Here is a 114870-nt window from a genome sequence, read left to right on the forward strand (position 1 = left end):
GCAGCGACGGCAAGCAGTTCGACCTGAGCGGGGGCGGGCTCAAGGACCAGGTCACCAAGCAGGTCTGCGACAAGATCCTCGCGCAGGGCAAATCGCTGCTGTAGGGCTAGCCGCGCTGAGCGCGCGGTCAGCACCCGGTCAGCGTCCGGCGCTCAGGCAGGCGACAGGCGGAAGGCCGACACGGCATGGTGCAGCGCGCCGGCCTGGTCTTCCAGCGACGTGGCGGCCGCGCTCGCCTGCTCCACCAGCGCCGCGTTCTGCTGCGTCATCTGGTCCATCTGCGCGACCGCGCGATTGACCTCCTCGATGCCGGTGCGCTGCTCTGCGGTAGCCGAGGCGATGCCATCCATGATCGACGTCACGCGGCCGACCGCGTTGACGATCTCGGCCATGGTCTGCCCGGCCTGCTCCACCAGCGCCGAGCCGCTGTCGACCTGGCCCACGGACTCGACGATCAGCGTCTTGATTTCCTTGGCCGCGCCCGCGCTGCGCTGCGCCAGGTTGCGCACCTCACCGGCCACCACCGCAAACCCGCGGCCTTGCTCGCCGGCGCGCGCGGCTTCCACCGCGGCGTTAAGCGCCAGGATGTTGGTCTGGAAAGCGATGCCGTCGATCACGCCGATGATGTCGTTGATCTTGCGCGAGCTGGCGGTGATGCCGCGCATCTTGTCCACCACCTGGCTGACCACGCTGCCGCCCTGCTGCGCGATCTGCGAGGCGTCAGCCACATACTGGCTGGCCTCTTTGGCGTTGTCGGCGTTCTGGCGCACCGTCGCGGTGATCTGCTCCATGCTGGCGGCGGTCTGCTGCAGCGAGGCCGCCTGCTGCTCGGTGCGGCTCGACAGGTCGCTATTGCCCGAGGCGATCTCCTGGGCCGCCGAGGTGATGGAATCGGCCGATTGCTGGATGCCCGCCACCGTGCCGGCGAGCTGGTCGCGCATATGGCCGATGGCGTACATCAGGCTGGAGCGGTCGTCCGGGTGGGTCTCGACGCGCGCCGTGAGGTCGCCGCTGGCCATGCGCAAGGCAAGGGCCGCAGCGGTAGCGGGCTCGCCGCCCACCGAGCTCTGGATGCTGCGGATCAGCAGCGTGGCCACCGCGGAAATCAAGATGCCCAGCAGCACCAGCAGCCCCAGCGATTGATACAGCGAGGCGCGGAACTGCGCTTGCACGTCATCCATGTACGTGCCGGCGACCAGGTCCCAGCCCCACGGCTTGAAGCGCGCCACGTAGCCGATCTTGGGGCTCGGCTGGTCGCTGCCCGGCTTGGGCCACCAGTAGTCCAGGTGGCCCGCGCCTTCGGCCGACGCGCCGCGGGCCGCGATATCGGCGTACAAGGCGTTGCCTTTGGCATCCTTGAAGTCGCTCATGTTCTTGCCGTTGAGCTTGGCATTGATGGGATGCATCAACAGCACGGAATCCGCGCCGACGATGGTGATATAGCCATCCTTGCCATAACGCTGCGCGGCAACGCGGGCCGTGGCCTGGGCCTTGGCATCGGCCTCGGACATCTTGCCCAGGCGCGCCTGCTCGGCATAGTCGCGCACCAGCGAGAGCGACATGTCGACGATGTTAGCCAGCTCGCCGCGGCGATCGGCCATTTGCAGCTGGCGGGTCTGGAAGGCGTGCATCACGGTCAGCAACAGCAGGCCGAGCCAGGCCAGCACAAGGGGAATCCACAGCTTTTTTCGCAGGGTAAGACGATTCATGGCATTCGCTTCTCGGGGAAATGGCCAGTCATGCAGGGGGCATGCGGCATCTCCGGATATCGGAGCCGGGCTCCCCTTCTTTAGCGAAAGGCGCGACAGGACCGCACGAAAGGCCACGAAGCGCAGAAAATGTCGCGTGAAGCACCAATATGGCGACAGGCTGTGCCAGGCCGAAACGCTCGCGCACCCGCACGGTGCCGAAAAACGCCTGCCATCCGCCCCCGAAAGCGGCGCAAATACGGCTACAATGCGCCTCGCACTCCACCCAGCAATTGCAATTGACTTGCAACTACCTGGCCAGTGGACTGCCAAGGGTTCGAAGGTGCCTCCGGCGCGTAGCGCGGCGGGGGTTAAACGGGAAACAGGTGCGCCGCCGGCCATGCCGCGGCTAATCCTGTGCTGCCCCCGCAACGGTCAGCAGGTACAAAGGTGTCACGCCGCGCCAACAGGCCGCGGCAGCCACTGCGCATCATCGCGCGGGAAGGCGGCACCCCGGACGCGCCCCCGCCCCACAAGGCAGACAAGGCAGGCGTCCCCCTGCAAGCCCGGATACCGGCCTTCGACCGATCACCGGGGCTGCGCACGGGCGGCCAGGCGTGAGACGGCTGGCCACGCGCCTGGCCGTCACTGCGCGTTCGTCCGCGGCTGGTTCGTTTGTTGCCGCCGGGCGGGGTCGCCCGCGGCCAATGATGGAAAGCTCATGTCCGCGCGCCCTCGCATTGCCCATACCGCCTCACCGGCGGCCGCCAAGTCACGCAACCGTCGTCATGCACCCAAGCCGCCGCGCCAGCTCGCGCATCATTGCGCGCTCGCGCTGTCGCTGGGGGCCTTCGCCGGCCTCGGCGGCGGAAGATGCGCAACCTTCGGAGCGGGCGCAATCGCAGCCTGGCGTCCATCCATTCCGAATTCCCGATCTTTCACGGACCGCTCATGTTCCGCTTTCTAGCCAGCATCTTCAACGACCAGGACGCCGACGTGCGCCGCAAGGTCATTGCGCTCTACGTCTTCCTGATCGCCGCCAACGTCGGGGCCTGGCTGTGGGCACTGGCAGCGTTGGGCGACCACCCCGTGCTGCTGGCGTCCGCTGTGCTCGCCTACACGCTGGGCCTGCGCCACGCCGTTGACGCCGACCATATCGCCGCCATCGACAACGTCACGCGCAAGCTGATGCAGGAAGGCAAGCGCCCGGTGACGGTCGGCTTCTTTTTCTCGCTCGGCCACTCCACCGTGGTCACGCTGATGTCGATCGGCATCGCGGTTGCCGCCGCAGCGCTGCAAACGCGCTTTGCCGACATGAAAGCCGTGGGCGGCATGATCGGCACCAGCGTCTCCGCGCTGTTCCTGTTCCTGCTGGCCTTCTTCAACCTGCTGATCCTGATCTCCGTGTGGCGTACCTTTCGCGCGGTCAAGCGCGGCGAAGCGCTCAAGGAGCAGGACCTGGACCTGCTGCTGAACAACCGCGGCGTGCTCTCGCGCCTGTTCCGCCCGCTGTTCCGGCTGGCCAGTCGCAGCTGGCACCTGTTCCCGATGGGGCTGCTGTTCGGCCTGGGCTTTGACACCGCGACCGAGGTCGCGCTGTTCGGGCTGTCCGCCGCAGAAGCCGCCAAGGGCGTGCCCTTCTGGACCATCATGGTGTTCCCCGCTCTCTTCACCGCCGGCATGTCGCTGGTAGACACCACCGACGGCGTCCTGATGCTCGGCGCCTACGGCTGGGCCTTCACCAAGCCGATCCGCAAGCTCTACTACAACATGACCATCACGCTGGTCTCGGTCGTGGCCGCGGTGGTCATCGGCGGCATCGAAGCACTCGGGCTGATTGCCGACAAGATCGGGCTGCAAGGCGGGCTGTGGGATGTGATCGCCGAGCTTAACGCGCATTTCGGCATGCTCGGCTATGTGATCATCGGCGTGTTCGTGCTGAGCTGGCTGATCTCGATGGTGGTGTACCGGGTGCGGCGTTATGACGAGATCGAGGTGCGCTTGATGTGATACATTTGATGATTTTAGTGAGTTTGACGAGGCGGGTAACGGCTTGGCGGATATGGCGGCCGTCCCGCGCGCCGCATAACGCTCTATCGTCGAAGACGGCCGAGAACGCTAGGGGAACAGGTGAAATTCAAGGTGCGGATAGTTGCATGCCTGCTGGCGTGCCTGGCGCAGCCCGGGTGGGTGGGTGCGGGAGAGATGAGCCGCGACGTAGAACGCGAGGACGGCTCACGGATCCGCTACTACCTCAGCGTGCGAGATACCTCCAGGCACGCGGACCAATTGCTCGTGGTGATCCAGGGTTCCGACTGCAATAGCGTAACCCGGGTCGAGGCAATTCGCCGCTACATGCTGCAGGTAATGCCCACTGCCGACGTACTGACGGTAGAGAAGTACGGCATCGATGCCAGCTTGCCCTACAGCAACGATACCGAACGCGCGGATTGCCCGCCCGCCTATCTGCGCCACGACAGCCCGGTGCAACGCGCCTCGGATCTGGACACCGTCATCGCCGACGTGCTGCGCCAGCGCGCCTACCGCCAGGTAGTCGCCCTCGGCGGCAGCGAAGGGGCGGTGGTCGCGCACCTGCTGGCGGCTCGCTCGGATCGCATCGCGGCAACCATCGCCTTCAATGGCGGTGGCCAGTGGTTCCTCGACGACCTGCTGTACAGCATCGCCAGCGCGCCCGGCTCCGCGCAAGAGAAGGCTGCATCAATGCGGAGCATGCGCGGTTTCGCCCGCCATATCCGCACCGCCACGCCCGAGGCACAGGCGAGAATAACGGCCAGCGACCACGGCTACCGCTGGTGGCGCGACTCGCTCGCCACGGATCAGCTAGCCGTGCTGCGCACGAGCAGATCGCCGACGCTGATCATCCAGTCCGGCGCCGACGAGTCCGCGTCACCCGATGCCGTCCTGGCCATGGTGGCCAGGCTCCATCAGGCAGGCAAGCGCAACATTACCTACAAGACCTACCCGGCGCTGGACCACCGGTTGTTCGGGCCCGATGGACGCAGCCGTATGGCCGACGTCGTGAACGACATGGCTTCGTGGTTGCAGGGTGTCGGCATCGAGCCGTGATGCGGATAATGCGGAGTTGACGGCCCAAGCCGCCGTTCGGATCGGATCGACTCACCTCATCGGCCCATAGGTCCATAGGCCGAACCGATGCTCATTTCCCGGCCGCACCCCACTCGGTACGACTCGCCGCGACCAGTACGGCCCAATCATCCGGCGGATTTCCCCGCCCGAGCATTTTCTCAAAGACCGCGTAAGGATCCGACTTGCTGCCCGCGGAGCGCAGGGTCTGCTCATCGTTCACCCAGGCGAACACGATCACCTTCGAGCGAGAATCGTAGCGGAAGAACAGACGGAACCTGCGCCCGATTTTCGCCCGCCGCCAGTGCCGGTATGCCTCGCCCAGTGTATTGCCTTGCCGGAACTCTTCCCGCGAAGGGTCTCCGGGCACAACATCCAATATCAATTGGCTCAAGGCACGGAACAGTTTGACGTTGGCATTGCGATCGAATCCAATTGGGTCATTCTGTTGCGCGCGCTGCGCCGCCCCGTGCAACTTGCGCAGTTGCTCGATCACCCCCTCATGAAACAGTAGCGTCCAGCCATGACGTTGCATCAGAGCTCCACGTCGCCGTCGATGTCCTGATCCAGCCTCTCCCCATGCCCGGCGTTTGCCAGCATGGCGTGAGCCAGATCTTCCGGCAGCGTCCGCAGGTGTCGCCCCGCACGGATATCGGCTTCCAGAAGGCGCAGGAAAGCACCGATCGCCGGGTCATCGTGCTGCGCATCGGCGCGCGTGACGACGACCTCTCCATCACGTAGATCGAACGCCACTTTTCCGCCAGCGTCCACGCCAAGTACTTGCCGGATGGGCTTGGGGAGCGTGAGTTGCCCTTTGGAAGTCAAGGTAGCCACTTCGTGGATGTCGTGCATGCTGAGTCTCCGGATAGCGGAATCGATGGTAAGGAATATTCCTTACAAAGTCAATTCAGCCACTGTGCTGCCGTCTCTGCACGGTTGCGGAAACTTGCGCCGGGTGGTCCGCGTCCTGCCGGCAACCGGGCATGCCGCTCCCAGGCACCACCGACGGCAACCCGACGATCACCCCATCAACGCATCCGCTACCAGATATTCCCCCTCCCACCCCCGCGCCAGCTGCCGGCAACGCCCCAGCGCCACCGCCTGGCGCTCGAAATCCACCACCATCACCGCATCGGCCCAAGGCGGGCGCGGCGGCTGCTCCGTGCTGCGGCCGTCGCTGAGCAGCCACAGCCAGCGCTGTTGCGCCGGGCGCCGGCGCGCGGCGTGGGCCAGCAGTTGGCCGGCGCGCGCCATGCCGAGCGAGAGCGGCGTGCCGCCGCCGCCGGCGATCGGGCGGATCCAGGCTTCGCTCCATGGGCGGGCGCGTGCCGGCTGCAGGCGGACTTCGGCGCGGCCGGCGGCGAAGCACACCAGCGCCACCTCGGCGCGCGCCTGGTAGGCGCGTTGCAGCAGGCGCAGCAGCACACCCTTGGCCAGCGCTAGCTGGCGGCCGTGCAGCATCGAGGCCGAGCAATCGAGCACGAAGCAGTGCAGCACGCCGGCGTGCGCCTGCTGTGCGCGCCAGCGCAGATGGCTGGGCGCAAACGGCTGGCTGCCCTTGGCGGCCAGCGTCTGTGTCCAGTGGATGCGCAAGCTGCCCGGGCGGCCGTGCGGCGCGGCGAGAGATGCGGCAAAACGAGGGGCTTGCCACCGGTTGCCGCCTTGCCCGGGTTCGGCGGCGGCCTGCCGGTGGCTCAGGCTTTTTTTGTGGGCAGCGGCCTCACGCCCTTGACCGGGGCAATGCCGGCCGCGGCGCTTGCCAGCGCAGGCGGGAGTGCCCCCCATGGGTTGTTGGCGGCTGCGTCGCCCGCACTGCGGCCATCGCCATCGCCGCTGCCATTCGCGTTGCCATCGCCATCAGCGTGCCCATCGGCCTGCCTGCCTGCATTGGGCGGCGCCTGGCGCCGGTGGTGCAAGACCAGCTCCGCCACGGTGTCCACATGCGCGGGCACCACCGCCGCGTCGCACTGCAAGGCGGCCAGCGCGCGCGCCGCGCGCAGCATCACCAGGTCTGCCCGCACGCCATCGACAGCGGCGGCCAGGCACAGGTGGCTGACACGCTCGTGCACGGCATCGCTGAACGAAAGCGCGGACAGTGCGCCGCGCGCGAGCCGCACCTTGCGCGTCAGCGCATCCTGCTCGGTGGCAAAGCGCGTGCACAGGGCCACCGGATCGTTGTCGAACGCGAGCCGGGCCTTGACGATCGCCTGGCGCTGCGCGGCGTCGGTACAGTTCTCCAGCGCCAGCGACAGGCCGAAACGGTCCAGCAACTGCGGGCGCAACTCGCCTTCTTCCGGGTTCATGGTGCCCACCAGCACGAAGCGCGCCTCGTGCTGGTGCGACACGCCGTCGCGCTCCACCACGTTGACGCCGCTGGCGGCCACGTCCAGCAACTGGTCGACGAGGTGATCCGGCAGCAGGTTGACTTCGTCCACATAAAGCACGCCCTGGTGCGCGCGCGCCAGCAGGCCGGGGGCAAAGCGGACCTCGCTCTGCTTAAGCACGTGGCCAAGGTCGAGCGTGCCGATCAGTTGCTCCTCGCTGGCGCCGAGCGGCAGCGTGACGAACTGGCCTTCGGGCAGCAATTGCGCAAGGGCCCGCGCCGCGGTCGACTTGGCCGTGCCGCGCGGGCCGCTGACCAGCACGCCACCGATGCCGGGGTCCACCGCGGCAAGCAGCAGCGCTTGCTGCAAGCGCTGCTGGCCGACCAGGGCGCTGAAGGGAAATGGCATGCGGGCGAGCCGGGCGGTTGCATTCATGAGGGGATTCCTTCGATTCCTTCGATGCCTTCAAGCGCCTGCTCGCTGTCGAGCAGGTGTTGTTCCAGTTGGGCGCGACGCTCGCCCGGCTCCTGCCACAGGCCGCGCTGCGCCGCTTCGAGCAGGCGCTCGCAGATGGCGTGCAGCGCGCGCGGATTGTGCTGGCGCAGGAACGCGCGGGTGCCGGCGTCGTTTACATAGGCATCGGTCACCAGCGCGTACTGGTGATCGGCCACCACGCGGGTGGTGGCATCGAAGCCGAACAGGTAGTCCACCGTGGCGGCCATCTCGAACGCACCTTTGTAGCCGTGCCGCTTGACGCCGTCGATCCACTTGGGATTGACCACGCGCGCACGGATCACGCGGCTGATTTCTTCCTGCAGCGTGCGGATGCGCGGCGCCGCCGGGTTGCTGTGGTCGCCATGGTAGATCGCCGGCTGCGCGCCGCCGAACTCGCGCGCGGCCGCCACCATGCCGCCCTGGAACTGGTAGTAGTCGTTGGCGTCGAGCAGGTCGTGCTCGCGGTTGTCCTGGTTCTGCACGACCGCGTCCAGGCTGGACAGGCGCTCGGCAAAGCTGGCGCGCGCCTCGACGCCATCCGTGCCTTGCCCATAGGCGTAGCCGCCGGCATGCAGGTAGGCCTGCGCCAGGTCGCCGTCGTCCTGCCAGTTGCGGCTATCGATCAGGTCCTGCAGGCCGGTACCGTAGCCGCCCGGGCGGGCGCCGAACACGCGCCAGCCGGCACGGCGGCGCGCTTCAAGAGCGGGCACGCCCTCGGCTTCCAGCCGCGCGCGCTCGCTGTCGATGCGGGCGCGCACGGGATTGACTTCGGCGGGTTCGTCAAGCTCCGCCACCGCCTGCACGGCGGCATCGAACAGGCGCATGACGTTGGCGAAGGCATCGCGGAAGAACCCCGACACGCGCAGCGTGACGTCGACGCGCGGACGGTCGAAGATCGCCATCGGCAAGATCTCGAAATCGGTCACGCGGTAGCTGCCGGCTGCCCACTTGGGCCGCACGCCCAGCAGCGCGAAGGCCTGCGCGATATCGTCGCCGCCGCTGCGCATGGTGGCGGTGCCCCAGACGGACAGCCCGATGGACCGCGGATACTCACCATGCGCCTGCAGGTGGCGCTCGATCAGCTGGTTGGCAGACTTCAGGCCCAGCGTCCATGCCGTGCGAGTCGGCACCGCACGCGTGTCGACCGAGTAGAAATTGCGCCCCGTGGGAAGGACATCCGGCCGGCCGCGCGAGGGCGCGCCGCTGGGGCCCGGCGGCACGAACCGCCCGGCCAGGCCACGCGACAGTTGCCGCATTTCCTGCGGGCCGCAGGCATCCAGGCGCGGCATGACGTCCTGGCGCAGGCGCGCGAGCACGGCAGAGGCTTGCGGCAAGGCAACGTCGCCAGCCATCTCGCCGAGCAACGCCGTGGCCAGCATTTCAAGGCGCTCGCGCGTATCGCCATGATGGCGCCACGGCCCGGCATCCAGCACGGCCAGTTGCGCCGGACGCGGCCCTTGCCAGGGCGCGGACCAGTCGGCATCGAGCGGGTCGAAGCCATCGCCCAATGCTAGGTCGGCGGCCAGCGCCGCCAGCAAGCTGGCTTGCGCGCCCTTGCCGTCGCCCACCGGAAAGCGCCCGAGCGCGAGCAGCGTATCGCGCCGCTGGCGGCCCTGCGGCGACACGCCGAAAACGTGCAGGCCATCGCGGATCTGAGATTCCTTCAACTCGCACAGGTAAGCGTCGGTGCGGTTGAGCAGCGCATCTTCCCCATCGCTATCCGCCGGCGCATCCAGCCCCAGTTCACGATGCAGCTGCTGGTCCACGATCAGCTTCAGAATCTCCTTGCGCAGCAGCCGCGCGCGGCGCGGGTCCACCGCCAGCGCCTCGTAGTATTCGTCGACCTGCCGCTCCAGGTCCTGCAGCGGGCCATAACTCTCGGCGCGCGTGAGCGGCGGCATCAGGTGGTCGATGATGACGGCCTGCGCGCGCCGCTTGGCCTGCGCGCCCTCGCCCGGGTCATTGACGATAAAGGGATAGAGATGCGGCAGTGGCCCAAGGATGGCATCGGGCCAGCAGGTATCGGCCAGCGCCACGCTCTTGCCGGGCAGCCATTCCAGGTTGCCGTGCTTGCCCACGTGGACGATGGCGTCGGCGCCAAAGCTGTGGCGCAGCCAGAAGTAGAACGCCAGGTAGCCATGCGGCGGCACCAGATCGGCATCGTGGTAGCTGGCGTAGCTCTGGCTGCCCTCCTCGCCCGGCAGCGCGTACGACCGGGCCGGCTGCAGCCCGACGAACAGATGTCCGCTGCGCACGCCGGCAATCATGAAGCGGCCCTGCCGCACCATCGGGTCCTGGTCCGGGCTGCCCCAGCGCTCGGCAAGGGCGCGCTGGTTGTCCGCCGGCAGGCGGCTCAGGTGCGCCAGGTAGTCGGCCATCGACAGGCTCTGGAACGCCGGCCGCAGGTCGCGGTGCGCCGGGTCGTTGGTGATGCCCTGCGTGAGCCCGCGCATCAGGTCCTCGCCATCGGCGGGCAGGCCTTCGCAATGGTAGCCCTGCTCGCGCAGCATGCCGAGAATGCCCACAACGGAGGCCGGCGTATCCAACCCCACGCCGTTGCCGATGCGCCCTTCGCTGGCCGGATAGTTGGCCAGCACCAGCGCCACGCGCTTGTCGGCGTTGTCCAGTTGCCGCAGGCGGCACCAGCGGCGGCTCAGCTCGGCCACAAAGGCGATACGCTGCGCGTCGGGCTGGTAGCGCACCACGTCGACCTCGGTATGGGGGCAGCGGTAGGCCAGCCCCTTGAAGCTGACGGCGCGCGTGATGATGCGCCCATCCACCTCGGGCATGGCGATATGCATGGCCACGTCGCGCGGACCCAGGCCCTGGCTGTCCTGCAGCCAGTCCTCGCGGTTGCCGCCGCTGAGGATCACCTGCAGCACCGGCGCGTCGCCGGCGAGCGCCAGGGTTTCAGGCGCGTCCAGCGACGAGACGGCAAACGCCGTGGTGTTCAGCACCAGCGCTGCGCCGTGACCGGCGCACAGATGCTGCAGCACTTCGCGGCACAGCGTGTCCTTGAGCGAGTTGACCGCCAGCGGCAGCGGGTTCATGCCCTGTGCACGCAAGGCGGCGATGAGGGCGTCGAACACAGCGGTGTTGCCAGCCTGCAGGTGGGCGCGGTAGAACACCAGCGCCACGACCGGCGCATCGGCGTGGCCATCCTGCGCCCACTCCCGCTGCCAGTCCGCCGCGGTAGCCACGCCGTGTGCCGGGTGATAGATCGCCGCCTGCGGCAGCACGCGCGGCTGCAGCGCGGGCTCGCCCCAGCCGAAAGCGTGATGCGCCAGGCAGCGGAAGAACTGCTCGGCGTTGTCCGCGCCGCCCTCGCGCAGGTAACGCCACAGGTTGCTGGCCAGCGCTTGCGGCGCGTTGCCGCGCCCGAGCAGGTTGGCGTCCTCGGCCAGGTCGCCGGAGAACATCACCAGCAGCTGGTTGCGCGAGCGCGCCAGTTCGGCCAGCCGCTCCAGGCCATAGGGCCAGTCGCTGTCGCCGCCTAGATGGTCGACCACCACCACGCGCGCGTGCTGCAGCACGTCGTCCACATACATGTCGAGCGAAGCCGGCTGGCGCAGGTACATCTGGTTGGCCAGCCGCACCGTGGGGAAATCCTCCCCCAGGCGCGGAAAGACGCCGGCCAGCAGCGACAGCGTGGTATCCGCCGCGCTGAGCACCACGATTTGCGCCGGGCTTTGCTCAATGCGCACCACGCCGGCGTTATCGTCGACGAAGCCGCCCGGACGGGTGGAAAGCAGGTGCATCGGGTGCCTGGGCTGGTGTGGTCCTTGTTCCTTATACCTTGCGCATTACGCCGTACGCACGGCCGCGGCGCTCAGCGCAGCCTCCAGGGCAGCCTGCAGCGTGGGCTGGTCAAGCGCCTGGCCGATCAGCACGATACGCGTGGATTGCGCCTCGCCCGGCAGCCAGCGGCGGTCGAAGTAGCTGTCAAAGCGCCGTCCCACGCCATGCAGCACCAGCCGCATGGGCTTGGCGGGCAGCTTGGCAAAGCCCTTGATGCGGTAGATGGTGTGGCTTTCCACCAGCTGGCGCAGACCGTCGATCAGCTGATCGCGGTCCACCTCGCCCAGCGCTACGACGACGGAGTCGAACTCGTCGTGATGGTGGTCCGCGTGATCGGGATCGTCCGCCGAGCCGTGGTGATCCGGGCGCAGGTGAATGGTGTCTTCCGATGCGCGGTTCAGGCCCAGCAGCAACTCGATATCCAGCTTGCCGCCCTGCGCGCCGACGATCTTCACTTCGGCGGGGATCTCCGGGCGGATCAGCGCTTGCACTTCGGCGCGCTGCGCGTCGTCGATCAGGTCGGTCTTGTTGAGGATGACGAGGTCGGCCGCGCCGAGCTGGTCTTCGAACAGCGCGTGCAGCGGGGACTCGTGATCGAGGTTGGGATCGGCCTTGCGCTGCGCCTCCACGGCATCCGGGTCGGCAGCGAACTGGCCGGCCGCGGCTGCCGCGCCGTCCACCACGGTGACGACCGCGTCCACGGTAAAGGCGTTCTTGATGCTGGGCCAGTTGAAGGCCTGCACCAGCGGCTTGGGCAGCGCCAGGCCGGAGGTCTCGATCAGCACGTGGTCGATATCGCCGCGGCGCTCCAGCAATTGCTCCATTACCGGGAAGAATTCCTCCTGCACCGTGCAGCACAGGCAGCCGTTGGCCAGCTCATAGAGCTGGCCATTGCTCTGGCCGGATTCGTCGCAGCCGATGCCGCAACCCTTCAGGATCTCGCCATCGATGCCCAACTCGCCGAACTCGTTGACGATCACCGCAATGCGCCGTCCGTTGGCGTTTTCGAGAATATGGCGCAGCAAGGTGGTCTTGCCGCTGCCAAGGAAGCCGGTGACGATGGTGGCGGGGATTTTACGGGTCTGCATGGCGGATAAGGGAATTCAGCGCTGGCGCTGGGGTTGAATCGGGGCGCGCGATGCGCGGCGTGGCAGGCCCTTCGCAAGTTATGTTTTGCGCAGCCGGTAGCAAGCGGCGGGCCTGGCCGCGGCAAGGGGGTCAGCATAAAGAGATCGCGCGGTGCTGTCCACCCGCGGCGCGTCAGCGTGGCGCGGGCTGCCGCCGGCCACGGCCGCGCCACCACTCCGCAAAGGCGCCAGCGCCGACCAGCAGCAGCATGAGCGCAGCGGTCCACAGCGCCTCGCGCGGCGCCAGGCCACCTGGCGGGGCGGGCGCGGCGAGCTTGAGCACGCGGCTTTCGAGCAACTGGCCTGTCACCTGGCCGGTCGCGGGACGCGGCGCCGGATGCGGCTTGGCCTGCCGAGCCGGCGGCGGACTCGCACGGGATGCGTCGGGCGGTGCGGCCCGGCCAGAAGCAGCGGCCGGCGCGGCTGGCTCGCGCCCCGGCATGGCTGCTGCCAGCCGCGCGGAGAATTCGCGCAGCGCATCCGTGGGCAGCCGGGCTTGCTGCCCCAGCCCGGCGATGTACTGCATCAGCACGGGATTGCCGCAGCTATTGGCCGAACAGGACAAGCCGTCGCGATTGACCGACGCCACATAGCGCCGTGCCATATCGGCGCGCTCGGCAGGCGTGAAGCGGTAGCTCCCCTGCCGGTCCACTTCCAGCAGCCGGGCCAGGATGCCCTGCCGCGCGTGCGGATTGTTTTGCGCAAAGAACGCGTCCATGCCCAGGCCGTTCTTGTCGGCCACATAGACGTCATAGGTGTTCTGCCAGAAGCTGCCACTCATCTGCTCGGGGCTGGTGGCCTGGAAGCCGTAGAGATGCTCGATCTCCTTGAACATCTCGCGCGCGCCGGCGTAGCCCGAGCGCTGCATGCCTTCGATCCAGCGCGGGTTCCAGTTGCGCGCGTTGAGTTCGGTGGCCAGCCAGGTGCGAGCATCCACGGTCTGCTCTTCGCCGGCGCGGCGCAGGTTGTGCAGCCAGAAGCGCGGCGCCTGTCCGCTGACGGCGCGCGTGGCCATGTTAAGGCCGCCGGCGTACTGATAGGTATCGTCGTTGTCGAGCGCGCCGTAAAGCGTGCTGGCGCGCGAGAACAGCACGGCCTGGTTGGATTTGAGGTGGCTGGCCAGCGCCTGCGGCGCGGTCTCGCCCCAGCCTTCGCTGGAGAACGCAAAGTTCATGTAGCGCAGGTACTGCCGCGCCAGCGCGCCAGGCGGCTCGCCGGCCTGCGCCGCGTCCTTGCTCTGCTCGACCATCTGCTGCACGCCGATGCTGTAGTTGCCGGGCTTGGCGGCGAACACGCGGGCGCGGGCCAGGCGCGCGGCCAGTTGCGGCGCCACGCCGGCTGCCAGCAGCGTGGCCTGCGCTTCGCGGTCGTGGCGGCTGATGGCGTTGTCGCCGGCGGCGGCGGCCAGGCGCGCGGCCTTGTCCAGCAGCGCCACCTTGTCGCCGAAGCCGTCGCGGTAGATGCCGGAGATGGTGAACAGCACATTGACGCGCGGGCGGCCGAGTTCGGCATCGGGGATCAGGCGCACATCCTCCACCACGCCGCGCGCATTCCAGACCGGCTCCACGCCCATCAGGTAGAGCGCCTCGCTCTCCATCGCGCCTTGGTGGCGCTCGGTCTCGCCGTACCACAGCACCATCGATACCTGCTCGGGCGCCTTGCCGGTTTCCTCGCGATAGCGCGCGAGCGTCTGCGCGGCCAGTTGCTTGCCGAGCTGCCAGGCTGCGGGCGTGGGGATCAGCGCGCCGTCGAAGGCGTGCAGGTTGCGCCCGGTGGGCAGGCCCTGCGGGGTGCGCACGGGGTCGCCCAGCGGCGAGCTCGGCAGGTAGCGGCCGGACAGCACGGTCACCAGGCCATCCAGCTCGCGGCGCGGCGATTCGCGCAGATTGGCCAGCCATGCGCGCGTACTGGACAGCGCGGTTTCTACCTTCTCCGCCAGCGGCGGCGGCAATGGCGCGTGCGCGGCGCTGTCCGGCTCGCGGCCTTCCGCCAATGCGCCGGCCCAGCGCGAGAGCACGTCCTTGCCGATCTGCCGCGCCTCGCTCGCGTCGAATGCGCTTTCCAGCACGGTGGCCAGCGCCTGGCGCTGCGCGTCCAACGGCGGCAGCTCGCCCAGCGTGTGAATGCCCAGCGGCACCGGCTCGGCTTCCACCTTATGCAAGAAGCGGTGGATCACCGGCTCGACCTGCTCCCATGGCGCGCCGGAATCCAGCCCGAGCTGGCGGTCCAGTCCAAGGGCGCGGATCTGCGCCAGCGCCTGCAGGCGGTATTGGTCCGCCAGCGCCGGGGCGCTGTCGGCGGCGGCCTCCTGCTGCTCGATCACCTCGTCGAGCTTGGCCAGCTTGTCCGGCCAGCCGGCGCGGGCGATCAGCGGGGTCAGGTGGCTGACCAGCACGGCGGCGCTGCGGCGCTTGGCCTGGATGGCTTCGCCGCCGCCGTCCTGGATGTAGTAGTAGGCGTTGGGCAGGTCGCCCAGCAACACCTCGGCGCTGTCGTCGCCGCTTTGCCCCACCTGCTTGCCAGGCAGCCATTCCAGCGTGCCGTGGCGGCCCACGTGGACCATCGCGTCCGCGCCGAAGGCGTGGCGATACCACAGGTAGGCGGCGATATAGGAGTGCGGCGGCGGCGTCACCGTATCGTGCGCGCTGTCCATCGCTCGCGCGAAGGTGGAGCGCAGCGGCTGCGGGCCAACGAACAGATTACCGAAGCGCAGGCCCGGAATCACGAAATCCTGCCCGCCATGGCCGTCACCCACCAGCATCAGCGGATTGCGCTCGGGCGGACCCCACGCGGCCACCACCGACTGGCGAAACGCCGCCGGCAAGGCATCGAACCAGCGCTTGTACTGCGCCATCGGCAGCAGCGTAACGCGGCCGCGCGACACCATCTCAGCCAGTTCGCCGGGCGACCATTCCTCCATATTGCGGCCATTGCGCTCCAGCAGCGCGGTCAGCTCGGCGGTGTCCGGCAGCGTGGCGCCCGTGCGGTAGCCCGCCTCGCGCAGCCGCGCCATGACCTGCACCAGCGAGGGCAGCGTAGCCAGGTAGCTGGCGCCGATATTGCCGCGGCCCGGCGGGTTGTTGTAGTAGAGGATGGCGATGCGCTTGTCCGCCGCGGGCTTGTCCTGCAGCGCGATCCAGCGCCGCACGCGGGCCACCGCCGCGTCTGCCCGCTCCGGCACGGCACGGCTGGCCTTGGCGCCGTGTTCGTCCTCCAGCGTGGCGAACAGGATCGGCTCCGAGGCGCCGGCCCGCTCGGGCGTGTTAAGCAGCAGTGCCAGGCGCTCGCCGCCAATGCCGCGCGCATCGGCCCGCCAGCCGGCCTGGCTGTCGCGCGTGGCGATCAGGTTGATGGCGTGCAGGCCGTGGCGCTCCAGCCAGGTCTTGTCCTCGGCGCGGCTGATGGTGAGGTTCAGCGCCAGCAACGCGCGCAGCGGGCTTTGGCCATCGACCGTGAGCATCGCATCCAGGCCGGACAGCGGCCAGCCGAACACCGGCACCGCCCCGATGCCCTGGCGCTCCAGCGCCGCGATCAGCGCATCGATATGCGCGAGATCCTGCTGGCGATAGTTGCTGGCATAGAAGGCAATGCCGACCAGCGGTGCGCCGGCCGGCAGGCCGCTTGCGCCGGCGCGGTACCAGGCGAGATAGTCCTTGAGCGTGGCAAACGCTTGCGCGGCGCGCGGGTGATAGATGCCGGCCGCGGGCAGCGGTCGCGGCGGCGGCACGGCCATGGCCTGCTCGCCGCGCACGGCGGCCACCAGCCATGCCATCCAGCCCGCGAGGTTGTCGGCGCCGCCGGCGCTCCAGTAAGCCTCGGCGGCCTGGTTGCGCGCGGCGTCCAGGCCAAAGCCCCAGGCGGCCTCGGCGGACGCTGCCGGCGCGGCCAGCACCAGCGCGCCGCGCTGCCGCGCCTGGCGCACGGCCGGCGCCATCTGGCGCAGCACGGCCGTGGGGACGAAGTACGCGTAGATGACATCGGCGGCGGCGACTTGCGCGGCATCGGGCGCTGCCGTCACGGCGTCCAGCACCACCCTGCCCGGCCCGGCCAGCTCGCGCAGGCGCGCTTCGGCCGCAGGCAGCAGGTGCGTGTTGGTGGTGACCAGCAGCACGCGTACCGGGGCTGGCGGTCCGGGCTGGGCTGCGCGGGCGTGGCCCGGGCCGGCAAGGCACCCGCACAGCAGCCCGAGCATCAGCAGCAGCCAGCGCTGCCACAGCGAACCCCGCCGCGCCGAAGCCATCAACGCGCGCCCGGGGCCGAGGCCGCGCCGGCCGCCGCGCCTTCCGGCACATACACCACGCTGCCATCCGGCAACTGGTAAGCCACCCCCAGCCGGGTGCCCTCGCCCGTCTTCTGCCGCGGGGACATCTTGCTGACCTTGACCTCCTTGCGGTTCTTCTCCAGCAATTGCAGCTCACCGGTGCGCGGATCGCGCTGGACCAGGGTGAACTGCGAGTCGGGATTGAGCAGCTGGGTCAGGCTGAACGCTTGCGTGAGCGCCACCATCAGGCCCACGGCAAAGACGATGGAGGCATCGAACAGGTTGGCCACGCCGGCCAGCGGGTCTTCCCGATGCACCGAGGCAAGCTCGCCCTGCGCGCGGCGACGGCGCACAAAGCGCCGCCGCCTGAACGGGTGTCCCTGGCCCGCGTCCATCAGGCCTGGGTCCCGGCCAGATGGATGGCGGCGCGCGCGTGCGCCGCGGGCGCCACCGGTTCAGGCATGGCCCGCAGCACCAGCTCGCACAGGTTTTCCATTTCCTTGAGATCGCTGCGCGCCCAGCGCTCGCGTGTGAGCGTCAGCACGTAGGCGATGCCGCCCAGCACCAGCCCGCAGACGACCGCGCCAAAGCCGATCACCAGGTGATTGACCATGCCGGCCATATCGCCGCCGAGCAGCGATTGCAGCGCCGGCCCGAGCGGGATGATGGTGCCGGCCAGGCCCAGCATCGGTGCGATGCGCACCAGTGTGCGGGTCAGGTCGAGCCGGTTGGCCACGCGCATTTCCTCGCGCTGCAGCGTTTCGTCCAGCCACAGGTCAAGGTGTTCGTACGAATCGAGCCGGGAGAGCCGTTCTTCCAGCATGCCCCAGAAGCGGGCCAGCGAAGGCGACAGCAATGCCGCGCCCAGATGCGCTTGCGTGCCATTTTGCAGGCTGGAGGCCAGCGCATTGGCCAGCGCGGGCAGATCGCTGCGCGGCGCCACGGCGCGGCGCCGGGACTGCACGATCAGGCTGCCGAGATCGGCTAGCGCGAGCACGAACAGCACCAGCAACGCCAGCGCGACCGGCCAGAAGAACGCCGTGGAAAGGCGGAAGAAAATCTCGGTGACGACGCTTTCCATTGTGATCGGCGGCAGTTGGGTTAGGCGGATCGGCAGGCCACAGCCGGCCCGGGCGCAGTATTGTACGTCGCAGGTGCCCCCTTACCCCAGGCCAGGACCCGCCTGCGATGACCTTGCCGCCAAGGCCTCAGGGCCAGCTGTCGCGCGCATACACGCCCGACTGCGCGCGCAGCCGCGCGGCGCGCTCCGCCACCCGGGCATCCGTGTAGAACGGCGGGTCTGCCAGCACCAGGCCGTTCTCCCGGGCTTCTTCCACCAGGATCTGCAGGTACTCGGTCATGTGCGAGGCCGTGTAGTCGTTGGTGTCATGAAAGCTCACCACGATCGGCACCACGCCCCCCATGGATGGCAGCCGCTGCTCGGCGATGGCGACCTTGACCTGCGCCAGCTCGCTATTCATATGCGAGCGGCGGCGCAGGCTGATATGCCAGCCGTAGATCTTGCCGTCGCGCGCGTTCACGTCCGACATCAGCATGCCCAGGCCGAGCTTGCGGTAGACCGCCTGCACCGCATCGTTGTAGGCCCAGTTGGGCGGGCGCACCAGTTGGGCCGCGCCGCGGCATTGCGCGATGATGTCGGCCTCGCCCGACAGCAGCGACGCTTCCAGTTCTTCGGGCGACATGCGCGTATGCGAGAGATGCCCGATCGGCAACCCGCTATGCACCGCCAGCCGATGGCCGGCGAGGCAGGTCGCGTGCATCTGCGCTTTGCCGGCCTCGCCGCCGCCGCGCCTCGGGTGAGCGGTCTGCACGAAGAAGAGTGCTTTGATGCCCGGCGTCACCGGGTTATCGGCAAGCTGGCGCAGGATCAGCGGCGTGCTGCCATCCTCGCCGGCATCGGGGCCGTCGTCGAACGTGAGCAGGAAGCGGATGGGCGGGAGTGGCCGTTGCGCGCGCAGGGCGGCCAGCTGGATCGCGGGCACCGCGCTCAAGGGCATGTCGGCGGGGGCTGCCCGCACGGCCACGCAGGCGAGACTCAGGCTGCACGCCAGGGTCCCGGCGACGAGATGAACAAAATGGGAAAAGCGCATGCGGGGCGTCCGGCTCGCCACTTCGGGCGCTCTCTGGCGCGCTGCGCGGGCAATCCGGAATGAGTCTCAAGCAAAGAAAACGGGGATGAACCGCAGCCATGTGCGCGAACCGCCGCAGCGCTCGCCGTGGCCCCGGCAAAAAGCAAGATGGCATTGTGCCATATCGGGTTGGCGCGCTTTTCGCGCTGGCGCAGCCGGGCCCGCGCAGCGAAAAAAGCCAGGCCATGAGACATGGCCCGGCGGGCAAATCGGCAGCAGGGGGCACTGCTGCCTGCGGGTATGGGATGCCGTTTTGGACACCCCGGCCAACAGGTTAGCGGCTCCCCCGTCTTGCGAACGCAAACAACTGTGTCGCTGCGCCTCACCCGTTTGGCGATCCCGCCAGGCGATGCGCTTGGCGCGCGCGTGGATCGCACGGCCTGGCTTTGTCGAAAGGCGTGAAAGACAGCGGCAATGCGCAAAGCGCACAGGCATGCTGCCGAGTCAGCATCGGACAGCCACGAGGCTATCGCAGCCACCCGGTGCAAATGTCAACAATTGTGAATGCCGAGCCGGAGCCGGCTCAGTAGGTTTCGTCCGCGGGATCGATCATCAGGTGAAGCTGCCTGGCAAGCTCGGCCAGCACCGGCTCGTCCGCGCTGCGGATCATCCATCCCGCGTAGGCGTCCGCTTGCGTGTCCCAGCACCACAGCGTAAAGCCAGCCGCTTGCAACGAGACCTGCGCGATCGCCATCAAGCCGGGCACATCCTTGCCCGCGAGGAAGGTCGCCGCGAGCGGCTCGGGCGCGCCCCAGTCCACGCGCAGGCCGACCCGGTCGCACAAGGCTTGCACACCGCGCACCACGGCGGCCGTGTCTTTCCATTCCACGTAGAAGCCTGCGGCGCCGATCGCTTCGGTCAGCGGCCATAGCAGCATATGGCCTTCGCAGGCGGTCTCGGTGCGCGCAAGCGCATGCTGGAACGCGGTCCAGTAGTTGTCCGCGGCATCCTGGTCGTGCAGAGAAATCAGCAGGATCAGCTCGCGCACGGCGTCCTGCGTTTCACTCGGGAGCACAGTGGTCATAGGCTTCTGGCAGGTTGGGAACACAGGGAACGGAAGGGGTTCGATGCTGGCAGGCCACAGCGTGATGCCGCGACCCGACGCGGTGGTTGACTCGGATGCCGGAACCTTGCGTAAGCATCCGAGTGGCTGAACGTCTGGCGGTGCTTTGCCCAACGCCGGGAAAATGGCAGCCCCCTATTCTGACAAAGGTTGGTGCGAGACGCTACTACACATACGCATGGAAGGCGCATCGAAGGCGCATCGATCGTCCCGCAGGACCAGCCCATGCGTATTGCCTTACGGCACGAAAAACGCAAAGTTTAGGACGTGTCCTATTCGGCGGAAAAAGCCGGAAGAAAAAGATTGCCAAGCGCGCGCCGCCTTTGCTACCCTTCGCCCCGTTATCGCTCCGGAGTCATCTCCATGGACAGTTGTTCTAGTTGGCCTTACGGCCAAACCTTGAACGGCTAGGCAAGTCCAGGCGTCTTACCGCCACTGCCTAGCCGATACCGGCGGGTAGTGGTCCGTTGCACGGGTTCTCCGTGCAATCCCCTCCCAGTTCGTTGCAAATGCCTGCGGCTATCCGCCGCGAGAATGCGTTCGTGCGCAGTTTCGCGATGCGTTATCCGCCGCTGCCTGCGCGCGCCGTCGAGCGTTAGCGCAAGGAGGCCCCATGCCGTCCCTCTTCATCGCACAACATGCCTTGCTGGCGCTGCAGATCCTGCGCTGCCACGCCGGCGGGCCAGGCAGTGCCGCCGTGCTCCTGCTCACGCTGGCCCTGCCCCCCGCGCGCCATGCCGCAGCGCGTCGTGACGCCGCGCACCGGCCCAGGCCGGGCTGACGCGCGCGCCGCTTCACGCTCACCGCATCCGGCGAAGGCGGCGCGACGCGCCTGCCTTTGCCGACCCCTCGCCTCACTCCGGCATCGCCGCCCGGCACGCCGGGATTTTTGGGAAACCGCACCCATGAACCTGATGAAAACGCTCTTCGTCGCCTTCCTGCGCACGCGCCGGGCGACCCACCACTTCCGCCGGCTGGCGATGTTCGAGTCGCTGGGCAAGCCGGGGCCGTCACGCACCGTGCCGGAGCAGTTGGCGCAATCGCTCAAGCGCGCCGCGCGAGAGGACGTGCCGGCCGTGCTGGTACGCATGCGCTCCCACGAGGACGGGCTGACCAGCGCCGAGACAGACGAAAAGCTCAAGCAGTTCGGCCCGAACGAAGTCGACCATGAAAAGCCGCTGCCGGCGTGGCTGCACCTGTGGCATTCGTACAGCAACCCGTTCAATCTGTTGCTGACACTTCTGGCGGCGATCTCCTACTTCACCGAGGACATGAAGGCAACGATCGTCATCGGCACCATGGTGACGCTGTCCACGCTGCTGCGCTTCGTGCAGGAGCGGCGCTCCAACCAGGCCGCCGAGAGCCTCAAGGCCATGGTCAGCACCACCGCCACGGTGATCCGGCGGGACCTATCGGCCGGCGTTGCCGCCTTCAGCGCGGAGTACTTCAACGTGCACGTGCATTCGCGCCCGCCGCACAAGATCGAAGTGCCTATCCGCAAGCTGGTGCCGGGAGACCTGGTCGCACTCTCGGCCGGCGACATGATTCCCGCCGACTGCCGCATCATCGCCGCCAAGGACCTGTTCATCAGCCAGGCGGCTATGACCGGCGAATCGCTGCCCGTGGAGAAATTCGCCGAGCTGCGCGATCGCCACGACAGCCCGCTGGAGCTCTCCAACATCGCCTTCATGGGCACCAATGTGGTCTCGGGCGCCGCCACCGCCGTGGTGCTGGCCACCGGCAACCACACGTACTTCGGCACGCTGGCCGAGCGCGTCACCAGCACCGACCGCTCGGCCACGGCCTTCCAGGCTGGCGTCAACCAGGTGAGCTGGCTGCTGATCCGCTTCGCGCTAGTGATGGCGCCGCTGGTGCTGCTGGTCAACGGATTTACCAAGGGCGACTGGACGCAGGCGTTCCTCTTTGCCTTGTCCGTCGCGGTAGGTCTCACGCCCGAGATGCTGCCGATGATCGTGACCTCCACGCTGGCCAAGGGCGCGGTGATGTTGTCGCGCCGCAAGGTCATCGTGAAGCGGCTCGACGCCATCCAGAATTTCGGCGCCATGGACGTGCTGTGCACGGACAAGACAGGCACGCTGACGCAGGACAAGATCGTGCTGGAGCGCCACACCGATGTGCTGGGCCGCGTCAGCACCGACGTGCTCAAGCACGCTTACCTGAACAGCTACTACCAGACCGGCCTGAAGAACCTGCTCGACCGCGCGGTGCTCGATCACGTGGAGCTGCAAAGCGAGCTCAAGCTGACGCAGCACTACCGCAAGGTCGATGAGATCCCGTTCGATTTCGAGCGGCGCCGCATGTCGGTGGTGGTGGCAGAGCGCGAGGATCACAACGAGCTGATCTGCAAAGGCGCGGTGGAGGAAATGCTGGGCATCTGCACGCGCGTGCAGATCGATGGCGCGGCGCAAGCGCTGGACGCCGACATGCTGGCGCGCGTGCGCCAGGTGACGCACGACCTCAACGAGGAAGGCTTGCGCGTGGTCGCGGTGGCCATGAAGGAAACGCCCACCACGCAAACGCAGTACGGCGTGGCCGACGAATGCGAGCTGACGCTGGTCGGGTACATTGCTTTTCTCGATCCGCCCAAGGATTCCACGCTGCCCGCGCTCAAGGCGCTGGCCGAGCACGGCGTCACGGTGAAAGTGCTGACCGGCGACAACGAACTGGTCACCGCCAAGATCTGCCGCGAAGTGGGCCTGCCCGTCACGCGCGTGCTGCTGGGGCCGGACATCGAGAAGATGGACGCCCCCACGCTGGCCCGTGCCGTGGAAGATCACAACGTTTTCGCACGCCTGTCGCCGCTGCACAAGGAGCAACTGGTGCTGGCGCTGCGCGCCAACGACCACGTGGTTGGCTTCATGGGTGACGGCATCAACGATGCGCCCGCGCTGCGCGCGGCCGATATCGGCATCTCGGTGGACAGCGCGGTGGATATCGCCAAGGAAGCCGCCGACCTCATCCTGCTGGAAAAGAGCCTGATGGTGCTGGAAGAAGGCGTGATCGAAGGCCGGCGCACCTTCAGCAATATGCTGAAGTACATCCGCATGACGGCCAGCTCCAACTTCGGCAACGTGTTCTCGGTGCTGGTGGCCAGCGCCTTCCTGCCCTTCCTGCCGATGCTGCCGCTGCAACTGCTGGTGCAGAACCTGCTGTACGACGTCTCGCAGATCGCGATTCCGTTTGATCGCGTGGACAAGGAACTGGTGGCGCGGCCGCTGCGCTGGAACCCGGGCGACATCGGCCGCTTCATGGTGGTCTTCGGCCCGATCAGCTCGATCTTCGACATCACGACCTATATGGTGATGTGGTACGTGTTCGCTGCCAACAGCGTAGAGGCGCAGGCGCTGTTCCAGTCCGGCTGGTTCGTGGTCGGGCTGCTCACGCAAACGCTGATCGTGCACATGATCCGCACGCCCAAGCTGCCGTTCATCCAGAGCCGCGCGGCGTGGCCGCTGACGTTGGCCACGGTGGCCATCATGGCCGTGGGCATCTGGCTGCCAATGGGCCCGCTGGCGGCGTACTTCAAGCTGGCGGCGTTGCCGCCGGGCTATTTTCCCTGGATGATCGGCATCGTGCTGGGCTACGCCCTGCTGGTGACGGCGGTCAAGCGGTTCTATATCCGGCGCTTTGGCTGGCAATAAGCGTTGGGCGGCGCCTGTCGCGATACTTGCGCGACACTTGCGCGACACTTGCGCGATACTTGCGCGAAAGGCGCCGCCGATGACATCGGCGTGACACCTGGCCGGCGTAAAAAGACGCAAGCGGTTCCATAACAATAACTTTCAAGCCCGGGGAAACCACGATGTCCCTCCAAGCCTTTCAAAACATCAACCTTGACTCGCTGCTCGACACCACCGTCAGCCTGACCACTGCCTTCGTCCTCGGCGCGGTGATCGGCTACGAGCGGCAGATCCGCCAGCGCACAGCCGGCCTGCGCACCAATGTGCTGGTGGCGGTAGGCGCCGCCATCTTCGTCGACATGGCCAACCGCATGGCCGGGCACGACGGCGCGGTACGCGTGGTGGCCTACGTCGTCTCGGGCATCGGCTTTCTCGGTGCCGGCGTGATCATGCGGGAGGAAGGCAATGTGCGGGGGTTGAATACCGCGGCCACGCTATGGGGATCGGCGGCGATCGGCGCCAGTGCGGGGGCGGACCTGATTCTCGAGGCCGGGCTGGGCTGCCTGTTTGTGCTGGCGGCCAATACCCTGTTGCGGCCGGTGGTGAATCGCATCAACCAGCAGCCAATGGATACGACCACGGTGGAGGTGACCAACACGGTCTATGTGATTGCGCCGCGGTCCGCGCAGAAGCTGGCGTTGCGCTTGCTTGAAGATACGCTGGAGGCGGGAAACTACCCGACCCGGGACCTGGAGGTGCATGCGTTCGGGGATAGCGATGTCGAGATTGAAGCGGTGCTCACGTCAACCTCGGTCGATGGGGATGTGCTGGATCGCTTGATGGCGGAGCTGGCGGAGTCGGAGCATATTCATCAGGCGTTTTGGAGTCCCAGTACGACGGATTGATTTTTGGATGGGATGGGTTGGGTTGATTGGCTGGCTGGCGTTCATGGCCGTTTTTGCTGCGGCGTTGGTTTTTGCATCCAAGCGCCATACGACATCGCCCTGCGGGGGCAGAGCAATCAGGCTGTTTGGCCTCGGTGGTTGCGTCGTACGGCCCGGCGTGTTGGCTGGCCTTGCCATGCCGACCTGTAGGTCATTTAAATAGAATGATCCAATGGGTACGTGGCGGTACCCCTGATCGCTTTGCGCGGTGAGCGTTCGGCCATCTGCCGTTCGCGGTGCGCAGCACCGCGATGCTGCCGGCCTTGGTGGTTTCGTGGTTTTGTCTCTAGCGGTGGCCGCCTGGCCATTTGATGCCCTGCCGTACCTGCGCGAGCGGCATCTTGCTATCAAGTCCCCTGGTTTCGTGGCGGGCGCCGTGGCCCGGGGGGATGTCGCACGGCCCTTGGGTGCAAAAACCAACCCCGCCCCCAATACCCCCCAACCTCCTCCCCCCTTGACATCCCCCCCTCCCCCTCCTATCCTCCCACCTAAATTCCCTAAGTAAGATCAACGTTCTATTATACAGAACGCAAAAACCATCCGCCGGTGCCGTGCACCACCCCAATCCGGAGACACAATGAAACGCTTCCCCTCGTCCATCCGCGCCCTGCTGCTGCTTGCAGTCCCCGCCGTGCTCGCCGCGAGCGCCATCCCCGCTGTCGCGGACACCTATCCGAGCCAGCCGGTGCGCCTGGTGGTTCCCTTCCCTCCGGCCGGCGGCACCGACGTCATGGCGCGCCTGGTGTTCAACAAGGTGGGCATGACCACCCACTGGAACGTGGTGGTGGAAAACCGCGCCGGCGCGGGCGGCAATATCGGCATGGACGCAGTGGCCAAGGCTCGCCCCGATGGCTACACGCTCGGCATGGGCCAGACCGCCAACCTGGCGATCAATCCCACGCTGTACCCCAGGATGCCCTACGACGCGGTCAAGGACTTCACCCCGGTGGCGCTGGTTTCCGCGCAACCACTGGTGCTGATCGTGCGCAAGGACGCGCCATACAAGAACCTGGCCGACCTGATCACCGCCGGCAAGGCCCGGCAGCTCTCGATGGCGTCGGCCGGCGCGGGCACCGTGGGCCACCTGACGGGCGAGATGTTCGCGCGCCGCACGGGCATCAAGATGCTGCATGTGCCGTACAAGGGCGCCTCGCCAGCGCTGACCGACCTGCTGGGCGGCCAGACCGACTTTTACTTCGCCACGCCGCCGATCGCGCTGCCGATGATCAAGGCCGGCAAACTGCGCGCACTCGGCGTGACCTCGGCCAAGCGCCTGCCGCTGCTGGCCGACGTGCCGACCGTGATCGAAGGCGGCTATGCCGGCTTCCAGGCGGAGGACTGGAAGGCGCTGGTGGCGCCGGCGGGCACGCCGGCGGAGATCGTCAAGCGCGTCAACGAAGAGATCAACAAGGCCATCGCCCAGCCCGATACCATCGCCAAGATGCGTGAGGAAGGCAGCGAGCCGCGCGGCGGCTCCCCGCAAGACCTGGCCGCGTTCATCAAGGCTGAAAACACCCGCTGGGGCACCCTCGTGCGCCAGTCCGGCGCCAAGGTAGAGTAACGCCTTCGCCGCCCGCTGCGGCCGGCTTCGCCACTGCGAAGCGCCGCGGCACCGACACCTCAAAGCCTCGCCATGCAAAAACCGCTACGCCATATCCGCGTCCTCGACCTCACCAACGTGCTGGCCGGGCCGTTCTGCTGCCACCAGCTCGCCCATATGGGCGCCGAGGTCATCAAGGTGGAAACCCCCGGCACCGGCGACCTGGCCCGCCAGTTGGGCGCCGACGCCGAGCTCAACAGCCGGCTCATGGGCGTGTCCTTCCTGGCGCAGAACCCCGGGAAGCGCTCCATCACCATCAACCTCAAGCACGCGCGCGGCAAGGAAGTCTTCCGCAAGCTGGTGCAAAGCGCCGACGTCCTGGTGGAGAACTTCCGCCCCGGCGTGATGGACCGCCTGGGGCTGGGCTTCGAGGCGCTCAAGCAGATCCATCCCAAGCTGATCTATTGCGCCATTTCCGGCTTCGGGCAGGACGGACCGCTGTCGGACCTGCCGGCGTACGACCAGATCATCCAGGGGATGTCCGGGGTGATGAGCATCACTGGCGACCCGCAGACCGCGCCATACCGCGTGGGCTACCCGGTCTCCGACACCATCGGCGGCATCACCGCGGCCTTTGCCGTGGCCGCCGCGCTGGCGGATCACCAGCGCACCGAGGGCTACTTCATCGACGTCTCGATGCTGGAAGCCACCCTGGCCACCATGGGCTGGGTGGTGTCCAACTACCTGATCGCAGGCAAGACCCCGGCGCCGATGGGCAATGAAAACATGACGGCCAGCCCGTCGGGCGCCTTCCACACCGGCGAGGGCCTGATCAATATCGCCGCCAACAAGCAGGAGCAGTTCGAAGCGGTCTGCCGCGTGGTGGGCCGCCCGGAACTTGCCACCGATGCGCGCTTCGCGCAGCGCCAGGCGCGGCTGGCCAACCGGGCCGAACTCACGCGCGAGCTGGAGGCAGAGCTGGCGAAGCAATCCGCTGATACGTGGTGGAAATTGTTCAACGAGGCGGGCGTGCCGGCCGGCCCGGTCTACAGCGTGCCGCAAACGCTGGATCACCCGCAGGTGAGCGGGCGCGGCATGATCGGTGAGTTTGCCGAAGTGCCCGGCGTGGGCCGCGACATCCGGCTGGTGCGCACGGGCTTCAAGCTCAATGGCGAGGCGCCGTCGGTCGACACCCCGCCGCCGGAACTCGGCCAGCACACCCGTGAGATCCTTGCCCAGCTTGGCTACGGCGAGGTGGATATCGAAACCCTGCAAAAGGAGCGCGCGGTATGAGTGAAGCTACCAAGGCAAACACCGGCACCCATGACATCAACGAAGGCCAGCGTCTGTCCCAGGACTGGTGGCGCACCGAGATCATCGACATGCAGCCCGGCGAGATCCGCTACCGCGGCTATCCCATCGAGCAACTGATCGGCCAGGTGTCGTTCGCGCAGATGATCTGGCTGATGCTGCGCGGCGACCTGCCGGCGCGCGGGCAAGGCGAGTTGCTGGACGCCGCGCTGATGTCGGCGGTGGACCACGGCCCGCAAGCGCCGAGCATCGCCATCGCCCGCATGGCCGCCACCTGTGGCGTGGGCCTGAACAATGCGATGGCGTCCGCCGTCAACGTGCTGGGCGATGTGCACGGCGGCGCCGGCGAGCAGGCGGTGGAGCTGTACCAGGATGTGGCGCGCCGTATCGACGGCGGCGAAACCCAGCAAGCCGCGGTCAAAGCGGCCCTGGCGGATTACCGCGATAACCACGGCAAGTTCGTGTCCGGATTCGGCCACCGCTTCCATCCGCTGGACCCGCGCGCCCCGCGCCTGCTGGCGCTGGTGGACCAGGCCGCGGCCGCTGGCGTGGTCTCGGGCCGCTTCGCCACCATTGCACGCGCGGTGGAGGCCGAACTGGGCGCGGGCCGCAGCAAGCCGATTCCCATGAATATCGACGGCGCCACGGCCGTGATCTATGCGGAACTGGGCTTTCCGGCGCCGCTGGCGCGCGGGCTGTTCTGTCTGTCGCGCTCGGTCGGGATCCTGGCGCATGCCTGGGAGCAAACGCAGCAAGGCGGCCGCAACAAGGGCCCGATCCCGCGCCAGTACATCTGGACTTACGACGGCCACCCGCCCCGGGACGTGCCGCCGGCGCAGGACTGATCCGGCCTCAGGCAAAGCGCTGCCGGTCCTGGCGGCCCTGGCGGCCCTGGCGGCCTAACGGCCTAACGGCCAGGCACGTGGGCGGAGTCGCCCACGTCGCCGGGCACCGGGCGCGTTGAGGGCGCCATCCAGGACGCCAGCGCGTAACGGTCCCGGCCAAACTCCTTGGCCGCATAGAGCGCCCGGTCGGCCGCCGCGAACAAGGCGCGCCACAGCCCTTCCACCCCCGCCGCCCCGCCCCGCAGCTCAGCCACGCCGATGCTGACGCTGGCGAACGCCGCCGACTCGCCGGGCAGCGCAATGCCGCGCACCTTTTTCAGGATCCGGCTGGCCAGCGCGGTGGCCTGGCCTTCGTCGGTATGCGGGCAGAGGATGCAGAATTCCTCGCCACCGTAGCGCCCGGCCACATCGGAGGCACGCCGCGAATTGTCGATGGCCTCGGCGATCAGCTTGAGCACGGTGTCACCGGCATGGTGGCCATGCCGGTCGTTGACCTGCTTGAAATGGTCGATATCGATCACCAGGCAGGACAAGGGCTGGCCGTGGCGCTCCCAGGCGGCCACCAGGCTGATGGCCGCCTTGTCGAGCGCGCCCCGGTTGAGCAGGCGCGTCAGCGCATCGAGCCTGGCGCCGTTTTCATTGGTGGCAATGACCTGCTCCATGGCCATGACCGTAAACCCGAACAAGGCCAGCAAGGTGCCCACCAGCGGCGCCACCAGCAAGATCCCGTTGGCACTGCTGGCATAGAACGGCCCCGAGGCCACGTTGCCTGCCAGCCCCGCGGCAAAGCCGGCCAAGTGCGTGGCAAGGTGGATCAGGCTGGCAATCACCACCAGGGGCGTGCCCACGCTGCGCCGGCCATCGTAGGCGTGCAGCAGGGTGACGACCGTCAACACGGCCACCAGGGCCAGGCTGCCGTAGCCGATCACATGCATGCGCGCCTGGCCGCCAGCCATGCCGGCTGCGCCAACCAGCGCCAGCGCGGCGAGCGTCACGCCCACCGCGAGCGTGCGATCCCACGACGCCATGCCGTAATACACCCGCACCCCGCGGTAGATCAGCAGCCTGCCGGCGATAAAGGCAGCTGCCCCGCCCGCGCTGACGTAGACCAGCCTGGCCGAAGCGTTGGCCGCCAGCACCAGCCCGGCGACCGACACCAGCAGATGCCCGAGCGCCCACAGGCGCCCGGCCGCGCTGGGCCGCAAGGCGCCGAGCAGGCCCGCCGAAATGGCCAGCGTGCTGGCGTACACCACCACCATGACGACAACAATGGTTTGCTGGTCTAACTGCACGGAATTCCTTTGAAGATACCGTGTTGCCGGTGACGTTGACAGGAGGCTTCAGAGGCCGGCCCGGTTGCGTGGTCAACTTCGCAAAGGCGCATGATATCGCCACGGACGCCGACAGGGCCACCCCCGACAAGCCGGGCATCGGCCTGGCTGCCGGGCACGGCACAAGGAGCAAGGCGCAAGCACCACGCCCGGACCGGTTTTGCACCGATCTGGGGCGGATCAGGCCGGAAACGGGAAAGTGCCCCCCAGCGCCAGGGTCAGGTCGCGGGCCGCCCGCAGGACGTGCGGGCGGAAAGCCTCGTCGAAGCGCGGCGTCGGGCAGGTCAGGGTCAGCGCGCCCTTGAGCTCGCCGTCCGGACCAAACACCGGCGACGATACGCCGGCAATCTCCGGGAGACGATCCCCGACCATCGCCGCGACGCCCTCTTCCCGTATCTTCTGGTAAAGCTCTCCCCGCGCCCCGCTGAACGCGCGCAGCACGCGGCCACCGGCACCGCGGTTGCTCGGCAGCAGTTCGCCCGCCTTGGCATGGTCGCGTACCGGCTGGGGCGAGTCGACGCGGTACAGGCACAGGCGGTGCTCGCCCTGCTCCACATGGTAAGCGGCGCTTTCGCGCGTGGCCTGCACCAGCTGGCGCAGCACCGGCATGACGACCAACTCGAGCGAGAACGAAGCCGAATACACCGAGTTCAGCCGCGCCACTTCCGGGCCCAGCCCGTAGCGGCCATCGGTATGGCGCAGGATCAGCCTGGCGTGCTCCAGCGACGCCAGCAGGCGCAGCAGCGTGCTTTTGTAGAGCCCGGTGCGCTGGGCCAGCTCCACCAGGCTCAGCGTGGTGTCGCCCAGGTGGAACGCGGAAAGCACGAACAGGGCCCGGTCTACGGCTACGGCGCCGCCTTCGGCGGCATGCTTGTCGGCTTCGGAGAGCTGGGCGGCTTTACGTGGCATGAAGGAAGCGGGATCAAGGAAAGGTCAGGAAAGGTCAGGAAAGCAGAAAAAAGCGCAGCGGCGGCATGGCACGGGGCCGGCATCCCGTCAGCCGGGGATAGCCAACGGCATAACCGCACAGAGTTCCACGGTACAGAACGGCACCAGCCTTGTCAATCGATGCCGCGAGCGGGTGTGGAGAGATGCAAGGCGGGCCGGATGCCCTGCTTGCCCGGCGCCTGCAAGCCCGCCGGATCAAGCGCATCCTTGAGCCGCCGCACGGTGTCCGCCCGGTCGAGCATGGCGGCAAAGACAGGGCGCGGGCCCTGCGGCGAAGCGACGCAGGACCTTTCGCGCATTCACATTGGGCGCCGTCCTGCGTCAGTGATGATGGCCGCCACCATGGAACCCGCCCTGGAAGCCGCCGCGCGGCGCGCCGACAAACGACCCGCGCGAGCCGCCATGGAAGCCGCCATGGAAGCCGCCGCCCGGGCGCGGCAGGAACACGCGGTGCATGTTGTGCGCGTGATGAAAGCGGTCGACAAAGATAAAACTCGCGCCAAAGCCGACGCCAACCGGCGTCCAGTACCAAGGGTCATAGTCGTAAGCCGGCTGCGCATACGCCACCGCGCCGCCCGAACTATCCACCATCTGCCAGGAGCCATCCGGCTGCAGGCAGGCCAGCCCCACCACCTGTTGCAGGTAGCCGTCGATCTCCACCTGCCCCGCCATCTGCTGGCAAGGCGACGAATAGCCATTCCATGCGTCCGCGGCCACCGCCTGCGCCGCCGCGGACGCGCTCAGGCCGAGGCCGGCAAGTAACGCCGCCACGGCACCCAGAGCCTTGTTCATGATGTCATCCCGGGATCGAATGCCCGACGTTGCGATGCGCCGGGCCATTGCCCGAACCGCATCCCGCGGCACATCGGTTTGCCTGCCGGACCCGCTGGCACGCTTGCGCGGCACACGTTCCTGCATTCTGTAAACGGATCAGGCTCCCCGTTTATTCCATGCATTGCCGCTACATGCCGCGCTCCCTTGTCCCTTGTCCCTTGCTATTGCCATGCCTGCGGATCGCCGCCCAGGCTGGCGCAGACATCGCCGGCAATGGCGCGCAGCCGCGCTTCGGCCAACTGGCCGGAGAGCGCATAGCCGGCCCCGCCGCTGACCCAGTAAAAGGTGCGGCGATCCGCCTGGCGCAGCACGCCAGGCGTGCCCAGGGCGGGCGCGGCCGGCGTGATGTAGAGCGTGAGCCGCTCGCCGGCCGGGTCCTGGTACATCAGCTGGGCGGCCGGGCCTGCCTCGCCCGCCAGCAGGCGCCCGCCCAGCAGCGTGAAACCGTATTCGTCCAGCGACGGAATGGTGAGCGTACGGGCGAGCCGGCGCGACAACCACGCGCGCAGGTGCGCCTGGTCGGCTGCCGCCACCTCGACCGGATGGCGCTCTTCAGGCGCGAACACCACATAGGCAGCATCGGCGCGGCGCGCAAATGCGTTGGGGTCTGCGCTGGCACCTGGCAGCCACACCGCGCCGAACGCAAGCGCCAGGCCAGCCATCACCCAGCCCGTGGCGGCAAGCGCACTGCGCCACCACGGCACGCGCGCCCGGACCAGCACGTAGCGCAGGTCCGCCGGCAGCGGGAACAAGGCCCTGAGCGCGGCGTTCTGCTGGGCATAGTGCTCCGCCAGTTCCGCGGCCCGCGCGTCATGCGCGAGGGCCGCGCGCAGGGCCGCCCCCTCGGCCTCGGGCAATTCGCCGTCCACCAGCGCGCACAGCCTCGCCAGGTCGGGGGCCGGCTCGCTGGCGTTCGGGTCAGAGTTGGGGCTGGGGCTTCGGTCGTCGTTCATGGCGTGCTCCTCACCGCCCTTAGCGGTACGTGCCGCTCGCCGGCGCCACCCGTGCCGCCAGAGCCGCCGGCGCCATCGGCCAGCAGTGCGCGCAGATGCTCGCGCGCGCGGGACAGGCGCGACATCACCGTGCCCAGCGGCACGTGCAAGACTGCCGCGGCTTCCTGGTAGCGCAGGCCCTCCAGCACGATCAGCAGCAGCACCTCGCGCTGCTCGAGCGGCAGGCGGTACAGCGCACGCTGCACATCGCGCAGCACCAGCCCGTCGACTTCGCTGGCGGGGGCCGCCTGCCGCTGCCAGAGCGGGTCGGCCGCGTCCAACGCCACTTCGCGGCGCCGGCGCAACTGATCGATGTAGAGGTGGCGCAGCACGGTCAGCATCCAGGCCCGGGCCTGGATGCCTGCGGGTAGCCGCTTGCCCTGGGCAAGCGCGCGCTCCGCGGTGTCCTGCACCAAGTCATCGGCCCACGCCGCGTCGCCGGTAAGCGCGCGCGCATAGCGCCGCAACTGCGGAAGCCAGACTGCGATATCGTCGCCAACGCTCACAGCTGACAGGGCATGGGGGGCGCGTCCGCAAGCATCGGGGCGGGAATCAATATCCGCTCGTCCCCATGCCACCGGTGCCGGTCGTGCCACTTGTGCCGCGGCCGCCATCGCGCGAGGCCGAGGCGCCGCCGGAGCCGTCGCCAGCGCCATCGGAAGAACACGCTGCCACCGCCATCAAGGCCAGCAGCAGGGCAGAAACCAGGCGGAGCGCTTTCATGTTGGTCTCCTTGGCGGGCGGGCCGCATGGTGGCGCCATCGGGTGATGCCGCCGCTCGGTCCTGCCCACCGGGTAAACGCGTGGCGCCCCGGTTTTATTCCGCAAAGCGGATGTTTTGCCCCCGCTCCCACGGAGCGCGCAGCATGGCCCACATCTTGGCCCGGCGCCGTGCGGCGCGCGATACTTCGAGACGTTTCTTGCTTTGTCATGCAAGTGATCTAGAGTGGTGTGATGCACCATTTCGCCCGGCTGTGGCGGTGCTGGAAAGGCCACAGCGTGCAACGACACGATGGAGTGATCGCGCAATGGCTGGGGTGAGTGCACTGATACGGGCTCGCATCCAGTTTGCGGAAATCATCTTCTTCCACCCTCTTCGTCTTCGTCCTGCCACCCGGCATGGCAAGGTCAGGCATCCAGGCTTTCGCGGCCTCTCCCGCACGCCGCGCGAGGCTTGCAGCCATCGCAGGCGCCCCGATCGCCGCGTCTGTCCATAACCGGATCCACGACAACCGCCCATCGGCAGGCAAGGCCGGGGCGGCAGTTGCTCACCGCCCAGGCGACAGCCGGCACAGCCGTTGCCGGCGCGCGGCGTCGATCACCATGCCGTGTCGCGGCTGCCCCTGTCCATGCCGGATGGCCAGCGCGTGCGCGTGTCTTTGCTTTCCGTCCACTTCCACCGATTCCGAGGTCCCTTCATGCGCATCGAGCGGGTTCCCTTTCGCCATATCAGTGCCGCGACGGTTGCCGTAATTCTTGCTGCATGCGGACAGAAGCCCGCCGCGCCACCGCCGCAGACGCTGGAGGTCGGCGTCGTCACCGTCAAGCCAGCCACCGTGCCCGTCACCTCCGAGCTGCCGGGCCGCACCAGCGCCTTCCTGGTCGCGCAGGTGCGCGCGCGGGTCGACGGCATCGTGCTGCGCCGCGAGTTCACCGAGGGCGATGAGGTCAAGCTGGGCCAGCGCCTCTACAAGATCGACCCGACGCCCTACATTGCGGCGCTCAACAATGCCAAGGCCGTGCTGGCGAAAGCACAAGCCAACGTGGGCACGCAAAACGCACTGGTCCAGCGCTACAAGATCCTGGTGGCGGCCAACGCCGTGAGCAAGCAGGACTACGACAACGCCGTGGCCGCGCTGGGCCAGGCCGTGGCCGACGTGGCATCGGGCAAGGCAGGGGTGGAAACCGCGCAGATCAACCTGGGCTACACCGATGTCGTGTCCCCCATCACCGGGCGCAGCGGCTTGTCGCAGGTCACGCCGGGCGCCTATGTGCAGGCCAGCCAGGCCACGCTGCTGACCACGGTCCAGCAACTGGACCCGGTCTACGTCAACCTGACGCAATCGAGCGTCGAGGGGCTGCGGCTGCGCCGCCAGATTCAGGAGGGCCGCCTGCAGACCACCGGCGCCAATGCCGCCAAGGTCACGCTGTTGCTGGAAGACGGACGCGCCTATCCGCAGCCCGGCCAGCTCCAGTTCACCGACGTGAGCGTGGACCAGAGCACGGGTTCCGTGACGGTGCGTGCGATCTTCCCGAACAAGGATCGCGTGCTGCTGCCCGGCATGTTCGTGCGCGCGCGCATCGACCAGGGCGTCAACGACAAGGCCATCGTCGTGCCCCAGATCGGCGTCACGCATGACGCGAAGGGGCAGGCCGTGGCACTGGTCGTCGGCCAGGACAACAAGGTGACGCAACGCCAGATCGTCACCACCGGCACCTACGGCAGCGGCTGGGTGGTGGACGGCGGCCTGCAGCCGGGCGATCGCGTGATCGTCAACGGCGTGGAAAAAGCCAAACCGGGCATGACGGTCAAGCCGGTCGAAGCCCAGGCGCCGGCGCAGCCGGCCTCCGGCGCGCAGGCCATGCCTGGCGCCGGCGCGCCAGCGGCATCGGCGCCTTCCGCGGCATCGGCAGCATCGGCCGCGCAATAACCGGGAGCCAGCTCCATGGCAAAGTTCTTTATCGACCGGCCAATTTTTGCGTGGGTGATCGCGATCATCCTGATGCTGGCCGGCCTCGCCGCGACCACCACGCTGCCCATTGCCCAGTACCCCACGATTGCCCCGCCGGCCGTGCAGATCAGCGCCACCTACCCCGGCGCTTCCGCCAAGACCGTCGAAGACACCGTCACGCAGGTGATCGAGCAGCAGATGAGCGGCCTGGACCACCTGCTGTACCTGTCGTCGACCAGCGACGATTCCGGCACCGCCACCATCACGCTGACCTTCGCGGCCGGCACCAACCCGGACATTGCGCAGGTCCAGGTGCAGAACAAGCTGCAGCTCGCCACCCCGCTGCTGCCACAGGCCGTGCAGCAGCTGGGCACCAAGGTCACCAAATCGAGCAGCAGCTTCTTGCTGATCCTCGCCTTCGTGTCCAAGGACGGCAGCATGGGCCGCTACGACCTGGCGAACTACGTGGCGTCGAAGGTGCTGGACCCGGTCAGCCGGATCGACGGCGTCGGCACGGTAACGCTGTTCGGCTCGCAGTACGCCATGCGGATCTGGCTCGACGCGAGCAAGCTGAACAACTACAGCCTGACCCCGATCGACGTCAAGAGCGCGGTGGCCGCGCAGAACGTGCAGGTCGCTGGCGGCAGCCTGGGCGGCACGCCGTCGGTGCCGGGCCAGATGCTGCAAGCCACCATCACCGAGGCCACGCTGCTGCAAACCCCCGCGCAGTTCGGCAATATCCTGCTCAAGGTCAATACCGACGGCTCGCAGGTGCGCCTGAGGGATGTGGCGCGCATCGAGCTGGGCGGCGAGAACTATAACTTCGACACCAAGTACAACGGCCAGCCGACCGCGGCCTTCGGCATCCAGCTCGCCACCGGCGCCAACGCGCTGGCCACGGCCAAGGCGGTGCGCGCCAAGATGGCCGACCTGCAGCGCTATGCACCGCAAGGCGTGGTGGTGGAGTATCCGTACGACATCACGCCGTTCATCACGCTGTCGATCGAGGAAGTGATCAAGACGCTGATCGAGGGCATCGTGCTGGTGTTCCTGGTGATGTACCTGTTCCTGCAGAACCTGCGCGCCACGCTGATCCCGACCATCGCGGTGCCCGTGGTGCTGCTGGGCACCTTCGCGGTGATGTCGGTGGTTGGCTTCTCGATCAACACCCTGTCAATGTTCGGCATGGTGCTGGCCATCGGCCTGCTGGTGGACGATGCGATCGTGGTGGTGGAAAACGTCGAGCGGGTCATGGCCGAGGAAGGCTTGTCGCCGCGCGACGCCACGCGCAAGGCCATGGAGCAGATCACCGGCGCGCTGGTGGGCGTGGCGCTGGTGCTGTCGGCAGTGTTCGTGCCGGTGGCATTCTCCGGCGGCTCGGTGGGGGCGATCTACCGGCAGTTTTCGCTGACCATCGTTGCCGCCATGGTGCTGTCCGTACTGGTGGCCCTGATCCTGACGCCAGCGCTGTGCGCGACCATGCTTGAGCCGATCCCGAAAGGCCACCACGATGAAAAGACCGGCTTCTTCGGCTGGTTCAACCGCACCTTCGCCAGGAGCCAGAAAAAGTACCACGGCGGCGTGGAGCATGTGATCCGGCGCTCGGGGCGCTGGCTGATCATCTACCTGATGGTCATTCTGGTAGTGGGCTTGCTGTTCGTGCGGCTGCCGAAAGCCTTCCTGCCCGAAGAGGACCAGGGCACCATGTTTGTGCTGGTGCAGGCGCCCGTGGGTTCCACGCAGGAGCGCACCGCCAAGGTGCTGCTGGATGTGCAGGAGTACCTGCTCAACAGCGAGAAGGAATCCGTGGAAGCGGTGCTGACGGTTAACGGCTTCAGCTTTGCAGGCCGCGGCCAGAACTCGGGCCTGGTGTTCGTGCGGCTCAAGGACTTCTCCCAGCGGGAGTCCGCCAACCTGAAAGCACCCGCTTTGGTCAGGCGGATTTTCGGGCACTTTGCGGGATACAAGGACGCCAACGTGTTCCCGTTGAACCCCCCTTCCATTCCGGAACTCGGCACGGCCGCAGGCTTCGACTTCGAGTTGCAGGACCGTGCCGGCTTGGGCCACGAAAAGCTGATGCAGGCGCGCAACATGCTGCTCGGCATGGCGGCCAAGGACGCGCTGCTGGCACAGGTGCGCCCGAACGGCCTGAACGACACGCCGCAGTTCAAGGTCGACATCGACCGCGAAAAGGCCAACGCGCTGGGCGTCAGCGCCGCCGACATCGACCAGACCTTCTCGACCGCCTGGGCGTCGCTATACGTGAACAACTTCCTCGATACCGACAACCGGATCAAGAAAGTCTACGTGCAGGGCGAACCAAGGTTCCGCATGAACCCGGAGGACCTGAACGCCTGGTACGTGCGCAATGCGGCTGGCACGATGGTGCCGTTCGGCGCCTTCGGCTCGGGGGCGTGGATCTTCGGGTCCCCCAAGCTCGAGCGCTTCAACGGCATCCCGGCGGTCGAGATCCAGGGCTCGGCGGCGGCCGGTAAATCGACCGGCCAGGCGATGAACGCCATGGAAGCCATCGCGCAGAAGCTGCCCGACGGTATCGGCTACGAATGGACCGGCTTGTCGTACCAGGAGCGCCAGTCCGGCTCGCAGGCGCCACTGCTCTATGGCATCTCGATCCTCGTCGTCTTCCTTTGCCTGGCCGCGCTGTATGAGAGCTGGTCGATCCCGTTCTCGGTGATCATGGTGGTGCCGCTGGGGATTCTGGGCGCGCTGCTGGCCGCCACCCTGCGCGGGCTGGAGAACGACGTCTTCTTCCAGGTCGGCCTGCTGACCACGGTGGGGCTGTCGGCGAAGAACGCCATCCTGATCGTGGAGTTCGCCCGCGACCTGCGCGACCAGGGCATGAGCAACGTCGACGCGGCGGTGGAGGCGGCACGCCTGCGCTTGCGCCCGATCCTGATGACATCGCTGGCCTTCATCCTTGGCGTGCTGCCGCTGGCGCTCAGCAATGGCGCTGGCTCCGGCAGCCAGCATGCGATCGGCACCGGCGTGATCGGCGGGATGCTGACCGCCACCTTCCTCGCGATCTTCATGATCCCGATGTTCTTCGTCGTGATCGGCAAGTTCAGCAAGACCAGGCACAAGCCCGGGTCGCCACCTGCGCCCGTCCCGTCCGGCCACGCGGGCGGCGGCAATGACGATGGCAGCAATGGCAGCAATGGCAGCGCCGGCACGCCTGGCCAAGGACATTGAGATGCCCAGACTCGCACTGATCGCCGGCGCCACCGCCATCCTGGCCGCCGGCTGCACGCTCCAGCCGCGCTATGAGCGCCCCGCCGCCCCCGTTGCCCCCGCCTTCCCGGCCGGCGGCGTCTACGGCACCCAGCCGGGCGCCGCCAGCGCCACGGCCAGCACGCCGGCCCCGGAGATCGGCTGGCGGGACTTCTTTGCCGATGCGCGCCTGCAGCGCTTGCTGGAACTCGCGCTCAAGAACAACCGCGACCTGCGCGTGTCGGTGCTGAACATGGAGGCGGCGCGCGCGCAGTACCAGATCAGCCGCGCCGGCCTGTTCCCGGCCGTCAACGCGGTGGCCTCGCAAAGCCGCGCGCGCACGCCGCGGAACCTGTCCACCCTTGGCAAGACCGTCTCCGGCGAGTATTCAGTCGGGCTCAGCGCATCGTGGGAAATCGACTTCTTCGGCCGCATCCGCAGCCTGAACGACCAGGCCCTCGCGCAGTTCTTGTCGCTGGCGGAGAGCCGCAGGGCGGCGGAGCTGGCCTTGCTGTCGTCGGTGGCGAACCAATACCTCACCGTGCTCAGCTACGACGACGCGCTGGCCGTCACGCGCGGCACGCTGGTGACGGCCGAGGAGTCTTTACGCATCACCAGCCTCCAGTTTGACGTCGGCGCGGGCTCGGAGCTGGCCCTGCGCCAGGCCGAAGGCGTGGTCGAGCAGGCGCGCGCCAACCTGGAGACGGAAAGCCGGTTGCGCGCGCAGTCCGAGAATGCGCTGGTGCTGCTGGTGGGCGAGCCGCTACCGGATGACTTGCCGCCTGGCCTGCCGCTCAACAGCCAGGCCTTGCTGGCCGACATCCCGGCGGGCTTGCCCTCCGACCTGCTGACCCGGCGCCCGGACATCGCCGCCGCGGAGCAATCGCTGCGGGCGGCCAACGCCAACATCGGCGCGGCGCGCGCGGCGTTTTTCCCGCGGGTGACGCTCACCGGCAGCGCGGGCACGCTGTCGCCCACGCTGGGCGGCTTGTTCAAGCCGGGCTCCGCCGCCTGGTCGTTCGCGCCGCAGATCACCTTGCCGATCTTCCAGGGCGGCCAGAACATTGCCGCGCTGGACCTGGCGCAGGTACAGAAGCGCATCGAGATCGCCACCTACGAGAAGGCCATCCAGACCGCCTTTCGGGAGGTGTCCGATGGCCTGGCGGCGCGCGGCACCTTCGACAACCAGATCAAGGCGCTTGAGCGCTTCACCGGCTCGCAAGAACGGCGGCTGGTGCTGTCGGACCTGCGCTTTCGCAACGGGGTGGACAGCTACCTGAGCGTGCTGACCGCGCAGAACGACCTCTACAGCGCGCAACTGCTGCTGATCAACGCCCGGCTGCAACGGCTGACCAACCTGGTCGATCTCTACCAGTTCCTCGGCGGTGGCTGGATCGAGCGTGCGGGCGACACGCCCCGCCCCTCGGACACGCCGCTCGGCTACAGCGCGAACGCGCCGGGCCTGGCGGCCGCGCCGTAGCGTGCCCGATGTGTGCCCACTGCGGGTCCGCGGCGGGTCCGTCAGGCCAGCCGCTGGCAGCTATACGCTTCGGTCCGGTAGGGAAACGCCACGCTGGCCTTGCCGGCCAGCGCCGGGCTGGCGTCGATCACGGCCAGCAGCCGGGCGCGCACCGCGTCCTGCTCCGCGGCCGGCAGCGCGGCAATGAAGCTGACCGACATCACCCGGTCCACGATCACCTGCTGCGCGGGACCAACGTGCTCGTAAGGCAGGCTGGCCAGCCCCAGCTCGCCGAAGCCGCTGGCCGGGAACACCTTTTTCCAGTCACCCTTGTAGAAGCGCGGCGCGTCGCCCTCGAACGGGGTCATGATGGCGGTCAGCTGCGCCACCCAGTCGACCGACTCATCGCGCACGTTCCACACCAGGCCGAGCTTGCCGCCCGGGCGCAGCACACGGCCGATCTCGGCCATGGCCGCGGCGTTGGCAAACCAGTGGAACGCCTGCGCGCAGACCACCGCGTCGACGCTGGCGTCGGGCAGCGGGATGGCCTCGGCCGTGCCCGCCAGCGCCTGCACGGCGGGCACGGCGGCGCTTAGCTGGGCGCGCATCGCCGCCACGGGTTCCACCGCGATCACGCTGGCGCCGGTGGCCAGCAGCAGGCGGCTGAACTTGCCGGTGCCGGCGCCCAGGTCCAGCACGGTCTTGCCGGGCTGCAGGCCGAGCTCCGTCGTCAGCCAGGCGCCAAGCGCGCTCGGATAGTCGGGGCGCCCGCGGGCGTAGGTATCGGCCTGGCTGGAAAAGCCCTGGGCAGCGGCGTGGTGGATGTCGGTCATGGGTGCGTCTGTCTCTCGTGCGTTGGACAGGCACTTCCGGAGCCAGCCCGTTGCCGCAGCGGCCCTGGAAGTGGTGGAAGTGGTGGAAGTGGAACTAGAACGAAGGCACCGGGTTCTCGCCCTGGCTTACCTGGTACTTGCCGTCCTGGAAGCGATAGCGCACCACCGCATCCAGCGATTTGCGCCGCGGCTTGGCCGCGCCTCCCGGTAGTTTGACCTCCTGGCCCCGGAACGCCACGGTCAGGTCACCCGGCGTGTCCGCGCCAAGGGCAAATGCCGGTTTGCCCTCCACCGCATAGCAGACCTGCTCGCCGGCGTCCTGGCTATCCGTGCCGCGTTGCGCGAGCACGTCGGACTTGCCTGACAGCGCCTCGTCGCATGGCTCGAGCGCGCCGGAATTCTCCGCGCTCATGGCCACGCCGCCCAGCAGGGTGGAGATCTGCCCCGGCGCCAGGCGATAGAACGACGCCCAGCTGCCGCAATAGCCTTGCCAGCAACTGCCCCAGGTCAGGGTGAGCGCAAAGTCCGTGGCCGATATCTTCGCGACCGACGACTCGCCGAGCGAGCCTTGCCCGCCTGAGAAGTCGTAGCCATCAACACGCCGGCTGAGCTGCCAGCCGCCGGGGCTTTCGCCACTGGCCGTGGCATCGCGCGTAAAGAAGTACGCGCCCAGCCAGGCACCCGCCGCGTGGCTATTGTTGCGCGTGCCGCCTTCATCCACCACCATGCCCTCGGTCAGCATCACCGCATGGGTGTCGTCCAGCCGGATCACCTGGATCGGCTTGACATCGATGGTGCCGTCCACCAGCGGCGCCTCGCCCGTGCCCTTGTAGTCCGGGTCCGGCAACGCGGCGCGCACCACGCGGCCTTTGTCGTCGTCGCGCCAGGCGGGAAAGGCCAACAGGATCAAGGCCTCGCGCTTGAGGGTGTCGGCCTGCGCCACCGCGGCAGAGGCCAGCGCGGCCTGCGCGGACGAAGCGCCAGCCGCCGCGGGCGGGGCCTCATGCCGCGAGCAGGCGGGCAAGCCGAGGCAAAGCGCCAGGGCCGGCGCCAGCATCCGCCTGGCGATACGTCGGGAATCCGCGGAGGTGGCACGAAGCGAGCAAAAAGTCATGTCGACGGCTGGCGCAAGGGCCGCGGCTGCGCGGCCAGGAATGGGCAGGCAAAGCGAGAATCACGAACCGCGGGAACCACGGGAAATGGCCACGCGGATGCCGCGCACCGCACTATCCGCGAGCCGGTCCGCGCCGTCAAGGCGGGCCGGCTGCCATCCGGGCCCTCAAGCCGGGGCGTTGGGCGTAGAGGCGGAGCCCATGGCGGCCTCCAGCGCGGGCAGGTTGCCCTCGCCGAAGCCATGGTAGTTGTCGCGCTGGACGATTTCGAAGAAGAACTCGCCGGCCTCGCGGCGGGCAAAGGCTTGCAGGAAGGCCTCGCGCGTGCCGTCGGCGCGCAGCGCGCCGTCCACCAGGATGCCGTAGCGCCGCAAGGCCGCCAGATCCAGCCCGTGGCCCGGCACGCGCGCATCGACAGTGTCGTAGTAGGCCGCGGGCGGCTCGACAAAGCGCACGCCGTTGCGCGCCAGGGCGGCGGCGCTGGCCACCAGGTCGTCAGTCGCCAGCGCGATGTGCTGGATGCCTTCGCCGTGATGCCCTGACAGGTAGTGCTCCATCTGGTCGTGGCGCTGCGTGCCTTTCTCATAGATCGGGATGCGGATCAGGCCGCAGGGCGAGAGCAGCACGCGGGAATCGCTCGCGACATGCCAGCCGGCATTGACCTCATGGATCTCGCGAAAGCCCAGCACCTTGCGATAGAAATCGAGCCACTCTTCCAGATGCCCGGGGTCGACCGCCTGCGTCACGTGATCCACGCGGGCCAGGCCGGCGCCAGCGGTAGTGGCGGCGGTATCCGTGGCGGCATGCGCCAGCGCGCGGAAATCCACGTCGTAGATGGAGATGTCGCCCACGTCGCCGGGCCGCCCCTCCTTGCCGCGCCAGCGGTCGATAAAGTAGATGATGGAGCGGCCAATGCCCTGGATGGCCGGGATATTCAGCTCCATCGGGCCGACCGTGCCGGCCTCGAACGGCCATGCGCCGGCATCGACCGCGCGCGCGAATGCCGTGGCGGCATCGTTGACGCGGATGCCGACCGCGCAGATCGAGAGGCCGTATTCGGAGGCATAGCGGGTGGCGAAGGAATCCGGCTCCGCGTCAACGATGAAATTCATCTCGCCCTGGCGGAACAGCTTCACGTTCTTGTGCCGGTGCTGGGCAATGGCATGAAAGCCGAAACGCTCGAAGGTGCGCCCAAGCGCCGCGGGATCGGGGGACGCAAATTCGACGAACTCATAACCCATGATGCCCAGCGGGTTCTCCCAAGGCTGGAAATCGTCGGCGCGCGGCGAAAAAACGTCTGCCGGTCGGCTCATGTCTGCTCCTTTTTATGTGGTCCGTGGTGGCTGCGGGTGTTAGCCATCATAGCAAGGGCCATCGCTTCGCTCTAGCCCGAGTGCCGTGCCGCCTTGGCGCCGTGCCGGGGTCGGCCGGCGGCAGCCGAAGCGTAGCCGGCGCCCCGCGCGCCAACAATGGGAGCGCCCCGGCCTGTCGCGCTATTCGTGCGCCAGCGCGCGATGAACGCACCAATTATGGGTAAACCCTTAGCTTCGATGCCATCCCCGCAAAATGGTCTCATCCACCGGGGCAAACCCGAATTCCGCCCCATAAGCGCGCACATACGTCCGCCTATCGCGCATAGTGCGCATTGCACCTCTTGGTTTGCCTCATTTCACCCCTTAAGCTTGTGCTACCCACCTCTCTTCCGCCTTGCGGAACAAACCGCAATAAGCAGCAAGTAACAAGTAACAGGCAACACGGACACCACCATGATCGACGGCAAGACCACCCTCATCGCGCATATCGGCTACCCCACTGAGTCCTTCAAGGCGCCGATGATCTACAACCCCTGGTTCGCGCAGCGCGGCATCAATGCCGTCGTGGTGCCCATGGGCCTGAAAGCCGAGCACTTCGCCGATGGCTTGCGCACGCTGTTCCGGCTGACCAACCTGCGCGGCGCGCTCATCACCATGCCGCACAAGGTTTCCACCATGGAACTGGTGGACGCGCTTACGCCGACGGCCCGCATCGCGGGCGCCTGCAACGCGGTACTGCTGCGCGACGACGGCACCTTGCTCGGCGATCAGTTCGATGGCGCGGGCTTCGTGCGCGGCATCCAGCGCAAAGGCTGCCAGCTGGAGGGCGCCAGCGTGCTGGTGTCCGGCTGCGGCGGCGTGGGCTCGGCCATTGCCGCTTCGCTGGCCGGCGCCGGCGTGGCGCGGCTAGGCCTGTTCGATGCGCGCGACGCCTCGGCGCAGGCACTGGCCGCGCGGCTGCAGGCGCACTACCCGCAATTGCAGGTCGGCACGGGCTCGAACGATCCTGCCGGCTACCAGCTGGTGGTCAACGCCACGCCACTGGGCATGAACGAGGACGATCCCCTGCCCTTCGACGTCAGCCGCATCGACCCGCAAGCCTGGGTGGGCGAGGTGGTGATGAAGACGGAGTACACGCCTTTGCTGCGCGCGGCGCTGGAGCGCGGCTGCCAGGTCCAGGTGGGCACCGACATGCTGTTCGAGATGATTCCCGCCTATCTTGAATTCTTTGGTTTTGGCACGGCGACAGCCGAGGAACTGCGCGCCGTTGCCAGGATCGCTTATTGAACACCGCTGTCTTGCTGTCGAACAAGCAACGCGTTATTTGGCCGGCGCGCCCGCCAGTTTTGCGGCGATGAACTGCAACGCCAGCCCGTACCCCTGGATGCCGAAGCCCGCCATCACCGCCTCCGCGATATCCGACAGGTAGGAGTGATGGCGGAACGCCTCGCGCTTGTGGACATTCGAGATATGCACCTCGACGAAGGGGATGGCGACCCCGGCAAACGCATCGCGGATCGCCACGCTGGTATGGGTGAAGGCGCCCGGATTGATCAGGATAAAGCTGACGCCTTCGGTGCGCGCTGCGTGGATGCGATCGACGATGGCGCCCTCATGGTTGCTCTGGAAGCAGGCCAGGGACAAACCCAGATGGCCGGCCTGCTGGCGCAGGCTGGCCTCGACATCGGCTAGCGTGGCCGAGCCATAGATCTGCGGCTCGCGCGTGCCCAGCAGGTTCAGGTTGGGCCCGTTCAGGACGAGTACGGATTTCATGGTGGTTCCTCTGTTTTTCACTGATGGGTCAGGTTGATTGCTGCCGGCCGGTTGCCGCTGGCTGGAAGACGCCCGGCTCAGGCGTCCACCGTCTCGACAATGCGCCCGCTGCGCGCAGCTTCGGCGATGGCTTCGGTCACGCGCAGATTCTGCAGCCCGTCATGCACGGTGACAAGCGGCGCGGCAGCGCCGCGGATCACATCGCAGAAATGCGCGAGCTGGCGCGCGAGCGGGTCCTCGCGCGTGAGCTCGACCACGCTGGCCTGGAAGGGCTTGAACCACGAGCGGTCCTGGTCGTGCGCATAGATCTTGAGCCGCATGGTCGGCACCGCGAGCGAGCCGCGCGTGCCGGCGATCACATAGCAATCCTCGTCCGGATAGCTGGCATAGTCCGCGTTCTCCCGCGAAGTCTGCTCCCAGCTGCGCGCCGAAGCCGCGCTATCGGACAACATGAACGTGCCGAGCGCGCCGTTGGCAAAGCGCAGGTTGACCGCCACCGTGTCCTCGACCGGAAACTGCCGCGCGGCGTTCGACGCCATTGCCTGCACAGCCACGATCTCGCCGCACAAGGCCCGCAGGTTGCCGATCTCGTGAATCATGTTGATCAGGATCGGCCCACCGCCGCTCTGGCGGCGCCACGGCGCCGCCGCGAAGTAGTCATCGGGCTTGCAGAACATCGCCGTGCCAACCACCGCCACGGGCGTGCCCAGCACGCCTTGCTGCACGATTTCGCGTGCACGGGCCAGCAGCGGGCTGTGCGCGCGGTGATGGCCGACCAGCAGCTTTGCATTGGCCGCCTCGGCTGCCCGGCGCAGGCGCATGCCCTCCTCCAGGCTGTGCGCCACGGGCTTTTCAATCAGCGCCGCAACGCCCGCGCGCAAGCAGGCCAGCGCGTCTGCCACATGCAGCTTGTTTGGCGTGGCGAGGATCACGCCATCGAGCCGTTGCGCTGCAAGGAGTGCATCTAGCGAAGCGTACAAGGGCACGCCCGTAGCGCGCGCCACCTCGGCCGCTTCCGCTGCGGGGTCGGCAATGGCGGCCAGCTCGCAGGCCGGGCTGGCCTGCACCAGTTCCATATGGCGGCGGCCAATCAGGCCGGCGCCGGCAATGCCGATTCTGAGCTTTGTCATGTGCTGTGCTGGTGAGGGATGAGCGCGGGGTGAGCCCCGCATCCGGCCGCCTGGACAGGGGCCATCAGCACAGCGTACTGTTATACGTCGATACGATAATCAGGCGTCATGGAAACTCACAATGTCCCATTGGCGAACAATGACCCCTTCCTCCGGGATCTACGCCTGTTCTGCACCGTGGCCCGGCGCGCCAGTTTTATCGCCGGCGCCAACGAGATGGGCCTGTCCGCCGCGCATGTGAGCAAGCGCATCGCCACTCTCGAGGCCATGCTCGGCGTCAAATTGTTCCACCGCACCACGCGCCGTGTCAGCGTGACCGCCGACGGTGAAGCGGCCTTCCTATGGGCGCAGAAGATCCTGGATGACGTCGAGGGCATGCTGGAAGCGGTTGGCGGCGCAAGTGCAGGGCCACGGGGCCTGCTGCGCATCAGCACCAGCTTGCGGCTCGGGCGCGACCACCTCTGCCCGGCGCTGTCCCTGCTGCGCCAGCGCCATCCCGCGCTCGAAGTCTGGCTGGAACTGCTGGACCGCCGCGTCGACCTGATCGCCGAGAACTTCGACCTCGACATTCGCGTGGGCGAAGTCCAGGAACCCCACCTGATTGCCCACAAGATCGCCCCGGGCAGCCGCATCCTGTGCGCCGCGCCCGCCTACCTGGCCCGGCACGGCCAGCCCCGGACTCTCGCGGAACTGGCACGGCACGACTGCCTGCCCTTTCGCGACCGCGACCAGCGCTTCGGGGTATGGCGCATGGCCGGGCCCAACGGCATGGAAACCGTCAAGATCACGGGGCCCATGGCCTCCAACCACAGCGATATCGTGCGCCAATGGGCACACGAAGGCTACGGCATCATCATGGCCTCGATATGGGACGTGGCCAGCAGCATCCGCAGCGGCGCGCTGGTGCGCGTGCTGCCCGCGTACCACCAGCCGGCCGACGTATGGGCGGTGACCACCGCGCGCGCCTCGGGCGCGGCCAAGATGCGGGCCTGCATCGATTTCCTCAAAGCGCAGCTAACGCAAGGACCGCACGCACTGGCAACCACCCTGGAATCCGAAGTGGAGTAGCGTGCGCCACGCGGGGAATGGGAGCGAACGGACATCAACGCGTTCCGACCTCTCTTTGCAACGGATTGGAGGTGTCATCCCGCTGGTAGAAACCCGGCTTTTGCGCGCGTATCGCGCAGTCTGCGCGAATAGCGCGCCAATTGTGAGAATTCGCCTTGTCGACGATCAAGGGATCGCTTAATTTCCAGCCAACAATGACTGGAGACGAAATTGGCTACTACCCTCAATGACCGTGACCTGCACGGCAAGCGCCAGACCAAGAAGGCGACCGCGAGCGGCTGGATCGGCTCGGCACTCGAGTACTACGACTTCTTCATCTATGCGACCGCGGCGTCGCTGATCTTCCCCCAGATTTTCTTCCCCTCGGGCAATCCCAAGGTCGCCATCGTTGCTTCGCTGGCAACCTACGGTGTCGGCTATATCGCCCGGCCCATCGGCGCCCTCTTCCTGGGCCACTGGGGCGACACCCACGGGCGCAAGAACGTACTGGTGCTGTGCATGTTCCTGATGGGCTTCTCGACCGTGGCAGTCGGCCTGCTGCCGACCTACAGCCAGGTTGGCATGCTCGCCCCGGTGCTCCTGGTTATCCTTCGCCTGATCCAGGGCTTCGCGGTCGCCGGTGAAATCTCCGGCGCCAGCTCGATGATCCTGGAGCATGCGCCGTTCGGGCGCCGCGGCTACTACGCCAGCTTCACGCTCCAGGGCGTGCAGGCCGGCCAGATCCTGGCCGCCGCGGTCTTCCTGCCGCTTGCCTACTACATGCCGTCGGACGCGTTCAATGCCTGGGGCTGGCGCATTCCCTTCCTGCTGAGCGCCGTCGTGCTGGTGGCAGGCTTCGTCATCCGCCGCGAAGTCTCCGAGACCCCGGCGTTTGCCAAGGAAGCCAAGGCCGGCGAAGTGGTGCGTTCGCCCATCATCGAAGCCTTCAAGTTCAGCTGGCCCGACATGATCCGCGTGGTGTGCATGGCCCTGATGAACGTGATCCCGGTGGTAGCCACGATCTTCGGTGCGGCCTATGCGGTACAGCCGGCGTACGGTGTCGGCTTCGACAAGAGCCTATACCTGTGGATTCCGGTGGCAGGCAATATCCTCGCGGTGGTGGTCATTCCAATTGTCGGCAACCTGTCCGACAAGATCGGCCGCAAGCCGCCGATCGTCATTGGCGCGCTTAGCTCGGGGTTGCTTTCCTTCCTCTATCTCTACGCCATCAGCATCCATAACGTGCCGCTTGCCATCGTGGCATCGCTGCTGATGTGGGGCATCGTCTACCAGGGCTACAACGCGATTTTCCCGAGCTTCTTCCCCGAGTTGTTCCCGACACGCTCGCGCGTGTCGGCCATGGCCATCGCGCAGAATATCGGCACCGCCGTCACCGCCTTGCTTCCCGCGCTGTTCGCCACCGTGGCACCTCCGGGATCGGCCAATATCCCGCTGACGATCGGCGCGATTACCTTCGCCGTGACGATCGTTGCAGCCCTGGCCGCCCTGAGCGCCCGCGAAACCCACCGCATCCGCATGAGCGAACTCGGCGAGCCCAACGCTGTTCCCATGGACAAGCAGGACTACGACCGGCTGCGCGCCGAGGCCATGGGCGAGGCAAAGGTGGTCCGGGCGGCCGCCTGAGCGCACCACAGCCTGGCCAGGGAGCACAGAGCGGCCGGTCCGGCGCGGACCAGCGCTCTCTGAGGCCAGGTTCCACCTCCGTCGCCCGTGACCGATATGCACTTGTTGGCGATATCGGCGATATCACGGCCCATCACGCTCCTTTCACCTGATGCCGGTGCGATCGCACGCGCCCAAGGGGGCCCGCTTCCGCGAAAACGCCGAAACGCAACAGCGCGATCGAATCAAATCGAATTACCAAACCCACGTCTTAAAAAAATCAATATCAATATTGATATCCACATGAAAAGTATCTGGAGGAGTATCGACATGAACAAGAAAGCCGCCGCCCTGCTCGTTCTCGGGAGCGCCGCCCTGCCCGCATTCGCCCAGCAATCCGGCGTCACCCTGTATGGTCTCGTCGACACCACCATCCGCTATTCCACCCACGCGAACGCCGCCGGCAACAGCAAGTGGGAGATGACCGATGGCGAACTCACCGGCAGCCGCTGGGGCCTGCGCGGCACCGAAGATCTCGGCAACAACCTGAAGGCCTTTTACATCCTCGAATCGGGTTTCAGCCCGGATACCGGCAGCAGCCAGCAAGGCGGCCGCCTGTTCGGGCGCACCGCGGTGATCGGCCTGGACGGCGATTACGGCAAGCTTGCGCTGGGCCGGCAATACACGCTCGCCCACGAAATCCTGTCCTCCTACGAGGCCATGGCCTTCGCCAACAACTCCATCGTCGGCTACCAGGGCGGCAACTACACCGGCCTGCGCTACGACAACACCATCAAGTACATCAAGTCGTTCGGCGGGCTGCAGGCGGCGGCAGCCTATACCTTCGGCGAGGTCGCGGGCAGCATCAAGGCCAGCAACGCCAGTGCCGGCTCGCTGGTCTACAGCACCGGGCCCATCGAGGTTGGCGCTGTCTACCAGGTCACGCACGATGTCTCCTCCGCCTTCTTCGGCGCCGTGCCGGCCGCGCAGGCCAGCAAGCAAACCGTGTGGGGCCTGGGAGGTACCTGGAAGGCGTCGCGCGCGCAGTATTACCTGGGCTATACCAACAACCGCCTGGATGTGGCCGACTACCGCAACAACGTGGGCTATATCGGCACGCGCGTGAATATCACCGAGGCTTTCAGCTTTATCGGCACCTTCCAGTACGACTGGCTCAAGCATGCCGGCGAGAGCGGCAAGCGCATGACCACCGCGGGCATGCTGGACTACAACTTCAGCAAGCGCACGGACGTCTATGTGGCAGTGGACTACACCCACCTGAGCGGCGCCTGGATCCCGCTGAACAGCTCGCCAGCCTTCAACAACAGCGGCAATATGTTCGGCAACACGACCCGGCTGGGCTTCATGGCCGGCCTGCGCCATAAGTTCTGAGGCGCGTAGCCGGACATGAACTGGCAAGCAGACAAGCCGGCAAGCATACCGACAAGAACACCGACAAGACTCGCATGCTCAACATCCTGGCGATCATCGCGCCGATCTACATCCTCATCCTGATCGGCTTCGCGACGACCCGCGCCGGGCTGTTTGCCAAGGCCGACATGCGCGTGTTCGGGAAGTTCGTGATCAACCTGGCATTGCCGGCGCTGCTATTGCGCGCGCTGTCGCAACGCCAGGTTGGCGAGATTTTCAACGTCGGCTACCTGCTTGCCTATTGCATCGGATCGTGGGCGGTGATCGGCCTGGGTTATGCCTGGTGCCGGCGCGTCGGCCGGCTGAATCCGTCCGCCAGCGCATTCTATGCGATGGGCATGTCGTGTTCGAACAGCGGGTTCGTCGGCTATCCCATCCTCCTGTTGACGCTGGCGCCGGTGGCGGGCGTTTCGCTCGCGCTCAACATGATGGTGGAAAACCTGCTGGTGATTCCTTTCCTGCTCTTCATGGCGGAGCGCAAACAGGGCGGCGCGGGCCGCTGGCAAGCGTTAGGCAAAGCACTGGCCCGGCTGATCCGCAACCCGCTGATCCTTGGCCTGCTCGCGGGGCTGGCGGTGTCGGTGTTTGGCTTGACGTTGCCCGCGCCGCTCACGCGTACCATCGATACGCTGGCAACCGCCTGCAGTGCGCTCTCCCTGTTTGTCATTGGCGGCACGCTGGTCGGACTGCCCATGGGCGGGCTCGGCTCGCGGATCGTGCCCATTGTCGTGGGCAAGCTGGTGCTGCATCCGTTGTGCGTATTGCTGGCGATCACGATGCTGCCGATGCTCGGGCTGCCCGGGATCGACCGCTCGCTTCGCGCAGCGGCCGTGCTGATGGCGGCCATGCCCATGATGGGCATCTACGCCACCCTGGGCCAGGCCTACGGGCAGGAAGATTTCAGCGCTGTGACCTTGCTGATCACAACCATCGCTTCCTTCTTCACGCTGAGCGCATTGCTCTTCTTGCTCGGCGCATTTCACGCGCTCCCCTGACAGGCTTGCCGGGCGCGGCGAGTCTCACAACACCCGCATGATCGAGATCGCCGTATCCTGCAGCACCCGCAACACCCGCTCCAGCGCCTGCTCCGCGCTCTCGTCCCCGATCTGCATATTCACGCTCAACGCGGCAATCACCTTGCCGTGGCGGTCCCGCAGCGGCACCGCCACCCCCCGCACGCCGATCTGCAACTGCTGCTCGACCAGGGCATAGCCCTGCGCGCCGGCACGGCGGATTTCCGCCATCAGCCGGTCCTGCTGCAGGATGGTGTGCGGCGTGTAAGGCGTGAGCACGCAGCCTTCCAGCCAGGCCTTGACCTTCTCCTCCGGCTCGGACGCCAGCATCATCAGGCCGGACGAAGCCAGCGGCGCGGGCACGCGCGCGCCTAGCACGAAGCCTGTGTTCATCACCCGGCTGGTGCCAGTGCGGCAGATGAATACCAGCTCCCAGTCGTCCAGCACGCTCAGGTAAGCCGGCTCGCCAACGGCGGCGGTGATCTGCTGCAAGAAGGGCTGCACGGTGCGCGGCAGGCGGGCGGAGTCGAAGTACGACCACCCGACCTTGAGCACGCGCGGGGTGAGGCTGAACAAGGTGCCATCGCTGGTGGTGTAGCCCAGATGCTCCAGGGTCAGCAGGTAACGCCGCGCCGCGGTGCGCGTGAGACCGGTGAGCTGGGCCGCCTGCGTGGGGGTCAGGCGCGGGTGGTCGTTATCGAATGCCTCCAGGATGGCCAGGCCCTTCTCCAGCCCGGCAATCCAGTCCCGACGGCTCAATGGTTCTTTATCCATAGCGGAAACCCTAATCCCGAGCGCCAGTCGCTCGCATACGCGCGATTGTCGCACGTTCACGCGCGAATTGCGCTTGTTGCCACCTACGATCAGTCCTAATCTTGCCCTACACGAAGCACGCAGGATCTGACATGGACACCACAATCTGGCGCCACCCGAAATCGATCGCCACCGTATCGCTCTCCGGGACGCTCCCTGAAAAACTCGAGGCCGCCGCCGCGGCCGGCTTCGATGGGGTCGAGATCTTCGAGAACGACCTGCTGAATTTCGACGGCTCGCCAGCCGACGTGCGCCGCATCGCGGCCGACCTAGGCCTGGCCATCATGCTGTACCAGCCCTTCCGCGATTTCGAGGCCATGCCGGATGCGATCCGCGAGCGCAACATGGCGCGGGCCGAGCGCAAGTTCGACGTAATGGAAGAGCTCGGTGCGCGCATGGTGCTGGTCTGCAGCAATGTGCAGGAGATCGCCATCGACGATCCCGCGCGCGCGGCAGCCGACCTGCGCGCCATGGCCGAGGCCGCGGCGAAACGCGGGCTGTCGGTAGCCTACGAGGCGCTGGCCTGGGGCCGCCACACCCGGCGCTGGCGCCAGGCGTGGGAAATCGTGCGGCAGGCCGACCACCCCGCGCTGGGCCTGGTGCTGGATAGCTTTCACACGCTCGCGCTTGGCGACACGCTCGAAGGCATCGGCGAAGTGCCAGCGGAAAAGATCTTCTTCATGCAACTGGCGGACGCGCCGCGGATGAGCATGGACGTGCTGTCGTGGAGCCGGCATTACCGCAATTTCCCCGGGCAGGGCGATCTGGCCGTCACCGAGTTTGCGCGCGCGGCAATGGGCGCGGGCTATCGCGGACCGCTTTCGCTGGAGATCTTCAACGACGAATTCCGTGCGGCACCCGCGCGCCTGACCGCGCTCGACGGGCTGCGCTCGCTGATCTGGCTCGAGTCCGAGGCGGGCGGCCCGCCCCTGCCGGCGCCGCCGCGCTTCGGCGGCGTGGACTTCCTGGAGTTCGCGGTGGACTACGTGACCGGGCGCGAGCTGGGCGCGCGCCTGCGCTCGCTGGGCTTTGGCCATGCGGGCCGCCACCGCTCCAAGGCGGTGGAGTTGTACCGGCAGGGCGGCGTCAACATCATCCTCAATGCCGAGCAGGACAGCGCCGCGGCCGAGCACTTCCAGCTGCACGGCCCCTCCGTGTGTGCGCTGGGCCTGAAGGTGGACGATGCCCAACGCGCCGTCACGCGTGCCCGTGCCCTGCTGTGCAAGGAATGGCGCGAGCGCATCGGCCCGCACGAGCGCAGCATTCCGGCATTGCGCGCGCCCGACGGCATGTTGTTCTACCTGATCGACGAACAGGGCTCGGACCGCAGCATCTACGAAAGCGACTTCGTGCTGGAACCCGGCGGCGCCGACAGCGCGGGCGCGGGGCTGATGGCCATCGACCATATCGCCCAGGCCCTGCCGCCGCACAGGCTCGACAGCTTCGTGCTGTTCTACAAGACGGTGTTCGGCCTGCAGGCGCAGGCGCTGCACGAAATCGCCGATCCCTATGGACTGGTCAAGAGCCGCGCCATGGTCAGCGCGGAGCAGAGCCTGCGGATTCCGCTCAATGTCTCGGAGAGCAGCCGCACCGCAACCGGCAGGTTCATCACCGCCTACGCGGGCTCGGGCATCCACCACATCGCATTCCGTACGCCGGATCTGTGCGCGACGCTGGACCAGGCCGTGCCCGCCGAGGCCGCCATGCTCCACGTGCCGGACAACTACTACGACGATGTCGGCGCCCGGCTCGGGCTGGACGATGCCGCGCTGGAACACCTGAGGCAACACCAGTTGCTATACGACAGGGACGCCGGTGGTGAATTCCTCCACGCATACACCGAGCCCTTCCACGACCGTTTCTTCTTCGAGCTGGTGCAGCGCGATGGCTACCTTGGCTTCGGCGCGGCCAACGCCTCGCTGCGCATGGCCGCGCAAGCGCTGGCCAGCCGCAACCGCCAGGCCCGTCCGGCCTGAAGCCGGCAGCGTCATTCCTGATTGGATCCTCACATTGGAGCCTCACATGCAAGATCCCTGCATCATCTCGGTCGCCATCACCGGCTCCGTGCCCCGCAAGAAAGACAACCCCGCCATTCCGATCTCGGTGGCCGAGCAGATCGAGAGCACGCACCAGAGCTTCGAGGCAGGCGCCACGCTGGTGCATCTGCACGTGCGCGACGATGCCGGCAATTCCAGCTCGGACCCGGTGCGCTTCGCCGAGCTGCAGGAAGGCATCCGCAAGCATTGCCCGGGCATGATCGTGCAGTTTTCCACCGGCGGGCGCGGGCGCGCCATGGAGCAGCGCGGCGCCATGCTCGACCTGCGCCCGGACATGGCCTCGCTGGCCACGGGCTCGGTCAACTTCCCCACCACCGTCTACGAAAACCCGCCCGACTTCGTGCGCGCGCTGGCCAAGGCGATGCGCGATTACCACATCAAGCCCGAGATCGAGATCTTCGACTTGGCGATGCTCTACAACACGGCGGACCTGGTCAAGGAGGGCTTGCTGCTGCCACCGGTGCACGTGCAATTTGTGTTCGGCATCAAGAATGCGCTGCCGGCGCGCAAGGACATCCTCGAATTCCAGGTGGCGCAACTGGGCAAGGTACTGCCCGGCGCGACCTGGACCGCGGCGGGCATCGGCCGGCACCAGCTGGAGGTCAATCACTGGACGCTCCAGCTCGGCGGCCACTGCCGCACCGGCCTGGAAGACAATGTGCGCTGGGACAAGGACACACTGGCCGCCAGCAACGCGCAGCTGGTGGGCCGGGTGGCTGAGTTGTGCGCGCAGTACGGCCGCGCCGTGGCCACACCGCAAGAGGCACGCCGGCTGCTCGGCCTGGCATGAGCTTTTTACCGCCCTCCGTTTTGATCACCACGCATCTCGTGCTACCGTAGAGAAGACCGGATCCGGAGCCGAAAACGGCTCAACGCAAACTTGGATTTCGATAACCTCTTCTTCGTTGGCTTCATGGGCGCCGGCAAGACCACCATCGGCAGGACGGTGGCGCGCCGGCTCGGGCTGCCTTTTTTCGATTCCGACCACGAAATCGAGGCACGTTGCGGCGTGCGGATACCCACGATCTTCGAGCTGGAAGGCGAAGAAGGCTTTCGCGAGCGCGAAAGCCGTGTGCTGGATGAGCTCAGCCAGCGCCGCGGCATCGTGATGGCCACCGGCGGCGGTGCCGTGCTGCGCCCCGAAAACCGCGAGATGCTGCGCTCGCGCGGCTGCGTGATCTACCTGTGCGCCTCGCCCGCCGAGCTGTGGCACCGCACGCGGCGCAACCGCAACCGCCCTTTGTTGCAGGTCGCCAACCCGCGCGCCACGCTGGAGGCGCTGTTCCAGGTGCGCGACCCGCTGTATCGCGAGACCGCGCACCTGATCATGCCCCCGCATGGCGACAGCGTGGCGAATGCCGCCGGCCGCGTGCTGGAGCGCCTGGGCTTGAGCGAGCGGGTTCTGCCGCCTCAGGTCGACCCCTGAAGCCTCCCCTCGCGCCACATGCGTGCCGAAAACAGCACTATTTCCCGCCGCCGCCAGCCTCAGTGCTGCATGCCCCAGCGGCGCACGGTCACACGCTCCAGCGTCCTGAACACCAGGTTCTCCACCAGCAGCCCGATCAGGATCACCATGGCCAGGCCGGCGAAGACGCGGTCGGTGTACAGCTCATTGCGGTTCTGGAAGATGTACCAGCCCAGCCCGCCCTTGCCCGACGACGCGCCAAACACCAGCTCCGCCGCGATCAGCGTGCGCCAGGCAAAGGCCCAGCCGATCTTCAGCCCGGACAGGATGGCCGGCAGCGCGGCGGGCACCAGGATCAGCAGCACATAGCGCAGCCCGCGCAGGCCGTAGTTGCGCCCGGCCATGCGCAAGGTGGCCGGCACCCCGCGAAAGCCCGCATAGGTGTTGAGCGCCAGCGGCCACAGCACCGAATGGATCAGCACGAACACCAGGCTCTTGCTGCCAAGGCCAAACCACAGCAGTGCCAGCGGCAGCAGCGCGATGGCCGGCAGCGGGTTGAACATGGCTGTCAGCGTGTCCAGCACGTCGCGCCCCAGTTCGGTGGACACCGCCAGCGTGGTCAGCGCGAACGCCAGCACGATGCCGCCGGCATAGCCTTGCAGCAGCACCGACAGCGAGATGCCAGCCTTGGCCAGCAACTCGCCGCTGCCGATGCCCTCGACGAAAGCCCTTGCGGTGGCGAGGAAACTCGGGAACAGCAGATCGTTGTCCTGCACGCGGGCAATGAGTTCCCACAGGCAGGCCAGCGCCACCAGGATCAGCGTCTTGCGCAGCCAGCCTTGCTGCCACAGGCGCTGCGGCCAGGGCAAGGCGCGCGCGACCGGCAGCGCGGTGAAGGGATCGAGCTTGCGCTCGTATTCGGCGCGGACCACCGTGGTGGCGGAAAAAGATGTCGTGCTCGTGTTTGTGCTCGTGTGCGTGCTCGTCATGGTCGATCCTGGCAGGGGCTCAGCGCGCCTGCGCGGTGCGCGCCGGCGACGGCGCCGGGTGCGGCGCCTCGTCGAACAGCAGATGGTGGATGCGTTGCGCGGTAGCCTGGAACTGCGCCCCGCCCTGGCTGGCCAGGTCGAACTGGTGGCTGTTGAGTTCCGCGCGCACGCGCCCCGGGTGCGGCGACAGCAGCAGGATGCGGCTGCCCACCACCAGCGCCTCTTCGATCGAATGCGTGACAAACAGCAGCGTGAAGGCGGCGTCGTGCCACAGCGCCAGCAACTCCTCCTGCATGCGCCGGCGCGTGAGCGCATCCAGCGCGGCAAAGGGCTCGTCCATCAGCAGCACCTTGGGGCGCATCGCCAGCGCGCGGGCAATCGCCACGCGCTGCTTCATGCCGCCCGACAGGGTGTGCGGATAGGCATCGGCAAAATTCGCCAGCCCCACCTTGTCGAGGAAATGCAGCGCGCATTCGGATGCCTCGCGGCGCGACATGCCGCGCGACTGCATGAGCGGGAACATCACGTTCTGCCGCACCGTCTTCCAGGGCGGCAACTGGTCAAACTCCTGGAACACCACGATGCGGTCGGGGCCAGGCGCGCTGACGGGCGCACCCTCGATCCGGATCTCGCCCTCGCACGGCGCAACGAAGCCCGCCACGGCCTTGAGCAAGGTCGACTTGCCGCAGCCCGACGGGCCGAGCAGCACAAAGCGGTCAGCCGCATGGACATCGAAGCTGACCTGATGGGTGGCGCGCACCACGCGCTCGGGGGTGCGGTATTCCAGCGAGACGCCGTCGACCTGCAACAGCGGCGCCGGGGCAGCTCGCGCGCAAACCACGCGCAGCGGGGAAGGTTGCGCGGTCATGTCAGCTGCCCTGCGCGGTGACCGGATCCTGGAAGAAATAATCCTGCCAGGATTTCGGCTGGTTGCGGATGGCACCCACCCGGTGCATGAATTCGGCCAGCGCAAAGGTGTTCTGCGGCGCAACCTTGAACTGCACCTGCGGGTTCTTCAGGATCTTGACCAGCAGCGCGCGATCGATCCTGGCCTTGTTGACGCGGATGTACAGGTCGGCGGCGGCTTCCGGATTGGCGGTGGCGAACCTGGCCGCCTCGGCCAGCGCATCGACAAAGGCGCGGTAGGTCTTGGGGTTGTCGTTGCGGAACTTCTCGGTGGCATAAAGCACCGTGGCCGAGCTGGGGCCGCCCAGCACGTCATACGAGTTCAGCACGATGCGCGCATTGGGATTGCCGGCCAGCTCCTGCTCCTGGAACGGCGGGTTGCCGAAATGGCCGCTGATCTCGGTGCCACCGGCGATGATGGCCGCAGCCGCATCGGGATGCGGCACCGCCACCGTCCACTTGTCCAGCCGGTTGAACGCCTTGTCGCCCCATTGCTTGGCCGCGGCCAGTTGCAGCACGCGCGACTGCACCGATACCGATACCGCGGGCAGCGCGATGCGGTCCTTGTCGGTGAAGTCGGCGATGGTCTTGACCTTGGGATTGTTGCTGACCAGGTAGTAAGGGAAGTTGCCCAGCGATGCCACGCCCTTCACGTTCTGCTTGCCGTGCGTGCGGTCCCACACCGTCAGCAAGGGGCCCACGCCCGCGCCGGCGATATCGATGGCGCCGGACAGCAGCGCATCGTTGACGGCGGCGCCGCCGGAGAGCTGGGTCCATTCCACCTTGACGTCCACGCCCTGCTGCTTGCCGTGCTTCTCGATCAGTTGCTGGTCGCGCGCCACGTTGAGCAGCAGGTAGACCACGCCGAACTGCTCGGCGATGCGGATCTTCCCTTCCGCATGGGCCGCGCCGGTGGCCGCCATGCCGGCGGCGAGCGTCAGCGCGACGACGCCACGCGGCCAGCGGGCGGAGAAAAGACGGGAACGTAGCAGGGACATACGGGACTCCGGTGGGTATTGCGGGTATTGCGGATACTGTGGATACCGCGGATACGGTGAATTCGGTAGCACGCAGGGCGGGCCAGGCCAGCCTGCCGCGCGCCATGCGTGCCGCTCAGACAGGCAGATCGCCTTCGATGGTCGTGCGGTACATCACGCGGCGCATGGCCTGCGGGCAGCCTGCTGCCAGATGCAGCAGCGAGCGGTTGTCCCAGAACACCAGGTCATGCTCCTGCCAGGCGTGGCGGTAGATATGCTCGGGCTTGACGCTATGCGCGAACAGCTGCGCCAGCAGGTCGCGGCTTTCGTCTTCGGGCAGCCCGGCGATGCGCGTGGTGAAATGCTCGCTGACGAACAGCGCGCGCCGTCCGGTCTCCGGGTGCGTGCGCACCACCGGCTGCAGCACGGGGGCCACCTGCGCGATCTGCTCGGGCGTCAGGTTGGGACGCCATGGGCTGCGCTGTTGCAGCTCGGCGTATTTGGCCAGGTAGGTGTGCTCGGCCTTGAGCCCATCCACCTTCGCCTTGAGATGCGCGGGCAGCGTTTCCCAGGCCAGGTGCATGTTGGCGAACAAGGTGTCGCCACCCTCGGCCGGCAATTCCCGGGCGTGCAGCAGCGAGCCCAGGCTGGGCTTTTCCTTGTACGAGAGATCGGAATGCCAGAAATGCCCGGCATCGCCCAGCCCGATCGGCTTGCCGTCCTTGAGCACGTTGGAGACGATCAGGATCTCGGGGTGGTTGGCAAGCTGGAACTGGTGCAGCACATGGATCTGCAGCGGGCCAAAGCGGCGGCTGAACGCAATCTGCTGCGCGGGCGTAATGCGCTGATCACGCAAGACCACCACGTGGTAGTCGAGATGCGCGCGGTGGATGCGGGCGAAGTCTTCCGCAGACAGCGGCTCGGCCAGGTCCAGGCCAACGATCTCGGCGCCCAGCGGCGCATCGAAAGGGCGGATCTCGAACCGGGCACTGCCGGTGGCAGCAGCAGGCGCGGTGGCACGGGAAATTGAGGCCGGGTGGATTCCAATCGTCATGACAGGCTCTTGAGCGGGGGACCGAAAGTGTGTAGCGAAACGCGCGCGGCACCGCGCCTGGCTGCTCAAGGCAACAGGCAGACCTGCACCGCTTGTTCTTAAGCTTTGCACTGTAGTGACCTCGGACTGGAGCGGTCAACGAATGTAATCGCTGCCGCTTATTCGCTTATCGCATATGGGCGCCTCGCGTGTTTTCGGCGTAGTCTCAGCGTGCCGGTGCGCCACAGCTGCGGCGGCAAGGCACATTCGCCGTATCGGGCCGCGCGTCCGCGACGAAGCCGTCGCGATTCGGCATGCGCACCTGCGGCAATGTGCGTGCATCCAGCACGGCATCCGCCGGCACGATGCCGTTCAGGTGCAGCAGATACGCCGTGACGGCATAGACCTCATCCGCCTTGAGGCTCTGCGGCGCGTTGTATGGCATGGCCCGGTTGATGAAGTCGAACACTGTCGTCGCATACGGCCAGAAGCTGCCGATGGTCTTCAATGGCGGCTTGCCGTTCGCGCCAGCGCCTTTCAGACTGCCGTGCCCGCCGACCAGCGCATCGGCCGGCTTGCCCTCTCCTTTCAAGCCGTGGCACGCGGCGCACTGGTTCTCGTAGACCTGCTTGCCAAGCGTCACGCTGCCGCTGCCTGGCGGCAGCCCGGCGCCATCTGGCGTGACATCGATGTTCCAGCCGGCGAGATCGCGCTCGCTGGCCAGCAAGCCTAGGCCGTAGGTTTGCGCCTGTGCCTGCGCGCAGACCGCGGCCATCGCCAGCACGGTGGCGGCAATGTGGGTACGGTGGGATTCAAGCGCGCGCATTGGCAATACTCCCGTCGGCGCTGACGCGCCAGGCTTGTATGGCGTTGTAGTGGTAGGTGGACTCATAGCCGCGCGCGGCCACCAGCTGGTCCGGCAAGGGCTGCACATTGCCCGCCTCGTCGATGGCGCGGCTTTGCAGCACGGCCGGCCCGCCTTCCCAGCGCCATGGCAGGCGAAAGCGCGTGAGCGCGCGGTCCAGCACGGGCTCCTGCAACTGCGCCTCGCGCCAGTTGCGCCCGCCGTCCACCGACACTTCCACGCGCCGGATGCGGGCGTAGCCGGACCAGGCGAGGCCGGAGATTTCGTAAAAGCCTTTGTCGCGCAGCCGGTGGTCCGGCGCGGGGAAGGTGATCACGGACTTCACGTCCATCATGAAAGTGAACTGGCGCGCGCTGCCGTCCGGCAATGAATCCGTGTACTTGGATGTCTCTTCGCGCGTCATGAAGGGCGCGCGGCCGAGCTTGAGCCGGCGCAGCCATTTGATGCTCATATTGCCCTCGAAGCCAGGCAGGAACAACCGCAGCGGATAGCCATGCTCGGGCCGCAGCATCTCGCCGTTCTGCGCGTAGACCAGCAGCGCGTCTTCCATCGCCTTGGCCATCGGCACGCTGCGCGTCATGGTGGCGGAATCGGCGCCCTCGGCCAGCAGCCAGGCGGCGTCGGGGCACACGCCCGCCTCCTCCAGCACGACGGACAGCGCAACGCCCGTCCATTCGCAGCACGACAGCAAGCCGTGGCTGATCTGCACGGAAGTGGCGCTGGGCGCGCGCCATTCGCGCCCGGTATTGCCTGAGCACTCCAGGAAGTGGATGCGCGAGACCGATGGCAGCCGCACCAGGTCGTCCATGGTGAAGATGCGCGGGCGCTCCACCAGGCCATGCACCGCGAGGCGGTGCTGCGCCGGATCGATCTGCGGGATGCCGGCGTGGTGGCGCTCGAACACCAGGCCCGTGGGCGTGATGATGCCGCGCAGGTCCTGCAGCGGCGTCATGGAGGAGTTCGCGCCGGGCATCGGCGCGGGGCCACGGTTGCGCCGGATCACGTTCTTCTCGAACGCGGAGGGCTGGCCGTAGGCGTGCCACAGCACCGGCTCGCCGGGCGTGCGGGTCCAGGGCGGCACCGTCAGTACTTCGGCCTGCGCGGGGGCGGGCGCACCTGCAGCGAGCGCCACGCCACCCAGGCCCGCGCCCTGGCGCAGGAAGCGGCGCCGGCCGGGCTGCGGCTGCCCGTTCCTTTCGTTGTTACTGGTCATTGGCTCAGCCCTTGTGCGTTCTGCACATAGCGAAAATGGCGCACTCTATGCCACCGCGCCGCCTCACGGAACGAAGGAAAGCGCATGCCCATATGCGTTGCCGCGTCACCATCGCCATCTGTGGTGCATATGCGCGCAGGCCATATCCAAGAGCAGAAACATTCGTTCTGCCGTGCCGATGGCGCCGCGTATCTTGAGAGCCGTTGGTGGAATTCTTCCCCACGAGCACAAGACACAGGACCACATCCACGATGGCAATCACGCGACGTACCCTTCTTAAACGCCTTGCAGTGTCCGGCCTGGGTGCCGCCGCGTCCACTGGCTCGCTCAGCGTATTTGGCGCGCCGGGCGCGGCGCGGCCGGACGTGATCCGCATTGGCGTGGCGCAGCCGGCCACCGGCACGCCGCCCACTTTCGCGGGCAGCTCCATGGCCATCGCGCACGCGCGCGGCTGGCTGGAAGACGCGTTCAAGCCATCAGGCACGCGCATCGAATGGCTGTTCTTCAAGGGCGCGGGGCCGGCCGTGAACGAAGCCATCAGCACCAACCAGCTCGATTTTGCGATGCAGGGCGACCTGCCCGCCATCGTGGCGCGCGCCGCCGGCCTCAAGACGCGGCTGATACTGGCCACGGGCGTGCGCACCAACATCTATATCGGCGTGCCGCCCGACTCCCCGCTCAAGACGGTGGCGGACCTGCGCGGCAAGCGCGTGTCGCTGTTCAAAGGCACCAATATGCACCTGCCGGCATTGCGCCTGCTTGAGGCCAACGGCCTGGCCGAGAAGGACCTGCGCTTGCTGAACCTGGACACCGCGGGCTACCTGGCCGCGCTCACCACGCGGGATATCGACGGCGCCATCGGCGCCATGGATATCCTGCGCCTGCGCGACAAGGGCGCGGTGCGCATCCTGTACTCCAGCAAAAACCAATCGCCGATCTACACGCGCCAGAGCCATGTGCTGGTGACCGATGCGTTCGCCAGCAAATACCCCGAAGCCACCCAGCAACTGGTCAAGACCGCGGTGCAGGCCGCACGCTGGGCCTCCGACGAAAAGAACCGCGAAGACGTGCTGCGTACCTGGGCGCGCGCCGGCACGCCCTACGAGCACTGGAAAGAAGACTACGAAGGCGAACCGCTGCGCGTGCGGCTGAACCCGAACTTCGACCCCTTCCTGGTGAGCCGCTACAAGGACGCCACCGAGCAGGCGTACCGCCTGCGGCTCTCCCGCGCGAAGTTCGACGTGGACCAGTGGATCGACCCGAGCTTCCTGAGCGCCGCGCTGAACGACCTGAGCCTGCAGAGCTACTGGCCGGTCTACCAGCCCAACGGCAAGATCCTCGGAGCCTGACGCGATGGCAGCCAACGATACCCTGGCGCTGCCGGCCGCGGCGGGCACCGCCCCCGCGCAGCGTGGCAAGCGGTTGCACGGCTGGCGGCCCACCCGGCAGCATGCCGCGTGGCTGCTGGCCTGGCCGGTGCCGCTGACGCTGCTGCTGATCTGGTACGTGGCGGCGCGCCTCGCGTGGATTCCGCCGCAGGTGCTGCCCGCCCCCGACACCGTCTGGCACACGCTCACCGAGCTGTACCAGAGCGGCGAGCTGCAGGCCAACCTGGCCGTCAGCGCATTGCGCGTGGCGGGCGGCTTTGCGCTGGGCCTGGCCGGCGGCCTGGCGCTGGGCGTGGCGATGGGCCTGTCGCCCAGCTTGCGCGATTACGTCTATCCCACCTTCAAGGCCTTCAGCCAGGTGCCCGTGCTGGGCTGGCTGCCGCTGCTGATGCTGCTGGTCGGCATTGACGAAGCGCTCAAGATCATCCTGATTGCCAAGGCCTCGCTGGTACCGATCGCGCTCAATACCTACAAGGGCATCCAGAACGTGCCCACGCGCTATATCGAGGTGGCGCGGGTGCTGCGCTTCACCCGCTGGCAGCTGCTGTCGCGGGTGGTATTTCCCGCCGCCGCCGCGCCGATCTGGAGCGGCATCCGCTACGGCCTGACGCACGCGTGGCTGGCGCTGGTGGTGGTGGAGCTGCTGGCCTCCTCCGAAGGGCTGGGCTACATGATCGTGTACGGCCGGCAGCTGTTCCAGCTCGACATGGTGATTGCCGCGGTGATCGTGGTAGGCGCGGTGGGCTTCGCGCTGGACAAGGTGCTGGCGCTGGCCGAGCGCGCGGTATTGCGCTGGCGCAAGCCGGGGCTCTGAGTTGCGGCACAAACCAACAGCAAAGGAAAACAACATGGCCGATGCCTACGCGACGCCGGTAACGAAATCCGGCAACCCGCGCTCCCTTCGCCTCCCGCGCGCATTGCGCGGCTGGGTGCTTCCTGTCGGCCTGGTCATCCTGTGGTGGGCCGCTGTGCGTTTCGGCTGGAGCACGTCGCCGCTGCTGGTGCCGGTGTCCAAGGTCTGGGCCACGGCGGTGGAACAGGTGCGCAGCGGCGCGCTGTTTGCCGCGCTGTCGGCCAGCCTGTGGCGTGACGTTGCCGGCTTCGCGCTGGGTGCCAGCGTGGGCCTGTTGTTTGGCACCGCGCTGGGGCTGTCGCGGCTGTTCGAGCAACTGGTGGGGCCGACGTTCCACACCATCAAGCAGATCTCGCTGTTCGCCTGGATCCCGCTGATCTCGGTCTGGTTCGGGCTGGGCGACACCGCCAAGGTGGTGTTCCTGTCGCTCGCGGCTTTCTTCCCCGTGGTGCTCAACACCTTCGAGGGGATCCGCGCCGTGCCCGCCGATCTGCTGGAAGTGGCCAACGTATTGAAGTATTCGCGCCGGCAGGTGCTGCTGCGCGTGGTGCTGCCGTCGGCCTCGCCATCGATCTTCGCCGGCATCCACCTGGCGCTGATCTACGCCTGGCTGGCCACGCTCGGCGCCGAGTACATGCTGGTGTCCGGCAAGGGCATCGGCAACACCCTGACCGATGGCCGCGAGAATTTCTGGATGGACCTGGTGATCTTCGGCGTGATCGTGGTCGGGCTGGTCGGCTTTACGCTGAACTGGATCGCCAGCCGCATCGAGACCCGCCTGCTGGCGTGGCGCGGGCGCTCGGTCGCCGCCTTCTGATCCTGAACCCATTGCTTCTGAACCCATCCCGGAGACCTGTCATGGCCCGAGCCGGCACGCTCGATATCGCGCACCTGCGCAAGCAATACGAAGTCAAGGGCGAGCCCCTGCCCGTCCTCGAAGACATCACGCTGTCCATCGCGCCCGGCGAGTTCGTCAGCATCGTCGGCGCCAGCGGCTGTGGCAAATCAACCTTGCTGCGGCTGGTGGTGGGGCTGGAGGAGGACTACAAGGGCGAGATCCTGCTCGACGGCAAGCGCGTGGTGGGCACCAGCCTGGACCGCGGCATCGTGTTCCAGGAGCACCGGCTGTTCCCGTGGCTGACAGTGGAGCAGAACATCCGCACGGCGCTGCTCAACGCCAACCTGACCGAGACCGAGAAGCGCCGCACGGTGCGCGAGCATATCGCGCTGGTGGGGCTGGCCGGCTTCGAGACCGCGTTCCCCCATCAGCTATCGGGCGGCATGTCCCAGCGCGTGGCCATTGCCCGCGCGCTGGTCACGCGCCCGGAGATCCTGCTGCTCGACGAGCCCTTCGGCGCGCTCGACGCCCTGACGCGCGCCTACCTGCAGCAGGAGCTGCACCGCATCTGGCAAGCCGAGGGCATCACCATGATCCTGGTCACCCACGATGTCGAAGAAGCCATCTACCTGGGCGATCGCGTGGTGGTGATGGAGCCGCGCCCCGGGCGCATCCGGCGCATCCTGCCGGTGCCGCTGGCCCATCCGCGCGACCGAGCCGCGCTGGGCTTCGCGCGCGTCAAGGACGACGTGCTGCAGGAATTCACCGGGCGCCTGGCCGATCTCGCGCAGGCGCCCATCAAGCGCGAACCCGATCCGGAAACCACCGACCGGCTGCCACCCCATATCCAGTTCGCGATCTGAATCTGAATCTGAATCGCGCCCCTCGCCCACAGGAGAATCCCAGATGACCCAGCAGCAAGCCGCAGCACAAGTCACGTTAGACATCCACCCGGTCGCCGGGCGCATCGGCGCCGAGATCCGCGGACTCAAGCTGGCGCCGGACCTCGACGCCACCACGTTCGGCGCCGTGCGCGCCGCGCTGCTGCGCCACAAGGTGCTGTTCTTGCGCGACCAGGACCACCTGGACGACAAAGCCCAGGAGGGCTTTGCCAGCCTGTTCGGCACGCCCGTGCCCCACCCCACCGTGCCCTCGCGCGACGGCACGCGGTTCCTGCTCGAACTCGATTCCGAGCACGGCGGCCGCGCCAACTCGTGGCATACCGATGTGACCTTCGACCTGGCCTACCCGCAGGTGTCCGTGCTGCGCGGCGTGGTCATTCCCGCCGCCGGCGGCGACACCGTATGGGCCAATACGGCCGCGGCCTACCAGGATCTGCCCGAGGCGCTGCGGGAACTGGCCGACCGCCTTTGGGCGCTGCACACCAACGACTACGATTACGCCGCCACCCGCAACACGGTCAGCACCGAAGCCATCAAGCGCTACCGCGAGGTCTTCACCGCCGCCATTTACGAGACCGAGCATCCGGTGGTGCGCGTGCACCCGGAAACCGGCGAGCGCACGCTGGTGCTGGGGCATTTCGTGAAGAAGCTGCTTGGCTACTCGTCCTCCGACTCGCAGCATCTGCTCAGCGTACTGCAAGACCACGTCCACCGCCTCGAGAACACGGTGCGCTGGCGCTGGCGCGCCAACGACGTGGCGATCTGGGACAACCGCGCCACCCAGCACTACGCCATCAACGACTACGGCGATGCGAAACGCGTGGTACGCCGCGTGACCATCGCGGGCGATGTGCCGGTCAGCGTGGACGGACGCCGCAGCGTATCGGTGAAGTCCGCCGCGCCCAAGCAAGCCGAGCCGGCCAACCATGCGGCGCCGGCACGCGCCGCCGCATAAGGGAGCCACGGATGAGCCAACCCGCATATAAGCGCCAGCTCAAGCTCGGCGCCTTCCTGCAAGCCACCGGTCACCATGTGGCCGGCTGGCGCCACCCCGGCGCGCAAGCCAACGCCGGACAAGATCTTGCGCACTATGTGCGGCTGGCGCAAAGCGCCGAGGCCGCTCAGTTCGATACGATCTTTCTCGCCGACGGCGTCGCAATCCGCGCGCTTGACGATGCCACCCTGCCCCGCACGGCGCGCGCCGCCAGCTTCGAGCCGCTGACGCTGCTCTCGGCACTGGCCGCGGTGACCGAGCGCATCGGCCTGGTGGCCACCGTCTCCACCACCTACAACGAGCCCTTTCACGTCGCGCGCAAATTCGCCTCGCTCGATCACCTGAGCGGTGGCCGCGCCGGCTGGAATGTGGTGACCTCGTGGTCCGACGCCGAGGCGCGCAACTTCAGCCTGGACAAGCACCCCGAGCACGCCGAGCGCTACGCGCGCGCCGAGGAGTTCGTGGATGTGGTGACAGGGCTTTGGGACACCTGGGAAGACGACGCCTTTCTCTACGACAAGGAAAGCGGCCTGCATTTCGCGCCCGACAAGCTGCGCGCACTGGATCACCACGGCAAGCATTTCCAGGTGCGCGGACCGCTCAACGTGTCACGCCCGCCGCAGGGCCATCCGGTCATCGTGCAAGCGGGCTCGTCCGAGGCCGGACAGGAACTGGCAGCGCGCACGGCGGAGGTCATCTTTACCGCGCAGCAGTCGCTGGAAGACGCCCAGGCCTTTTACCAGGGCCTGAAAGGCCGGCTGGCGCGCTATGGCCGCACACCCGACCAGCTCAAGATCATGCCGGGCGTGTTCCCCGTGATCGGGCGCAGCGAAGCCGAAGCGAAGGAGAAATTCGAGGCGCTGCAAAGCCTGATCCATCCAGCCGTGGGGCTGGCCCTGCTATCGCAGAACCTCGGCGGCGTGGATCTCTCCGGCTACCCGCTCGACGGGCCGCTGCCCGACGACCTGCCCGAGCCCAACGGCGCCAAGAGCCGTTTCCAGCTGGTGACCGGGCTAGCCCGGCGCGAGGGACTGACCATTCGCCAGCTCTACCTGCGCGTGGCTACCGCGCGCGGGCACTGGTCCATCCATGGCACCGCCGAGAGCATCGCCGATCAGCTGCAGGCCTGGTTCGAAGGCGGCGCCGCCGACGGCTTCAACATCATGCCGCCATGGCTGCCGGGCGGCCTCGACGACTTCATCGAACTGGTGCTGCCGGAGCTGCGCCGGCGCGGGCTGTTTCGCGAGCGCTACGAGGGCAGCACCTTGCGCGAGCACCTGGGCCTGGCGCGGCCGGCGCATCCGCGTGCGTTCGGCGGCGCGCGGCAGGTGGCCTGACGGGCCCGGCGTTCCCTTGCGAAGGAGCAGAGGTTGCCAGTCGGCCAGTCGGCCCGTCCGAGGCGACAGGGCTGCGCCAGCACAGCCATGCCTGCACGGTCAGAACACGTGTTTCATCCCGACCATGGCCCCAAGCTGGCTAGCGCCGGGTGCGGGATTGGTGCCCGTTCCCGCATTGCTGACGGACAGCGCAAGGTTGCCGCCGTTGTTGATGAAGCCGGCTGTGCCATAGACGGACGTGCGCTTGGTAAAGGCATAGACGCCGCGCGCCGCGAACAGCCACGCCTTGTCCGCGCTGTTGTGATAGCGCAGGTTGAACACCTCGCCGTCGACGCTGAACGCCGGCGTCACCTGATACGTCACGCCGCCGTAGAACATGTCGCTCACAGGGGTCGGGCTGGCCCTGTTGTCCCGGCGCAGCCAGCCCAGGCCGATCTTGGTGTCCCGGTTGACCAGGACATAGCCGTTGATGGACAGGCGGTCATCCGTCAGGCTGCTGCGGCTCAGCCCGGCAAAGGCGCCCGGGCCGCCGCGCAGCGAATCGTAGGCGGCCGCCACGCTCCAGGCCGCAGTGTCGTACTTGAGCATCGCAGACCACTCGCGGCAGGCGCGCTGGTCCGCCGGATTCTCTCCCGCGCAGTTGGTGCCCGACGGGCTCGGGCCCGCGTTGACCGTATCGCGGCCGAAACTGTAGGTGGCGCCGGCGGTCAGGCCGCCGAAGGTACCCTTGTACGAGATGGCATTGTCCGTGCGTGTATTGGGCAGATAGCTATCCAGCGAACCCGAGCCGAAGGCGTTCGGCCCCAGGATGTCGGGCTCGGCCATGGCCCAGAACAACATGGTGTACTGCCGTCCCAGCGCGACCTGCCCCCAGTTCCCCGAGAGGCCCACCAGCGCCTGGCGGCCGAACAGGCGTCCGCCCTGGTTGTTGGCGCCACTATCGGGCCCGAACCCGGACTCCAGCCAGAAGATCGCCTTCATGCCGCCACCCAGGTCCTCGGTGCCGCGCAAGCCCCAGCGCGATGGCACCGTGCCGGTCAGGTTCGGCATGCGCAAGACACTGTCCTTTGCCGCGCCGATATGGGAGATGTACTCCACGCCCGTATCCACCACCCCATAGGCCGTCACGTTCTGCGCCGCGGCAACCACCGGGATCGCTGCCGCGATGGCAGCGACCGTATGTCCAAGTTTCATTGTCATCCTCCCGTTTCTTCTAAGATTTGGGGCAAGCCGGGGGCCTGCCGCCCAATGTCGGCACGCTATTGCGTGTTCTATGTGGTGCCGCTTGTGGTACCGCTCAGTGAGCGGCGATGCGTACCGCCTGTCCGTCAGCCGCCGGGGACCGGCCAAGCAGGCCGACGCTGGCGATGGCTACCAGCAGCGGCAGTGCGAAGACGTAGTACAGGTTTGAGGTGGGCCAGCCCGCGTCGACCAGCGCGCCGGCGACCAGCGGAGCCAGCACCGCACCGAAGCGGCCCATGCCGATCGACCAGCCCATGCCCGTGGTGCGGTTTTGCGCCGGATAGAGAATGGGCGCGTAGGCGTACAAGCCGACCATGCAGCCGAAGATGCCGCCACCGATGAACAGGGCCAGCACGAACGCCACCGACAAGGTATTGGCGTACAGGCCAAATGCCACCAGCAACAAGGCGGTCAGGACAAAGCAGGTCCACAGCAGCGGCTTGAGCCCGATGCGCGCGGCAAGGAAACCGAACAACGTGCCGCCCACGATGCCGCCGACGTTGAGCAGCACGCCGCCGGTAATCCCCTGCTGCGCCGACATGCCGGCCGCCACCAGCAGCTTCGGCGTCCAGCTCAGGACAAAGTAAAAGCTGAACATCACCAGGAAAAACGAAGTCCAGATCATCAGCGTAGGCATGGCGAGGCGACCGCCAAACAAGCTGCGAACCCCGCCCTGGGCTGGCGTCTGCGCGGCGGCGCGCGCCGGCATTTCGGTAATGCGTTCGCGCCCCATGCCGGCGAGAAGCTTGTTGAGCTTGTCGACCGCGCCCGCCGGGCGCCTGGCGATCAGGAAATCCAGCGATTCAGGCAAGCGTGCCAGCACGACCGGGATCATGACCAGCGTGACCAGCCCGCCAAAAACGAAGACGCTGCGCCAGCCGTAGTGCAGCAACAGCACGCCGGCGATGGCGCCGCCAATCGTCGCGCCCACCGGATAACCGGTGGCCTGCAGCACGATCGCGGTGCTGCGCCACTTGTCCGAGGCATATTCGCCGGTAATGACGTTGATGCTGGCCAGCATGCCGCCGATGCCAAGCCCGGTGATCGCCCGCATGGCCGCCAGTTGGGTCACGCTCTGCGCGAACGCGGACCAAAGCATGCCCGCCGAGATCGTCACCAGGCAGAGCAGGATGACGGGGCGGCGCCCGAGCCGGTCGGCCCAGGGCGCCAGGAACAGCGATCCTGCCGCCATGCCGAACAGCCCGGCACTGAGCAGAACGCCAATCTCCTTGCCGCTCAGGTGCCAGTCGCTGGAGATATGCGAGGCGGTGAACGCCATCGCCAGCACGTCAAAGCCGTCGAGCATATTGAGCACGATGCAGATCGCTACCGCCATGATCTGGAACCGGCTCATCTCGCCTTGGTTGATGGTTTCCCTGATGTCGAGCTTCATTGTCTACCTCCATGTATTTATTTTGATTTACCTGGTCGATCTGATCGATCTGACTAGTCCGATTGATCGGAATGACAGCGGGACTGACGGCAACTACCGGCAGCCAACGACGACCACCGGCAACTACAAATCCAGCACCAGCAAACCCGTCCGGGCGCGCGAGCAGCACGGCAGGAACTGATCGTTGGCGGCGCGCTCCTCGTCCGTCAGATAGGCATCACGATGGTCCGGCTCGCCCGCCAACACGCGCGTCAGGCAGGTTCCGCACACCCCCTGCTCGCAGGATGTCTGGATCTCCACGCCATTGGCCGACAGCGCCTGCACCACCGTCTGGTCCGGCTCGACATCGATCACCAGCCCGCTGCTCTGGACCTTCACCTGGAATGCGCCGGCGACGGCGCCCAGCACCACGGGCGCGGCAAAGTACTCGCGATGGAGGTTCGCTTCCGGCCAGCCGGCATCCTTCGCCTGGCGCAGCACCGCATCCATGAATCCGGTGGGGCCGCACACATAGAGATGCGTCTGCGCGCCGGGGGCGGCGAGCAGGCGCGGCAGGTCGGCACGATGGCCCGGCGGCTCGTCGACATAGAAATGCGTGCGGTCCCGCAGATCGTCGTGCGCAAGCCGCTCGCGGAACGCCGTGTGCGCCGCCGTGCGGGTGCAGTAGTGCAACTCGAATGATGCGCCGGTCTGCGCCAGGCGCTGCGCCATGGCGAGGATGGGCGTGACACCGATGCCACCGGCGAGCAGGATCGAATGCGCGGCGCCGGTAGCCAGCGCAAAGTGGTTCTTCGGCTCGCTGATGTCCAGCGTGGCGCCCACTGCCAGCGCGTGCATGGCCACCGATCCGCCCCGGGAGGCGGGGTCGCGCAGCACGCCGATCTGGTAGCGGTGGGTCTCGGCGGGGTCGTTGCACAGGGAGTACTGGCGCACCAGTCCCTGCCCGATCCGTACGTCGATATGCGCGCCCGCGGTGAATGCCGGCAGTGTGCCGCCGTGCGGCGCGACCAGTTCGAACACGGCGATGCCCGACGCCGCGTCGGCCTTGCTTGCGATCCTGACCTGCATCACGCGCCCTCCGCTTGCCCGGCATGCTCTTGCTGCAGCAGGCGATCGAGAATCCGCCGCGCCTGGACGCCGCCGGCATCGATATTCAGCTTGAGCAGCTTGCGCTCGGGATTGGCCAGGATATTGCGCTGCTGCGCCTCCAGCATTTCCAGGTCTTCGGCGAAGATCTTGCCCTGCCCTTCGCGGATGGTTTCGGTCAGCTGCGCGTCGTCTGCCTTGAAGTTGCGCGCCATGCCCCAGAAGTACCAGATCGACGTCTCGGTTTCCGGCGTGATGAAATCCACCACGATGCTCGACGCCTTGTGCTGCGGCTCGGCGTGATACCCACCCTTGCCCGCGTGCGCCACGCCCACCTCGATCATGACGTGGCTTGGCGGCGTGAAGCGGCAGATCTGCCAGCGGTCGCAAGGCACATCGTCCGCAAGGCCGTTGCCGCGCAATGCCGCGGCCCAGAACGGCGGCGGCAGGATGGCCTCCATATGCCGGCCGGTCACGACCGTGTCGCCCTCCACCCGGGTGGAGGGCGCCGCCTCTTCAATCTCGGCCTGCCCGATGCTGGAGGCATGGACGTATGTCTCATGGGTCAGGTCCATGAGGTTGTCGATCATCAGCCGGTAGTCGCAATGGATGTAATACAGCCCACCGCCGTGCGCCCAGTCCGCACTCACCGCCCACTCCAGGTGCGGGATCGCTGCCGCGTCGGCCAGCGCGGCGTCGCCCGGCCAGACCCAGACAAAACCATAACGCTCGACCGCCGGATAACTGCGGATCGACGGAAACCCGCCGACGCGCTGCCCGGCCATCCTGGCGCATTTGCCGTCGCGGCCCATGGTCAGGCCGTGGTAGCCGCAGACCAGTTGTCCGTCACGGACAAAGCCCAGCGAAAGCGGCGCGCCACGGTGCGGGCAGAAGTCCTCCAGCGCGGCGACGCTGCCGTCCTCCCCCCGGAACAGCACCATTTTTTCATTGCAGATCGTGCGGCCAAGCGGCTTTCCCGCGAGTTCGTCCGGCGTGCAGGCCACGTACCAAGTGTTTTTCAGAAACATAGCGATCCCCTCCCTGGCGCCCAACCGCGCCAAGGTTCAATGACTTACGAAAGTGGATTAGGTCAGGCCGGGCGGCCTGCTCGACGAATCAGGCTGCCGCCGAGCACCTGCGACATCGCCTGCTGGTTCTGCATGGCGATCTTGAGGTTGCGGTTGGCGATGCGACTGTGTTCACGCATCAGCGCTTCGGCGCGGGCGCCCTCGCGCAGTTCGATCGCCTCGACCACCGAGCGGTGCTGCGCCTGCGCAAGCAGCAGCATTTCGCGCGCGCTTTCGTCAATGGACTGGACCATCACGAAGGCGCTCGCGGAGGCGAACGGGATATTCATCACTTTCTCGATCTGCCGTGCAACCAGGGGGCTGCCGGCCGCTTCGGCCAGCAACTGGTGGAAGCGCGCGTTGAGATCGACATACGCAGAGAATTTGACCGCAGTCAGCTCGCCGGTGAGTGCCGTGTCGATTTGCGTGATGCAGTCGCGCAAGCCGCTCAGGATGGTCTGGCCGACGCCGCGCTCCGCGGCAAGCCGTGCCGCCATGCCCTCCATGGTGCCCCGCAGCTCGATCGCGTCGCTGATTTCACTTTCGGCGAAGGAACGGACCGCAAAGCCGCCGGACGGGATGGGCTCGACCAGGCCTTCTTCCTGCAAGCGGATCAACGCGGCCCGGATCGGAGTGCGGGAGACGCCGAGGCGCTCAACCACCCACAGTTCGGAGATACGTGCGCCCGGCGCGAGATCGCCGCCGAGGATCAGCTCCCGCAATCCGAGCAACGCCCGGACCGCCTGGGAGGCGCTGGCGCCGGCTTTGCTGTCGCTGAGGTTGTCATTGTCGTTGTCGGTTTGCATGATGCGTTGTCTCTACTTGTGGGGGCGAGCGTGTCCGGTGATGCAAGATGGCCGCTATTGAATACAGAGTGTATCCAGACGAAGCCAACCAAGCAACACGGAACCCATTAACCTAGGGTAAACGTCGACAAAATACGTAAATTTCAGGAAAATAAAGCAGCCGGCAACGCATTTTCGTGGGGGGGAACCCGGCCAAATTGAAGGCGTTGTATACAGCGAAGAATCAAGGCTTGGCGGGGAAAATCCCGCCACCGGCGAAGGCGGAAACCAGCGTGCCGCTGCCGCACAAACAAAAACGACCCGGGCGCTCACGCGACCGGGTCGTTTTTTCACGTTGCTTGCGTGGCGTGGTTCGCCAGGAGGCCGAACCACGCTTAGCCACGCTTAACGCTCAATGCACCATCATATTGGCGTTCATGTTGTGCATGATCCACAGCGAGCCCGCCACCACGATCAGCAGGATCAGCGCGGTGAAGGCCAGGGCCATCACGTTCCAGCGCTGCTCCGACGAGCTGTCCAGGTGCAGGAAGTAGATCAGGTGCACGACGATCTGCACGACGGCCAGGCCCAGGATCACAGCCAGCGTGGTCGAGGCTTCCAGCGTGCCGCCCATCACCAGCTTGAACGGGATGACGGTCAGGATCACCGCCAGCACGAAGCCGATCACATACGACTTGACGCTGCCATGGCTGGCGCCCGCGGACGTGGTGCCGTGCGCGTCGTGGGCGACGGCGGCAGAGACGTTGCTATGTTCCATTACATCGCTCCCATCAGGTAGACCACGGTGAACACGCCGATCCAGACGATGTCCAGAAAGTGCCAGAACAAGGCGAAGCAGGCCAGGCGCTTGGTCATGGTCGCGGTCAGGCCCTTGCGGGAGATCTGCCACATCAGCACGGCCATCCACAGCAGGCCGCTCGCCACGTGCAGGCCGTGGGTGCCGACCAGAGTGAAGAACGACGACAGGAAGGCGCTGCGCTCGGGGCCTGCGCCCTCGGCGATCATGTGATGGAACTCGTTGATTTCCATGCCGATGAACGCCACGCCCAGCAAGAACGTGATGCCGAGCCAGAACTGCAGGCGGGCACGCTGGCCGTTATGCAGCGAGATCATTGCCATGCCCGAGGTCAAGCTGCTGAACAACAGCAGGAAGGTCTCGACCAGGACGTAGTTCAGCTCGAACAGTTCCTTGCCCGACGGGCCGCCTGCCACTTCGCCGCGCAGCACCGCGAACGCGGCGAACAACCCGGCGAAGATGATGCAGTCGCTCATCAGGTACACCCAGAAACCAAACACCGTGTTGGCGCTGGTGTCGTGATGGGCGTGATCGTGCGAATGATCGTGCGAGTGGGCATGCGCCTCGGTGGCGCCATGCGCGGGATAACGCTGTAGGACTTCAGTCGTCATGGTTCAGGCCTGTGACGCAATGCGCTGGAAATGGCTCGTTTCGACCGCCTGGACTTCGTGCGCGGGCACGTAGTAGTCGATGTGGTCGTCGTTGCTGCGGAAGATAAAGCTGACGATCATGCCAACCAGGCCTACCGCCGCCAGCCACCAGATATGCCAGGTCAGGGCAAAGCCCAGCGCCAGGCTGAAGGCACCGATGTAGAAGCCGGCGCCGGTGTTCTTCGGCATGTGGATCTGCTCGTAGTGCGCTTGTTGCTGCGGCACTTCGCCACGCGCCTTCATGTCGGCGAACGCATCCAGGTCACGCACCACCGGGGTGTGCGCGAAGTTGTAGAACGGCGGCGGCGACGACGTTGCCCACTCCAGCGTACGGCCACCCCAGGGGTCGCCCGTCACGTCGAGGAGTTCCTTGCGGCGGCGCACGCTGACCACGATCTGCAGGACCTGGAACAGGATGCCCAGGCCGACAAACGCGGCGCCGATCACTGCCACGTACAGGTACGGGTTCCACGCCGGATTGTCGGTGTGGTTCAGGCGACGGGTCATGCCCATGAAGCCCAGCGCGTACAGCGGCATGAAGGCCAGGTAGAAACCAATGATCCAGCACCAGAACGCGTACTTGCCCAGGCGCTCGTCGAGCTTGAAGCCGAACGCCTTCGGGAACCAGTAGGTAATGCCGGCGATGTAGCCGAACAGCACGCCACCGATGATCACGTTGTGGAAGTGGGCGATCAGGAACAGGCTGTTGTGCAGCACGAAGTCAGCCGCCGGCACTGCCATCAGCACGCCGGTCATGCCGCCGATCACGAAGGTGACCATGAAGCCCAGCGTCCACAGCACGGGCGTGGTCATCTGCACACGGCCGCGGTACATGGTGAACAGCCAGTTGAAGATCTTCACCCCGGTCGGGATGGAGATGATCATGGTGGTGATGCCGAAGAACGCATTCACGTTGGCGCCGGAGCCCATCGTGAAGAAGTGGTGCAGCCAGACCAGGAACGACAGCACCATGATGGCGCAGGTCGCGTAGACCATGCCCTTGTAGCCGAACAGCTTCTTGCCGGAGAACGTCGAGATGATTTCCGAGAAGATGCCGAATGCCGGCAGGACCAGGATGTACACCTCGGGGTGGCCCCAGATCCAGATCAGGTTCACGTACATCATGGCGTTGCCGCCCATTTCGTTCGTGAAGAAGTGCATGCCCAGGTAGCGGTCAAGGCCCAGCAGGCCCAGCGTGACGGTCAGCACCGGGAAAGCGGCGATGATCAGCACGTTGGTGCACAGCGCGGTCCAGGTAAACACCGGCATGCGCATCAGGGTCATGCCCGGGGCGCGCATCTTGAGGATGGTCACCAGGAAGTTGACGCCGGTCAGCAAGGTGCCCAGGCCCGAGATCTGCAAGCTCCAGAGGTAGTAGTCCACCCCCACGCCAGGGCTGTACGCAATGCCGGACAGCGGCGGATAGGCCAGCCAGCCGGTGCGCGCGAACTCGCCGACGCCCAGCGAGACATTGACCAGCATCGCGCCGGCAACGAACAGCCAGAAGCTCAGCGTATTGAGGAACGGGAAGGCCACGTCGCGCGCGCCGATCTGCAGCGGCACGACCAGGTTCATCAGGCCCGTCATCAGCGGCATCGCCACGAAGAAGATCATGATCACGCCGTGGGCGGTGAAGATCTGGTCGTAGTGCTCAGGCGGCAGGATGCCCGGCGAGCCGTTGGTGGACAACGCCAGCTGGGTACGCATCATGATGGCGTCGGCAAAGCCGCGCAGCAGCATGATCAGCGCAACCACGGAATACATGATGCCGATCTTCTTGTGGTCGACCGAGGTGAACCAGTCGTTCCACAGCCATTTCCACTTGCCGAAATAGGTGATCAGCGCGCATAGCGCCACGCCACCCAGCGCTACCATCGTCAACGTGCCCATGATGATGGGCTCGTGGAACGGGATGGCATCCAAACTCAATTTGCCAAACATCTCTACTCCTAGGAATTCGAGCCCGGCGCCGGCGTAGCGGGCGCGGCCATGGACACCTGGCTCACGCCGAGGGTGTTGCGCGAGGTGCAGACGGGACCAAACGAGGTGCCGTTGCCGGCGATAGCGCCACCGGCGCCGTCCATGTACTTGTGCAGGATGCCGTGGTACAGCTGCGGATCGACCTTGGCGTACAGCGCCACGGGATTCGCCTCGCTGGGCTTGGCCAGCGCGCTGTAGTCAGCCAGGGTCAGCTGGCTCGACGAGGCGCGGACCTGCTTGACCCACGCCTCGAAGTCGAAGTTCGACACCGACCTGGCCTTGAACTTCATGCCCGAGAAGCCGCCGCCGCTGTAGTTGGCCGACATGCCGTCGAACGCGCCGGTCTCGCTGGCGATCAGGTGCAGCTTGGTCTCCATGCCCGCCATGGCGTACACCTGGCTGCCCAGTTGCGGGATGAAGAAGGAATTCATGATCGAATCCGACGTGATCTTGAAGTTCACGGGAGTGTTCACCGGGAACGCGATCTCGTTGACCGTGGCGATGCCCAGGTCCGGATAGATGAACAGCCATTTCCAGTTCAGCGCAACCGCCTCGATGGTGATCGGCTTGACGTTGGATTCGATGGGCTTGTAGGGGTCCAGGTCGTGCGAGGACTTCCACGTGATGATGCCCAGCACCAGGATGATCAGGCAGGGAATCAGCCAGACCACGACTTCGATCCCGGTCGAGTGGGACCAGTCCGGCTCGTAGCGGGCCGACTTGTTGCTGGCGCGGTACTTCCAGGCGAAGGTGAAGACCAGCACGATCACCGGCACCACCACGAGCAACATCAGCCAGGTCGCGATCAGGATGATGTTTTTGACGTCAGCGCCAATCTGGCCCTTCGGATCTAGCACGGCCATGTTGCATCCGGCCAGCAAGAGCAGGGCGGCGCAAGGCATTAGCCGCGTCCAACGCGGAAGTTTGGGTATCTTCATGTCACGACTGGTTGAGTTGGCCACGGCAGCGACGGCGCGGCGTGATTTTGCTGCCAGATGCGGGAGCAAGAGGCAGGCTTAAGGCTTGGGGGAAACTGGGTCAGATCCGGGTCAAGCGACCGGTGTGCCGGGGGACGCGCCGATCAGCGGCAGCCTGGCTTGGTCCTTGTGGGACGGATCAAAGTGGGACTGCGGCGGACCACACAGCAGGACGTCGGCGTGGCGCAGCCCGGCGAGCTTGCCTGGTGGGCAAGCAGGGTGTTCGGGTGAGGTTCGCGGTACGTCAGACATCGTGGCCGGGAATCTACCGCATCGCAGCATTGAGGGTAAACCCGTGATCCGGAACACACTGTTCGGAAAATCGGACAATGCAGCTTCTTCCGTCATCTCACTGGCAACACCCAATTAAGCCGAGACATTTTTGACTGCGGCAAGGTGTCGCAGGGGTGCGCTCCCTTGAAAGCAGCTGCACAAACCGCAACGCGCGTGCGGCCGGCAATGCGGCGGGAAAACAGGATGCCACGGACCGCCGAAACGTGCTTGCCACCGCGCGGCGCCCGCCGCAGTTCTATCCAAATGCAATAACCTTCGTTCCCCTCCTCGCGCGATTTCGCAACCATAGGGCCGCATCCCTACCCCAGACCCTTGCTACCGCATCATCGACTTCGGAGAACATCGCAATGCATCCTTTCCGTCAATGGCTACCCGTCGTCGGCCGCGCCCTGGCCATCGCCGCGCTGTCCTGGTCCGCCGCCGGCCATGCCGCCGACGCGTCGGTCCGCGTGGGCTACCAGAAGGCCGGCCTGCTGGCCGTGCTCAAAGCGCAGGGCTCGCTGGAGAAAAAACTCGCCCCGCTCGGCTTCAAGGTGGAGTGGAAGGAATTCCCCGCCGGCCCGCAGTTGCTGGAGGCGCTCAATGCCGGCGGCATCGACTTTGGCTACACCGGCGCGCCGCCGGCAGTGTTCGCCCAGGCGGCGCGCGCCAACTTTGTCTACGTGGGCGCAGAGCCGGGCGGCAAGACCAACGAGGCGCTGTTCGTGCTGGAGACGTCGCCCATCCGCTCGGTGGCCGACCTGCGCGGCAAGCGCATCGCCTTGCAAAAAGGCTCCAGCTCCAACTACCTGCTGGTGCAGTTGCTGAACAAGCATGGGCTGGCCCTGCAGGACATCCAGCCGATCTACCTGCCGCCCGCCGATGCGCGCGCCGCCTTCGAGAGCGGCAACGTGGACGCCTGGGTGGTCTGGGACCCGTACTACGCGCTGGCGCAAAAGGCGCTGAAGGTGCGCACCATCGCCGACTATGAAGGCGTGCCCTCCCCCTTCAACTTCTATGAAGCCGCCAACGGCTTCGTCAAGGCGCAGCCGCAAGTGGTCAATGCCATCCTGGAGCAACTACGCGCGACCGGCCTGTGGGTGGTGAAGAACCCCGGCGAGACTGCCGCCCTGCTCGCGCCTGCCGTGGGCCTGGACGCGCAGGTCGTGCAGACCTGGCTCAAGCGCGTGCCGTACGGCGCCACCCCGGTGACGCCGGAGGTGATCGCCGCCCAGCAGCGGGTGGCCGACCTGTTCCATGAGCAGAAACTGATCCCCACCGCCGTCAAGGTCAAGGACAACGTCTGGCAGGCGAGCTTCCCCCTGGCCGGCCAGTAAGGGGGCCTATGCCCGAATCCGGGGCGGGTCCGCGCGGTCCACCCCGGATGACACACGCGAACCACCACTGCTACCATGCCCGCTCCTGAGCGTATTTATTCCAACAAGAAGACAACGACATCATGAAAATCGAGACAATCGCCGTTCACGGCGGCTACTCCCCGGACCCCACCACGCGTGCCGTGGCCGTGCCGATCTACCAGACCGTTGCGTATGCGTTCGACAACGCGCAGCACGGCGCCGACCTGTTCGACCTCAAGGTGCCCGGCAATATCTACAGCCGCATCATGAACCCCACCAACGACGTGCTGGAGCAGCGGCTGGCCGCGCTCGAGGGCGGCGTGGGCGCGCTGGCGCTGGCGTCCGGCATGGCGGCCATCACCTATGCCATCCAGACCATCGCCGAGGCCGGCGACAACATCATCTCGGCCAGCCAGCTCTACGGCGGCACCTACAACCTGTTCGCGCACACGCTGCCGCTGTCCGGCATCGAGACCCGCTTTGCCGATGGCCGCAACCCGGCCGCCTTCGGCGACCTGGTGGATGCGCGCACCAAGGCGATTTTCGTGGAGTCGGTGGGCAACCCGCTGGGCAACATCGTCGATATCGAAGCCATCGCCAAGGTGGCGCATAGCCACGGCATCCCGCTGATCGTGGACAACACCGTGCCCTCGCCCTACCTGTGCCGTCCGTTCGAGCATGGCGCGGACATCGTCGTGCACTCGCTCACCAAATACCTGGGCGGCCACGGCAACAGCGTGGGCGGCGCCATTGTCGATAGCGGCAAGTTCCCGTGGGCCGAGCACAAGGCGCGCTTCAAGCGCCTGAACGAGCCGGATGTGTCGTACCACGGCGTGGTCTACACCGAAGCGCTCGGCGCCGCCGCCTACATCGGCCGCGCCCGCGTGGTGCCGCTGCGCAATACCGGCGCGGCGCTGTCGCCGTTCAATGCCTTCCTGATCCTGCAAGGCATCGAGACCCTGGCGCTGCGCCTGGACCGCATCACCGAGAACGCGCTGGCTGTCGCACGCCACCTGAAGGCCAGCCCCAAGGTGGAGTGGGTCAACTTTGCCGGCCTGCCGGAGCACCCGGACCATGCGCTGGTGCAGCGCTACCTGGGCGGGCGCGGCCCCGGCATCCTGTCATTCGGCCTGAAGAGCGGCGGCCGCGAAGCCGGCGCGCGCTTCCTGGACGCCCTGCAACTGTTCACCCGCCTGGTCAACATCGGCGACGCCAAGTCGCTGGCGACCCATCCGGCCTCCACCACGCACCGCCAGCTCGACGCCGCCGAGCTCAAGGCCGCTGGCGTCAGCGAAGACATGGTGCGCCTGTCGATCGGCATCGAGCATATCGACGACCTGCTGGAAGACCTGGAGCGCGCGCTGGCCGCAGCCTGAGGCATTTGCCGAAGCCGCCGAGCGGGCCAAAGCCGCGCGCCATGACGACGGCTGTCTCTCCCTCTCCCCTCAGGGGGAGAGGGCCGGGGAGAGGGGTGGCTTAGCTAGGAGCCACTGGAAGCGGAGCCCGTGGTGTTTTCCAGCACGACAGCACAAATAAAAACGCCCGCCAATGAGGCGGGCGCGAATCCAATTCCTTGGTGGGATTGGAGGAGACAGTTCCATCATAACCGCAATACGGGTTATCCCGCAACTACTACCCGATTGCATATGCATATGCCGCGACACAACGGCCGTTAGCGTCACAAAAGCGCCTGCAAACCCGCTTGCAGGCATATGCAAGTGCGTTATAAGACCATGCGTTTTAACTCGTTCCTTGAACGTATGCACTTCCCTACAATGGGCATCCTTGCTTGCCGCCATCCCGGTAAGCCACGATGCACACAAACAATACGGGGAGCTTTAGATGAAACTGGGTTTCGGAATTCGACTGATTGCCGCGGCGCTCGCGCTCGGCGTGATCCAGACGGCCGGCGCGGCTGATCCGGACAAGAAGGAAATCCGCTTCGGCGCCACCGCTGGCCCCTACTCCGACCAGATCCGCTACGGCATCAAGCCCCTGCTGGAAAAAAAGGGCTACAAGGTCACTATCGTTGAGTTCAGCGACTACGTGCAGCCCAACCTGGCGCTGGCCGATGGCGCCATCGACGCCAATGCCTTCCAGCACGTCGCCTATCTGAAGAAGTTCTCCGGCGACCGCAAGCTGCAATTGTCCGAAGTCATCCAGGTCCCCACCGCGCCGATCGGCATCTACAGCCGCAAGCACAAGTCGCTGACGGAAGTGAGGCCGGGGGCGTCGGTGTCGCTGCCGAATGATCCGTCCAACCTGGCACGCGCCATCGCCATGCTCCAGCAGATCGGCTGGATCACGCTCAAGGCCGGCACCGACCCGATCCGCGCCAGCGAGCGCGACATCGAAGGCAACCCGAACAAGCTCAAGCTGATCCAGCTCGAAGCCGCGCAGCTGCCGCGCTCGCTCGACGACGTGGACTTCGCCTTCGTCAATGGCAACTTCGCGCTGTCCTCCGGCCTGAAGCTGACCGAAGCGCTGAGCCTGGAGAAGATTCCCGACTACTACATGAACCTGGTTGCGGTGCGCACCGCGGACACCGGCAAGCCGTTCGTCAAGGACATCCGCGAGGCTTACCAGTCGCCGGAATTCAAGGCGACCACGCAGCAACGCTTTGCCGGCTTCCTGCCGCCGGCCTATCAGCGCTGAGCCAGGCCGCATGCCGCGCACCGATTGCGCGGCGCCGCCATGGAGCCCCACGCGGGGCTCTTTTTTTTGCCGCGCCATCATGCATATCGGCACGCCTGTGTGGCGGTGCGCTTCACCCTCCGGACCATTGGCTTGCCGCCACTTGCCACCACGTTAACGGGTGAAGCTCCATGCGCTCAATGGGCGAAAAGACACAGCGCTCTCACGCGCGGACCACGACCTGACAAAGACGATAAGACGATAGGCCTCCACTTCGGAGGCCTTTCTTTTTTTGCGCGAAGCAGGCTCCGCCCATGCCAACAGACGCACCACTTCGATGCCAAACACCCGGAAAAGCCGGGCATCCGGATATCCGAACGGCCAGATCACGCTTTATCCGGATATCCGAATGGCGCTCTTCGCACTTTGAAAATAGACCGCCCGGCGGTCCTAAATTCGCCGGCAACAATGCCGTAAGAGCGAGCCAGGACCCTTCGCCCCCACCGCTCCAAGAGCCATCCGCCCGACGAGCCAAACAAAAAAGATCCAACTATGCTGTCCTCCCTCCGCGCGCGCATCGTGGCCCTATCCGTGGCCATCGTTGTGGTCGCACTCATTGCCAATGCCGTTATCAATCATGTGGTGGCCAGTTCGTACAGCGACGACGCCATCGACAGCAACCTGGCCGCCGTGCAGAACGGCCACGTCGGCGCCATCGCCGACTGGGTGGCGAGCCACATGCAGATGATCGACTCGCTGCAGGACGCGGCAACGCAGTCCGACACCAACGCCGCCATCGCCGCGCTCAAGCAGGTCAGCAGCGCAGGCGGCTTCGTCATGACCTACATCGGTTTTCCCGACAAGTCCCACCGGTTTTCCGATACCGAAGGCTTGCGGCCCAACTACGATCCCACGTCCCGCCCCTGGTACAAGCAGGCCGTGGCCGCGGGCAAGCCGGTGGTCACGCCGCCTTACGTGGCCGCCAGCAGCGGCAAGCTGGTCGTGACCTTCGCCGTGCCCATCCTGCGCGACGGCGCGCTCAAGGGCGTGGTGGCCGGCGACGTGTCCATGGACAGCGTCATCGCCAACATCAAGGCCATCCACCCCACACCCGCCAGCTTCGGCGTGCTGGTGACAAAGGACGGCAAGATCGTCGCCCACCAGGACGATAAGCTCACGCTCAAGCCCGTGACCGATTTGATGCCTGCGCTTGCGCTCGACAAGCTCGCAACGCTCGAAGGCGCCAAGGCGCCGTTGCAGGTCGAGGTGGACAATGCGCCCAAGCTGCTGCGGGCGCGCAGCGTGCCCGGCACGGACTGGATCGCCGTGATCGCGCTGGACCAGGGCGAGGCGACCGCAGGCATGCGCTCCATGCTGATGGCATCGGTGTTCGTGCTGATCGTGATCGCTTGCGTGGCGGCCGCCATCGTCGCCGGGGTGACAGCGGTTTCGTTCCGACGGCTGTCGGTGATTCGCGACGCCATGCGGGATATCGGTAGCGGGGATGGCGACCTGACGCGCCGCCTGCCAGCCAATGGCTCCGACGAGGTGGCGCAGATTGCGCAAGCGTTCAACGCGTTCGCCGAGAAGCTGGTCAGCGTGATGCGCCAGATTCGCGATGCCAGTGCCTCTGTACATGCTGCCGCTGACGAGATCGCGGCCGGAAACATCGACCTTTCGCGGCGAACCGAATCGGCTGCGGCGAGCCTGGAAGAGACGGCGGCGTCGATGGAACAGATCACCGCGACGGTGAGCCAGTCTGCCATGTCGGCCAAGCAGGCCGATGCGTCTGCGATCGCGGCCTCCCAGGTCGCAGGCAATGGTGGCGCCGCCATTGGCGAGGCCATTCAGACCATGAGTGAGATCGAACGGGCTTCGGTCAAGGTGTCCGACATCATCGGGGTGATCGAAGGCATTGCGTTCCAGACCAACATCCTTGCGCTGAATGCTGCAGTTGAGGCGGCGCGCGCCGGCGAGCAGGGCCGTGGATTTGCGGTGGTTGCCGGCGAGGTGCGCGGGCTGGCGCAGCGCAGTTCGCAGGCTGCGAAGGAGATCAAGACGCTGATCGAGACCACGGTCGACAGCGTGGTGTCAGGCTCCGGGCAGGTACGCCGCGCCGGAGACACGATGAATGCGATCGTCGGGAACGTGGACAAGGTGACCAGCATCATTTCCGAGATCACGAATGCTGCGCAGGAGCAGACCCGGGGCATCCAGGAGGTGAACCTGGCCGTTAGCCAGTTGGATCAGATGGTGCAGCAGAATGCGGCTCTGGTTGAGGAATCCACCGCGGCGGCCGAGGCGTTGCAGGGGCAGGCCGGCGCGTTGGCGGGGGTCGTGGGGCAGTTCAGGCTGGGGTGAGGTCCTGGGAGCCACCCCTCGCAACGTGATCAAACGACACGTGCAGCCCCGAGGACGCGCATGGTAGAGACCGCGGGCGGCCTCGATGGCATGAAGGTAGTCAGGCGGCGATTTCCGCCCTCGCCGCACGCCGCGCCACCAGGTCCAGCGCCACGTCGACGATCATGTCTTCCTGCCCGCCCACCATGCGGCGCTGGCCTAGTTCCACCAGGATATCCACGGTCTTCAGCGCATAGCGCCCGGCGGCTGCCTCCGCGTGGCGCAGGAAGCTGGAATAGACGCCCGCATAGCCAAGCGCGAGGGTCTCGCGGTCCACGCGCACCGGGCGGTCCTGCAGCGGCCGCACGATCTCGTCGGCGGCGTCCATCAGCGTGTAGAGATCGCAGCCGTGGTTCCACCCGAGCCGGCTGGTGGCGGCGATGAACACCTCCAGCGGCGCGTTGCCGGCGCCGGCGCCCATGCCGGCCAGGCTGGCGTCGATGCGGTCGCAGCCTTCTTCCACCGCGACGATGGAGTTGGCCACGCCCAGGCTCAGGTTGTGGTGTGCGTGCATGCCGGTCTGGGTCTGCGGCTTGAGCACGTCCTTGAAGGCACGGAAGCGCTCGCGCACGTCGTTCATATTGAGCGCGCCGCCGGAATCCACCACGTAGACGGTCTCGGCGCCGTAGCTTTCCATCAGCCTGGCCTGCTGCGCCAGCGCCGCGGGCGTGGTCATGTGGCTCATCATCAGGAAGCCCACCGTGTCCATGCCCAGGTTACGCGCGTACTCGATATGCTGGCGCGAGACATCCGCCTCGGTGCAGTGCGTGGCAACCCGCACCACGCGCGCGCCGGCGTCAAACGCGGCACGCAGGTCGTGCACGGTGCCCACGCCGGGCAGCAGCAAGGTGGCTACCTTGGCATGGCGGACGGTCTCTGCCGCCGCCGCGATCCACTCAAGGTCCGTGTGCGCGCCGAACCCGTAGTTAAAGCTGGAGCCGGCGAGCCCGTCGCCATGCGCGACTTCGATCGAGTCCACCTTGGCCGCATCCAGCGCCGCAGCAATGCGGCGCACATCGTCCAGGCTGTATTGGTGGCGGATGGCATGGCTGCCATCGCGCAGCGTGACGTCCGAGATATAGAGTTTCTTCTGCGTGGCTTGCTGGGTCATGTCTTCTCTCCGTGCGCCCGCCGCTTACGCGGCCAGCCGTGTTTGCGCCAGGCGCTCGGCGCAGGCGAGCGCGGCGCTGGTCATGATGTCGAGGTTGCCGGCATAAGCCGGCAGGTAGTGGGCGGCGCCCTCCACTTCCAGGAAGATCGATGTCTTGAGCCCGCTCATCAGCCCCAGCCCCGGGATATTCAACGGCGCGGACGGATCGATGCGCTCGAACTGCACCCGCTGCTTGAGCCGGTAGCCGGGCACATAGGCCTGCACCGCCTTCGCCATGGCTTGCACACTGGCCTCTATCGCCGCTTCGTCGGCGTCCTCGGACAGCGTGAACACCGTGTCGCGCATCATCAGCGGCGGCTCGGCCGGATTCAGCACGATGATGGCCTTGCCGCGCGCCGCGCCGCCCACCGAGCAGATCGCCTGGCTGGTGGTCTCGGTAAATTCGTCGATATTGGCGCGCGTGCCCGGCCCGGCGGACTTGCTGGAGATCGAGGCCACGATCTCCGCGTAATGCACCTTGGCCACGCGAGACACCGCAGCCACCATCGGGATGGTGGCCTGGCCGCCGCAGGTGACCATATTGATGTTGCTGGCCCCGAGCTGCTGGTCCAGGTTGACCACCGGCACCACGTACGGCCCGATCGCGGCCGGGGTCAGGTCGATCACCTGGATGCCGTGCTGCTGCAGGATCTGGTTGTGATGCGCGTGGGCGCCGGCCGAGGTGGCGTCGAAGGCGATGCGGATATCGCCAAAGCCTGCCATCCTCACCAGGCCTTCGATGCCCTCGGCCGTGGTGGGCACGCCCAGCCGCGCGGCCCTGGCCAGGCCGTCGGAGGCGGCGTCGATGCCAACCATCGCGCCCATCTCCAGTTGCCGCCCGTTGCGCATGACCTTGATCATCAGGTCGGTGCCGATATTGCCCGAGCCGATGATGGCTACCTTGTGCTTGCCGCTTGTTTTCATGTCCATGCTGACTCTCCGTTGCCGCTTCAGCGGCCGAGTTCTTTCGCCGTCTTTCCGGCGATGCCGAATTGCGTATTGGGGACGTCGGTGATCATCACCCGCACCGATTCGACCGGGGCGCCGATCGATTCCACCGCGGCGTCGGTCAGCGCGCGGATCAGGCCGGCCTTTTGCTCTTCGGTCCTTCCTTCAATCAAAAACACTTGCATGATGGGCATGGCTTTCCTCCTGCCAGGTGCGTTGAGTTGGTAGCGTCTCAAACGAAGCGCATCGACACCGTGCCCAGATGCTGGTAGCGCACCGTGATGCTGTCGCCGGCCGCCACCGCGATGGCCTCGGTCACGCCGCCGGTCATGATGAAAGTGCCCGCCGGCAGCTCGCGCCCGCGTGCGCCAAGCATGTTGGCCAGCATGGCCACGCTGCTGGCCGGGTGGCCGAGCACGGCGGCGCCGGCGGCGGTGGCGACCACTTCACCGTTCTTCTCCAGCACCACGCCGAGGTTCTTCAGGTCGATTCCCTCGGCGCTGCGATGCGTGCCACCGACGACAAAGCGTGCCGAGGACGTGTTGTCGGCGATCACGCTCTTGAGGTCGAAACGGAAGTTCTCATAGCGCGAGTCGATCACCTCCACCGCCGGCAGCACGAAATCGGTGGCGGCCAGCACGTCGCCGATATGGCAGCCCGGCCCCTTGAGCGGATGCTTGAGCACGAAGGCGATCTCCGCCTCCACCTTGGGATGGATCAGCGATGCGGTATCGATGGCGCCACCGTCCATGCAGGCGCCGTAGTCGGTCAGGAATCCGTAGACCGGATCCGTCACGCCCATCTGGCGCATCTTGGCGAACGAGGTCAGCCCCATCTTCAGGCCCGCAATGCGGGTGCCGCGCGCTTGCTTGCGCGCCCGGATCGCGTCCTGGATGGCGTAGGCATCCTCCCAGTCCATCTCGGGATGGGTATCGGTAATCTTGCGCACCGGCTCGCGGTTGAGCTCGGCGGTCTCCAGGTGCTCGGCAAGTTGCCGGGTGGTGTCTTGGGTGAGGTTCATGGCGTTGTCCTGGGCTGCTAGATGAAATCCGATCAAACGAAGCGCACGCCGGCGGAGCCGATGCCGCCCAGGCTGATGCGAAGCTGGTCGCCGGCCTGGACAGGCACCATCGCGGCCAGCGAGCCGGACAGGATCACCTCGCCCTTCTTCAGCCCGATGCCGAGGCGGCCCAGCGTATTGGCCAGCCACGCCACGGCGTTGGCCGGGTGGCCGAGCGCGGCGGCGCCCGCGCCGGTGGCGACGATCTCGCCGTTCTTCTCCAGCGTCATGCCAACGGTGCCGAGGTCAAGGCCGCGCGGGTCCACGGCGGCATCGCCCAGCACGAACACACCGGATGATGCGTTGTCCGCCACGGTGTCCGGGATGCGGATCTTCCAGTCGCGGATGCGCGAGTCGACGATCTCGAAGCACGGCAGCACGTAGGCGGTGGCGCGCAGCACATCGGCGTTGGTCACGCCGGGACCTTCCAGGTCTTCCTTGAGCACGAAAGCGATTTCCCCTTCGGCCTTGGGTGCGATCAGCGTGTTGGCGGCAATGGCGGTGCCGTCTGCGTGGACCATGCCGGACAGCAGGTGGCCAAAATCCGGCTGGCGCACGTCGAGCATGTCCATCACCACCCGGCTGGTCACACCGATCTTCTTGCCGATCACGCGCTCGCCGGCGTCCAGCCGGTGCTGCACCATGGCCAGCTGGATACGGTAGGCGTCGTCGATGGACAGCTCGGGGTAGCGCTCGGTCAGCGGGGCGATGGCTTGGCGTTGATCCAGCGCCTGATGCAAGCTCGCGCCAATCTCAAGAATATCTTCGGGTTTCATGGCCTGCCTCAAAGTTTCACGCACACATTGCGCAGCTCGGTATAGAACTCCAGCGAATGCACCCCGCCCTCGCGGCCGATGCCGGATTGCTTGGCGCCGCCGAAGGCGGTGCGCAGGTCGCGCAGGAACCATGCGTTGATCCAGCAGATGCCCACCTCCAGCGCGCTGCCCATGCGGTGCGCGGTGCCCAGGTCGGACGTCCATACGGTGGCGGCCAGGCCGTAAGGCGTATCGTTGGCGAGGCGAATGGCCTCTTCCTCGGTATCGAACGGCGCGATATGGCAGCAGGGGCCGAAGATCTCCTCGCGGATCACCGCCGCGTCCTCCGGCAGGCCGGTCCAGATGGTGGGCTGCACCCAGGCGCCTTCGGCCAGCGCGCCGGGCATCTCGGGCACACCGCCGCCGGTGACCACGGTAGCGCCCGCATCCGCCGCCTTGCGGTAGTAGGACAGCACCTTATCGCGATGCTCCAGCGACACCAGCGGGCCCATGTTGACGCCCTCGTCATTCGGCCTGCCAATGCGCAAGGCCTCGGCCCTGGCCTTGAGCGCCGCGACGAAGCGCGCGAAGATGGGCCGCTGCACATAGACGCGCTCGGTGCCCAGGCAGACCTGGCCGCTGTTCTCGAAGGCCGAGCGGGTGATGCCGGCCACTGCCTTGTCGAAATCCGCGTCGGCGAAGACGATGCCGGCATTCTTGCCGCCCAGCTCGAACGAAACCGGGCGTACGCCATTGGCGGCCGCCTTCATGATGGCCTCGCCAGTACGGGTCTCGCCGGTGAAGGTGATGCCGTTCACATCCGGGTGCGCGGTCAGGAAGGCGCCAGCGGAATCCGGGCCAAAGCCGTGCACCACGTTATAGACGCCCGGCGGCACGCCGGCCTCGTTCATCACCTCACCGAGCAAAGTGGCCGTGGCGGGGGTTTCCTCGGACGGCTTGACCACCACGGTATTGCCGCAAGCCAGCGCCGGGCCAACCTTCCAGGTCATCAGCAGCAGCGGCAGGTTCCACGGGCACACCACGCCGATCACGCCGCGCGGCGAGCGCACCGCATAGTTGATGGCCTCGCCGCCGTCCGGCGTGGCCATGGCGAAGCTCTCGGTGGGCACGTTCTTGATCAGGTCGGCGAACACCTTGAAGTTCGCCGCGCCGCGCGGGATGTCGACATGGCTGGCGAGGGAGTGCGGTTTGCCGGTGTCGGCGATCTCGGCTTGCAGGAAGTCGTCGAAGCGGCGGTTGATGCCGTCAGCCACCGCGTGCAATATCTCGACGCGCCGCGCCACGGTCATCTTGCCCCACGGCCCCCTCAGCGCTTGCTTTGCCGCGGCTACCGCCGCATCGACCTCGGCCTGCCCGGCTTCGTGCACACGGGCGATCAGGCTGTTATCGACCGGATTGCGGTCGTCGAACCGGCGGTTGGTGGCCACCCATTCGCCGTTGATGAAGTTCTTGAACTCTTTCATGTTGTCTCGCTTGGTGCGGCAGGGTGCGCCGCCGTGTCTTGCTGTCTTTTGTCTTTCGGCCTGCGTCTTTCGCCTTGCTCCCCTCTCCCGCTTGCGGGAGAGGGGAGCAAACATGCGGCATCGGAGAAGTCGTCGCGCTAGTGATCAGGTCAGTACATTCAGGAACGCGTCGTTCAGCTTGCGGTCGTGATAGAAGATCGCCTTGCCCAGTTCGTTGTCGGTCCATGTGATGGTCGGCTTGTCCGGATAGTGGATATAGCCGCCAGAAAAGACCTCGTTCCGGTTGCCCGATGGATCGAAGAAATAGATCGTCGCGCCGCGCGTAATGCCATGGCGCGTCGGCCCGATATCGAGCGACACGTCCTTCTTGGAAATAATGTCGGCGGCCTTCAGCACTTCGCCCCAGTTGTCCAGGTTGAACGAGGCGTGATGGAACTTGTTCTTCTCCGCATGCCGGATGAAGGCGATGTCATGCGCCTTGTTGGAGCACGTCAGGAAGGCGCCGATCATCATCTTGCCGGGGCCGGCGACCACCTCCTCGGCCAGCGTGAAGCCAAGCACGTCGCGAAACAGCCTGACGGTGCCATCCAGGTCGTCGCCGTACAGCAGGCAATGATCGAAGCGGCTGGGCGCCATGCCGCGCAGGTCGTCCGGCCACGGGTCGGGATTGCTGTCGCCGGTCAGGCAGCCCAGCTTGTCCTTGTCGGCGAAGAGCTCGATGGCATGTCCCGTGGGAATGGTGAAACGAAACCGCACGCCGGTGCGCGGATGCTCGCCGGCAGGAATCCACTGGAAGTCCGAAGCGAGTCCGGATTGCTCCACCTCCTGCGCCAGCCATTCCAACGTGCGGCCGCTATCCACGCGAAAGCCCATGTAGTCCATGCCCGGGCTGTCGGCCTCGCGCAGGACCACACTGTGGTGATCGTGCTCGTCCCAGGCCTTCAGGTAGACGCGGCCCTTGTCGTCGCGCGCGGTTTCGATCAGTCCGAGAACCTCGGTGTAGTGCTTGAGCGCCGGTTCGAGTTCCAGCACGCGCAGTGCCACGTGCCCCGGGCGCAATACGCCTGTCAATGCCATGACTGTCTCCTTGATGATGGGGTTATTGGTCCATCTTTTATTGCCGCGTTCATTGCTGCGTTCATTGCTGCATTCATTGCTGCATTTATTGCTGCTTGTTCAACTGCTCTTGCGCTGCGTCCTGCCGCGCCCGCTGCTTGTCCAGGCAGCGCTGCAGCAACGCCACCGGCTGCAGGCGGATATCGCTGTCGGGGAAGGCCTTGCAGGCGAGCACAAACCCGCTCCCCTCCTCCGCCTCCGACAGGCAGGCGCGGCTCATCTTGCCGGTGTGGTAGCGGCCAGCCTCGATGCGCACCTTGCACACTCCGCAGCCACCGCCCCGGCAGCCAGCGGGAATGCCACGCTTGCCCAGGGCTTCCATGGCGCGCAGCAGGCTCTGCTCTGGCGCACAGGGGTAGCACTGGCCGCTTCCCGCGATCTCGACGGTATGCATGCCGCACCCTCCATCAGATCTTGAACAGCGGGCTGCGCGCGCTGTTCTGTGCGTCGCCGGCCGAGATGAACTTCTCGGTGTGGATGTCCTCCTCGAACAGCCGGCCCTGCATCAACGTGCGGATGCAAGCTTCGATCATCGGCGGCGGGCCGCACAGATAGGCCTTGTGGCCACGGAAGTCGGCGGTAGCGCCATCGGCGTAAAGGCCGTGCAAGACGTCGTGCACGTAGCCGCGCGCGCCATCCCAGCCACTGTCCGCCGGTACGTCGGAGAGCGCGGGCACATAGCGAAAGTTGGGGTGCGCGCCGGCCAGTGCACGGAACGCCTCGTCGTAGTACAGCTCCGTGCGGTTGCGCGCGCCCTGCACCAGCGTGATCGGCAGCGTCTCGCCGGCAGCGAGCATGTCCAGGATCATGGCGCGCGGGCTGGACAAGCCCGAGCCGCCCGCCAGGAACAGCATGGGCTTTTGCGCTGACTTGCGCACGAAGAAGCGGCCGTAAGGCGCGGAGAATCCGAGTTCGTCGCCCACCGACAACCGATCGTGCAGGTAGCCGGTGGCCTGCCCGCCCTCCACCCGCCGCACATGCAGCTCCACCAGGTCGTCACCCGGACGGTTGGCCAGCGAGAACGCGCGCGGCTGGTCGCAGCCCGGCACATGCAGGTTGAGGTACTGGCCGGCCTGGAAGGCAGCCGCGGCGCCGCCCTTCACGCGCAGCCAGATGCCGCGGATGGTGGGGGTCAGCGCGCGGGCCTCCACCACCTCGGCACGATAGTCGGCCAGCGGCAGGCCGAGCGAGTCGGCGTCTTCCTCGATATCGGCCTCGATCACCATGTCGGACTGCGCGGTGGCGCAGCAGGCCAGGCACTGCCCGCTGTCGCGCTCGAAGTCCATCAGCGCGAAGCTGGAGGCCTCTCCGTGCTCGAACTCGCCCTCCACCACCTGCACCTTGCAGGTGGCGCACAGCCCGTGGCAGCAGGCGTGCGGCAGCCACACGCCGTTGCGCAGGCAAGCATCCAGCACGGTCTGGCCCGCTGCGATGGGGATGGTCTGCCCGATCGGTTCAATGGTCAGGGAATACATCTTTTTTCTCCTGTCTTAGCTGCCACTGCCGCCAATGCCATCCAGCCCCGGTGTGCGGAACCGGATCACCGCCTTGTGGCCCAGGCCGTTCTCTTCCAGCGTGCGATCGAGGTCTGGCTGCCAGGGCTCGCTGCCGCGCAGCCACGCCACGCGGGTCCAGTCAATGCGGGCAAAGTCGGGGTGATAGCCGTAGACGCCCGGCAGCACGTTCTCCACGACCTCGCGCAGGCGCATCGACGGCGGCAAGGGAAGGCAATGCGGGGCACAGAACAGCAAGTGGCGATCCCAGCCGATATAGAGCAGGCGGTTGCCGTGGAACACCGCTTCGCGGTCGGCGGGCTCGAACGCGTAGGGGCCAATGGATACGACGGACATGGTGGTCTCCTTATCTCTTGTATGCCGGCCGCTCAGGCAGCCGTGCCCGGCACGCCCTTCCAGGCGTTCCAGTTCTTCTGATCCTGCGAACCTTCGAAATCCAAGTTGTCCGCGCCTGGGTTGATGCGGTACCACTTAAGCACGTCTTCCAGCGATCCGCCGCCGCAGTTGCCCTGGTAGATCTGGTGCACGGGCAACCACGCCTGCGCGTACTTCTGCGGCTCGCCGTCAAAGATGTCCTTGCAGCCGTCCGAGCAGAAGTGGAACCGCATGCCGTGGTAGCTGCTCTCCCGGTAGCAGGTCTGGGTGGGGTCGTCCGGCTCCGAGAACACCATCGGGATCTGGCAGGTCTGGCACAGCATCGGCAGCGTGGCGTTGTAGAAGCGCTCCCCTTGCTGCTGGCGCTCCTGCCAGTAATCGAGGCGCGGCTTGTAGTAGCGCGCGAAGGTGTCGGGATATTTCTCCGTCAGCCAGGCCATCTCGTCCTGCTTGGGCACCCAGGTATGGAAGCCGGCCGCAGCCGCGTAGTTGTAGAAGGTGCCCCAGGCCTCGTGGGTGATGCGGTCCTTGGTCTTGGTGGCCACCTCGTGGTACTTGGGCATGCGCAGGCCGTAGCGCTCCAGGTCCTTGAACAGCGCGCCGCCGGCCTGCTCGAAGTACATCTCCCAGGCTTGCGCCCACGACATCACGCGCTTGGGCAGCATGTAGTCCATCATCATGCCGACCAGCGTAAGCAGGCGAAAGCCGCGCCAGAACCATTTGTCCAGCCACTTCTGCAGGATGGGGATATTGTCCGGGTCCTGCTGGCACAGGAACTTCACCACTTCCAGGCCCAGCGTCATATGGCGCGATTCATCGGACTGCGCCGAGAAGCCGAAGGTCACCGTGGCCATGTCGCCGTTGTAGGCCGCACCCGACATGAAGGGCATGAACAGCAGGTTGGTCAGCACATACTCGAAGGAGAACGAGATCGCGGTGATGAACTCGAACGGGCCCGCGCTCATGGCGTCTTCGAAATAGGACTTGGGCACGGACAGGTACCAGACCCGGTCATGCATATGCTGCCATTCGCCGAAGCCGTTGAAGTACTTGTTGTAGACCGACAGCGTGTGCATCTGGGTCTGGGCATGGCGCAGCTCGTCGATCGACTGCATCTGCGCCGCCACCCGCGCGCCGGCGCCGCGGAAGTGCCGCCCGAGGTGGGCATAGCCGCGGTGCGCCGCGTACTCCAGCGGCGTCACGCCGGTCAGGAACAGGCGCAGCGCGTTCAGGTAGCGCGGGTCCGAGACGTTGAGGTGGCCGTTGTTCTGCACGAACGAATCGATGATCGCGTACAGCTTGCGCTCCTTCTCCGACTGGTACTTCCAGTAGGCGTCCATGGTCATGCGGAACGGGTCTTCCCATTTGTCCCAGTCATGGATCTTGATGCCTTCGTACTTGTCGTAGGGAAAGACCTTGTCCATCGGCTCGTAGGTGGTTTCCCAGCCGAGGTCGCGCGTCATCGTGGCGTACTTCTCGCGCAGGTTGAGCTTCTTGCGTGCGTCCATGTTGTCTGTCTCCGTTGTTTTTGCTTTCGGCGTGCTTTCGGCGTGCTTCATGCCGTACCAGCCGTATCAGCCGTATCAGCCGTATCAGGTGTTCCAGCGCAGGGTGAAGGCGTCGTCGTCTTCGTCGATGTTTCCCGACAGCGAAATCAGGTTCAGGTGGATCTCCTGCAGGTCCCAGTCGCGCCCGAGTTTTTCGGACACCAGTTCGCGCAGGATCGTCAGGTGCCCCGGCGCGTCGATCTTCACCATGGCGGGAAACTGCGACACCACCGCGTGCGGGTTGGCCTCGGTGATGGCCTCGATGATGGGACGGGTGTCGTCGTTGCTTTGCAGCGCGATATAGACATTGGCGGTCATGGCGGTTTCCTCAGGCGGCAAGGCCAAGCTTGTCAAGACGCACGTCGAACTGCTCCAGGCACAGCGCCACCACCTGCTCGCCGCCTTCGCCCAGCAAGGTGTCGGCCACCGGCACCAGCGCTTGGGCCGCTTGCGCACGCGCGGCGCGGGCCCAGCCCGACAGCAGCATGCGATTGGCATCGGACTCCGCCGCGGCGGTCTGGATCACCGCGTCGACCCAGCGTGCGTGCTCCTCGCGCCAGTCGTTCATGAACTCGGTCAGCACCGCCAGCCCGGTGCCGCAGGCGCGCACGATGGCCGCGTCGGCGTGCTGGTACACCAGCGGATACAGCAGCCCATCGAGCACAAGGTTCTGGGTAACGAAAGTCTCGAACCAGTCCTCGATCACAAAGCTATGCTCGACAAAGCGCCGCATCGGCTGCCACGCGGCGCTCTCCATCCAGGCCACCTTGGCCCGCTCCAGCGCCACGCCAGTGTTGCCGTCGAGCAGCATGCCGATGCGCGACAGGTACTGGGCAATGCCGAGGCGATCCATCGCGCAGTAGGTGCAGGCCTGGGTGATGGCCGTGCCCCAGCCATAGTCCGCGCAGTAGAAGTTGTTCATGTTGGCGCCCCACTCCACGTGGCGCAGCGGCAGCAGCCCGTCGGCCAGGCGGTCCTGCCATTCGGCGGGCAGCGCCTGCAGCAGGCCGCGTTTTTCCACGAAGGCGAAGCTCTTCTCGGTGGCGTCCTGCTGGCGGCCGCGCGCCGTCACGTAGGCGCCGTAGAAGTACTGGCGCGGATCCTTGAGCGCGTACCAGTCCGCCATCACGATCGCGGTGCGGCGCTTGTCGTAGATCTCGTGTTGCGGGTCCCAGGTCGGGCGGTAGTGAAAATTGACTTCCGACTGCACATCGTAGGTGGCCTCCTGGTAGCGCGAGGCGGGCTTGTCGCCGAAGCGGCGCGCCACATGGCCGTAGGTTTGGCGCAGCGGCTGGATCTGCTGGGTCTTGATATCGACTTGCATCGCTTGGTCTCCTGGGTCTTGCTGTTTTTATGTGGGTGGAACGGGTGCGTGGTCCGGTGCGCGGGGGCTGGCCCTGCTCAGTCGTCCTGATCGGGCGCGGTAATCTCCGGCGGCAAGAAGTGCACGCGGTTGACGCTGCAGAAGGCCTCGAACATCGGCTCGGGCATGATCAGCTCGACATTGAGCTCGGGGTCCGCCACGCTGAACGCGAACTGCACGAAGCCCTCGGGCGTGCGGCCATCAACGCGGACAAAGCGGGGCGAGGCTTCAAACAAGGGGACCGACTGGTTGATCATGACGCTGCTCCTTCGCGTGGGCTGTATGGCCTCTATTGCGAAGAGCGTGCCAGCTGGCGCAAACGACGGCGCCACAAGGCGCGCCGGGTTTCGGGCCGCGCCGGGTTTCGCGTTTACCCGGAACTGCGCATGCGCCGCGGCTCAATCAATTGATCAAGTGCGAGACGGAATTTGACCAAATGATGAAAAGCCGCGCCGGGTGGCGGTTTGCGGGGAAGCCGAGTGCATCGCCGCAAGGCTGCGGCGATGCAACAGGGAAGGGGGTGGGAGGGAGGTTGGAGGCAGGAGGAGGAAGGGATTGCTGGCGCATGCGGCGCAACAAGCCGGGTGGTTACTTGCCTGGGGTGGGGATTGCCGATTGCATCAAATGATTAAATGGGTTTTGGGTGCAAACACCAACGCCGACAAATCACCCAGCCCCCTGCCCCCGCATACCCCGCGTCTTCCACCGATACGCCAACTGCGGCCGCGTAATCCCCAGCAACCGCGCCGCCTGGCTCATATTGCCATTGGCGCGCTGCATGGCCGCCTCCATCAGCACGGTCTCCACGTCGCCCAGCGCGAGCTGCTGCTCGGCCATATGATCGAGCAAACCATGCACGGCGGCCTCCCGCAGCTCGGGCAAGGTGCCCTTGACGCCAAGGCGCGGCGCGGTGTCCATGCCAGGCGGCGCGCTCGTCGGCAGGAACAGGTGGTCCGCGCAGATCTGCCCGCCATTGCTGGCCAGGATCACGCCGCGCTCGATCACGTTCTCCAGTTCCCGCACATTGCCCGGCCAGTCATAGCGGCGCAGCTCCGCCAGCGCGCGATCGGTAATGCCGACGATCTTCTTGCCGTGGCGCGCGCCGTAGCGGGCCACGAAGCGCTCCACCAGCAGGCGGATATCGTCGAGCCGCTCGCGCAGCGGCGGAATGGTGACCGGGTAGACGTTGAGCCGGTAATACAAGTCCTTGCGGAAAGTGCCCTGCTTCACAGCCTCGGCCAGGTCCACGTTGGTGGCCGCCACCAGCCGCACGTCCACCTTGCGCGGCTCGCTGCCGCCCACGCGCTCTACCTCGCCCTCCTGCAGCACGCGCAGCAGCTTGGACTGCGCCGACGCTGACAGCTCGCCCAGCTCATCCAGGAACAGGGTGCCGCCATGCGCCCGCTCGAAGCGGCCCGGGCGCGACTGGTGTGCGCCCGTGAAGGCGCCCTTCTCCACGCCGAACAGTTCGGCCTCGATCAGCTCATCGGGAATCGCGGCGCAATTGACCGCGACAAAGGGCTTGTCGGCCCGGGCGCTCACGCCGTGCAACGCTTGTGCAAAGCGCTCCTTGCCAACGCCGGTCTCGCCCAGCAGCAGCACGGTGACACTGCTCCCGGCGGCGCGCTGCAGCAGGCCCCAGGCAGCGCGGAACTCGGGCGAGCTGCCCACCAGGTCGGCGGGCTTGCCGGGGCTGCGCTGCAGGGCGCGCAGGTGCTCGACCTCGCTTTGCAGCTCCAGGATGGTCTCGATCACCGGGTCGGGCTGATAGAGCGCCAGCACTTCGGCGCCGTCCTCCCACGCCTCCAGCGGCTTGCCGACGATGCGGCAGTGATCAAAGCCGCAGGCAATGCACTCGACCTCGCGGTAGAGGATGGTGCGGCCCATCAGGGCCGAGGTGTAGCCCGTGGCGTAGCCGATCTGCATCCAGCAGGCCGGCGCGTCGACGATGCCGAACAACTGCCGGTGCACATCGCCTTCGAAGGAGTCTTCCCACAGGAATTCGCCGTCGTAGATGCCCGCGGCGATGTCGATGTCCACCTTGACCGGCGTCACCCGCACCACGCCTTCGATGGTGTGCAGGCAGGGCCCGATCTCGAGCAGGCCAAAGTCGCTGTCGCCCGGGCGCAGCTTCTTGGCCAGCTCCGCGTCGCGCATGCCGGAATGAAAGCCCATGCGCATGAACAAGCCGCGCGCGCGCTCCATGCCTAGGGTATCCACCAATTCCTTGCGCAAGGCGCCCAGCGCCGCGGTATGAATCAGGATCATGCGCTGCTCGTCCAGCCAGATGGAGCCCTCCTCCATGGCAAAGCGCAGGCGCCGCGCGAGATGGGCCAGGCCATCGCGCATGGTGGCCGAAAACTTGTCGGTTGAACTGCTCATTGTCTCCTCTCTTGGCGGCCAGGACACCCTCGGCGCGCGTGCTTTTGGTAGCACTGCATGCACATTATGTGCCATCCGCGCCCGCGGCCCCCACGCGCGCCTGTCATGCCGGCGCAATGTCGCCTATCCTTTCCATGACAGCGATCCTCGCTTTAATGCACTGCACCACAGCCCATGGAAAAAACCGCATTTGTCTTTGCAGGCGGCGGCAGCCTCGGCGCCATCGAGGCCGGCATGCTGCGCGAGCTGGTGGCGTGGGGGGGCAAGCCGGACATGGTGATCGGCGCCTCGGCCGGCGCCATCAACGGCGCCTACTACGCCTGCAACCCGCATGTGGCCGGCACCAGCCAGCTCGAGACGCTCTGGCGCGGCTTGCGCCGGGCCGAGGTGATGCCGTGGTCGTGGCGCAGCCTGTTTGGCATGCTGCGCGGGCAGCGCGCCCACCTGGTCGACTCCGCCGCGCTGCAGCGCCTGCTGGCGCGCCACTTTGGCGATATGGCGATGGAGCGTGCCGAGGTGCCGCTGTACGTGGTGGCCACCGACATGGCCACCGGCGCGGAGGTGGTGCTGTCCTCCGGCAGCCTGGTCCAGTCGGTGCTGGCAAGCGCAGCCATCCCCGGCGTATTTCCCCCGGTGTCGCTGGGCGGGCGGCAACTGATCGATGGCGGCGTGGCCAACAACACGCCGGTGTCCACCGCCATCCGCCTGGGCGCCACGCGCGTGGTCGTGCTGCCGGCGGGTTTTGCCTGCGCGCGGCGGCGCGAGCCGCGCGGCCCCATCGACCATGCCTTCAACGCGCTGTCGCTGCTGGTGGCGCGCCAGCTGGTGCAGGACCTGGAGCGCTGGGCCGATCACGCGCACATCTCGGTCGTCCCGCCACTGTGCCCGCTCGACGTCTCCCCCTACGACTACACCCAGTGCGGCACGCTGATCGACCGCGCCGCCGCGGCCACGCTGGCCTGGCTCAACGCCGACGGGCTCAGCAGCCGGCACATCCCCGGCGCGCTGTCCCCGCATTCGCATGACGAAGCCAATCCGAGCTGCGACTTCGATCCGCAACAGGCACACCCGGCGCACGGGGCCGGCGATACGCATCAACCCCACGCCGGCCATACGCACGCTTTTGCCCCGCAGTAAGCCGGCTTTGGCATTGGCGAATTGCCTGGCTGGCCGATCCGGCGAATGATGCGGGATCTCTTCTCTCCGGGTGGCAAGCACATGAGCGCAATTCTCGACGGCATCAAGGTACTCGACCTGACGCGGGTGGTAGCCGGCCCATGGGCCACGCAGAACCTGGCCGACATGGGTGCCACCGTCTACAAGATCGAGAAGCCCGGCGACGGCGACGATACCCGCAAGATGGGCCCGTTCCTGAACGATGCGCAGGGCGCGGCCACCAACGACTCCGCCTTCTACCTGGCCTGCAACCGCGGCAAGCAGTCGCTCACCATCGATATCTCCCAGCCCGAGGGCGCCGAGCTGGTACGCCAGCTGGCCGCGCGCTGCGACGTGGTGGTGGAGAACTACAAGGCTGGCAGCCTGAAGAAATACGGCCTCGACTACGAATCCATCCGCGCGGTGCGCCCCGATGTGATCTATTGCTCGGTCACCGGCTTCGGCCCCGATGGCCCCTACGCGGCGCGCCCGGCCTACGACTTCATCCTGCAAGGCATGGCCGGCCTGATGAGCACCTGCGGCCAGCCGGACGGCAGCCCCGGCGGCGAGCCGATGCGCACCGCCATTCCCATCACCGACATCCTCACCGGCCTGTACGCCACCGTCAGCCTGCTGGGCGCGCTCTACCACCGCCAGGCCACCGGCGAAGGCCAGTACATCGACGCCGCCATGCTCGATGCCTCGGTCGCCGTCAATGGCCACCTGGCGCTGGGCTACCAGATGACCGGCAAGCTGCCCCGGCGCGCCGGCAACAGCAACCCCGTGGCCGCGCCCTCCGAAGTCTTTGCCTGCCGCGACGGCCACCTGATCATTGCCTCCGGCAACAACGGCCAGTTCGCCGCGCTGTGCAAGCTGCTAGGCATTCCCGAACTCGCGGCCGATCCGCGTTACACGCAGAACGCCAACCGGGTTGCCAACCGCGATGCGCTGCGCGAGACGATTGCCGAGCGAGTGGCTACCTGGAACGCGGCGGACCTGCTGGCGTCGCTGGAACGCGCCGGCGTGCCGGGTGGCCCGATCAACGAGCTCGACGAAGTATTCGAGGATGCGCAGGTGAAGCATCGGGGCTTGCTGGTGCAACTACCGCACGGGCGCGGCGTGGATGTGCCGAGCCTGCGCAGCCCGATGCGGTTCTCGGCCACGCCCGTGGCGATGCGCTGCCCGCCGATGCTGGGCGAGCATACGGATGCGGCCCTGCGGGCGGAACTGGGCTTGAGCGATGGGGATGTCGCGGGCCTGAGAGCGCGGGGAATCCTGTAGCTGGCCGCACGCAAGGCCGCTCGGCTCGCAGCCTTGCGTGCGGCGCGCAACGCTCGGAATTGACGCGCCCCGGGAACGGGTACATCCTCTGGACATACGGACATACTCGTCCCATCAGCGGAGCAAGCCATGACCTCAAACGAATTCACATCGTTCAAGGCACACTTGTCCATGTTGCTGCGCGACCTCCCGCTCGGGACCACGGCGGACCTCGCCGACGTGGCCGTGGCGGCCTACTGGGATGGCACGCGGATCGTCGGCACCTACCTGCGCGACGGCGGGCACCTGGACGAGGCCTTCGACTTCGACGAAAACGCCTGGGAGAACTGGCACGACGACTTCGTCGGCTGGCTGGCCACGCCGAGTTTCACGCAGCGCGATGAACTGAGGGCTTCGCTGGCAAGCGCGGGCTGACGAGCGCATGCGCGCTCGCGACTGGGCTTGCGACTGGGCTTGCGGCCGGGCTTGCCACCGGGCTTGCCACCGGGCTTACGGCCGGGCTTACGACATTACGCACCGTCCTCCAGCCGGAGGATCGGTGCCACCATCGCACTGCCAGCCCATCCGACGCATGCCTTACTTCGGCTGCGACACCACCCGCAAATACGGCTTGAGCGTCTTGAAACCCTGCGGATACTTCTTCTTGGCGTCGTCGTCGGAGACCGAGGTGGGAATGATCACGTCTTCACCCGGTTTCCAGTTCACCGGCGTGGCTACCGTGTGTTTTGCATTCAGCTGCAGCGAATCCAGCAACCGCAGCACTTCGTCAAAATTGCGGCCGGCGCTCATCGGATAGACCAGCATCGCCTTGACTTTCTTGTCCGGCCCGATCAGGAACACCGAGCGCACCGTGGCATTGTCCACGGCAGTGCGCGGCCCGCCACTCGCGTTCGGATGGATCATGTCATAGAGCTTCGCGACCGTGAGGTCGACGTCGCCGATCATGGGATAGTTGACGGCGTGGCCCTGCGTTTCCTCGATGTCCTTGACCCACTTCTGGTGGTCCGCGACCGGGTCCACGCTCAGGCCGATGATCTTGGTGTTGCGCCGGTCGAATTCCGGCTTGAGCCGGGCCATATAGCCCAGTTCCGTGGTACAGACCGGGGTGAAATCCTTCGGATGGGAGAACAGGATGGCCCATTTGTCCCCAATCCATTCGTGGAAACTGATTTTCCCCTCCGTGGTATCGGCAGTGAAATCGGGCGCTTCGTCACCGATGCGAATCGACATAGTCAACCTCCATGTTGGTGAGTGTGGATGCGAGGCAAGGAGCGGCACAGCGGCGGCTGTCGTCCCGACGCGGCCCCGAGCTTCGGCGCGTCTGCGTCAGTATAGGTGACTGTGACGATGCGAAAAGAAGTATGCAGGCTGCACAAGGCTGCACACGCGGCGTGCAGCCTTGTGCACCGCACCACCGCGGCGACCCGGCCCCTCCCGCCTCCTGCATCGTCTGCCGCCCTTGTGAAAGATTGAGGAAAGCGGCTGCGCTGCCCCATCGCCTGAACTGACGGCACCGGCGATACTTACTGTAGCGACAGGGAGCCCCAGCGGCTCCCGCAACACAGGAGCAACACATGGCGATTGCCGGAATGAACCACTTCACCGTGCTCACCGCGGCGCTGGAAGACAGCGTGGCGTTCTATACCAAGGCGCTCGGCTTCGAGACTGGCGAACGCCCGCCGTTCTCGTTTCCGGGCGCATGGCTCTATGCGGCTGGCGCGCCCATCATTCACCTGGTCGCGAAAGACAAGCTACCGGCGTCCACCGCGGGTGTATTGGATCACATGGCATTCAGCGCGACCGATCTTCCCGGCGTCGCGAATCATCTGCGGCAGCTGGATATCCCGTTCAACCTCGGGCGGCAACCGGGCACCGGCATCTGGCAGCTGTTCATGCACGACCCCAACGGCGCCAAGATCGAGCTGGATTTCGATCCGCAGGAACCGGCGCCCTGAGCGTTGCGCTATCGATCCAGCGTGGCGGCGGCCTCTGCTTGCCCGTCACTCGACGTGGATGCCGCCCTTCTTCACCACCTCGCCCCACCGCCCGGCCTCTTCCTTGATGAATGCCTGGAACTGGTCGGGCGTCCCGCCTACCGGATCGATCCCGTACTCGATCAGGCGCGCCTTCACCTCCGGCTGGTGCAGCACCGCATCCATCTCGGCCGAGAGCTTTGCCAGCACCGGCCTGGGTGTCCTGGCGGGCGCGATCAGGCCGATCCAGCTGCTGGCCGTCACCCCCGGATAGCCTGCCTCGGCCATGGTCGGCACCTCGGGCGCGGCCGGCCAGCGCGTGGCGCTGGTGATCGCCAGCGCCTTGAGCTTGCCGGCTTTCACCTGCGGCATCATGGTCTGCACGGAATCGAAGATCATCGCCACCTGCCCGGAGAACAGGTCCGGCAGCGCCGGCGACACGCCCTTGTAGGGCACGTGGGTCATCTTGATGCCCGCCGCTTGCGAGAACAGCTCGCCGGCCAGATGCGCGCCGGAGCCGTTGCCGCTGGAGGCATAGGTCATCTTGTCGGGATTGGCCTTGCCCCACGCCACCAGCGCCTTCACGCTGCCGGGCGGCAACTGGGCGCTGGACACCAGCAGCAGCGGGATGCGCCCGATCTGGCTGACGCCCGTCAGGTCCTTGACCGGGTCGTAGCTCATCTTGGGGTAGAGGCTGGGGTTGATGGCATGCGCGGCCACCACCACCAGCAGCGAGTAGCCGTCGGGCGCGGACTTGGCCACGTTGTCGGAGCCGATCATGCCGTTGGCGCCGGGGCGGTTCTCCACCACCACAGGCTGGCCCAGGCGCTCGGCCAGCTTTTGCATGACCAGCCGCGTCACGGCGTCTGACACGCCGCCCGGGGTGTAGGGCACCACCACGCGCACGGGCTTTGACGGATACGGCGCCTCGGCACGCGCCGTGGGGCTCAGGCCGCAAGCCAGCGCGGCAGCCAGCACGCATGCGTTCATCCACAGGCCACGGGGGTGCATCGGTTGCTTGGTTGTGTTCATGTCTGCTCCATCAGGTCGGGATGGCTTCGGTCCGCCGTGCTTGTCTGGCGGCCGATGCCATGGAATGGCAGCCGCGGGTCTACGCCCAGTCTTGCGGCACCGTGAGCGGAAAATCGAGCAGCATTTGCGCGTAGCTCTTGCCGAGCGGGTCGGAACGCAGGCTGGCCACGCCCCCGCCACCCAGCGCGCGGTGCAGCAGGAAGTTAAGGGCGTGCAAGCCCGGCACCTCGAAGCACTCCACGTCGCCCTCGACCAGATGCGCAAAATACCCGCGCACCGCGCTAGGGGTGAGCTGCTCGCGCAGCAGCGGCAGGTATGACGGCTGGCGGGCGATCACGCCGATGTTCTCGTCGTCGCCCTTGTCGCCGCTGCGTGCGTAGGCCAGCGTGACCAGCGGCACGGTGACGCGCGGCCCGCCGGGAATGGCGGGAGTGTCAGGAATGGCGGGCGCAGCCGCCAGCGGGGCCGGCGCCGTCAGCTCGCCCACGGCGGCGGCGCAGTCAAGCGCCTGCGTCTGGCCGTCCAGCGCGACCTGCATCCGTACTTGCGCCTTCGGCACCAGGAAAGAGAACACCTTGACCACCGGCTGGATATCGACGCGGCCGGCAAAGGATGAGCGGGTGCCGGCGGCCATCGAGGTGCCCGCCGACGAGCCTTCGCGCTGCAGGAAGCGCAGCGCCTTGGCCTGCGCATGGCGCGCGCCGATGCGCAGCACCACCTCGCGCGTGGGCAAGGCGCGGGCATGCGGGCCATATTGCGACTCGCAGCCGAGCAGTTCCACCACGGTGCCGCTGTAGTCCGCCAAGCCGTTGGCGGCCAGCATGGCGCGGGTGCGCGCCAGCAGCGCGTCGGCGGTGCGGCGAGCCTTGGCGGGTGCGTCGATGCCGCGGATCGCCATCATCAGGCTGAGCTGGTAGCCGTCCTGCCAGGTGCCGTTGGCCTTGTAGCTCGCGCCGGGGGCGCGGCCACGGGCGCCGTGCACGCGCACCTGCCCAGGGGCCAGCAACTCGGTGCGTACCATGCGGAAGTCGCAGGTAACATCAGGCATCAGGTAGTTGCCAGGGTCGCCCACCTCATACAACACCTGCTCCGCCACGGCGGCGGGATCGACCAGGCCGCCGGTGCCCTCGGGCTTGGAGAGCACGAAGCTGCCGTCCTGCGCGCAGTCGATCACCGGGTAGCCGATGCGGTCCCAGTCCGGCACGCGCTGCCAGTCGGTAAACAACCCGCCGGTGGCCTGCGCGCCGCACTCGATCACGTGGCCGGCCAGCGTGCCGGCGGCGAGCCGGTCCCAGTCGTGCCATTGCCAGCCAAACTCATGGGCCAGCGCGCCGACCACCACGGCACTGTCCACGCAACGGCCCGTGATGACGATATCGGCGCCCATCGCCAGCGCGCGGGCGATGCCTTGCGCGCCGGTGTAGGCGTTGGCGGACATCAGCTCGACGGGCGGCGCGGCGCCGGTATGGAGATCGGTGAGGCCCGCCGCGCGCCAGCCCTCGAAGGCAGGCATCACGTCGTCGCCGCTGACCACCGCCACCCTGGGCGCCAGCCCTTGCCGCGCGGCGGCGGCCATCACCGCGTCGCGGCAGGCCTGGGGGTTGAGGCCGCCGGCATTGGCAATCACGCGGATGCCGCGCGCCAGGATCTGGCCGAGGTGCGGCGCCATCGCGGCCTGCACGAAGTCCGTGGCGTAGCCCAGCGCGGGGTCCTTGGCGCGGGCACGCGCCAGGATCGACATGGTGGTCTCGGCCAGGTAGTCATAGACCAGGTATTGCAGGCCCGGAACGGCCAGCAGTTGCGGCGTGGCGATGGCGGAATCGCCCCAGAAGCCGGAAGCGCCGCCTATGCGCACGGTGCGTGCCATATGGGTTGTGCCGATTGTGGTGCTCATGCTTGCTCGCCTGCGTCGACCTTCACCAGCAAACTACCCGCGCGCGCCTGCCCGCCCTCCCGGGCATGCAGCTGCGCGATCACGCCGTCGAACGGCGCGACGATGGCGTGCTCCATCTTCATGGCCTCCAGCACCACCAGCACCTGGCCCGCCAGCACCGCCTCGCCCGCTGCCGCCTTCACGGCCACGATGCGCGCGGTCAGCGGCGCCAGCAGCTCGCCGGCGCGCCCGGCGTCGCCGGGGTTGCGCTTTTTCTGGCGCGGGTCCAGGCGCGCGAAGCGCCATGCGCGGCCCGCGCTGAACAGATGCACGGCATCGCCCCCGGTGGCGAACACCAGCGGCAACGCCATGCCGTTGCACTCCACCAGCGCGCTGCCTTGTTCCAGGTCGGCGCGCAGCACGCGCACGCTGACGATCTCGGCGGACGTGCCATCACCCTCACCCTCACCCTCACCCTCACCCTCACCCCCGCGCACCGCCACCTCCCAGCCTTGCGCGACGGCACGCAGATCCACGCGCCACTGCTGCTCTCCCGCCTGCAAGCCCAGGCTGCAAGCCGGCGCCACCAGTGCGGGGCACTCCGATGCCGCCAGCAGCCCGGCGGCGGCCAGCGCCGCGCAGGCCACCTGCGCCGCCGCGGGCTGCGTTGTCCGCAGCGCCGCCTGCATATGCGTATCGACGAAGCCCGTATGCACCTGGTTGCCCGCAAAGGCCTCGTGCGCCAGGCAATCGGCAAGAAAGCCCTGGTTGCTGGCCACGCCCAGCAGCACCGTCTGCTCCACCGCGCGCAGCAGCTTGCGGCGTGCTTCCTCCCGGGTGGCGCCATGGGTCACCAGCTTGGCCACCATCGAATCGTAGTGAACCGGGATCTCCCCGCCCTCCTGCAGCGCATGATCCACCCGCACATCGTGCCCCGCGCCCGGCGCGCGCCAGCGCAGCACCGGGCCGCCTTGCGGCAGGAAGCCGGCGGCCACGTCCTCGGCGGTCAGCCGCACCTCGATGGCGTGGCCGCGCAGCGCGACCTGCTCCTGCGTGACCGGCAGCGGCTCGCCGGCTGCCACGCGCAGTTGCCATTCGACCAGGTCGAAGCCGGTGATGGCTTCGGTCACGGCGTGCTCCACCTGCAGGCGCGTGTTCATCTCCATGAAGTAGAAATTGCCATCGCCATCGAGCAGGAACTCCATGGTGCCCGCGCCCACGTAGCCAATGGCCTGCGCGGCGCGCACCGCCGCGCCGCCCATGCGCTCGCGCAGCGCGGGCGATACCGCCGGGGACGGCGCCTCCTCGACCACCTTCTGATGGCGGCGCTGCACCGAGCAGTCGCGCTCGCCCAGGTGGATCACATGGCCCTGCGTATCGGCAAAGACCTGGATCTCCACGTGGCGCGGCGCGATCACCGCGCGCTCCAGGATCAGCTGGCCGGAGCCGAAGGCGGCCATCGCCTCCGAGCGCGCGCTTGCCAGCGCGCCGGGCAAGGCATGGACGTCGTGCACCAGGCGCATGCCGCGGCCGCCGCCGCCGGCCGCGGCCTTCACCATCAGCGGAAAGCCGATCGGCGCGGCGGCCTGCAGCAGCGCGGCGTCATCCTGCGCCTCGCCCTGGTAGCCGGGGATGCAGGGCATGTCCGCGGCCAGCATCAGGCGCTTGGCCTCGGCTTTGTTGCCCATGGCGCGGATGGCGGCGGCGGGCGGGCCGACGAAGACCAGGCCCGCCTGCGCCACCGCGTCGGCGAACTCTGCGTTCTCCGCCAGGAAGCCGTAGCCGGGATGCACCGCATCCGCGCCGCTGCGGCGCGCCGCCTCGATGATGGCCGCGATGTTCAGGTAGGACGCGCGTGGCGCGGCGTCGCCGATGCGCACCGCCCGGTCGGCGTACGCCACGTGCGGGCCATGGCGATCGGCCTCGGAGTAGACCGCCACGGTGGCAAGGCCAAGGCGGCGCGCCGTGCGCATGATGCGCATGGCGATCTCGCCGCGATTGGCGACGAGCAAGGTGTGGAAGGGTCGGCTGGTAGCGGACATGAGGCGTCTCGGGGTGCGGAGTATCTGGATTGGTTTGTGTGCGTTCAGCCCTGCGTGGCCTGCGCCGCGCGCACGGCGGCGGCGTCAAAGCGCACCACCCACGCGGCATCGCGCTTGTCGCGAAAAGCCTGGATGCCTTCGGCGCCTTCGCTGCGCATGCATTGGGCGAACAGGTGCGAGGCCTCGTCCAGCAAGGCGCCCTGCGCAACCTGTCCGGTGCGCGCCACCAGCGGCTTGAAGGCGCGGTTGGCTTGCGGCCCGCAGCGGCAGATGCGCGTGAGCCACTCAGCCAGCAGCGCATCGAGGGCGGCGCTGTCGTCGGCCAGCGCATCGGCCAGCCCCAGCGCCAGCGCCGAGTCGCCGTTGACGCGCTCACCGGACAAGCCGAGTCGCCGCGTGGCCGCCGCGCCGATGCGCGCCACCACGAAGGGCGCGATCTGTGCGGCAATGATGCCCAGCGACGTTTCCGACAGGGCAAAACGCGCGTCGCGCGTGGCCAGCACGATATCGGCGGCGCAGCTCAGTCCCATGCCGCCGCCCATGGCCGCGCCCTCCACCGCCGCCACCACGGGCACGGGGAGCGCGGCCAGGCGCTGCATGAAGTAGCCGAACTCGCGGTTGCGGCTCGCCACCGGATCCTGCGGCGCTTCGCCCGCGTCCAGCCTCGCCTTGAAATTGCCGACGTTGCCGCCCGCGCAGAAGACGCCGCCGGCGCCGCGCAGCACCAGCGCGCGCACCGTGGTGTCGGTCTCGGCGCGCTCCACGGCGCGCGCCAGCGCGGCGACCACTTCAGGCGCAAGCGCGTTGCGCGTGGCGGGCACGTTGAGGGTGACGAACAGCACGCCCTGGACATCACGCACGATCACGGCGTGGGCGTCATTGGCGAGATTGGCAAGATTGCCGGCATCTGTATTGACTGCGTTGGTCATGGCTGGATGGATGTGAAGACTTGGAACAACAGGCAATGGCGGGCGTTCAGCCCTTTGCCATCAGCCCCATCTGCCTGGCGATCACGGTCAGCATCACCTCGTCGGCGCCGCCGCCGATGGAGCCGAGCCGGAAATCGCGGTACGCGCGCGAGGCGTGGTTGTCCCACGTGTAGCCCATGCCGCCCTGGAACTGCATGCACCAGTCGGCCACCTCGCGCGACAGCCGCCCGGCCTTGAGCTTGGCCATGGACGCCAGCTCCACCACGTCGCCGCCATCGATATAGGTCTTGGTCGCCATGTAGACCAGCGCGCGCAGGGCCTCCATCTCGGTCTTGAGCTCGGCCAGCTTGAACTGGATGAACTGGTTGTCCAGCAAGGGCTTGCCAAAGGCGGTGCGCTGGAGCAGGTAGTCGGCGGTTTCCTCGATCAGCGCGTTGCAGGCGAGCCGGCGCGCCGCGCCGTTCAGGCGTTCTTCCTGGAACTGCTTCATCTGGTAGATAAAGCCCATGCCCTCTTCGCCGATGCGGTTGCGCGCCGGCACCCGCACCTCGTCAAAGAAGATCTGCGCGGTGTCCGAGCACCACATGCCGAACTTCTTGATCTTCTGCACCTCGACCCCGGGGGTGCGCTTGCCGCCTTGCTTGAGCGGCACGATGATCAACGACTTGTTCTTGTGCACCGGGCCATCGGAGGTATTGCACAACAGGCAGATCCAGTCGGCCTGGGTGCCGTTGGTGATCCACATCTTGGAGCCGCTGATCACGTAGTCGTCGCCATCGCGGCGCGCGCGGGTCTTGAGCGATGCCACATCGGAGCCGGCACCAGCCTCCGACACACCGATCGCCGCCACCGCCTCGCCGGCGATGGCCGGGGCCAGGAACTCGCGCTTGAGCGCATCGGAGCCGAAGGCCGTCAGCGCCGGCGTAGCCATGTCGGTCTGCACGCCCACCGCCATGCCGATGCCCTGCGCATGCACATAGCCCAGGGCCTCGGCGGCGGCCACCGCGTAGGAAAAATCAAGGCCAAGGCCGCCGTACTCCACCGGCTTGGTGATGCCAAGGAAGCCGAGCTCGCCCATCCGCTTGAACAACGCGTGCGCGGGGAAGATCTCCGCGGCTTCCCACTCGTCGACGTGCGGATCGATCTCGGCCGACACGAAGCGGCGGATGCTGTCCATGATGCTGCGATGGTCTTCGGTGTATAGCATGTTGGTGGTCTCCGGTTTTCTTGTCCGTGTGTTCGCGGCGCGGCGATCAGAACCGCGCCACGCCAAATTGCATGGCACGCGGCGTGCGCGCTTCGGCCTCGCGGGCGGTAGCCAGCACGAAGGCCAGTACGGCGCGGGTGTCGCGCGGGTCGATCACGCCGTCGTCCAGCAACAGCCCGCTGGTGACGAAGGCGCTGGCCTGGCGCTCGAAGTTGGCGACGATCTCGCCGGTCTGCTGCGCCAGGCGCGCTTCGTCCACCGCCGCGCCCTTGCGCTCGGCCTGCTGGCGCGCCACGATCTCCAGCGTCATGGCGGCCTGCTCGCCGCCCATCACCGCGGTGCGCGCGTTGGGCCACGAGAAGCAAAAGCGCGGGCGGAAGCCGCGGCCGCACATGCCGAAGTTGCCCGCGCCAAACGATGCGCCGCAGTAGATCGTGACCTGCGGCACCGTGGAGTTCGACAGCGCCTGGATCATCTTGGCGCCATGCTTGATCATGCCGGCCTCTTCCGAGGCGCGGCCGACGATAAAGCCGGTGGTGTTCTGCAGGAACACGATGGGCGTGCCGCTCTGGTTGCAGGCCTGGATGAACTGCGCGGCCTTGGTCGCGCCCGCCGGGTCGATCGGGCCGTTATTGCTGATAAAGCCCACGGCATGGCCCTCGATGCGGCCACGGCCGCAGACGGTGGCCGTGCCATAGTCAGGCTTGAACGCAAGCCACGCGGAATCGTCGGTGAGCCGGCCGATGATCTCCAGCATGTCCACGGGCTTCTTCACATCCAGCGTCATGACGCCATCGAGCTCGCCCGCGTCCAGCCGCGGCGGCTGCGCCGGCTGGGGCAGGCGCGGCGCCACGCCCGGCCAGTCCAGGCTGGCCACCACGTCGCGCGCCAGCGCGATGGCATGCTCGTCGTCCTCGGCCAGGAATTCCGCCAGGCCGCTGACGGTGGCGTGCAGGTCGGCGCCGCCAAGCTCCTCGTCGGTGGCGATCTCGCCGGTGGCGGCCTTGAGCAGCGGCGGCCCGGCCAGGAAGGCACGGGCGCGGCCGCGCACCATCACCACGTAGTCGGACAGGCCCGGCATGTAAGCCCCACCTGCGGTGGACGAGCCGTGCACCACCGTGATCACCGGCAGCCCGGCAGCGGACAGGCGCGCCAGGTTGTAGAAGATGCCGCCGCCGCGCACGAACTTGTCCACGCGATACTTGCGCAGGTTGGCGCCGGCCGACTCCACCAGGTGGATGAACGGCAGGCGGTTTTCCAGGGCTATCTCCTGGCAGCGCATCAGCTTGAGGTTGCCGCCCTCGGTCATGGCGCCGGCATCGATGCCGGAATCGGTCGCCACCACCATCGCGCGCACGCCGCGGACAAAACCGATGCCGGCCACCAGCGAGCCGCCGGGGATGGCGGTGTCGTGATCGGGATCATCCATGCCGTAACCCGCCAGGTTGGCGATCGGCAAGAAAGCCGTAGCGGGATCGAGCAAGCGCGCCAGGCGCTCGCGCGGCAGCAGCGCGCCACGCCTGGCGAAGGACGGGCGGGCACGCTCGGAAGCAGCGACGGCGCGCTGCTCCAGCGCGCGCAGCCGCTCGATCAGGGCTTGCATGCCGGCGCGCTGGCTGGCGAAGGCGGGACTGGCGGGATCGATCCGGGACTCGATGGGAAGCATGGCGCTGGGCGTTGGACAAGGAATGCATCGATTCCAAACCACCCGCGGTGGCACGACAAGCGCAACCTGGTGATTTGTGCATAATGTGCACAAACTCGTCTTTGACGCACCTCCGGATGCTGCCTGTGCCCGCCCTGCCTACGCCCTCGTCCCCGCCGCCCCCGCCGTCTCCAGCCATCCCCGGCGTGCAGAGCCTGGAGCGCGCGTTTACCCTGCTCTGCCTGCTGGCCGAACACCACGAGTCAGGCCTGACCCTGCCGCAACTGGTGGCACAGACCGGCATCGACCGCACCACGGCCCACCGCATGCTGCGCTACCTCACCCACGCGGGATTCGCCGTGCAGGACGAGCCAGGCAAGCGCTTCCGGCTGGGCATGGCAGCCATGGCGCTGGGCCTGCGCACCATGAACCGCTCGCCGCTGGCCAGCGCCTGCGCCACGCGCATGAAGGCGCTGGCGCGCAAGACCGGCGATACGGTGTTCCTGATCGTGCGCATCGGCGACCATGGTTACTGCATGCATGCCGAGGAAGGCAGCCACCGCGTGCAGCATTTCCACCTGCTCAACGGGAGCACCCGGCTGCTGGGCCAGGGGACCGCCAGCATGGCGCTGCTGGCCAAGCTCGAAGATGAGGAAATCGTCGCGCACTATGCGCGGCATCGGGCTGAGTACGAGGGGAGCGGGCTTAGCCTGCTCAAGCTGCAGCGCGGTGTGGAGCGCAGCCGCAAGCTGGGGTATGCGCTGGCCGGCGCGGGGGGCGTGGCGGGGGTGGGGTATGCGTTCGCTTTGCCCTTTGCCGGGGAAGCGGCGATCAGTATTGTGTCTACGGCTTCGCGGATGCCGGTGGCTCGGCGGCATGAGATTGGGGGGATGATCCGGGAGGTGTTTGGATAGGTTTTGGGCTTTTGGGGTACTGGGGTTTTGAGGTCTTTCGGGGGGGCAATGTCGCCTTTTCCTGCCGCAAACAAAAAAAACGCTAAAATCACCAACCGCCGGAATATCGGGCGATTGCACTGCATGCGAGACCACTGGAAGCCCCCCGTTTCCGCCCCCTTCCCCCTCGGCCATCCTGGGCAGTGCCGCAAAAAAAAAACAGATGGTCCGGCCACGGTAACTCTGGGCGGACAAGCCACACTGAAGCTGCCGGCCAAGAAAGGCATGGGCGCCTGAACGCCCGAATCCAATTCAACTTGAATACCAAAACGATGAGAAGCAAGACGCTTTACCTGAAGGGCGCAGTCCTGTTGGCTGTGGCAACCATTCCCGCCGTGACCCTGGCGCGTGACTACCGCCAGCCGGGCACGCTCGGCGAAGGCGCGCAGGTGCACCGGTTCGTGCTGCGCGATCCGGCTACCGCCCGGCCCCTGCCCGAGGCCCGCTACCGCTTGTTCCTGCCGGGCCATCGGATCGCAGGCGTCACGCCGAAGCCGAACGAGCAGGACAGTGTGATCTTCGGCGTCACCGACAAGCAGGGCAATACCGTGTCGGTGCGGCTGCCTAAGCGCTATCCAAAGGACAAGTGGATCCTCAACCCGATCATCGGCGAAGGGGATTTCGGGGAGTCGTTCTTGCTGCGCGGCGAGACCAGCAACCATCCCATGGGCGGCCTGCCCTATGTGCTCGACCTCAAGGACGGTTTCCTGTTCTGCAACAGGACGGATAGCCGCGGCTATACCTACTATGCGCAAAGCCACAAGGCCCGGACGATCAGCCTGGACTATGAGTTTGGCAGTATGGAACCGGCCCAGTATGACTGGTGCAAGCGCCAGTCCGAGACCATCGCCGCCCTGCCCGCCAGCGCCGGGCCGGCGGCCGTGTTCCGGCAGATGCTGGCCAGCTACGAGGCCGGCAAGGAAGACATCAGTGCGGATTTCCAGGCGCGCGTGCGGCGCAAGCTGATCGACCTGGCGATTGCCGGCCGGGACGACAGGCAGCTGGATATCGCGCTTGGCCTGGCGCCGCTTGCCAAGGAGAACCTGAACGGGGTTGGCTATGCGCTGGTCGATGCGAACTGGATGGTCGGGCGCGGCATGGCGATGATCGACGAGGCGCTGGTTCACTCGCCGGACGACCCGTTTATCCTCGACAGCAAAGGCTGGGCACTGTTCCGCCTGGGCCAGCCCGAGCAGGCGCTCGGCTACATGGAGCAATCGCTGGCCGCTTTTGGCGAGGGCACCGAGGGCAACCTGGGCGCGCGCGTGGAAGGCCTGGTGCACAAGGGCGAAGCGCTGTGGCAACTGAATCGCAAGGACGAGGCGCGCGCCGCGTTTGCGATGGCGACTCACCTCTCGCCCGATGACGAAACACTGCTGGGCACGCTGGCGCGGCTGCAGGTGGAACTGCCGTAGGCACACCGCCCCGCGCTAAAGTCGCGGGGCGCCACGGCAAGGCCTTCGAGCCCATGCCAGCCCGGGCACTCAGCCCTGCTGGTGTTCCTTGAACTTGGCCAGCGCAATGGCCAGCGCGGCGCTCCCGATGGTCTTGACCAGCGTGGGGTGCTGCGCGTAGAAGCCGGCGATCTGGTCGACGATGCCCGGATGGACCTGCTCGGCGTGGGTGGCAATCTCCTGCACTTGCGCCGGGCTCAGCTGGCTGGCCTGCTCGGGCGTGACCTGGGTCGCGCCGGGCTGCAGCAGATTGCCCAGCGCGCCGCCTGCCGCCCCGGACAACACCGCCGGCCCAAGCGTTGCCAGCAACTGGTTGAGCATGCCAGCCTGCTGCGCACCGCTGGACTGGCCGAACAACTCCCCCACCATATTGCCGAAGGCCGGCGTCTGATCTGAATGGAAAGCGCCGGCCAGCAACTGGCCAAGCGCGCCCTCCGGGGCGTTCTGCGCGATGTGGTCCACCTGCTGCTCGGGATTGCCGCCCAGGGCGGAGGCTGCGTTCTGCAAAAAGTCCATCAGGCTCATGATCGGGGTCCGTGATCTGCGTTGCGGGGGGCTGCTGCTTGGTGCTTGGTTCTAGGCTCTTGCTGTTGGCGTATCGCCATCGGCGGCTCGGGGCCTGGATACTAGCTCTTCTTGCTGATCAGGTGATAGGCCAGCAACAGGATCACCGCGCCCACCACGGCGCCGATAAAGCCTGCCGACTGCCCCGGGCGATACCAGTGCAGGGCCTGCCCGAGAAAGGTGGCTGCCAACGCGCCGCCAATGCCAAGCGCGGCCGTGAGGAAGAACCCGCTAGGGCCGTTGCCCGGGGTAATGGCGCGCGCTACGAGCCCGGCGACGAAGCCGATAAGAATGGTCCAGATCAGGTGCATGGCGTCAGGAGAAAAGGAAAAGGGGTGCGCCCCCAGCGGAGCGCACCCTGAACCCGCGCATTACTGCGCGGCGGACTTGGCCGGCGTTGCCGGCTTGGTATGCTTGGCGCTGCTGTGTGTCTTGCTCTTGTGCGCGCTCTTTTCGACCTTGGCAGGCGCCTTGGGGGCGTCGGCTGCCGGTGCCTGGGCGAAAGCACCAGCGGCGAAGAGTCCGAGGGTCAGGATGGCGAGTACCTTCTTCATGTCTATCTCCAGGTGAGGCGCGCAACTTGCGCGTTGCCTGTAAAAACGGCCCGGTGGCAGCGCGTGTTGACAGCGAAAACACAGCGCTATGTAACAGTTCGTATCCGGATGGTGGGAAGCCTAGCGCAACGCATCCGCCAACAGCACGCCGGTCACAATCGTTTGCAATTCACGCCTGCGGCATAATGCCGGCAGAAAACAAAACGAACAAAACAAACAGAACAACAAGAAGAACAACAACAAAAATACGA

Annotated in this window: 101 protein-coding genes and 1 riboswitch (1 of these 102 running past the window's edge); of the genes, 36 read left to right on the forward strand and 65 right to left on the reverse strand. The window is 66.8% G+C overall.

Features of this window, described 5'->3' with window-relative positions:
- Positions 1-104 carry the final stretch of a DUF2501 domain-containing protein gene (locus tag RR42_RS32290; RefSeq protein WP_043355982.1) on the forward strand. The gene continues 373 nt to the left of window position 1, outside the view, so the window shows 104 of its 477 coding nt (coding positions 374-477); the start codon falls outside the window, past its left edge; it ends in the stop codon at positions 102-104.
- Between the two features lie 48 nt (positions 105-152).
- Here the strand turns inward: RR42_RS32290 and RR42_RS32295 are convergent, their stop codons facing one another.
- The gene (locus tag RR42_RS32295) at positions 153-1709 is read right to left on the reverse strand and encodes a methyl-accepting chemotaxis protein (protein ID WP_043355984.1); all 1557 of its coding nucleotides are present in this window, start codon (positions 1707-1709) and stop codon (positions 153-155) included.
- A gap of 303 nt (positions 1710-2012) precedes the next feature.
- Positions 2013-2285: riboswitch (cobalamin riboswitch) on the forward strand.
- A gap of 354 nt (positions 2286-2639) precedes the next feature.
- Between RR42_RS32295 and RR42_RS32300 the strand changes: the two genes are divergently transcribed.
- Positions 2640-3698 carry a HoxN/HupN/NixA family nickel/cobalt transporter gene (locus tag RR42_RS32300; RefSeq protein WP_043358308.1) on the forward strand — a complete coding sequence of 353 codons (1059 nt, stop codon included), beginning with the start codon at positions 2640-2642 and terminating at the stop codon, positions 3696-3698.
- A gap of 195 nt (positions 3699-3893) precedes the next feature.
- Positions 3894-4775 (forward strand): alpha/beta hydrolase, encoded by an 882-nt coding sequence (locus RR42_RS32305; protein ID WP_063778472.1) that lies wholly within the window; start codon positions 3894-3896, stop codon positions 4773-4775.
- A gap of 91 nt (positions 4776-4866) precedes the next feature.
- Here the strand turns inward: RR42_RS32305 and RR42_RS32310 are convergent, their stop codons facing one another.
- The 11 genes from RR42_RS32310 to RR42_RS32360 form a co-directional block, all read right to left on the reverse strand.
- Positions 4867-5328, reverse strand: a complete 462-nt coding sequence (locus RR42_RS32310; protein ID WP_043355986.1) for a type II toxin-antitoxin system YhaV family toxin — start codon at positions 5326-5328, stop codon at positions 4867-4869.
- A complete protein-coding gene (locus RR42_RS32315) occupies positions 5328-5645 on the reverse strand; it encodes a type II toxin-antitoxin system PrlF family antitoxin (protein WP_043355988.1) in 318 nt (105 codons plus the stop codon). Before RR42_RS32315 ends, RR42_RS32310 begins: the two co-directional genes overlap by 1 nt.
- Before the next feature lie 168 nt (positions 5646-5813).
- Entirely contained in the window at positions 5814-6386 is a 573-nt protein-coding gene (locus RR42_RS32320; protein ID WP_236702094.1) for a vWA domain-containing protein, read from the reverse strand.
- 101 nt (positions 6387-6487) lie between these two features.
- The gene (locus tag RR42_RS32325) at positions 6488-7552 is read right to left on the reverse strand and encodes an ATP-binding protein (protein ID WP_043355990.1); all 1065 of its coding nucleotides are present in this window, start codon (positions 7550-7552) and stop codon (positions 6488-6490) included.
- Positions 7549-11370: a cobaltochelatase subunit CobN gene (gene cobN / locus RR42_RS32330; protein ID WP_043355992.1), complete on the reverse strand. Its 3822-nt coding sequence runs from the start codon at positions 11368-11370 to the stop codon at positions 7549-7551. The genes RR42_RS32325 and cobN overlap by 4 nt, the downstream gene beginning before the upstream one ends.
- 45 nt (positions 11371-11415) lie before the next feature.
- Entirely contained in the window at positions 11416-12498 is a 1083-nt protein-coding gene (gene cobW / locus RR42_RS32335; protein ID WP_043355994.1) for a cobalamin biosynthesis protein CobW, read from the reverse strand.
- Positions 12499-12670: 172 nt separating this feature from the next.
- Positions 12671-16777, reverse strand: a complete 4107-nt coding sequence (locus tag RR42_RS32340; protein WP_043355996.1) for a cobaltochelatase subunit CobN — start codon at positions 16775-16777, stop codon at positions 12671-12673.
- A complete protein-coding gene (locus RR42_RS32345; RefSeq protein WP_236702095.1) occupies positions 16777-17151 on the reverse strand; it encodes a DUF2149 domain-containing protein in 375 nt (124 codons plus the stop codon). The genes RR42_RS32340 and RR42_RS32345 overlap by 1 nt, the downstream gene beginning before the upstream one ends.
- Positions 17152-17192: 41 nt before the next feature.
- On the reverse strand, positions 17193-17879 hold the full coding sequence (locus RR42_RS32350; RefSeq protein ID WP_043355998.1) for a MotA/TolQ/ExbB proton channel family protein: 687 nt from the start codon (positions 17877-17879) through the stop codon (positions 17193-17195).
- Between the two features lie 127 nt (positions 17880-18006).
- Positions 18007-18909, reverse strand: a complete 903-nt coding sequence (locus RR42_RS32355; protein WP_052495121.1) for a polysaccharide deacetylase family protein — start codon at positions 18907-18909, stop codon at positions 18007-18009.
- A gap of 562 nt (positions 18910-19471) precedes the next feature.
- Positions 19472-19972, reverse strand: a complete 501-nt coding sequence (locus tag RR42_RS32360) for a DUF6630 family protein (RefSeq protein ID WP_236702096.1) — start codon at positions 19970-19972, stop codon at positions 19472-19474.
- 652 nt (positions 19973-20624) lie between these two features.
- On the opposite strand from RR42_RS32360, the gene RR42_RS40585 reads away from it, so the two are divergent.
- From RR42_RS40585 to RR42_RS32385, 6 genes are all read left to right on the forward strand, one after another.
- Positions 20625-20792 (forward strand): hypothetical protein, encoded by a 168-nt coding sequence (locus tag RR42_RS40585; protein WP_158408330.1) that lies wholly within the window; start codon positions 20625-20627, stop codon positions 20790-20792.
- A gap of 124 nt (positions 20793-20916) precedes the next feature.
- Positions 20917-23673: a magnesium-translocating P-type ATPase gene (gene mgtA / locus RR42_RS32365; protein ID WP_043355999.1), complete on the forward strand. Its 2757-nt coding sequence runs from the start codon at positions 20917-20919 to the stop codon at positions 23671-23673.
- Positions 23674-23834: 161 nt separating this feature from the next.
- Positions 23835-24557, forward strand: coding sequence for an MgtC/SapB family protein (locus tag RR42_RS32370; RefSeq protein WP_043356001.1), 723 nt, complete (start codon positions 23835-23837; stop codon positions 24555-24557).
- A 616-nt stretch (positions 24558-25173) separates the two neighbouring features.
- Positions 25174-26157, forward strand: a complete 984-nt coding sequence (locus RR42_RS32375) for a Bug family tripartite tricarboxylate transporter substrate binding protein (protein WP_043356003.1) — start codon at positions 25174-25176, stop codon at positions 26155-26157.
- Between the two features lie 72 nt (positions 26158-26229).
- The gene (locus RR42_RS32380) at positions 26230-27429 is read left to right on the forward strand and encodes a CaiB/BaiF CoA transferase family protein (protein WP_043356005.1); all 1200 of its coding nucleotides are present in this window, start codon (positions 26230-26232) and stop codon (positions 27427-27429) included.
- Entirely contained in the window at positions 27426-28292 is an 867-nt protein-coding gene (locus tag RR42_RS32385; RefSeq protein ID WP_043356008.1) for a citryl-CoA lyase, read from the forward strand. Before RR42_RS32380 ends, RR42_RS32385 begins: the two co-directional genes overlap by 4 nt.
- Positions 28293-28354: 62 nt before the next feature.
- On the opposite strand, the gene RR42_RS32390 is transcribed toward RR42_RS32385, so the two are convergent.
- The 7 genes from RR42_RS32390 to RR42_RS40590 all read right to left on the reverse strand — a co-directional run bounded on the left by RR42_RS32390 (position 28355) and on the right by RR42_RS40590 (position 33120).
- A complete protein-coding gene (locus RR42_RS32390) occupies positions 28355-29584 on the reverse strand; it encodes a sensor domain-containing diguanylate cyclase (RefSeq protein WP_043356010.1) in 1230 nt (409 codons plus the stop codon).
- A gap of 219 nt (positions 29585-29803) precedes the next feature.
- The gene (locus RR42_RS32395; RefSeq protein WP_043356012.1) at positions 29804-30532 is read right to left on the reverse strand and encodes an IclR family transcriptional regulator; all 729 of its coding nucleotides are present in this window, start codon (positions 30530-30532) and stop codon (positions 29804-29806) included.
- A gap of 152 nt (positions 30533-30684) precedes the next feature.
- Positions 30685-30870, reverse strand: a complete 186-nt coding sequence (locus RR42_RS38000; protein WP_052495122.1) for a hypothetical protein — start codon at positions 30868-30870, stop codon at positions 30685-30687.
- A gap of 22 nt (positions 30871-30892) precedes the next feature.
- Positions 30893-31363 (reverse strand): hypothetical protein, encoded by a 471-nt coding sequence (locus RR42_RS32400; RefSeq protein ID WP_043358313.1) that lies wholly within the window; start codon positions 31361-31363, stop codon positions 30893-30895.
- 203 nt (positions 31364-31566) lie between these two features.
- On the reverse strand, positions 31567-32358 hold the full coding sequence (locus tag RR42_RS32405; protein WP_043356014.1) for an anti-sigma factor family protein: 792 nt from the start codon (positions 32356-32358) through the stop codon (positions 31567-31569).
- Entirely contained in the window at positions 32355-32903 is a 549-nt protein-coding gene (locus RR42_RS32410; protein ID WP_043356015.1) for a sigma-70 family RNA polymerase sigma factor, read from the reverse strand. The genes RR42_RS32405 and RR42_RS32410 overlap by 4 nt, the downstream gene beginning before the upstream one ends.
- Before the next feature lie 46 nt (positions 32904-32949).
- On the reverse strand, positions 32950-33120 hold the full coding sequence (locus tag RR42_RS40590; RefSeq protein WP_158408331.1) for a hypothetical protein: 171 nt from the start codon (positions 33118-33120) through the stop codon (positions 32950-32952).
- Between the two features lie 695 nt (positions 33121-33815).
- Here RR42_RS40590 and RR42_RS32415 point away from each other — a divergent pair.
- The 3 genes from RR42_RS32415 to RR42_RS32425 are packed head-to-tail and all read left to right on the forward strand — an operon-like array spanning position 33816 to position 39777.
- Positions 33816-35048: an efflux RND transporter periplasmic adaptor subunit gene (locus RR42_RS32415; protein WP_043358314.1), complete on the forward strand. Its 1233-nt coding sequence runs from the start codon at positions 33816-33818 to the stop codon at positions 35046-35048.
- 15 nt (positions 35049-35063) lie between these two features.
- Positions 35064-38279 (forward strand): efflux RND transporter permease subunit, encoded by a 3216-nt coding sequence (locus RR42_RS32420; RefSeq protein WP_043356016.1) that lies wholly within the window; start codon positions 35064-35066, stop codon positions 38277-38279.
- 1 nt (position 38280) lies between these two features.
- A complete protein-coding gene (locus RR42_RS32425) occupies positions 38281-39777 on the forward strand; it encodes an efflux transporter outer membrane subunit (RefSeq protein WP_043358315.1) in 1497 nt (498 codons plus the stop codon).
- Positions 39778-39818: 41 nt separating this feature from the next.
- Here RR42_RS32425 and RR42_RS32430 read toward each other — a convergent pair whose 3' ends face one another.
- From RR42_RS32430 to RR42_RS32440, 3 genes are all read right to left on the reverse strand, one after another.
- A complete protein-coding gene (locus RR42_RS32430) occupies positions 39819-40589 on the reverse strand; it encodes a class I SAM-dependent methyltransferase (RefSeq protein WP_043356018.1) in 771 nt (256 codons plus the stop codon).
- Positions 40590-40683: 94 nt separating this feature from the next.
- A complete protein-coding gene (locus RR42_RS32435) occupies positions 40684-41703 on the reverse strand; it encodes a hypothetical protein (protein WP_144410007.1) in 1020 nt (339 codons plus the stop codon).
- Positions 41704-41868: 165 nt separating this feature from the next.
- Positions 41869-43014, reverse strand: a complete 1146-nt coding sequence (locus RR42_RS32440) for a 4-hydroxyphenylpyruvate dioxygenase family protein (RefSeq protein WP_082055181.1) — start codon at positions 43012-43014, stop codon at positions 41869-41871.
- Positions 43015-43467: 453 nt separating this feature from the next.
- Here RR42_RS32440 and RR42_RS32445 point away from each other — a divergent pair, with 453 nt between their 5' ends.
- The gene (locus RR42_RS32445) at positions 43468-44301 is read left to right on the forward strand and encodes a shikimate dehydrogenase family protein (RefSeq protein WP_043356022.1); all 834 of its coding nucleotides are present in this window, start codon (positions 43468-43470) and stop codon (positions 44299-44301) included.
- 33 nt (positions 44302-44334) lie between these two features.
- On the opposite strand, the gene aroQ is transcribed toward RR42_RS32445, so the two are convergent.
- Together aroQ and RR42_RS32455 are read right to left on the reverse strand one after the other, a co-directional pair.
- Entirely contained in the window at positions 44335-44787 is a 453-nt protein-coding gene (gene aroQ, locus RR42_RS32450; protein ID WP_043356023.1) for a type II 3-dehydroquinate dehydratase, read from the reverse strand.
- Between the two features lie 77 nt (positions 44788-44864).
- Entirely contained in the window at positions 44865-45917 is a 1053-nt protein-coding gene (locus RR42_RS32455; RefSeq protein WP_043356026.1) for a Gfo/Idh/MocA family protein, read from the reverse strand.
- Positions 45918-46025: 108 nt separating this feature from the next.
- Here RR42_RS32455 and RR42_RS32460 point away from each other — a divergent pair, with 108 nt between their 5' ends.
- From RR42_RS32460 to RR42_RS32475, 4 genes are all read left to right on the forward strand, one after another.
- The gene (locus RR42_RS32460) at positions 46026-46985 is read left to right on the forward strand and encodes a LysR family transcriptional regulator (protein WP_043356027.1); all 960 of its coding nucleotides are present in this window, start codon (positions 46026-46028) and stop codon (positions 46983-46985) included.
- 210 nt (positions 46986-47195) lie between these two features.
- Positions 47196-48608, forward strand: a complete 1413-nt coding sequence (locus RR42_RS32465) for an MFS transporter (protein WP_043356029.1) — start codon at positions 47196-47198, stop codon at positions 48606-48608.
- 309 nt (positions 48609-48917) lie between these two features.
- A complete protein-coding gene (locus RR42_RS32470) occupies positions 48918-49979 on the forward strand; it encodes a porin (RefSeq protein ID WP_043356031.1) in 1062 nt (353 codons plus the stop codon).
- Positions 49980-50053: 74 nt separating this feature from the next.
- Positions 50054-51013 (forward strand): AEC family transporter, encoded by a 960-nt coding sequence (locus RR42_RS32475; protein WP_043356033.1) that lies wholly within the window; start codon positions 50054-50056, stop codon positions 51011-51013.
- Positions 51014-51037: 24 nt separating this feature from the next.
- Here the strand turns inward: RR42_RS32475 and RR42_RS32480 are convergent, their stop codons facing one another.
- On the reverse strand, positions 51038-51805 hold the full coding sequence (locus RR42_RS32480) for an IclR family transcriptional regulator domain-containing protein (protein ID WP_043356035.1): 768 nt from the start codon (positions 51803-51805) through the stop codon (positions 51038-51040).
- A gap of 131 nt (positions 51806-51936) precedes the next feature.
- Between RR42_RS32480 and RR42_RS32485 the strand changes: the two genes are divergently transcribed.
- The 3 genes from RR42_RS32485 to RR42_RS32495 all read left to right on the forward strand — a co-directional run bounded on the left by RR42_RS32485 (position 51937) and on the right by RR42_RS32495 (position 55327).
- Positions 51937-53820 carry a bifunctional sugar phosphate isomerase/epimerase/4-hydroxyphenylpyruvate dioxygenase family protein gene (locus RR42_RS32485; protein ID WP_043356037.1) on the forward strand — a complete coding sequence of 628 codons (1884 nt, stop codon included), beginning with the start codon at positions 51937-51939 and terminating at the stop codon, positions 53818-53820.
- 46 nt (positions 53821-53866) lie between these two features.
- Positions 53867-54691: a 3-keto-5-aminohexanoate cleavage protein gene (locus RR42_RS32490; RefSeq protein ID WP_043356039.1), complete on the forward strand. Its 825-nt coding sequence runs from the start codon at positions 53867-53869 to the stop codon at positions 54689-54691.
- 90 nt (positions 54692-54781) lie between these two features.
- On the forward strand, positions 54782-55327 hold the full coding sequence (locus tag RR42_RS32495; protein ID WP_144410008.1) for a shikimate kinase: 546 nt from the start codon (positions 54782-54784) through the stop codon (positions 55325-55327).
- Positions 55328-55386: 59 nt separating this feature from the next.
- Here RR42_RS32495 and RR42_RS32500 read toward each other — a convergent pair whose 3' ends face one another.
- The 6 genes from RR42_RS32500 to soxC all read right to left on the reverse strand — a co-directional run bounded on the left by RR42_RS32500 (position 55387) and on the right by soxC (position 61289).
- Positions 55387-56295, reverse strand: coding sequence for an ABC transporter permease (locus tag RR42_RS32500; RefSeq protein WP_052495123.1), 909 nt, complete (start codon positions 56293-56295; stop codon positions 55387-55389).
- Between the two features lie 19 nt (positions 56296-56314).
- Positions 56315-57163 (reverse strand): ABC transporter ATP-binding protein, encoded by an 849-nt coding sequence (locus tag RR42_RS32505; protein ID WP_043356040.1) that lies wholly within the window; start codon positions 57161-57163, stop codon positions 56315-56317.
- A gap of 1 nt (position 57164) precedes the next feature.
- Positions 57165-58199, reverse strand: a complete 1035-nt coding sequence (locus RR42_RS32510) for an ABC transporter substrate-binding protein (protein ID WP_043356041.1) — start codon at positions 58197-58199, stop codon at positions 57165-57167.
- Positions 58200-58314: 115 nt separating this feature from the next.
- Entirely contained in the window at positions 58315-59232 is a 918-nt protein-coding gene (locus RR42_RS32515; RefSeq protein ID WP_043356042.1) for a TauD/TfdA dioxygenase family protein, read from the reverse strand.
- A 205-nt stretch (positions 59233-59437) separates the two neighbouring features.
- Positions 59438-60037, reverse strand: a complete 600-nt coding sequence (locus tag RR42_RS32520) for a c-type cytochrome (RefSeq protein ID WP_043356044.1) — start codon at positions 60035-60037, stop codon at positions 59438-59440.
- Positions 60024-61289 (reverse strand): sulfite dehydrogenase, encoded by a 1266-nt coding sequence (soxC, locus tag RR42_RS32525; RefSeq protein WP_043356046.1) that lies wholly within the window; start codon positions 61287-61289, stop codon positions 60024-60026. The genes RR42_RS32520 and soxC overlap by 14 nt, the downstream gene beginning before the upstream one ends.
- A 251-nt stretch (positions 61290-61540) precedes the next feature.
- Here soxC and RR42_RS32530 point away from each other — a divergent pair, with 251 nt between their 5' ends.
- Genes RR42_RS32530 through RR42_RS32555 form a run of 6 tightly spaced genes read left to right on the forward strand, consistent with a single transcriptional unit; the run spans position 61541 to position 67601 of the window.
- Positions 61541-62638: an ABC transporter substrate-binding protein gene (locus RR42_RS32530; RefSeq protein WP_043356048.1), complete on the forward strand. Its 1098-nt coding sequence runs from the start codon at positions 61541-61543 to the stop codon at positions 62636-62638.
- A gap of 4 nt (positions 62639-62642) precedes the next feature.
- Positions 62643-63491: an ABC transporter permease gene (locus RR42_RS32535; protein WP_043356049.1), complete on the forward strand. Its 849-nt coding sequence runs from the start codon at positions 62643-62645 to the stop codon at positions 63489-63491.
- A gap of 34 nt (positions 63492-63525) precedes the next feature.
- Positions 63526-64347: an ABC transporter permease gene (locus RR42_RS32540; protein ID WP_043356051.1), complete on the forward strand. Its 822-nt coding sequence runs from the start codon at positions 63526-63528 to the stop codon at positions 64345-64347.
- A gap of 41 nt (positions 64348-64388) precedes the next feature.
- Positions 64389-65231, forward strand: coding sequence for an ABC transporter ATP-binding protein (locus RR42_RS32545; RefSeq protein WP_043356053.1), 843 nt, complete (start codon positions 64389-64391; stop codon positions 65229-65231).
- Between the two features lie 43 nt (positions 65232-65274).
- The gene (locus RR42_RS32550; protein WP_043356056.1) at positions 65275-66225 is read left to right on the forward strand and encodes a TauD/TfdA dioxygenase family protein; all 951 of its coding nucleotides are present in this window, start codon (positions 65275-65277) and stop codon (positions 66223-66225) included.
- A gap of 11 nt (positions 66226-66236) precedes the next feature.
- Positions 66237-67601: an LLM class flavin-dependent oxidoreductase gene (locus RR42_RS32555; protein WP_043356058.1), complete on the forward strand. Its 1365-nt coding sequence runs from the start codon at positions 66237-66239 to the stop codon at positions 67599-67601.
- A 99-nt stretch (positions 67602-67700) separates the two neighbouring features.
- On the opposite strand, the gene RR42_RS32560 is transcribed toward RR42_RS32555, so the two are convergent.
- The 9 genes from RR42_RS32560 to cyoA form a co-directional block, all read right to left on the reverse strand.
- Positions 67701-68795, reverse strand: coding sequence for a porin (locus RR42_RS32560; protein ID WP_043356060.1), 1095 nt, complete (start codon positions 68793-68795; stop codon positions 67701-67703).
- Between the two features lie 103 nt (positions 68796-68898).
- Positions 68899-70236 carry an MFS transporter gene (locus RR42_RS32565; RefSeq protein WP_043356062.1) on the reverse strand — a complete coding sequence of 446 codons (1338 nt, stop codon included), beginning with the start codon at positions 70234-70236 and terminating at the stop codon, positions 68899-68901.
- Between the two features lie 123 nt (positions 70237-70359).
- A complete protein-coding gene (locus tag RR42_RS32570) occupies positions 70360-71304 on the reverse strand; it encodes a PDR/VanB family oxidoreductase (protein ID WP_043356064.1) in 945 nt (314 codons plus the stop codon).
- Entirely contained in the window at positions 71304-72350 is a 1047-nt protein-coding gene (locus RR42_RS32575; RefSeq protein ID WP_043356065.1) for an aromatic ring-hydroxylating oxygenase subunit alpha, read from the reverse strand. The genes RR42_RS32570 and RR42_RS32575 overlap by 1 nt, the downstream gene beginning before the upstream one ends.
- 62 nt (positions 72351-72412) lie before the next feature.
- Positions 72413-73195 (reverse strand): GntR family transcriptional regulator, encoded by a 783-nt coding sequence (locus RR42_RS32580; RefSeq protein ID WP_043356066.1) that lies wholly within the window; start codon positions 73193-73195, stop codon positions 72413-72415.
- Positions 73196-73586: 391 nt separating this feature from the next.
- Entirely contained in the window at positions 73587-73952 is a 366-nt protein-coding gene (locus tag RR42_RS32585) for a cytochrome o ubiquinol oxidase subunit IV (protein ID WP_043356068.1), read from the reverse strand.
- A complete protein-coding gene (gene cyoC / locus RR42_RS32590) occupies positions 73952-74602 on the reverse strand; it encodes a cytochrome o ubiquinol oxidase subunit III (protein ID WP_043356070.1) in 651 nt (216 codons plus the stop codon). The genes RR42_RS32585 and cyoC overlap by 1 nt, the downstream gene beginning before the upstream one ends.
- A gap of 3 nt (positions 74603-74605) precedes the next feature.
- On the reverse strand, positions 74606-76582 hold the full coding sequence (gene cyoB, locus RR42_RS32595; protein WP_043356072.1) for a cytochrome o ubiquinol oxidase subunit I: 1977 nt from the start codon (positions 76580-76582) through the stop codon (positions 74606-74608).
- 8 nt (positions 76583-76590) lie between these two features.
- The gene (cyoA, locus tag RR42_RS32600) at positions 76591-77559 is read right to left on the reverse strand and encodes a ubiquinol oxidase subunit II (protein ID WP_043356073.1); all 969 of its coding nucleotides are present in this window, start codon (positions 77557-77559) and stop codon (positions 76591-76593) included.
- Between the two features lie 680 nt (positions 77560-78239).
- Between cyoA and RR42_RS32605 the strand changes: the two genes are divergently transcribed.
- The 4 genes from RR42_RS32605 to RR42_RS32620 all read left to right on the forward strand — a co-directional run bounded on the left by RR42_RS32605 (position 78240) and on the right by RR42_RS32620 (position 84224).
- Positions 78240-79208, forward strand: coding sequence for an aliphatic sulfonate ABC transporter substrate-binding protein (locus tag RR42_RS32605; RefSeq protein WP_043356074.1), 969 nt, complete (start codon positions 78240-78242; stop codon positions 79206-79208).
- Between the two features lie 122 nt (positions 79209-79330).
- Positions 79331-80605 (forward strand): O-acetylhomoserine aminocarboxypropyltransferase/cysteine synthase family protein, encoded by a 1275-nt coding sequence (locus tag RR42_RS32610; RefSeq protein ID WP_043356075.1) that lies wholly within the window; start codon positions 79331-79333, stop codon positions 80603-80605.
- A gap of 466 nt (positions 80606-81071) precedes the next feature.
- Positions 81072-81884 carry a MetQ/NlpA family ABC transporter substrate-binding protein gene (locus RR42_RS32615; RefSeq protein WP_043356076.1) on the forward strand — a complete coding sequence of 271 codons (813 nt, stop codon included), beginning with the start codon at positions 81072-81074 and terminating at the stop codon, positions 81882-81884.
- Between the two features lie 531 nt (positions 81885-82415).
- Positions 82416-84224 carry a methyl-accepting chemotaxis protein gene (locus RR42_RS32620; RefSeq protein WP_043356077.1) on the forward strand — a complete coding sequence of 603 codons (1809 nt, stop codon included), beginning with the start codon at positions 82416-82418 and terminating at the stop codon, positions 84222-84224.
- Between the two features lie 100 nt (positions 84225-84324).
- On the opposite strand, the gene dmpG is transcribed toward RR42_RS32620, so the two are convergent.
- The 15 genes from dmpG to poxR all read right to left on the reverse strand — a co-directional run bounded on the left by dmpG (position 84325) and on the right by poxR (position 97957).
- Positions 84325-85374 carry a 4-hydroxy-2-oxovalerate aldolase gene (dmpG, locus tag RR42_RS32625; protein ID WP_043356078.1) on the reverse strand — a complete coding sequence of 350 codons (1050 nt, stop codon included), beginning with the start codon at positions 85372-85374 and terminating at the stop codon, positions 84325-84327.
- A 24-nt stretch (positions 85375-85398) separates the two neighbouring features.
- Positions 85399-86343 carry an acetaldehyde dehydrogenase (acetylating) gene (locus RR42_RS32630; RefSeq protein WP_043356079.1) on the reverse strand — a complete coding sequence of 315 codons (945 nt, stop codon included), beginning with the start codon at positions 86341-86343 and terminating at the stop codon, positions 85399-85401.
- A gap of 20 nt (positions 86344-86363) precedes the next feature.
- On the reverse strand, positions 86364-86555 hold the full coding sequence (locus RR42_RS32635) for a 2-hydroxymuconate tautomerase (RefSeq protein WP_043356081.1): 192 nt from the start codon (positions 86553-86555) through the stop codon (positions 86364-86366).
- A gap of 38 nt (positions 86556-86593) precedes the next feature.
- Positions 86594-87382 carry a 2-oxo-3-hexenedioate decarboxylase gene (dmpH, locus tag RR42_RS32640; protein WP_043356082.1) on the reverse strand — a complete coding sequence of 263 codons (789 nt, stop codon included), beginning with the start codon at positions 87380-87382 and terminating at the stop codon, positions 86594-86596.
- Positions 87383-87414: 32 nt separating this feature from the next.
- Positions 87415-88197, reverse strand: coding sequence for a 2-oxopent-4-enoate hydratase (gene dmpE, locus RR42_RS32645; RefSeq protein WP_043356083.1), 783 nt, complete (start codon positions 88195-88197; stop codon positions 87415-87417).
- An 8-nt stretch (positions 88198-88205) separates the two neighbouring features.
- On the reverse strand, positions 88206-89660 hold the full coding sequence (locus RR42_RS32650; RefSeq protein ID WP_043356084.1) for a 2-hydroxymuconic semialdehyde dehydrogenase: 1455 nt from the start codon (positions 89658-89660) through the stop codon (positions 88206-88208).
- A 144-nt stretch (positions 89661-89804) separates the two neighbouring features.
- A complete protein-coding gene (locus RR42_RS32655) occupies positions 89805-90737 on the reverse strand; it encodes a catechol 2,3-dioxygenase (RefSeq protein WP_043356086.1) in 933 nt (310 codons plus the stop codon).
- An 85-nt stretch (positions 90738-90822) separates the two neighbouring features.
- Positions 90823-91170, reverse strand: coding sequence for a 2Fe-2S iron-sulfur cluster binding domain-containing protein (locus RR42_RS32660; protein WP_043356087.1), 348 nt, complete (start codon positions 91168-91170; stop codon positions 90823-90825).
- 13 nt (positions 91171-91183) lie between these two features.
- Positions 91184-92251: an NADH:ubiquinone reductase (Na(+)-transporting) subunit F gene (locus RR42_RS32665; RefSeq protein ID WP_043356089.1), complete on the reverse strand. Its 1068-nt coding sequence runs from the start codon at positions 92249-92251 to the stop codon at positions 91184-91186.
- A 15-nt stretch (positions 92252-92266) separates the two neighbouring features.
- Positions 92267-92626 (reverse strand): phenol hydroxylase subunit P4, encoded by a 360-nt coding sequence (locus RR42_RS32670; protein ID WP_043356090.1) that lies wholly within the window; start codon positions 92624-92626, stop codon positions 92267-92269.
- A 32-nt stretch (positions 92627-92658) separates the two neighbouring features.
- On the reverse strand, positions 92659-94173 hold the full coding sequence (locus tag RR42_RS32675) for an aromatic/alkene/methane monooxygenase hydroxylase/oxygenase subunit alpha (protein WP_043356091.1): 1515 nt from the start codon (positions 94171-94173) through the stop codon (positions 92659-92661).
- Positions 94174-94257: 84 nt separating this feature from the next.
- Positions 94258-94530, reverse strand: a complete 273-nt coding sequence (locus RR42_RS32680) for an MmoB/DmpM family protein (protein ID WP_043356093.1) — start codon at positions 94528-94530, stop codon at positions 94258-94260.
- A 10-nt stretch (positions 94531-94540) separates the two neighbouring features.
- Positions 94541-95536, reverse strand: a complete 996-nt coding sequence (locus tag RR42_RS32685; RefSeq protein WP_043356095.1) for an aromatic/alkene monooxygenase hydroxylase subunit beta — start codon at positions 95534-95536, stop codon at positions 94541-94543.
- Between the two features lie 77 nt (positions 95537-95613).
- Entirely contained in the window at positions 95614-95832 is a 219-nt protein-coding gene (locus RR42_RS32690) for a phenol hydroxylase subunit (RefSeq protein ID WP_043356097.1), read from the reverse strand.
- Between the two features lie 409 nt (positions 95833-96241).
- Positions 96242-97957, reverse strand: a complete 1716-nt coding sequence (gene poxR / locus RR42_RS32695; protein ID WP_043356098.1) for a phenol degradation transcriptional regulator PoxR — start codon at positions 97955-97957, stop codon at positions 96242-96244.
- A gap of 174 nt (positions 97958-98131) precedes the next feature.
- Here poxR and RR42_RS32700 point away from each other — a divergent pair, with 174 nt between their 5' ends.
- The 3 genes from RR42_RS32700 (at position 98132) to RR42_RS32710 (ending at position 100807) form a co-directional block, all read left to right on the forward strand.
- Complete coding sequence (locus tag RR42_RS32700; protein WP_043356100.1) at positions 98132-99094, forward strand: patatin-like phospholipase family protein; 963 nt, start codon at positions 98132-98134, stop codon at positions 99092-99094.
- A gap of 81 nt (positions 99095-99175) precedes the next feature.
- Positions 99176-100393, forward strand: a complete 1218-nt coding sequence (locus RR42_RS32705) for a CaiB/BaiF CoA transferase family protein (RefSeq protein ID WP_043356102.1) — start codon at positions 99176-99178, stop codon at positions 100391-100393.
- Positions 100394-100522: 129 nt separating this feature from the next.
- Complete coding sequence (locus RR42_RS32710; RefSeq protein ID WP_043356105.1) at positions 100523-100807, forward strand: hypothetical protein; 285 nt, start codon at positions 100523-100525, stop codon at positions 100805-100807.
- A 162-nt stretch (positions 100808-100969) separates the two neighbouring features.
- Here the strand turns inward: RR42_RS32710 and RR42_RS32715 are convergent, their stop codons facing one another.
- Positions 100970-101623 carry a peroxiredoxin gene (locus RR42_RS32715; RefSeq protein ID WP_006158821.1) on the reverse strand — a complete coding sequence of 218 codons (654 nt, stop codon included), beginning with the start codon at positions 101621-101623 and terminating at the stop codon, positions 100970-100972.
- A 344-nt stretch (positions 101624-101967) separates the two neighbouring features.
- On the opposite strand from RR42_RS32715, the gene RR42_RS32720 reads away from it, so the two are divergent.
- Positions 101968-102348: a VOC family protein gene (locus RR42_RS32720; protein WP_043356106.1), complete on the forward strand. Its 381-nt coding sequence runs from the start codon at positions 101968-101970 to the stop codon at positions 102346-102348.
- A 45-nt stretch (positions 102349-102393) separates the two neighbouring features.
- Here the strand turns inward: RR42_RS32720 and RR42_RS32725 are convergent, their stop codons facing one another.
- The 6 genes from RR42_RS32725 to RR42_RS32750 form a co-directional block, all read right to left on the reverse strand.
- Positions 102394-103398, reverse strand: a complete 1005-nt coding sequence (locus RR42_RS32725) for a tripartite tricarboxylate transporter substrate binding protein (protein ID WP_144410009.1) — start codon at positions 103396-103398, stop codon at positions 102394-102396.
- A gap of 79 nt (positions 103399-103477) precedes the next feature.
- Complete coding sequence (locus RR42_RS32730) at positions 103478-105292, reverse strand: acyclic terpene utilization AtuA family protein (protein ID WP_236702097.1); 1815 nt, start codon at positions 105290-105292, stop codon at positions 103478-103480.
- Positions 105289-107313: an acetyl/propionyl/methylcrotonyl-CoA carboxylase subunit alpha gene (locus RR42_RS32735; protein ID WP_043356108.1), complete on the reverse strand. Its 2025-nt coding sequence runs from the start codon at positions 107311-107313 to the stop codon at positions 105289-105291. The genes RR42_RS32730 and RR42_RS32735 overlap by 4 nt, the downstream gene beginning before the upstream one ends.
- 44 nt (positions 107314-107357) lie before the next feature.
- Positions 107358-108242 (reverse strand): enoyl-CoA hydratase/isomerase family protein, encoded by an 885-nt coding sequence (locus RR42_RS32740; protein WP_052495124.1) that lies wholly within the window; start codon positions 108240-108242, stop codon positions 107358-107360.
- A 46-nt stretch (positions 108243-108288) separates the two neighbouring features.
- The gene (locus RR42_RS32745; RefSeq protein WP_043356109.1) at positions 108289-109449 is read right to left on the reverse strand and encodes an acyl-CoA dehydrogenase family protein; all 1161 of its coding nucleotides are present in this window, start codon (positions 109447-109449) and stop codon (positions 108289-108291) included.
- Positions 109450-109495: 46 nt separating this feature from the next.
- A complete protein-coding gene (locus tag RR42_RS32750) occupies positions 109496-111115 on the reverse strand; it encodes an acyl-CoA carboxylase subunit beta (protein ID WP_043356111.1) in 1620 nt (539 codons plus the stop codon).
- Positions 111116-111240: 125 nt separating this feature from the next.
- On the opposite strand from RR42_RS32750, the gene RR42_RS32755 reads away from it, so the two are divergent.
- Positions 111241-112008: a helix-turn-helix domain-containing protein gene (locus RR42_RS32755; RefSeq protein WP_082055318.1), complete on the forward strand. Its 768-nt coding sequence runs from the start codon at positions 111241-111243 to the stop codon at positions 112006-112008.
- Between the two features lie 311 nt (positions 112009-112319).
- Entirely contained in the window at positions 112320-113462 is a 1143-nt protein-coding gene (locus tag RR42_RS32760; RefSeq protein ID WP_052495126.1) for a tetratricopeptide repeat protein, read from the forward strand.
- A 69-nt stretch (positions 113463-113531) separates the two neighbouring features.
- On the opposite strand, the gene RR42_RS32765 is transcribed toward RR42_RS32760, so the two are convergent.
- The 3 genes from RR42_RS32765 to RR42_RS32775 form a co-directional block, all read right to left on the reverse strand.
- Positions 113532-114026, reverse strand: a complete 495-nt coding sequence (locus RR42_RS32765) for a hypothetical protein (RefSeq protein ID WP_043356113.1) — start codon at positions 114024-114026, stop codon at positions 113532-113534.
- A gap of 101 nt (positions 114027-114127) precedes the next feature.
- Positions 114128-114376 carry a GlsB/YeaQ/YmgE family stress response membrane protein gene (locus RR42_RS32770; RefSeq protein WP_017230370.1) on the reverse strand — a complete coding sequence of 83 codons (249 nt, stop codon included), beginning with the start codon at positions 114374-114376 and terminating at the stop codon, positions 114128-114130.
- Positions 114377-114436: 60 nt separating this feature from the next.
- Positions 114437-114619 carry a hypothetical protein gene (locus tag RR42_RS32775; RefSeq protein WP_043356115.1) on the reverse strand — a complete coding sequence of 61 codons (183 nt, stop codon included), beginning with the start codon at positions 114617-114619 and terminating at the stop codon, positions 114437-114439.
- Positions 114620-114870: the final 251 nt, after the last annotated feature.

It is taken from the genome of Cupriavidus basilensis, from assembly GCF_000832305.1.
Taxonomy (GTDB): Bacteria; Pseudomonadota; Gammaproteobacteria; order Burkholderiales; family Burkholderiaceae; genus Cupriavidus; species Cupriavidus basilensis_F.

Bases quoted from the DNA above. Each gene is read 5' to 3' on its own strand.
- RR42_RS32295 (WP_043355984.1), bottom strand. From the start codon at position 1,709: ATGAATCGTCTTACCCTGCGAAAAAAGCTGTGGATTCCCCTTGTGCTG.
- RR42_RS32300 (WP_043358308.1), top strand. From the start codon at position 2,640: ATGTTCCGCTTTCTAGCCAGCATCTTCAACGACCAGGACGCCGACGTG.
- RR42_RS32305 (WP_063778472.1), top strand. From the start codon at position 3,894: ATGAGCCGCGACGTAGAACGCGAGGACGGCTCACGGATCCGCTACTAC.
- RR42_RS32310 (WP_043355986.1), bottom strand. From the start codon at position 5,328: ATGCAACGTCATGGCTGGACGCTACTGTTTCATGAGGGGGTGATCGAG.
- RR42_RS32315 (WP_043355988.1), bottom strand. From the start codon at position 5,645: ATGCACGACATCCACGAAGTGGCTACCTTGACTTCCAAAGGGCAACTC.
- RR42_RS32325 (WP_043355990.1), bottom strand. From the start codon at position 7,552: ATGAATGCAACCGCCCGGCTCGCCCGCATGCCATTTCCCTTCAGCGCC.
- cobN (WP_043355992.1), bottom strand. From the start codon at position 11,370: ATGCACCTGCTTTCCACCCGTCCGGGCGGCTTCGTCGACGATAACGCC.
- cobW (WP_043355994.1), bottom strand. From the start codon at position 12,498: ATGCAGACCCGTAAAATCCCCGCCACCATCGTCACCGGCTTCCTTGGC.
- RR42_RS32340 (WP_043355996.1), bottom strand. From the start codon at position 16,777: ATGGCTTCGGCGCGGCGGGGTTCGCTGTGGCAGCGCTGGCTGCTGCTG.
- RR42_RS32350 (WP_043355998.1), bottom strand. From the start codon at position 17,879: ATGGAAAGCGTCGTCACCGAGATTTTCTTCCGCCTTTCCACGGCGTTC.
- RR42_RS32355 (WP_052495121.1), bottom strand. From the start codon at position 18,909: ATGCGCTTTTCCCATTTTGTTCATCTCGTCGCCGGGACCCTGGCGTGC.
- RR42_RS32360 (WP_236702096.1), bottom strand. From the start codon at position 19,972: ATGACCACTGTGCTCCCGAGTGAAACGCAGGACGCCGTGCGCGAGCTG.
- RR42_RS40585 (WP_158408330.1), top strand. From the start codon at position 20,625: ATGCCGTCCCTCTTCATCGCACAACATGCCTTGCTGGCGCTGCAGATC.
- mgtA (WP_043355999.1), top strand. From the start codon at position 20,917: ATGAACCTGATGAAAACGCTCTTCGTCGCCTTCCTGCGCACGCGCCGG.
- RR42_RS32370 (WP_043356001.1), top strand. From the start codon at position 23,835: ATGTCCCTCCAAGCCTTTCAAAACATCAACCTTGACTCGCTGCTCGAC.
- RR42_RS32375 (WP_043356003.1), top strand. From the start codon at position 25,174: ATGAAACGCTTCCCCTCGTCCATCCGCGCCCTGCTGCTGCTTGCAGTC.
- RR42_RS32380 (WP_043356005.1), top strand. From the start codon at position 26,230: ATGCAAAAACCGCTACGCCATATCCGCGTCCTCGACCTCACCAACGTG.
- RR42_RS32385 (WP_043356008.1), top strand. From the start codon at position 27,426: ATGAGTGAAGCTACCAAGGCAAACACCGGCACCCATGACATCAACGAA.
- RR42_RS32395 (WP_043356012.1), bottom strand. From the start codon at position 30,532: ATGCCACGTAAAGCCGCCCAGCTCTCCGAAGCCGACAAGCATGCCGCC.
- RR42_RS38000 (WP_052495122.1), bottom strand. From the start codon at position 30,870: ATGCGCGAAAGGTCCTGCGTCGCTTCGCCGCAGGGCCCGCGCCCTGTC.
- RR42_RS32400 (WP_043358313.1), bottom strand. From the start codon at position 31,363: ATGAACAAGGCTCTGGGTGCCGTGGCGGCGTTACTTGCCGGCCTCGGC.
- RR42_RS32405 (WP_043356014.1), bottom strand. From the start codon at position 32,358: ATGAACGACGACCGAAGCCCCAGCCCCAACTCTGACCCGAACGCCAGC.
- RR42_RS40590 (WP_158408331.1), bottom strand. From the start codon at position 33,120: ATGAAAGCGCTCCGCCTGGTTTCTGCCCTGCTGCTGGCCTTGATGGCG.
- RR42_RS32415 (WP_043358314.1), top strand. From the start codon at position 33,816: ATGCGCATCGAGCGGGTTCCCTTTCGCCATATCAGTGCCGCGACGGTT.
- RR42_RS32420 (WP_043356016.1), top strand. From the start codon at position 35,064: ATGGCAAAGTTCTTTATCGACCGGCCAATTTTTGCGTGGGTGATCGCG.
- RR42_RS32425 (WP_043358315.1), top strand. From the start codon at position 38,281: ATGCCCAGACTCGCACTGATCGCCGGCGCCACCGCCATCCTGGCCGCC.
- RR42_RS32430 (WP_043356018.1), bottom strand. From the start codon at position 40,589: ATGACCGACATCCACCACGCCGCTGCCCAGGGCTTTTCCAGCCAGGCC.
- RR42_RS32435 (WP_144410007.1), bottom strand. From the start codon at position 41,703: ATGACTTTTTGCTCGCTTCGTGCCACCTCCGCGGATTCCCGACGTATC.
- RR42_RS32440 (WP_082055181.1), bottom strand. From the start codon at position 43,014: ATGAGCCGACCGGCAGACGTTTTTTCGCCGCGCGCCGACGATTTCCAG.
- RR42_RS32445 (WP_043356022.1), top strand. From the start codon at position 43,468: ATGATCGACGGCAAGACCACCCTCATCGCGCATATCGGCTACCCCACT.
- aroQ (WP_043356023.1), bottom strand. From the start codon at position 44,787: ATGAAATCCGTACTCGTCCTGAACGGGCCCAACCTGAACCTGCTGGGC.
- RR42_RS32455 (WP_043356026.1), bottom strand. From the start codon at position 45,917: ATGACAAAGCTCAGAATCGGCATTGCCGGCGCCGGCCTGATTGGCCGC.
- RR42_RS32460 (WP_043356027.1), top strand. From the start codon at position 46,026: ATGGAAACTCACAATGTCCCATTGGCGAACAATGACCCCTTCCTCCGG.
- RR42_RS32470 (WP_043356031.1), top strand. From the start codon at position 48,918: ATGAACAAGAAAGCCGCCGCCCTGCTCGTTCTCGGGAGCGCCGCCCTG.
- RR42_RS32475 (WP_043356033.1), top strand. From the start codon at position 50,054: ATGCTCAACATCCTGGCGATCATCGCGCCGATCTACATCCTCATCCTG.
- RR42_RS32480 (WP_043356035.1), bottom strand. From the start codon at position 51,805: ATGGATAAAGAACCATTGAGCCGTCGGGACTGGATTGCCGGGCTGGAG.
- RR42_RS32485 (WP_043356037.1), top strand. From the start codon at position 51,937: ATGGACACCACAATCTGGCGCCACCCGAAATCGATCGCCACCGTATCG.
- RR42_RS32490 (WP_043356039.1), top strand. From the start codon at position 53,867: ATGCAAGATCCCTGCATCATCTCGGTCGCCATCACCGGCTCCGTGCCC.
- RR42_RS32500 (WP_052495123.1), bottom strand. From the start codon at position 56,295: ATGACGAGCACGCACACGAGCACAAACACGAGCACGACATCTTTTTCC.
- RR42_RS32505 (WP_043356040.1), bottom strand. From the start codon at position 57,163: ATGACCGCGCAACCTTCCCCGCTGCGCGTGGTTTGCGCGCGAGCTGCC.
- RR42_RS32510 (WP_043356041.1), bottom strand. From the start codon at position 58,199: ATGTCCCTGCTACGTTCCCGTCTTTTCTCCGCCCGCTGGCCGCGTGGC.
- RR42_RS32515 (WP_043356042.1), bottom strand. From the start codon at position 59,232: ATGACGATTGGAATCCACCCGGCCTCAATTTCCCGTGCCACCGCGCCT.
- RR42_RS32520 (WP_043356044.1), bottom strand. From the start codon at position 60,037: ATGCGCGCGCTTGAATCCCACCGTACCCACATTGCCGCCACCGTGCTG.
- soxC (WP_043356046.1), bottom strand. From the start codon at position 61,289: ATGACCAGTAACAACGAAAGGAACGGGCAGCCGCAGCCCGGCCGGCGC.
- RR42_RS32530 (WP_043356048.1), top strand. From the start codon at position 61,541: ATGGCAATCACGCGACGTACCCTTCTTAAACGCCTTGCAGTGTCCGGC.
- RR42_RS32535 (WP_043356049.1), top strand. From the start codon at position 62,643: ATGGCAGCCAACGATACCCTGGCGCTGCCGGCCGCGGCGGGCACCGCC.
- RR42_RS32540 (WP_043356051.1), top strand. From the start codon at position 63,526: ATGGCCGATGCCTACGCGACGCCGGTAACGAAATCCGGCAACCCGCGC.
- RR42_RS32545 (WP_043356053.1), top strand. From the start codon at position 64,389: ATGGCCCGAGCCGGCACGCTCGATATCGCGCACCTGCGCAAGCAATAC.
- RR42_RS32550 (WP_043356056.1), top strand. From the start codon at position 65,275: ATGACCCAGCAGCAAGCCGCAGCACAAGTCACGTTAGACATCCACCCG.
- RR42_RS32555 (WP_043356058.1), top strand. From the start codon at position 66,237: ATGAGCCAACCCGCATATAAGCGCCAGCTCAAGCTCGGCGCCTTCCTG.
- RR42_RS32560 (WP_043356060.1), bottom strand. From the start codon at position 68,795: ATGAAACTTGGACATACGGTCGCTGCCATCGCGGCAGCGATCCCGGTG.
- RR42_RS32565 (WP_043356062.1), bottom strand. From the start codon at position 70,236: ATGAAGCTCGACATCAGGGAAACCATCAACCAAGGCGAGATGAGCCGG.
- RR42_RS32570 (WP_043356064.1), bottom strand. From the start codon at position 71,304: ATGCAGGTCAGGATCGCAAGCAAGGCCGACGCGGCGTCGGGCATCGCC.
- RR42_RS32575 (WP_043356065.1), bottom strand. From the start codon at position 72,350: ATGTTTCTGAAAAACACTTGGTACGTGGCCTGCACGCCGGACGAACTC.
- RR42_RS32580 (WP_043356066.1), bottom strand. From the start codon at position 73,195: ATGCAAACCGACAACGACAATGACAACCTCAGCGACAGCAAAGCCGGC.
- RR42_RS32585 (WP_043356068.1), bottom strand. From the start codon at position 73,952: ATGGAACATAGCAACGTCTCTGCCGCCGTCGCCCACGACGCGCACGGC.
- cyoC (WP_043356070.1), bottom strand. From the start codon at position 74,602: ATGACGACTGAAGTCCTACAGCGTTATCCCGCGCATGGCGCCACCGAG.
- cyoB (WP_043356072.1), bottom strand. From the start codon at position 76,582: ATGTTTGGCAAATTGAGTTTGGATGCCATCCCGTTCCACGAGCCCATC.
- cyoA (WP_043356073.1), bottom strand. From the start codon at position 77,559: ATGAAGATACCCAAACTTCCGCGTTGGACGCGGCTAATGCCTTGCGCC.
- RR42_RS32605 (WP_043356074.1), top strand. From the start codon at position 78,240: ATGCATCCTTTCCGTCAATGGCTACCCGTCGTCGGCCGCGCCCTGGCC.
- RR42_RS32610 (WP_043356075.1), top strand. From the start codon at position 79,331: ATGAAAATCGAGACAATCGCCGTTCACGGCGGCTACTCCCCGGACCCC.
- RR42_RS32615 (WP_043356076.1), top strand. From the start codon at position 81,072: ATGAAACTGGGTTTCGGAATTCGACTGATTGCCGCGGCGCTCGCGCTC.
- RR42_RS32620 (WP_043356077.1), top strand. From the start codon at position 82,416: ATGCTGTCCTCCCTCCGCGCGCGCATCGTGGCCCTATCCGTGGCCATC.
- dmpG (WP_043356078.1), bottom strand. From the start codon at position 85,374: ATGACCCAGCAAGCCACGCAGAAGAAACTCTATATCTCGGACGTCACG.
- RR42_RS32630 (WP_043356079.1), bottom strand. From the start codon at position 86,343: ATGGACATGAAAACAAGCGGCAAGCACAAGGTAGCCATCATCGGCTCG.
- RR42_RS32635 (WP_043356081.1), bottom strand. From the start codon at position 86,555: ATGCCCATCATGCAAGTGTTTTTGATTGAAGGAAGGACCGAAGAGCAA.
- dmpH (WP_043356082.1), bottom strand. From the start codon at position 87,382: ATGAACCTCACCCAAGACACCACCCGGCAACTTGCCGAGCACCTGGAG.
- dmpE (WP_043356083.1), bottom strand. From the start codon at position 88,197: ATGAAACCCGAAGATATTCTTGAGATTGGCGCGAGCTTGCATCAGGCG.
- RR42_RS32650 (WP_043356084.1), bottom strand. From the start codon at position 89,660: ATGAAAGAGTTCAAGAACTTCATCAACGGCGAATGGGTGGCCACCAAC.
- RR42_RS32655 (WP_043356086.1), bottom strand. From the start codon at position 90,737: ATGGCATTGACAGGCGTATTGCGCCCGGGGCACGTGGCACTGCGCGTG.
- RR42_RS32660 (WP_043356087.1), bottom strand. From the start codon at position 91,170: ATGCATACCGTCGAGATCGCGGGAAGCGGCCAGTGCTACCCCTGTGCG.
- RR42_RS32665 (WP_043356089.1), bottom strand. From the start codon at position 92,251: ATGTATTCCCTGACCATTGAACCGATCGGGCAGACCATCCCCATCGCA.
- RR42_RS32670 (WP_043356090.1), bottom strand. From the start codon at position 92,626: ATGTCCGTCGTATCCATTGGCCCCTACGCGTTCGAGCCCGCCGACCGC.
- RR42_RS32675 (WP_043356091.1), bottom strand. From the start codon at position 94,173: ATGGACGCACGCAAGAAGCTCAACCTGCGCGAGAAGTACGCCACGATG.
- RR42_RS32680 (WP_043356093.1), bottom strand. From the start codon at position 94,530: ATGACCGCCAATGTCTATATCGCGCTGCAAAGCAACGACGACACCCGT.
- RR42_RS32685 (WP_043356095.1), bottom strand. From the start codon at position 95,536: ATGCAAGTCGATATCAAGACCCAGCAGATCCAGCCGCTGCGCCAAACC.
- RR42_RS32690 (WP_043356097.1), bottom strand. From the start codon at position 95,832: ATGATCAACCAGTCGGTCCCCTTGTTTGAAGCCTCGCCCCGCTTTGTC.
- poxR (WP_043356098.1), bottom strand. From the start codon at position 97,957: ATGAGCAGTTCAACCGACAAGTTTTCGGCCACCATGCGCGATGGCCTG.
- RR42_RS32700 (WP_043356100.1), top strand. From the start codon at position 98,132: ATGGAAAAAACCGCATTTGTCTTTGCAGGCGGCGGCAGCCTCGGCGCC.
- RR42_RS32705 (WP_043356102.1), top strand. From the start codon at position 99,176: ATGAGCGCAATTCTCGACGGCATCAAGGTACTCGACCTGACGCGGGTG.
- RR42_RS32710 (WP_043356105.1), top strand. From the start codon at position 100,523: ATGACCTCAAACGAATTCACATCGTTCAAGGCACACTTGTCCATGTTG.
- RR42_RS32715 (WP_006158821.1), bottom strand. From the start codon at position 101,623: ATGTCGATTCGCATCGGTGACGAAGCGCCCGATTTCACTGCCGATACC.
- RR42_RS32720 (WP_043356106.1), top strand. From the start codon at position 101,968: ATGGCGATTGCCGGAATGAACCACTTCACCGTGCTCACCGCGGCGCTG.
- RR42_RS32725 (WP_144410009.1), bottom strand. From the start codon at position 103,398: ATGAACACAACCAAGCAACCGATGCACCCCCGTGGCCTGTGGATGAAC.
- RR42_RS32730 (WP_236702097.1), bottom strand. From the start codon at position 105,292: ATGAGCACCACAATCGGCACAACCCATATGGCACGCACCGTGCGCATA.
- RR42_RS32735 (WP_043356108.1), bottom strand. From the start codon at position 107,313: ATGTCCGCTACCAGCCGACCCTTCCACACCTTGCTCGTCGCCAATCGC.
- RR42_RS32740 (WP_052495124.1), bottom strand. From the start codon at position 108,242: ATGACCAACGCAGTCAATACAGATGCCGGCAATCTTGCCAATCTCGCC.
- RR42_RS32745 (WP_043356109.1), bottom strand. From the start codon at position 109,449: ATGCTATACACCGAAGACCATCGCAGCATCATGGACAGCATCCGCCGC.
- RR42_RS32750 (WP_043356111.1), bottom strand. From the start codon at position 111,115: ATGCTTCCCATCGAGTCCCGGATCGATCCCGCCAGTCCCGCCTTCGCC.
- RR42_RS32760 (WP_052495126.1), top strand. From the start codon at position 112,320: ATGAGAAGCAAGACGCTTTACCTGAAGGGCGCAGTCCTGTTGGCTGTG.
- RR42_RS32765 (WP_043356113.1), bottom strand. From the start codon at position 114,026: ATGAGCCTGATGGACTTTTTGCAGAACGCAGCCTCCGCCCTGGGCGGC.
- RR42_RS32770 (WP_017230370.1), bottom strand. From the start codon at position 114,376: ATGCACCTGATCTGGACCATTCTTATCGGCTTCGTCGCCGGGCTCGTA.
- RR42_RS32775 (WP_043356115.1), bottom strand. From the start codon at position 114,619: ATGAAGAAGGTACTCGCCATCCTGACCCTCGGACTCTTCGCCGCTGGT.